The following is a 115,343-nucleotide window of genomic DNA, read 5'->3' on the forward strand; positions in this document are numbered from 1 at the left end:
GCGCCTGCAAAATAAAACACACCTGATGAATGAGCTTGAAAAAGTAGTGCGTGTGATGAAAAAAGCCGACGAGACTGCGCCGCATGAGACGATGATCGTGCTGGACGCTGGCACAGGTCAAAACGCCATCAATCAAGTGCAAATATTCTCAGAGGCTGTGCCGCTTTCTGGTATCAGCATCACCAAGCTTGATGGTACAGCCAAAGGCGGCGTGGTGTTTAATGTCGCCCAAAATACTAATGTGCCGATTCGATACATTGGTGTGGGTGAGGGCATTGACGACTTGCAAGCCTTTGATCCGCACGAGTTTGTCGAGGCGTTGTTTGATGAAGAAAAATGACGCAGTGTGCCGCAGCTTTTAAGTTGCGGTATTTTTATGCGCCCAATCAATAGTGGTGTGTTTTTGAATTTTTAACCATAATTTTAACAATAAATTGACAATGATCAGTACACATTATACGCCGCCTTTGGGCTTGCCCTTGATGACCTTAACGGTCAAAAATGCCAAGCTGATGGCGCTTGATTGGCATGACGATAAAACCCATGAACTCTACGCCAAACTGGGCAAAAGTGCAAGCTTTGTCAAACAAGATGAGCTTAGGCATGATGATAAAGACCATTCGGTCGCCATATTGACCATGACTCAGCTTGACGAGTATTTTTCTGGGGTGCGGACGCATTTTGATGTGCCGCTTGATTTATCGTCTGGCACGCCGTTTCAGCAGGCGGTTTGGCGGGCGCTGCTTGCCATTGAATATGGGCAGACGATCAGCTATGCCAAGCTTGCGCAGAACATCGCAAAGCCCAGCGCCTTTCGAGCAGCCGCCAACGCCAATGGCAAAAACCCCATCAGTCTCATCGTGCCTTGCCATCGGGTCATCAAAGCAGATGGCGACATCGGCGGCTATACAGGCGGTGTGTTTATCAAATCGGCGCTATTGGCATTGGAGCGTGGTGCTGTGGCGGTGTGATGGTATTGTGCGTAAAGGTTTTGTGGCTTAATCAATATTTTTGTTTGGCGATTTCACTGAGCCAGCCCTTTACCGATTCACTCCGTCAAGTCAATTTAACGCATGGATTTGGGTTGGTTGTATTCAGTTTAGGCTTCTTTGTGCAAATTGTCGCAAATCCACCCTTAAAATATGCAAAAAATTCACCATAAAGCCGCTTGGCATATACCGCCACCCATTCAACTGTGATATAATAAAACGATTTTTTCCATCGCTTAATTTTTTTTGGGGGTTTTTATGTCGTATGCGCTATTTCGTCCATTCTTATTTAACATGGAGCCTGAGCGTGCGCATGAATTCACCCTAAACATGCTTGAAAAGGCGCATAAGGCGAACTTGCTTGGGTTTAGCTATGCCAGACAGTCTCTACCTACCACTTGCATGGGTATCCATCTGCTCAACCCAGTGGGGCTGGCGGCAGGCTTGGATAAAAATGGCTCGCACATCGATGCGCTGAGTGAGCTTGGCTTTGGCTTTTTGGAAGTCGGCACGGTCACGCCTCGCCCACAAGCAGGCAATGACAAGCCCAGACTGTTTCGCCTACCACAGGCTGGCGCCATCATCAACCGCATGGGCTTTAATAACGATGGCGTGGATAAAATGATAGAAAACATCGAGCGTGCCAAATATCAAGGCGTGCTTGGCATCAATATCGGCAAAAACGCCACAACGCCCGTAGAAAACGCCCTTGATGACTATGTGTGCTGCTTGGAGCGTGTGTATCCATATGCCAGCTACATCACCATCAACATCTCAAGCCCAAACACCAAAAATTTACGCAGCCTACAAAGTGCCGATGCGTTGTCGGCGCTGCTTGATGGCATTAAAACTTGCCATACTCGCCTTGCCAATGACTACGGATTTTATGTACCGCTAGCCTTAAAAATCGCCCCAGACTTGGACGAATCGCAGATCGATGAGATCGCTCGTACGGTCGTTGAGTTTGACATTGATGGGCTTATTGCCACCAATACCACGCTGTCTCGTGTGGGCGTGGAGGATTATCCACACGCAGACGAGGCGGGTGGGCTGTCTGGTCGTCCTGTCAGTCATAATAGTACGCAGATTTTGTCTTTATTCCATGACCGCTTGGCGGATAAAGTAGATCTTATCGGTGTCGGTGGTATCGATGAAGGTGAGCTTGCCGCCAAGAAATTCAAAGCAGGGGCGAAGGCGGTGCAGCTTTTCTCTGGGCTGATTTATAAAGGACCTGCGCTCATCACCGACTGCGTGCAGGCGATCGCCGAGCATCAAGAGCGTCATCAAATCGCATGAGTCATTGGGCTGAGTCGATGACATGGATTGACTTGTTCATCATGGTGATGGTGCTGCTTGGCATGTGGCGTGGTTTTGGTGCAGGCTTTGTCAAGACAGCGGCATCGCTCATCTCATGGCTGCTTGCACTCGTGGTGGCGTCACGCTTGGCAAAGTCGGTTGCGCCTTTATTGGCAGAGTTCATCTCCAACCCCATTTTGCAAATCGCAGCAGCGTTTTTGGTGGTGGCGCTGGTTGTGATGATGGCGGTGCAGCTGTTGGCGATGTCACTGACTGGACTCTTTAAGCGCTTGAAATTGGGCTTTTTGGATCGCATTTTAGGTGGTGTGCTGGGCGCTGTGACGGGCGTTTTGAAGGTCTTGATTATCCTTAGCATCGCCTCGCCTTTATTAGTGCATTTACCAAATTGGCAAACCTCCATTTTGGCGCAAAATCTTTTGCCACTCGCCCCTGTCGCTGTGCAGTTATTGCAAGAAGTGCTGGGCGAGACTTGGCAGCAAATTCAAAATCCTTACCAATCTTAACACTTGGAGTGAATTATGTGTGGTGTAATTGGCATTGTGGCGCATGAGCCTGTCAATCAAATGTTGTACGATGGCTTGACCATGTTGCAGCATCGTGGGCAAGATGCGGCGGGTATTGTTACTTTAAAAGATGACAGACTGTACCTGCGCAAAGACAACGGCATGGTGCGTGATGTCTTTTTGAATAAGCACATGGTGCGTCTGGTGGGTAATTTTGGCATCGGGCATGTGCGCTATCCGACAGCTGGCACTTCAAGCACCGCCGAAGCTCAGCCTTTGTATGTCAATTCGCCATACGGCATTGCTTTGGCGCATAATGGCAACCTAACCAACGCCGATAAAATCGCCAAAGAACTTTTTGAAAACGACCACCGTCACCTAAACACCGACTCAGACTCAGAAGTTTTGCTCAATGTATTTGCCAACGAGCTACAAAAGTCTGCCAAGGCAAACCTTGAACCAAACGACATTTTCCATGCCTTGCAAGCGGTCTATCAGCGCTGTGAGGGTGCTTATGGCGTGGTGGCGATCATCGCAGGTCATGGTCTTTTAGCATTCCGTGATCCCAATGGCATCCGTCCGCTTGTCTATGGTCAGCGTCTGACTGAGCATGGCGTGGAGTATGTGGTAGCCTCTGAATCGGTGGCGATTCAGGCGTTGGGCTTTGATATTGTTCGTGATATCGCTCCGGGTGAGGCGATTTTTATTGATTTGTCGCACAATCTACACACTAAGCAGTGCGTGGAGGGCGTCAAACACACCCCGTGCATTTTTGAATATGTGTATTTTGCCCGCCCTGATTCGATCATTGACAACATCTCAGTGCATAAGGCTCGTATGCGTATGGGCGAAAAACTTGCCCAAAAAATCGTCCGTGAGTGGGGCGAGGATCATGGCATCGATGTGGTGATTCCGATTCCTGATACTTCTCGTAATTCGGCATTGGAACTGGCGACACACTTGAATGTCAAGTATCGTGAGGGTTTTAACAAAAACCGCTACATCGGTCGTACCTTTATCATGCCAGGACAAGGTCAGCGCAAAAAGAGCGTCCGTCAAAAGCTGAACGCCATTCCGCTAGAATTTAAAAATAAAAATGTCTTGTTGGTTGATGATTCTATCGTGCGTGGTACGACTTGCCACGAGATCATTCAGATGGCACGAGACGCAGGGGCGAAAAATGTCTTTTTTGCGTCAGCAGCCCCCGAGGTGAAATTCCCCAATGTCTATGGCATCGACATGCCGTCTCGCAGTGAGCTGATTTCATCGGGTCGTACGGTGGAGGAAGTGCGCCAGATCATCGGTGCTGACCGCTTGATTTTCCAAGATTTGGACGATCTGATTGAAGCGGTGAATAACACCAAATACAGTAAAGTGCATGAGTTTGACTGCTCGGTATTTGATGGTAACTATGTGGCAGGCGGCATCGATGAGGCATACCTAGATGCACTGCAAGCTAAGCGCAACGACGCTGCCAAAAACAAAACCGTCACCGTCGTCGATACACCTGTGGACATGACAGGCGTGACGGGCGTTTGATTTGCAGGTATTTGTCATAAAATCATCATAAAATAAGTCGTGAATGCGGCTTATTTTTGTGATGATAACCAAACAAAAACCTAAAACCTTTCGACTTTTTGTGCGTTTTGCGTTAAAGTGGCGCAGCATTTATTGATCATGTGGTATCTTATGAGTATTTTTCAATCAAAATCAACCCTAGCTTTATCCCTGCTGTCCGTATCGGTATTGACCGCTTGCACCAGCAGTAACACACCCACGCAAAATCCACCCATTAAAGTGGTCAATGCCAACGCTCCACAAGCCCAGCAAGCGTCACACCCCATCGTCAAAGTGCAGCCTGCTTGGACTCAGCAGACCCCACAAGCGCAGCCAAAGCCTGTGGTGCAGGCGGCTGGACACTATGCCAGCTTTAACGACTGGAAACAAGACTTCACCAGCCGTGCCATCGCTTTGGGGCATGAGGCAAGCTTGGTGCATCTGCTCATGAGTGGTGCAAGTTTTAGCCAAAGAGTCGTTGATCTGGATCGCTCACAGGCAGAATTTACAAAAATGCCTTGGGAGTATGTCAATTCGGCAGTGTCATCCAGTCGCATCAGTCAAGGTCGAGCCAAGCTTGCTGAATACCCAACCACCTTTAACAACGCTCAGTCTGATTTTGGCGTGCCAAAAGAGATCATGGCAGCCATTTGGGGCTTGGAGTCGTCTTTTGGTGCAGCGATGGGCAATATGAATCTGGTGGATGCGCTCTCGACGCTTGCCTATGACGGTCGCCGCCGTGAATTTGCCGAAAATCAGCTGCTTTCTATACTACAAATGATCCGTCGTGGTGATGCCAGTGTTTCTAGTTTCAAAGGCTCGTGGGCGGGCGGCATGGGGCATACGCAGTTCATTCCCAGCACTTGGATGAAAGAAGGGGTCGATGGCAATAGGGATGGTCAGATCAGCCCTTGGAGCATTGGTGATTCGCTCAATTCCACAGCAAGCTATTTGAAAAACTCAGGCTGGCTGGCAGGTCTTGCGCCTTATTATGAGGTGCGCCTGCCTAATAATTTTAATTACAACCTTTTGAACACCAAGCAGTCTTTGGATGCTTGGCGACAGTTGGGCGTAAGCTCAGCGGCAGGCGAACACTTTGGCGGTGCGGCGTTGGCGGAGCTTTGGCTACCTGCAGGCATCAATGGTCCTGCACTATTGCTGACGCCAAACTTTGAAGTCATCCGAGTTTATAATAATTCGACAAGCTATGCGCTGGCGGTGTCCTTACTTGCCAAGCGTCTGTCTGGCGGCAGCACTCTTGTGGCAAGCTGGCCAAGTCATGAGCAGCCACTGTCTCGCAGCCAAATCCAGATTTTACAAAGAAAGCTGAGCGAACAAGGCTTTGACACAGGTGGTGTGGATGGCGTGGCAGGGGCAAACACTCGCCGTGCTTTTGCCATGTGGCAGGCGGCAAACGGGCGCATTCCTGATGGCTTTATCAGCCAAAACAGCGCAAGCAGCCTGATTTGGTGATTTTTGGCGCTCAATTAGAATCATTTTTAGCCATCTTTATAAAAGTAAACTTTAAGATGGCTAAAATCGAGCCAAAAAATAAACCATGCATCAGACATGGTTTATTTTTTTTGTATAAATAATATAAGTAACAACAATTTATCAGCTGGCGGCAAGTCTGTCTTTTAGATCTTGGTGTGCTTTGACAAAGCCTTCAATGCCTTTGATGAGTAGGGCGTTTAATGGTTCGTTGTCTTGAATACTGCGAAATTGTGCTTCGGTCAAAGGCTTGGGCTTTGGCAAGATGTCGTCTGTGGTGGTTAAGTTTTGCGTCACGCTTAAATTGACGCTTGCCAGCTCGTCCAATAATGCAGGCGAAATGGTCAATAAATCACAGCCTGCCAGTGCGATAAGCTGATGAATGTTGCGAAAACTTGCCCCCATCACTTCGGTGCGATAGCCGTGTTTTTTGTAAAATTGGTAGATTTCTTTGACCGAATTGACGCCCATGTCATCGTGAATGGCGATGGATTCCAGCCCTGTTTGTGCTTTTTGAAAATCAGTGATACGACCAACAAATGGCGAGATGAGCGTTACATTGGCATCGGCACACGCACGAGCTTGGGCGGTGGTAAATAGTAAGGTCAAATTGCAGGCAATGCCTTGCTGCTCAAGGATTTTGGCGGCTTGAATGCCTTCCCAAGTGGCGGCGATTTTGATCAGCACTTTGGATTTATCCACGCCTAGATTTTCATAAAGTTTAATGAATTTTAGGGCTTTTTGCACGGTGGCATCGGTATCAAAAGACAGTCTTGCATCCACTTCGGTAGAAACTCGCCCAGCGATGATTTGGCTGATTTTTTGTCCCAAAGCGACCGTCAGATGGTCAATGGCATCGTCAATGTCCATGCCTTTGACACTTGCCATCAATTCGTCATGCTCGCCACTGGCGAATGCCGCCAAAATCAGGCTTGGGTTGGTGGTGGCATCGGTGGGCTTTAATCGGCTGATGGCGTGTAGATCGCCTGTGTCAGCGACGATGGTGGTGTATTGGGCAAGTTGTTGTAAGCTGTTTTGGGTGGTCATGCTAAGCCTTTTAAAAATTTGTAGAAAATCGGATAAAGTTAGCATATTTTTGATGGACTTGCCAGTGATTTTGTAGTTTTTTTCATAAAAATGATTTGGGAATGAAAAAAATCCAATTTATAACAATTTTTTATGCAAAGTTCGTGAATATGGGTTAATAATTCTCAAAAATCATGGTATCATTGCAATAATTTATCCAAGACAAACCAAGGGAAAACCATGACAGACCACACCACAACACATTTAGACACCAACAAAATCACCAACCTGCGTGGCAGGATTGACAGCATTGACGAGCAAATCCAAACACTCATCAATGAGCGAGCCAGCATCGCCCAAGAAGTCGCCATCGCCAAGAAAAACCATGAAAATCACCCCATCTTTTATCGTCCAGAGCGAGAGGCTCAGGTTTTAAAAGCGGTCATGGAACGCAATTCTGGACCTTTGAGCGGTGAGAAAATGGCTCGCTTGTTCCGTGAGATCATGTCGGTGTGCCTAGAACTTGAAGCACCGCAAAAAGTCGCCTATCTTGGACCTGTGGGGACTTTTACCCATGCGGCGGCACTCAAACACTTCGGCAAGGCGGCGACCACCGTGCCACTTGCCACCATCACTGATGTGTTTCGTGAAGTGGAGGCAGGTTCTGCGATGTATGGCGTTGTCCCTGTGGAAAACTCGTCTGAGGGCGTGGTCAATCATACGCTGGACGCATTTTTGGGGTCAAATTTGCACATTGTGGGCGAGGTGGAGTTGCCGATTCATCACAATTTCTTGGTAGATGAGCATACCAAAGTAGATGTCATCTCCAAGATTTACGCCCATCAGCAGACGCTCGCCCAATGCCGTCAATGGCTGGACAGTCATTATCCAACCGTGGAGCGAGTGGCGGTGTCGTCAAATGGCGAGGCGGCTCGTAGAATTAAAAACGAATGGCATTCGGCGGCGATTGCAGGGGGCGTGGCGGCAGCAGAATACGGCTTGCACAAACTGCATGAAAACATCGAGGACAACCCAAGCAACACCACTCGCTTTCTCATCATCGGTCATGAAGCGGTCGCCCCAAGCGGACATGATAAGACTTCCATCGTGGTGTCAAGCCCAGACCGTGCAGGTGCGCTGATTGAAATTTTAGAACCGCTAAAACGCCACGGTGTGTCCATGACGAGTATCGAGACTCGCCCAGAGCGTCCGAACAAATGGGCGTATGTGTTCTTTATTGACATGAATGGGCATATTGATGATGAGAATGTTAAAAATGCCATTGATGACATCATCAAAATCGCCAAAGATGTGCGAGTATTAGGCTCATATCCGCAGGCGGTGATTTAAACCACGCTCCCCATTATTTAAATAGATAAAAATAATGGGGAGATCTGCTTTTTTTATCATTATTTTAATTAAAAAAACCGCAAAAACTATGTTTAACAATATTCTTATCATCGGCTTAGGCTTAATTGGCGGTAGTATTTTACAGGGCATTCTTGACAATCGCCTTGCTGATAACCTATATGCGGTGGATTTTGATAAATCAGTGATTGATAATGCCATCAAGGATAAGTTAATCACAAATGGCGATGATGAGTTATTAACTCTGGCAAAGACAGGCGTATTAAAAGATTGTGAATGTATCATCATTGCCGTACCTGCTTTTGCGGTAAAAACTGTTTTATCGCAAATCAAAACCGCCATTGATGATAAGCTATTGCCAAGTGATATTATCATCAGCGATACCGCCAGTACCAAAGGCAATGTTTTACAAGATGCTTTTGCTATTTTTGGCGAATTACCGCCTAATTTGGTGCTGGCTCACCCCATTGCAGGGGCGGAAAAGTCGGGCTTTATGGCAAGAAATGGGGCGTTGTTTAAATCGCATAAGCTGATTATTTGTCCGCATGACTTTAATGACAAACAAGCCGTTGATAAAATCGCTACCCTTTGGCAATCGCTTGGGGCGAGTGTGGATTTTATGCCGTGCGATAAACACGATGAAGTTTTGGCATTAACGAGCCACCTGCCGCATTTATTGTCTTATGCGTTGACTTATCAGCTTGCCAAAGATGAAGAAAGTCTTAATATTTTTCGTTATGCGGGCGGGGGCTTTCGGGATTTTAGCCGTATTTCGGCAAGTAGTCCGATTATGTGGCACGACATATTTTTGGCAAACAAACAGGCGGTGTTAAAAGGATTGGATAGTTATCAAGCGATTTTAAATCAATTAAAATCCGCCATTGAAAATGATAATTCTGATGACTTATTAACAACTTTTGAAATTGCCAAAAACGCTCGGGAACATTTTGGGCGGTTGTTGATTGAAAAAGAGAAGTTAAAGAATGGCGTTTAGTTATTGATGAGCATTTAAGGGAACAAAGTGGAGTTTTTTGCAAATCATTTTGGCATTCATCATTTAATGTTATTTGTCAGCTCGGCAATTATTTTTGTTTTGACACCAGGCATTGATACGGTATTTGTGTTAAATCGCACTTTGCAAAATGGGAGAATGGCGGGTATCTTGTCGGCTCTTGGTGTGGCAACAGGTGTTTTGGTGCATACTTTATTTGCCACGCTTGGGCTTGCTAGCATTTTGGCAAAATCGGCAACCGCTTTTATGTTGATTAAATATTTGGGGGCAATGTATTTGATTTATCTAGGTATTATGGCAATTAAAAATGCCTTAAATGCCAAAAATTATCAAATCAATGCAGAAACCAATCCAAAATCTACCAAAAACGCCTATTTAATAGGGCTTTTAACCAATGTTTTAAATCCTAAAGTTGCCTTATTCTTTTTGGCATTTTTTCCGCAATTTATTCAAAAAGACGCACTGGCAAATGCAACGCCTTATTTATTTTTGGGCGGATTGTACGCCATCATCTCGGTAACTTGGCTTGTATTGCTTGCCATTATTGGGGCAATGTTCATTCAATTTTTGCAAAGCGTCAAAGCAAGGCGGTCAATGGACGGAATTTCTGGTATTGCTTTTATTGGGCTTGGGGCAAAATTGGGATTTTCACATCAGTAAACTTTGAATATTGCTAAAATGTAAGGATATTTTTGGGCGGTTGCTTATTGAGAAAGAGAAGTTGAAAAATGATTGCCAATCAAATTGACATTGATATTATTAACAATTATTCAACTTATGATATTTTTATTTTGATAGATAATCAATCGGTATTTGAATTGGAATGCTTTGATTTGCAAATTAATTTTAATTCTCTATTTGACTTATTGACAAAATTGGAAAAAGATATAGTATCAGAACCGATATTTTTTGAATTAACGGATTATTGTTGCAATCCAGTAATTCTTAAAATTTCCCCTTATCCACCTTTTGATTGGATTGTATTAAATATTCCTGATCAAAATGATAAAAGAAAATTCTTTATTGATAGGCAGCAATTTTGTTATGCGATTAAAATTGCCGTAGAGAAGTTCACTTATTTAATGTATTAAATGACCAATTGGAAAAACCCTATGAAATACAAACTCACCCCCAGCACCACCTTTACAGGCACGCATAAAGTCGCCCCTGACAAATCCATTTCGCACCGCTCTATTATGTTTGGCAGTTTGGCAAATGGCGTAACCCGTGTTACCAATTTCTTAGAAGGCGAAGATGCCCTTTCTACCTTGCAAGCCTTTCGTGATATGGGCGTGCAAATCGAGCGAGACGGCGACAAAGTGACGATTTATGGCGTGGGAATGAATGGACTACAAGCCCCAACCAAACCGCTTGATATGGGCAATTCTGGCACGAGTATGCGACTTCTGGCGGGAATTTTGTCGGCTCAGGGCTTTGATAGCACAATGATTGGCGACCCAAGCCTATCAAAACGCCCAATGGAGCGAGTCGCCAAACCCTTACGCCAAATGGGAGCGAAAGTCGCCACGACAGGCGAGCGTGGCACACCGCCGATGACGATTACGGGCGGTCAGACCCTAAACGCTATCCATTATGAAATGCCGATGGCGTCCGCCCAAGTCAAGTCGTGCCTGCTTTTGGCGGGACTGTGGGCGAATGGCGAGACGGTGGTGATTGAGCCTGAAATTACCCGTGACCACACCGAGCGAATGCTCACCGCTTTTGGCTATGATGTCAAAGTTACGCCCTTAGAGAGTGGCAACGAAATCCGCCTAACGGGGGGCGGAGAGCTTACCGCCTGCGACATTGAAGTGCCTGCGGACATTTCAAGCAGTGCGTTTTTTATGGTGGCAGGGGCGATTGCTGGCAGGGGCGATGTGGTACTGTCAAAGGTGGGGATAAATCCGACTCGTACTGGCGTGATTGACATTTTACGCCTAATGGGGGCGGATATTTCTTTGCAAAATCAAACACTTGTCGGTGGCGAGCCTGTGGCGGACATTTGTGTCAAATCAAGCAAATTGCACGGCATTGAAATTCCTTTGCACCTTGTGCCATTGGCGATTGATGAATTTCCTGTGATTTTTGTGGCGGCTGCCTGTGCGACTGGTAAGACCATTTTGCGTGGGGCAGAAGAACTGCGTGTCAAGGAATCCGACCGCATACAGGTAATGGCGGACGGTCTGACAACGCTTGGCATTGACTGCACGGTGCTTGATGACGGCATTGAGATTATTGGGCGTGGCGAGAGCGAGTTTGTGTTTGGCGGTGGGACGATTGAATCTCATCACGACCATAGAATTGCGATGAGCTTTGCGGTGGCAAGCCTACGAGCAAAAGATGAGATTGTGATTCACGGTACAGAGACGGTGGCGACAAGTTTTCCGAATTTTGCTAAATTGGTAAAAGAAGCGGGGCTAAATTTGGAAGTGGTTGAATAATAAAGCTGTTTTAAATGTAGGGGCGAATTGCAATTCGCCCAAGCTGCAAGGGCGAACTACGCACCGTTTGGGTTTTGTGCCTTAAATTGGTGCGTATTACGCACCTTACGGTTTGATTTTTGAAAATCCCAATCGCTATTTAATGACGGCTTTTGTGTTAAATTAAATTTATTGGGCGATGATAAAATTATGGCAATGTTTGAAGAAAGTTTTGATGAAAGTATAGAATAAATGCAACCCACCCAACAAAAAGGCATACTCTTGGGTCTTATCGCCTATGCGATGTGGAGTCTGTTTCCTTTTTATTTTAAACACCTTGCTCATTACAACGCCATTGAAGTCATCGGTCATCGGCTGATTTGGACTTGCGTGATTTTGCTGATGTTTTTGCTAATCAAAAAACATTGGCAAGCCATCACGCTCATTAAACAAAATCCCAAAATCATCGGCTGGACTTTTGTTTCAGGGCTTTTGATTGCGACTAATTGGCTCACCTATGTATGGGCGGTGGCAAATGATAAAATCATTGATGCAAGTTTGGGCTATTTCATCAGCCCTTTGATGGGTGTGGCGCTGTCGTTTTTTGTGTTAAAAGAGCGACTTAGACCCTTGCAAATCATCGCCATCGTGCTTGCAAGCGTGGCGGTGGGCGGACAGGTCGTCATGTTGGGATTTTTGCCGATTGTATCGCTGTCTTTGGCATTGTCATTTGCTTTTTATGGCTTGATGCAAAAACGCACGCCACTGGACAGTGTGTCGGCGTTGTTCTTGGAAACCGCCATGCTCGTGCCGTTTTGTGTGGTGTGGTTTATGATGAATGAAGTGCCAAGCAGTGAGCTGTCATTTTGGGTGTCCGATGACATTTGGCTGTTGATGCTTGCAGGTCCGATCACTTTAATTCCGCTGTTATTGTATAATCAAGCCACCAAGCTTGTGAATTTTAATACCCTAAGTTTTATGCAATATATTACGCCGACTTCGGTGTTTGTCATTGCGGTGTTTTATTATCATGAGCCGATTGATGTGAAGCGGCTGATGGTATTTGGGCTGATTTGGCTGGCGCTGGTGGTGTTTAGCGTTGATTTATTAAAACGACAACGATCGGTTGTCATCAATTAAAAAGGCAATCATAATCATGAGTGATTTTGTTTTTATTCAAGGGCTAAAAGTTCAAACCGTCATTGGCGTGTATGATTGGGAGCGTGCGATTGAGCAGCTGCTTGTCATTGATGCCAAGATGGGTTGCGACATCAGTCAGGCTGCCAAGACGGACGATGTCGCTCATGCGGTGAATTATAAGACGGTGTGTGAAGATATTGAGCGTATTTGTCATCAGATGAAAGCCAAATTGCTAGAATCTTTGGCGGAGAGTATTTGCCAGCACATTTTGGACAATTATGCTTGTACTTCTGTGGCACTAACCATTCACAAACCCAATGCCATCAAGCAGGCAGACGGTGTGGGCGTGAGTGTTGAGCGTAGCCGATGAGTGTGCAAAGCCGATGAATGCGGTTGTTAAAAGCAATGTCTGTGATTTATCATCACAAAGCCATCTCATTGTCAGTGCATTTGTGGTGGCAATGGGTAGTAACAGTCATGCCAAACGAGCCTTTGCCATCGCAGAGTGTGAGCTTACGAGTTTGGGTGAGTTACAAATGTCTGCACAGACGGTAGGGCTTGATTTTACAGGGCGAACCGATTTGGTGTATCACAATGCCTGTGCGATGGTGTCTTTAAATGAGCCGATGGTTTTTACTGATTTATATTGGCAATTAAAAGACATTGAACGCCAGTGCGGACGAGTGCAGGGCGGTCAGGGCGTGCCGATGGATTTGGACATTTTGGCGGTATTTGATGGCAAGGTGTGGCAAATCAGCCAAAAGCGACTGCCTTTTAAAGCTCATGAGCGGGCAGGGCTAAGTGAAGTGGCGAGTTTTTTATTATAAAATTTTATAAAAAAAGCGGATATGAACAATATCCGCTTTTTTAAAGGCTTATTGATAAAATCTTGTCCCATCGGCTTGCGTTTTAAACCTGCGATGAAACCACATCCATTGACTTAGGTCTTTTTTGATGATGTTTTCAAAGACATCATTGATACGCTGTGCGTCCGCCAGCTCGTCATCGCTCGGATAATTATCAAGCACAGGCGAGAGCGTTAGGTGATAATGCGGGCGTTTGCCTTTGGGAATATTATCAGGCGTTTGGCGAATCATGTCAAAGGCGATGAACACAGGTGGATTGCTTTTGTCGCCCATGCGTGCAAAACGGCGTTGGGCGGTGATGGTCGCAGACGGCACGCCAAAAAATGTCGCCATCACGCCATGTTCCAAGCCAAAATCTTGGTCAGGACTGTACCAAATTACCTTACCAGCCTTAATGCGAGTAATGAGTTTTTTCATATCACGGCTATTAATCTGCTCATCAAAAATATGGCGGCGACCGTTATAAATGAACCATTCCAAAAGTGGATTGTTTTGTTTGCGGTACATACAATCAGCAGGGAAAAACTGCGTACACAAACGCCCGCCCAAATCCAGCGTGGTAAAATGTCCGCCCAATAATATCACGGCTTTATTTTCTTTTTGGGCGGTGATTAAATGCTGTAAGCCTGAAATACTAAAAGTGCGTTTAAACACATTTGGGCGAAACCATGCGTTCAATGTTTCAAAAATACCAATGCCTTGATTGACAAAAGTTTGTTTGGCGATAGCGATTTTTTCATCATCGGATTTATCAGGAAAGGCAAGGGTTAAATTGGTGAGCGTATCGTTCACTCGTCTTGGAATGAAACGATAAGCCAGCTGCCCAATTTTTTTGCCAATCATAAACTGCACACGCAGCGGCAAATAAATCAGCGGTAAAAATATCGCCAACGCCAACCAAATGCCCCAATATTGCGGCTTTAAAAATTGCCACTGCCAAGGAGCTTTATCCGCCATGCTCGTTTGCTTGTGCGTGTCGGTCAAATCGGGCATTTTTTTAATGTCGATTTGGGGGGCGTTTTGGGTGTGATTGTCGGCATGGCAATTTCCCCCACAGCAAGATTTATTACTCATTTGCCCAAACTCTCCAATTCGTCCCAGCGTGTGAGTTTTTCTAATAACAACTCATCAATCTCGCCCAATCGTTCGCTATATTGGGTCGCCAGTGCCAAATCAGAAACAAACAATGAACCGTCCGAGAGTTTCCCATTCAGCTTGCTTTGTTCTTGTTCAAGCTCGCTGATTTCATTTGGCAAACTGTCCAACTCTCGCTGTTCTTTGTAGGAGAGTTTGCGTTTGGTATTGACTGGTTTTTCGCTTTGAGGTTGGGCTGATGATTGGGCGAATGATGATTCGACCTTACTGGGCTGAGCTTTGTTTTTAGGTTCGGTTTTGGGTTTTGGTGCGTCTTTTTCGGCTCGCTGTTTTTGCACCAAATAATCTTGATAACCGCCGACATATTCGCTTATCACACCATTGCCGTCTTTGTCCGTGCCAAACACCCAAGTTTGGGTAACGACATTGTCCATAAAGGTGCGGTCGTGGCTGATGAGTAAAATTGTGCCATCAAAACCTGCAACATATTCTTCCAAAAGTTCCAAAGTCGCCATATCAAGGTCGTTGGTCGGCTCATCCAGCACCAAGACATTGGCAGGTTTGAGCAAGTTTTTGGCGAGTAGCACACGGGCTTTTTCGCCCCCTGACAAGGCTTTGACAGGCGTTCTGGCACGATTTGGCGTAAATAAAAAGTCCTGCAAATAGCCTAAAATGTGCGTTTTACGACCGCCCACTTCTACATGGTCGCTTCCTTGTCCGACATTTTCAGCAACTGATTTTTCGCCGTCTAATTGGTCTTTTAATTGGTCAAAAAAGGACACGGACAAATTCGTCCCCAGCTTGACCGTACCGCTTGTTTTGGCGCTATCATCAAGCCCTAAAATGGTGCGGATCAGGGTGGTTTTGCCCACGCCATTTTGTCCGATAATCCCCACTTTGTCGCCACGCATGAGTAAGGTGGAGAAGTTTTTTACCAAAACTTTGCCGTCATATTCTAAGGTTAAATCTTTGACTTCACAGACAATTTTGCCTGATTTTTCGGACACATTTTGGGTAAGCTGTACATTACCTACGACATCACGGCGAGCGGCTCGCTCTTCTCGCAAGGCTTTTAAGGCTCGTACTCGTCCTTCGTTGCGAGTGCGTCTGGCTTTGATGCCTTGACGAATCCACACCTCTTCTTGGGCGAGTTTTTTGTCAAATTCGGCAAAGGATTTAGCCTCGCTTTCAAGCTCCAATTCTTTTAATTCTTGATAGCGAGCGTATCCGCCCACGCCTTGACTGACATCGTAGCTTGAGAGTTTGCCACGGTCAAGCTCCACAATGCGAGTGGCAAGATTATCCACAAATTTGCGGTCGTGGGTGATGAATAGTACGGTTAAGTTTTGGCTTAATAGATAATTTTCTAACCAATCAATACTCTCCACATCAAGGTGGTTGGTCGGCTCATCAAGAAGTAGCACATCAGGTTTGACAACCAACGCCCGAGCGAGCAGGACACGGCGTTTGCGACCGCCTGACAAATCGGCAAGGCGGTCGGCAGGATTTAGCCCCATATTGTCAAGCAAAGTGCGAGCGTTTCGCTCCAAATCCCAGCCGTGCAGGGCGTCAATCTCATGTTGCAAATGAGACATATCCTCGCAGGCTTTCATGTCGCCTGCGCCACATAGATCTGACAAGGCGTGATAATCTTTTAATAGCTTAGCGACTTTTTCATCGCCACCCATCACCACATCAAGGAGCGTGCCGTCCTCGTTTGGCACATCTTGGGCGAGCATGGCGACACGCAAGCCGTCCGTCATGATAATCTCGCCATCGTCAGGATTTTGTGTGCCATCGATGAGCTTAAACAGCGTGGATTTGCCTTCGCCATTTCGCCCAATCAAGCAGACTCGCTCGCCCGAATCTAGGCTAAAATTAACGCAGTCTAAAATGGGGGAGGCGCCAAAAGCAAGGCTAAGATTTTTAAGATGAATGAGTGCCATAATTGTCGGTTCAATGATAAAATAAGAGCAATTATAGCAAACTTTTGATTTAATTTTAAATTTTGGAAAAAATAAATGACCGACACGCACGCCCAACTGATTGATTTGCAAATCAAAATCGCCTATCTTGACAACACCGTAGACGACCTAAATGCCGTCATCACCAGCCAAACCTTGCAAATCAAAGATTTACAAGACCAATTAAAGCTGATTTATCGTTATTTGCAAAATCAACACGGCAATGACGATGGCATCGCACCATTTGACTTACTGGCAGATAAGCCACCTCATTACTAAAATCAGCGTGCCAGCTCTATGATCGGCAGATGTAATTGATGAATGTGTGATAAATTGGTGAGAAAATTACTTAAATTTTTCGCAAATTTGCACTTGTGTTGTGAATAAATTTGTTTTAATATAAGCATACGCAGGTGAAAAGTACATTTGTACATTGACTTGATCATTGTTGCATCAGCCAGTTCATACAAGCCTTGCGGATTTGGCTAACTTTGGCTTTTATTGGATTGCCAAGGGCTTTTTAAGGACAAAATTGGAGAATGAATATGCGTATTTTCAATCACAAGACTTTGGCAGTCGCCATCGCTTCTGTCGGTGCCATCGGTACGGCAAATGCTGCAGGTCTTGACCGTTCTAGACAAGATGTTACGGCATTTTTGCAAGACGGTACTTATGCTGAGGCAGCCTATACCTATGTGGATGCCGACATCACAGGTACAGACACCGCAGGGCGAGCCATCAACGATGTCGCTGAGCCTTATGACTTTTTCCACTTCGGCGTCAAAGCAGACATTAACGATCGTTTTAGCGTTGGTGTACTGTATGACGAGCCATTTGCTGCGGCGGTAAAATTCGAAGGCGTGAATAGTTTTGTATCACGTGGCGCGGACGACGTTGTTACTGTATTATCTCAAGGTAGAGTTAATAGTGCTGCCGAGGCGCAAGCAGGGATTTTGCAAGCTCGTCAAGGCATTGCGCAGCTGAATGCAGCCATCGCAGCACAAACAGCTGCCGGTAATGACGCCGCTGTCCAACAATTACAAGCGCAGCTGCAAGAAGCAACTGTGCAGGAAGCCAGCCTGACTCAATTGGCAGGCGCTGCCCAATTAAGCGCTTCATCTCTTGGCACACAAAATGGTCAAGGCACCAATGTTGAGATTCGTACCAATAATGTGACCATGTTGATGGGTGCCAAATTTGGTGCAAACAAAAACTTCCAAATCTACGGCGGTCCAGCTGCTCAGCGCCTAAATGGTGAGGTGCATCTGCGTGGCGCAGCTTATCAAAATGCCACCGGCTATGACGCCAAGATCAGTACTGACACCGAGCTTGGTTGGGTGGCAGGTGTGGCGTACGCCAAGCCTGAGATCGCCCTAAAAGCGGCTTTGACTTATCGTTCTGAGATCGAGCATAACTCTACCATCGCTGAGGTTTTCCCAGCCATGGGTTTATTGGGTCGAAATCCTAATTCAACGCGTGATTTTAGCGTGACCTTGCCAGAGTCTTGGAACTTGGACTTCCAAACTGGCGTGAACCCAACCACGCTACTGACCGCCAAAGTACGCTATGTACCGTGGAGCGACTTTGACATTCGCCCACCAACCTATGGCGATGCTACTGCCCTTAGGAATAATGGTACACCATTGCCGATCGTCAGCTACGACAAAGACCAATGGTCGGCAGAAGTGGGCTTGGGTAAAAAGCTGTCTGACAAGCTGTCCATCGCAGGTAATGTCGGCTACGACAGCGGCGCAGGCAATCCTGCCACTTCACTGGGTCCTGTCAAAGGCTATTACAGCGTCGGTCTGGGTGCCAAATACAATGTGACGCCAGAGTGGTCAGTGTCTTTGGGTGGTAAATATCTGAAATTCGGTGATGCCGAGGCGCAGCTACCTACCAAAGCCATCGTCGGTAACTTTAAAGACAATGACGGCTTTATCGCAGGTCTAAAAGTCGCTTATCAAGCCAAGTAAGACTTTGATATGCTGAACAATTTGTCTTGGCGACATCGAACAAACTCCCAAGTTGATTGGGAGTTTGTTTTTTTTGTGTGGTTTGTAACGACTTGGGAAATCTGCCTAGAAAGTTGAGAAAACTGCCAAAAAGCATTATAATGAAATTTTTTTAATAAGATTTGTATTTATGAAGCCATACCTTATCGCTCCGTCTATTTTATCTGCTGATTTTGCTCGCCTTGGCGATGATGTGCAAGCCGTGCTTGATGCTGGGGCAGATGTCGTGCATTTTGATGTGATGGACAATCACTATGTGCCAAACCTTACCTTTGGGGCAGGTGTGTGCAAGGCGCTGAAAAATTACGGCATCAAAGCGCCGATTGATGTGCATTTGATGGTCTCGCCTGTGGACAGTGTGATTGAGCAGTTTATTGACGCAGGTGCAGACATCATCACTTTTCACCCAGAGGCGACCCAGCACATTGACAGAAGCTTGCAGCTTATCAAAAGTGCAGGCATTAAATGCGGCTTGGTGTTCAATCCCGCCACGCCTTTGTCGTACCTAGATTATACGATTGATACCATCGACCAGGTGCTTTTGATGAGCGTAAACCCAGGCTTTGGCGGTCAAAAATTTATTGATAAGACTCTGGATAAATTAAAAGAGGCTCGTGCCATAATTGATAAATCAGGCAGAGACATCCGCCTTGAAGTGGATGGCGGTGTTACGCCTGATAATATCCGAGCCATCGCTGAGGCGGGTGCGGATATGTTTGTGGCGGGTAGTGCGATTTTTGGTAAGCCTGACTACAAGACAGTGATTGATCAGATGCGAGCAGAGCTTGCCTTAGCAAATACAAAGGTGATCTGATGAAAGATCAAGGGCAATCATCAGAACAAAAGGCTGTGGCAAAAAGCGTCATTCCTTGGGGTGTGACGATTGGGCTTTTTTTGGCGTCATTGGTATTGAGTCTTGCAGGCTATGGCTTTCGCTTGATGGCAGGTGAGCCGATGAGCAGCGTAGTAAGCCATGCTGCCAAAGTCGTGCCATTTTTTGTATTAGGTTTACCTGCGCTGATTTGGCTTGGCAGCTTGGTATTAAACAAAACGGGCAAGGCAAACATTCACGCTCGCAATGCTTGGACCTTGGGTTGGCTACTATCCACCGTCGCCATGCTATCTATCATGGGAGTGTATAGCTGATGCTGACACGACTGATTCCTGACCGCATGGTCCCAAAGGACATTCCCAAAGGGCTGATTTTGCTACTCATTGTGGCGGTCATGTTGATTGGGCTGTCTGGTTTTCGCTTGGGCGACAACCGATGGCAGGGCTGGCTGCATGTGTTTGAAAATTGGCTGGTTTGCTTGGTGCTGATTCCTGCTTGCACGGCTCTGGTTGCCATGCCCATCAAGTACCGAGATGCCGAGTTTGATGTCAAAATGGCGTATTATCTAGGAATGTTTGTGTCGTTTTTATTCATGATGGCAAAACTTCGCTACTGGCGGTGATCGTCTGCATGGAGGGCTTTTTTAAAGCCTTGAAATTGGGCGCATCGATCTTATTATAACCATCATACCTAAAAATAAATACAAAGCTTGCGGAGTGAAGATGTTTGACAAAGCAGATGATGAATTGATTCAGCGTTTGATTGCGGAGGCTGAGGCGATGATCGAAGAAGAAATCCAAAAGCAGCTGCGTGCTGAGCAAGAGGGTGATGCCGACTCGGACGGCAAATTGATTGATCGCGTGTTTGCGCAAATGTCGGAAGATGGCGAATCCCATCCCAAAAAACGCACTCGCAGACAGCCCAAGCAAAAAGCAGCGCAAGCTGAGGCAGACAGCCACAAAGACGAAAAGGCAGCCGCCCCTAAGCGTCGTGGCAGACCAAAAAAATCAGCCCAGACAGACTCTAAGCCATCAAATTTAGAACCGATGGGCGATGATGAGTCTGCCAAACCAAAATCCCAACGCAAAAAACCATTTGCCAAGAGTCTGACCAAAGAAAAGAGGGGCGGTCAGATGGTGGTCAAAGAGGCGATTTTGGAATTCGTTGAGCGTGAAGATGGCGTGCTGAGCCTACAAGAGATGGGTAATGCAGACGAGCCGATGGTGACGATAGCATTTTCTGATCAGGTTAAAGACATGATTGGTGCAGAAGACATTCAGCTGGTGGGGCAAAGTATGATTCACGCTGCCATCGCCGCCGTCATGCAGCGTCAGATGAGCGCTTATCATGCGCATGTGCATGACGAAGTGCCGCAAAGATACAGCTGATGTTTAAGATTTGTGATTGGTGTTTAGGCTTGACGGTAAGACAGGGCGAAACATTTCGCCCTTTGTTTTTGGTCTTTTTTTGATTATTAAAAGATGTGCTGCCGATACAAAATGCGCAGATAAAGCTCATCAAGGCTTAATTGGCGTCTATCAGACCATATCTGATGGCAAGGTGCGTAAGCTTGACATCGCTGTTTACACCAAGTTTTTCAAAGATGCGATAGCGGTAGGTATTGACAGTTTTGACGCTGACGAACAGCTGATCGGCGATTTCTTGGGCGCTTTGGCAATTCACCACCATCATGGCGACTTGTTTTTCACGCTCAGACAGCGCATCAAAGGGCGAATCGCTTTGCTCACCAAGCACAGACTCAGCCAGTGCATCGGCGACATCATGACTAAAATATTTGCCGCCGCCGTGCAGTTTTTTGATGGCACGCACCATCTCATCCAGCGGCGTGCCTTTGGTGATGTAGCCATTAACCCCCGCCTTTAATAGCATTGAAGGGTAGGGCTGAGCAGATAGGCTGGACACGGCAAGCACTTTGATTTTATCGTCGATTTGCTTGATGCGGCGAGTCGCCTCAACACCGCCCACATTGGGCATGTTCACATCGAGCAGCACGACATCAGGACGGTATTGGCGGGCGAGCTGTACGGCGGTATCGCCATTATCCGCCTCGCCGATGACCTCGATGTCAGCGATACTACCGAGCATGTGTGTGATGCCCATGCGCACCAAATCGTGATCATCCACCACCAAAACTTTGATTGTCATGCCTAGCCTTATTAATGCAAATGTCTTTGGCAAGTTTAGCATAATTTTGGGCAATTACAACGGCTATGAGCAAAATATTCTAATCTTTTGTGATTTATTATTTTTTATTAAAAATCATAACAGAATTGTTACCACTTCATCACTTGTCATAATTATTTACAATATTTCAGAGATTTTGTCATCAATAGGGCGGATTTTGGTAAAAAAATGCTCACCAAGTGCGCACAAGTCGTCCCAATGTGTTAAAATACCCTTATGAAAATTGGGATATTTGAATTGGGGGATTTATTAGAATATTTAATAAATTTTAATAAAAATCTCATTCTCTTAGTTCCATATCATCCATCTGTACCCAAACTTTACCTAAAAGTGAGTGTGCCAAACATTTTGCTAGCGGTTGCTTGCCTGCAAGATGTTTGGTGCTAGTGTGGGCGAGCGGTCGCCAGAAACGCATATTTTAAGGATTTTTACATGAATTATGCTAAATTAACCAAGCGTGTCAGCACTCCGATGGCTGCCATGACCCTGCTGATGTTAGGTGCGTCGGCGCAAGCTTTCACTGTCGATCAGACCAATCAGCGCACGCTCACTCGTGCTACGCCTGCGGTGACCACCACCATCACCCAAGCACCGACGGTAGCCACCAAGACGACTGTCACACGCAGTACCCCTGCGGTGACCACCACCATCACACCGACAGCCACAGCCCGCACGACGGTACAGACCGCCCAAGTGGTGCAGCCTACCCAAAACACCCAATTTCACACTCAAAATGCCGTACAAAACTTTGGCATCATCGAGCATCAAGCGCCAATCTTTGATCAGCTGGCAGTCACCACCAATTCATCAGCGGTGGCGGTCGTCGATCTCCAAACAGGCAACCTAATCTACTCAAAAAACATCGATGCGACTCGCTCTATCGCCTCCATCAGTAAGGTGATGACGGCGATGGTCATCTTAGATGCAGGGCTTGACATGCGTGAAGAAATCACGATCATCGCATCGGACTTGGTGGGCGCTAAGAAAGCCAGTACCAATCTGCGTGCAGGCGACCGCCTAAGCCGCTCTGAGTTTACCTTGATGATGCTCATGAAATCAGAAAACCCCGCTGCTAAGGCTTTGGCTCGTACTTATCCAGGCGGCTATGACGCTTTCATCGCAGCGATGAACGCTAAGGCAGCAAGTCTGGGTATGTATCAAACTCGCTTTGCTGACTCATCAGGACTTGACCCACGCAATGTTTCCTCTGCCAACGACCTCATCAAGATGATGAAGGCGGTGAATGCCGACCCACGCTACCAACTGGTGCGCACTTTCTCAACAGCGCCAAGCTATGATTTTTATATCGCCAATTACAATACCGGCAATCGCACTTACAAGGCAAACAACACCAGCATGCTCGTGCGTTCAGGCGAACATCCGATTGGCGTGTCTAAGACAGGATTTATCCGTGAGGCGGGCTACTGCGTCGTCATGGAGACGCATGTCAATAACAAGCCTGCGGTGATTGTCCTGTTGGGTGCAGGTGCGTCTCAGACCCGCTGGAACGACGCTAGAAATATCTTGACAGAATTGGCTTATCGCCGCTGATTGTCATTTTCTCTTAGCATCTTTTTAGCATATTTTGAGCCTAAAAACACCGCTTTACCCAAAGTGGTGTTTTTTTGTGGGCGATATTTTTGAGTGATGGTTTTTTGGGTGACGGTTTTTTGAGCGATAATGCAGCTTGATGAAATATGACTTGATGCATGGCTAAACTTGCGGCTTGTGCGTTGTTTTGGCAGGTGCGATGGGTTATAATGGGTTTATTTTTTGTCTGGCATGACGAAAGCTGGCACAATGATGGATTTTGTGCGGTTTTTGTTTTGTTGGCGTGTTGGATGATTTATTTGCCTTATGACACATTCCACCCCCAAACTCTACCTACTCACTAACGACGACGAAATCTCCACGCTCATCGATAAGCTTGAGCGGGCTTTGGACACAGGCGCAGTTTCACTGTTGCAGATTCGCCGTAAAGCCACACTCAAACAGTACGACCTTGCCACGGTTTATCAAGAGGCGGAGCTGTTGGTCAGCCTTGCGGACAAATATGATGTCGATGTGGTGATGAACGACGATTTGGAGTTAGCGTCGCATTTTTGCACGGGTGTGCATCTGGGGCAGCGAGATGGTAGCGTGGCGGTGGCAAGACAGCTGCTTGGCGACGAAGTGGTCATTGGGCGCACCTGTCATGCCGACATTGCGTTATTTAAGCAAGCCAAAAAAGAAGGTGCAAGCTATGGCGCGATGGGGACGGCGTTTGCTTCTTTGACCAAGCCCAGAGCAGGCATCGTGCCTATGCCAACCCTACAAAAAACCGCAAAAGTCGATTTGCCGCTGTGCGTGATCGGCGGCATCGCACTGGATAATGTCTATCAGCTGCGTGATGGGCTTGGTGATACGCCACTTGAATACATCGCCGTCACCGCAGACATCATGTCGCACAGCAGTGAGACCATCGCCGCCAAATGCCGAGCGTGGCAACTCAAACTACAAAACTGGTGATAAAACTGGTGCAAACCCAAACCACTGATTTATGTGAATTTATGAACAGCATTGACATCAACCACCCCTTACATAAGCCCAATTTCACCACGCATTTTCAAAATACCGACGACGCAAGCTTTGCGCTGTGGCTAAGTATTCTTACCAAAAGCCACTTGCCCTTGACCTTGGTGGTGTGTCACAGTCAGGCGCAAGTGCAGCGCTTGGAGCATGAGCTGGATTTTTTTGGGACGCAGGTACATAGTTTTAGTGATTATGAGACTTTGGTCTATGAAAATCTGTCCGTGCAGCAAGACATCATCTCAGAGCGCATTGACTTACTTACCCATCTGCCCAACTCTGGGGTGCTGCTGGTGGCGGTGCAGACTTTGATGCAGCGCATCGCACCGCCAAGCTATCTGCTGGGGCGTTTTTTTGATTTAAATGTCGGTGATGACTTCGACCTGTCAGAGCAGCGGCAACGACTTGCCAAGGCAGGCTATGAGATGGTGGAGAATGTCTATGCTGCGGGCGAGTTTGCGGTGCGAGGCAGTATCGTGGATATTTTTGCGGTGGGGCAGGTGTTGCCGTTTCGTTTGGAATTGTTTGACAACGAGATTGAGTCGATTAAGTTTTTCAATCCTGAGACCCAGCGCACCGTCAGCGAGGATGATCTGACAAAGCTTAGACAAAGCGATGCTTTTGATGCCAAAGCGGTGCCAAAGTCGCCGACAGTAAGCCAGTTTCGCTTGTTGCCTGCCCGAGAGTTTGATTTGGATGACACGCAGACTTTCCGCCAAAATTTCGCCAGTCTGTTTCCAGACACATCCGCTCGCAAATTTGAGCTTTATAATGAGGTGATGACAGGCATCAGTCCGTCTGGGGTGGAGTATTATGCGCCGCTGTTTTTTGATCTTGATGAATGGCGAAATTTTGGTTCGTTGTTTGAGTATTTGCCTGCCGACACACTCATCGTCCATGATGATGAGCTGATGCGACATCATGATGAATTTTGGGAGCAGGTGACGGCTCGGCATCATTCTCGTGCTTTTGATAAAGATGCGCCCATCGTGATGCCAGAGCTTTTGTATTTGCCCAGCAATGAATTTTTTGGCAAACTAAAAACCTACCCCAAAGTGGTGCTGACCAATAAAGACAAGGCGCTGCCGCTGTTTGAAAATTTTACCTTAAAAAGCATGCCAAGCCTACCGATCAATCATCAAAAAGAAGAGCCGCTGGGGGAGTTTTTGGCATTCGTCGCCGCCTGTGATGAGCCGGTGCTGCTTGCTTGCGAGAGCGCTGGTCGCCGTGAGATTATTTTGGAGCTATTAAAAGGCAAATTAAACTGCCTAACGGTGGCGACTTTTGATGAATTTTTACAAAAATTGCCCATGCTGTCTGGCACCCCAGATGCGTCAGGCGGACAGATTGCCATCACCACAGCGCCGATAGAGCAAGGGCTTTGGGCGGTGGGTGAGGGCGGCTTTTGTGTGATCAGTGAGATGCAAATCTTTGGTCGGCAAATCACCCAAAGTCGTAAAAAACGCCAAAACGCCTTATCGCAAGCCTTTTTGATCAAGTCGGTGAGCGAGATGAGCGAAGGGTCGCTTGTGGTGCATCTGACTTATGGCATTGGGCGATATGTGGGACTTGTGGTGCTGGATGTGGGCGACGGTGAGCAGGAATTTATCCACATCAAATACGCCGATGATGCCAATGTCTATGTGCCAATCACCAATCTTGCGCTGATCGGTCGTTATAGCGGCACAGATTCTGAGGCGGTGCAATTATCAAAAATCGGCTCGGGCAAATGGGATAAAGCTCGCCAAAAAACCCTGACCGACATTTATGATGTGGCGGCGGAGCTTTTGAATGTGCAAGCCAGACGAAACGCCAAAGAAGGCATTAGCTTTGAGATTGACTTGGCTGCCTACGAGCTGTTTGCCAGCGGCTTTGAATATGAAGAGACCATCGATCAGCGTGCCGCCATCGATGCGGTGATGTTTGATATGAAACAGTCCAAGCCCATGGATCGCTTGATTTGTGGCGATGTTGGCTTTGGTAAGACGGAAGTGGCGATGCGGGCGGCTTTTATCGCTGTGCAGGCAGGCTATCAGGTGGCGGTACTGGTGCCTACGACGCTTTTGGCAGGGCAGCATGAAGACAGCTTTAAAGATCGTTTTGCCGACTGGCCGATTAAGATTGAAAGCCTATCCAGATTTGTCAGTAAAAAATCCCAAGATCAAGTGCTGTCTGACCTATCAGAAGGCAAGGTGGACATCGTCATCGGCACGCACAGACTGCTGCAAGACGATGTCAAATTTAAAAACTTAGGCTTGATGATCATCGATGAAGAGCACCGTTTTGGCGTGCGGCACAAAGAAAAAATCAAAGCCATGCAGGCAGATGTCGATACGCTCACCATGACCGCAACGCCCATTCCAAGAACGCTGAACATGGCGCTATCAGGCATGCAAGACATCTCTGTCATCGCCACACCGCCGGCGCGCCGCCTTGCCATCAAGACTTTTGTCGCCGAAAAAAGTGACCAGACTACTAAAGATGCGGTTTTGCGTGAGATTTTGCGTGGTGGGCAGGTGTATTATTTGCATAATGATGTGGCAAGCATTGATGCGGCAGCTGAGAGCCTGAGCGAGCTCATTCCTGAGGTGCGTGTGGGTGTGGCACACGGACAGATGAATGAAAAAGAGCTGTATGCGGTGATGAGTGATTTTTATCACAAAAAAACCAATGTCTTGGTCGCAAGCACCATCATCGAGACGGGCATTGATGTGCCAAATGCCAATACAATCATCATCAATCGTGCTGATAAGTTTGGTCTGGCACAGCTGCATCAGCTGCGTGGTCGAGTTGGGCGTAGCCACCATCAGGCGTACTGCTATCTGTTTGTGCCATCCATCAAAGCTCTTAGCAGCGATGCCAAAAAACGCCTTGATGCCATCAGCCGTGCCAATACACTGGGTGCAGGCTTTATGCTGGCATCTGAGGACTTGGAAATCCGTGGGGCGGGTGAGATATTGGGCAAAGAGCAGTCGGGCAACATGCAGACCATCGGCTTTGGGCTGTATATGGACATGCTTGAGCGTGCCACCAAGGCCATCAAATCTGGCAAAACGCCAAGTCTTGCCACGCCGCTGGATCTGGTGAGCGACATCAACATTCATGCCAGCGCACTCATTCCTAGCGACTATCTGGCGGATGTGCATGAGCGACTTTTGTTTTATAAACGCATCGCCAACACTCAGACCACCGATGAGCTAAGCGACCTAAAATCTGAGATGATTGACCGCTTTGGCACCATGCCAGAGGCGCTGGCAAATTTGTTTTTGGTACATAAAATGCGAATACAAAGTATGGATATTGGCATTACAAAAATTGATGTCACAGCGCACGCACTGAGCTTGGAGTTTAAACCTGACACATCGGTTGATGGTCTTGCCATCATCAAGCTCATTCAAAGCGATGATGGCTATCGCATGAATGGCGCCACGGGTCTAAAATACACCTTTAAAAACGAAAAAGATGTCGCAGGGTGGGTCAATGCCGTCTTTGAGCTTTTGAATTATTTTCAAAGTCATGTCATTGAGGCTGAGCATAATGACAATGAACCCGACCTTGAATAACTGTATCGCATTGGCAGATTTTATGATACAATAACGCAATTTTGACGACGCTTCAACGGATAATAAAGAGAAAAAGCAATGTTTCAATTACACCCAACTTTGGCAAAAGATACTTTCTTGGTGGGGGATTTCCCATTGTCCACCGTGCGCCTAATGAATGATTGCCAGTTTCCTTGGCTGATTTTGGTGCCACGAGTTTCAGGCGTCAAAGAGATTTATGAGTTGAGCCAAGCCGATCAGGTGCAGTTTTTAAGAGAGTCTAGCTGGGTATCCAGCCAGATGGCCAAGATTTTTGGGGCGGACAAAATGAATGTCGCCGCCTTGGGCAACCAAGTGCCGCAGCTGCATTTTCATCACATCGTCCGCTATCAGAATGACGCCAAGTGGCCAAATCCTGTCTGGGGTTCGCCTGCCATTCCTTATACCGCTGAAGTCTTGCAACACATGCAGCAGACGCTGATGATGGCGCTGCGTGGTCATCATGAGATGCCTTTTGATTGGAAAATGGCTGTATAATCTAAGCTATTGATTTTTAAAGTTTTTTTAATGTCAATAATAAATATCTTGCCATATTTTACTACTAAAAAGCCCACGGTAAAACTGAAGGGCTTTTTTAAGTTCAAATCATTTTCTTTATATATTAGCAAATTATAGAATAATGTGGAATAATCATGAACTGTCGTGGCAATAAACATTATTTAACATAATATACATTATGCGAAGTATAACTAATCGGATTTATGAATAAATCAAATCTTGAATATCTTTACCGCTAAAATCTTCCAAGCCAAATTCATCACAATTTACCACCAAATCACATTCTTGATTTTGATAAACAGTAAAACCAATAACCTTGCCTGTGATTTGTTGTTTGCCGAGCTCGCAAACTGTATTAAATTGAACATTCTTACCTAGTAAAGCATTTAATTGATTTAATGTGAAATTCATGATTTAACTTCCTTTTTGTTAAATTGAATCTCTTTAATGACAAAGCTAGCTGTTTTGCCATTACTTTCAAACAAGCCCTTACAACTGGCTTGATATACTTGACCTGGCTGGATAAAGCCAAACTCATCAATGTAATTGCTTGGTTTGTCATACTTAAAAGATTGACCAACCGAGCCATAACCACCTTTATTGTCAGCTAATGCAATGATTTTAATGTGATTGTAAACCGTGCCATCATCAGCCGTAAAATTCAAAGCAGACGCACCAATAACATTTACATCCATAGACACAAGCATGATTTCAACTCCTTATTGAATAATGAAATATTTTTCACTCAGGCACGATTAAGCAACCAATGGCATTTGATATTTACTGATTGGCTCTACATAGTCATCTGGCACTTGCTTATCAAAGTCAATGTGTATCAAACGCACAAATGGAATGACATTTGATGGCTCATTGTGTAGGTTTTGCAGATAGGCTTTTGATAGACCGCAGTCAATTAAAATTTTTAAATTTAAATGAAATGTAGATTTCGATGAATTTTGTTTTGTTTTCTCAAAACCATCATTCTTTAGACGGATATAAAATTGATAAGCATTATTAGCCTTTGTGTAACTAACAACACCCTTTTTGTTTACGGTAAATAATTTGGATTTTAATAAGTCTAAAACTTTATCATCATCATTTAATGTCATATTTTCACCTTGAAGAGCATTTAAAATTGGACTAAACGCAACGCCCCACATATTTTGCAGTAAGCCATATTGCGTCTTTTGTAGATGGATTAGCTCAAACAGATTACTTGGATAATTGTTCTTGGATAGATAAGTTTTACAAATACGAGCTTCAAAGCGTAATTTTGCATTGGCAAAGTCTTTGGCTTTAAATAAAGCATTTAACTTGGCTAATGCTTGATTATCTTTACCAGCTTGTTTTTGCAGTTGTTTAATTTGATTTTCTACCTCCTCGTATTTGCCGTAAACTTTACGCCCAATATATCGGCTGTTTTGTGTACCCCAGCGAACATAGTTATTATAGCGTAAGTTTTGGGCTTTGGCATGACCGCTTGAAATGTTCGCAAGATATTCAAGAACTGGTTTAACAAGATTTTGATGTGGCAGACTTGCCATGTAAGTAATGTCTAAATGCAGAACCTCGGTTTTAGCAAAGTCTAAATATGCACACAAATCAGGAAAGGCATCAATGAGCATACCAAGCATTTGCACCGCACCAAGTTCTATGCTTTCAAAGCCATAGACATTATGACCTTGTAGTAATTTTAATGGACTGGCTTTTAATTCGACATACGGCAAACAATTTATACCTTTGTCGTAAAACTTTACAGCCATATCTGAATAATCAGAACCAAGCGTATCATAAGGAGCATACAAGTCTTGTGCTTTAGGCTTGCCATCATCGCCCAGCGTAACCACCCTAGCCCCACAATTCAAACCCAGTTTAAGCAAGTCCCCTTCAAAATAAAAATTCCCCTGTCCACACTCGACAGCGTAGATAGGAAATACTGGGACGGCTAAACGAAGATGGTCAAGCATTGAATTATAAAAGTAGAAAAGTAGAAATAAAGATAATTCTACAAAAATTACTTTTAGAAGTAAATAGATTTGGAAAAATAATTTATAATAATTACAAATCAAATTCAAGGCAAAATCATGCAATCTTTTAAATTAACTAAGGCAGAAGAAGAAGCCCTATATAAAAAATCCATTGCAGTTAATATTGAGCTTCTAAAATTCGGTAAAACACCCTTACCAGAATCAAAAATTTTACATGAGATATTAAAACAAACCCTACTGACTGGCGATGTAGAATTAACAAGAACGGGTGAAATTCGAGTATTAAGCCAAAATGAGATTTCCAGCAAATTTGACAATTAAGTGCAAAAATTCCTAAATTTAGGACTCAGGCACACCATTAGATAGCGGTGTGCGGTTTTTGTGTTCGCCAGCGTCGTTAGCACCGCCCGCCCTGCTCACACAAAAACCGCCTTATTTGTAATTACAAAGTAAATATAAATAAACTACATTAAATTTGCAAAAAAATAAATCAAGCACAAACCCCAAAGCAAAGGCGGATTAAATTTGCCTTAATGGATTGGCATTTAATCCGCCTTGCTTGGGGTTGTGGTGTATAGTTATACATCGCATAATGCAGATTATGCAGCCGCAAGCGGTAAAAATACCCCATGCTAAAAAAATGATAGCATGGGGCATTTTTAGCATAATCTTAACTTACATTATGCGAAGTATAACTAATCGGATTTATGAATAAATCAAATCTTGAATATCTTTACCGCTAAAATCTTCCAAGCCAAATTCATCACAATTTACCACCAAATCACATTCTTGATTTTGATAAACAGTAAAACCAATAACCTTGCCTGTGATTTGTTGTTTGCCGAGCTCGCAAACTGTATTAAATTGAACATTCTTACCTAGTAAAGCATTTAATTGATTTAATGTGAAATTCATGATTTAACTTCCTTTTTGTTAAATTGAATCTCTTTAATGACAAAGCTAGCTGTTTTGCCATTACTTTCAAACAAGCCCTTACAACTGGCTTGATATACTTGACCTGGCTGGATAAAGCCAAACTCATCAATGTAATTGCTTGGTTTGTCATACTTAAAAGATTGACCAACCGAGCCATAACCACCTTTATTGTCAGCTAATGCAATGATTTTAATGTGATTGTAAACCGTGCCATCATCAGCCGTAAAATTCAAAGCAGACGCACCAATAACATTTACATCCATAGACACAAGCATGATTTCAACTCCTTATTGAATAATGAAATATTTTTCACTCAGGCACGATTAAGCAACCAATGGCATTTGATATTTACTGATTGGCTCTACATAGTCATCTGGCACTTGCTTATCAAAGTCAATGTGTATCAAACGCACAAATGGAATGACATTTGATGGCTCATTGTGTAGGTTTTGCAGATAGGCTTTTGATAGACCGCAGTCAATTAAAATTTTTAAATTTAAATGAAATGTAGATTTCGATGAATTTTGTTTTGTTTTCTCAAAACCATCATTCTTTAGACGGATATAAAATTGATAAGCATTATTAGCCTTTGTGTAACTAACAACACCCTTTTTGTTTACGGTAAATAATTTGGATTTTAATAAGTCTAAAACTTTATCATCATCATTTAATGTCATATTTTCACCTTGAAGAGCATTTAAAATTGGACTAAACGCAACGCCCCACATATTTTGCAGTAAGCCATATTGCGTCTTTTGTAGATGGATTAGCTCAAACAGATTACTTGGATAATTGTTCTTGGATAGATAAGTTTTACAAATACGAGCTTCAAAGCGTAATTTTGCATTGGCAAAGTCTTTGGCTTTAAATAAAGCATTTAACTTGGCTAATGCTTGATTATCTTTACCAGCTTGTTTTTGCAGTTGTTTAATTTGATTTTCTACCTCCTCGTATTTGCCGTAAACTTTACGCCCAATATATCGGCTGTTTTGTGTACCCCAGCGAACATAGTTATTATAGCGTAAGTTTTGGGCTTTGGCATGACCGCTTGAAATGTTCGCAAGATATTCAAGAACTGGTTTAACAAGATTTTGATGTGGCAGACTTGCCATGTAAGTAATGTCTAAATGCAGAACCTCGGTTTTAGCAAAGTCTAAATATGCACACAAATCAGGAAAGGCATCAATGAGCATACCAAGCATTTGCACCGCACCAAGTTCTATGCTTTCAAAGCCATAGACATTATGACCTTGTAGTAATTTTAATGGACTGGCTTTTAATTCGACATACGGCAAACAATTTATACCTTTGTCGTAAAACTTTACAGCCATATCTGAATAATCAGAACCAAGCGTATCATAAGGAGCATACAAGTCTTGTGCTTTAGGCTTGCCATCATCGCCCAGCGTAACCACCCTAGCCCCACAATTCAAACCCAGTTTAAGCAAGTCCCCTTCAAAATAAAAATTCCCCTGTCCACACTCGACAGCGTAGATAGGAAATACTGGGACGGCTAAACGAAGATGGTCAAGCATTGAATTATAAAAGTAGAAAAGTAGAAATAAAGATAATTCTACAAAAATTACTTTTAGAAGTAAATAGATTTGGAAAAATAATTTATAATAATTACAAATCAAATTCAAGGCAAAATCATGCAATCTTTTAAATTAACTAAGGCAGAAGAAGAAGCCCTATATAAAAAATCCATTGCAGTTAATATTGAGCTTCTAAAATTCGGTAAAACACCCTTACCAGAATCAAAAATTTTACATGAGATATTAAAACAAACCCTACTGACTGGCGATGTAGAATTAACAAGAACGGGTGAAATTCGAGTATTAAGCCAAAATGAGATTTCCAGCAAATTTGACAATTAAGTGCAAAAATTCCTAAATTTAGGACTCAGGCACACCATTAGATAGCGGTGTGCGGTTTTTGTGTTCGCCAGCGTCGTTAGCACCGCCCGCCCTGCTCACACAAAAACCGCCTTATTTGTAATTACAAAGTAAATATAAATAAACTACATTAAATTTGCAAAAAAATAAATCAAGCACAAACCCCAAAGCAAAGGCGGATTAAATTTGCCTTAATGGATTGGCATTTAATCCGCCTTGCTTGGGGTTGTGGTGTATAGTTATACATCGCATAATGCAGATTATGCAGCCGCAAGCGGTAAAAATACCCCATGCTAAAAAAATGATAGCATGGGGCATTTTTAGCATAATCTTAACTTACATTATGCGAAGTATAACTAATCGGATTTATGAATAAATCAAATCTTGAATATCTTTACCGCTAAAATCTTCCAAGCCAAATTCATCACAATTTACCACCAAATCACATTCTTGATTTTGATAAACAGTAAAACCAATAACCTTGCCTGTGATTTGTTGTTTGCCGAGCTCGCAAACTGTATTAAATTGAACATTCTTACCTAGTAAAGCATTTAATTGATTTAATGTGAAATTCATGATTTAACTTCCTTTTTGTTAAATTGAATCTCTTTAATGACAAAGCTAGCTGTTTTGCCATTACTTTCAAACAAGCCCTTACAACTGGCTTGATATACTTGACCTGGCTGGATAAAGCCAAACTCATCAATGTAATTGCTTGGTTTGTCATACTTAAAAGATTGACCAACCGAGCCATAACCACCTTTATTGTCAGCTAATGCAATGATTTTAATGTGATTGTAAACCGTGCCATCATCAGCCGTAAAATTCAAAGCAGACGCACCAATAACATTTACATCCATAGACACAAGCATGATTTCAACTCCTTATTGAATAATGAAATATTTTTCACTCAGGCACGATTAAGCAACCAATGGCATTTGATATTTACTGATTGGCTCTACATAGTCATCTGGCACTTGCTTATCAAAGTCAATGTGTATCAAACGCACAAATGGAATGACATTTGATGGCTCATTGTGTAGGTTTTGCAGATAGGCTTTTGATAGACCGCAGTCAATTAAAATTTTTAAATTTAAATGAAATGTAGATTTCGATGAATTTTGTTTTGTTTTCTCAAAACCATCATTCTTTAGACGGATATAAAATTGATAAGCATTATTAGCCTTTGTGTAACTAACAACACCCTTTTTGTTTACGGTAAATAATTTGGATTTTAATAAGTCTAAAACTTTATCATCATCATTTAATGTCATATTTTCACCTTGAAGAGCATTTAAAATTGGACTAAACGCAACGCCCCACATATTTTGCAGTAAGCCATATTGCGTCTTTTGTAGATGGATTAGCTCAAACAGATTACTTGGATAATTGTTCTTGGATAGATAAGTTTTACAAATACGAGCTTCAAAGCGTAATTTTGCATTGGCAAAGTCTTTGGCTTTAAATAAAGCATTTAACTTGGCTAATGCTTGATTATCTTTACCAGCTTGTTTTTGCAGTTGTTTAATTTGATTTTCTACCTCCTCGTATTTGCCGTAAACTTTACGCCCAATATATCGGCTGTTTTGTGTACCCCAGCGAACATAGTTATTATAGCGTAAGTTTTGGGCTTTGGCATGACCGCTTGAAATGTTCGCAAGATATTCAAGAACTGGTTTAACAAGATTTTGATGTGGCAGACTTGCCATGTAAGTAATGTCTAAATGCAGAACCTCGGTTTTAGCAAAGTCTAAATATGCACACAAATCAGGAAAGGCATCAATGAGCATACCAAGCATTTGCACCGCACCAAGTTCTATGCTTTCAAAGCCATAGACATTATGACCTTGTAGTAATTTTAATGGACTGGCTTTTAATTCGACATACGGCAAACAATTTATACCTTTGTCGTAAAACTTTACAGCCATATCTGAATAATCAGAACCAAGCGTATCATAAGGAGCATACAAGTCTTGTGCTTTAGGCTTGCCATCATCGCCCAGCGTAACCACCCTAGCCCCACAATTCAAACCCAGTTTAAGCAAGTCCCCTTCAAAATAAAAATTCCCCTGTCCACACTCGACAGCGTAGATAGGAAATACTGGGACGGCTAAACGAAGATGGTCAAGCATTGAATTATAAAAGTAGAAAAGTAGAAATAAAGATAATTCTACAAAAATTACTTTTAGAAGTAAATAGATTTGGAAAAATAATTTATAATAATTACAAATCAAATTCAAGGCAAAATCATGCAATCTTTTAAATTAACTAAGGCAGAAGAAGAAGCCCTATATAAAAAATCCATTGCAGTTAATATTGAGCTTCTAAAATTCGGTAAAACACCCTTACCAGAATCAAAAATTTTACATGAGATATTAAAACAAACCCTACTGACTGGCGATGTAGAATTAACAAGAACGGGTGAAATTCGAGTATTAAGCCAAAATGAGATTTCCAGCAAATTTGACAATTAAGTGCAAAAATTCCTAAATTTAGGACTCAGGCACACCATTAGATAGCGGTGTGCGGTTTTTGTGTTCGCCAGCGTCGTTAGCACCGCCCGCCCTGCTCACACAAAAACCGCCTTATTTGTAATTACAAAGTAAATATAAATAAACTACATTAAATTTGCAAAAAAATAAATCAAGCACAAACCCCAAAGCAAAGGCGGATTAAATTTGCCTTAATGGATTGGCATTTAATCCGCCTTGCTTGGGGTTGTGGTGTATAGTTATACATCGCATAATGCAGATTATGCAGCCGCAAGCGGTAAAAATACCCCATGCTAAAAAAATGATAGCATGGGGCATTTTTAGCATAATCTTAACTTACATTATGCGAAGTATAACTAATCGGATTTATGAATAAATCAAATCTTGAATATCTTTACCGCTAAAATCTTCCAAGCCAAATTCATCACAATTTACCACCAAATCACATTCTTGATTTTGATAAACAGTAAAACCAATAACCTTGCCTGTGATTTGCTGTTTACCAAGCTCGCAAACTGTATTAAAACAAACTCTTTTGCCTAATAATGAATTAAGCTGGTTTAATGTGAATTTCATTTCTTACCGTCCTTGTTGATGAATTCAATTTCTTTGATGACAAAGCTGGCGGTTTTGTTGCTTGAACAAGTTATCTAACATTGTTCATTTGCGCCTGTCGCACTGTCATTTTTCGTGCCGATAATCTAAAATCAAAAATCGCTTGTTTTTGTATTTTAAGCAAACAAAAAACCCTTAAAATTTGATGTTTTCAAGGGTTTTGTAGGCGTGTTAATAGTAAAGCGTTATTATTTGATTGTTTTAAATTGATTATTATAATAAAAAACAAAAGACTTACAACAAATGCTGTAAGTCTTTGATTTTATTGGTACCAGTGGTCGGACTCGAACCGACACGCTTTTAAGGGCAACGGATTTTGAATCCGTCGTGTCTACCAATTTCACCACACTGGCATGAGTGGTTAAGCTGATTGCTTATGGATGCGTATTATATAGGATTTTTAAGATTCGTCAAGCCTTTTTTGCAAAAAAATACTCAAATTTTTATAAATATTTGCAAATAATGCTCGCTTGGCTGACAGCTCACTGATTTTGGGGGCGAATATTCACTTCAAGCACATAGTTCATGATGTTTGGCTTGCGCTCCAAGCTGTCATATTCCAAGCGAATGACATGACGACCACTCGCCACCACCACATAATCACCATTGGCAAAATTATGGTAATAAGGAATGTCCAGATACGGCTTCATGCGAGAATCCGAGACCGACACACTCACCACCTCGCCGACATTTGGATAGATGAAATAGTCACAAGCATTGCCCAAAATTTGCTCTTGACGAGAAACAGAAGTCCTGTCGATGCGTTTTTGTACAAGCTTTGGACATTCGTCTTGCGCACTGATGCGACCTTGCACCAAAGCGGCTTGGTCGCTCTTCTCGCCAGCCAAGTGCTTGCTTTCTATGGATTGTGCTGGCGGCACTGTGTCATCACAGCCGGTAAGGCAGGCAAAAACACCAAACGCCAAAAGACAGCCAAGCCACCTTGGTTGAAGATGGTTGCACCAAGAGTGTGTCGCATTCATTCCGTCATGCATTGTGTGATGCCCTATTGTCTCAAACGCCCTACCGACTTACGCGCCTTGCAAGAATTCACTGACGCACGCATTTAAAGTCTTGGCGACCGCCGTACCGACAATCTGCGTGCGTGCGGCAGGGTCAAGCGCTGCTTGTCCAAGCTCGGTGAGTGTGACGCTCTGCGGGGCTTTTTCGCTCACGCAGCCACAGGCTTTGTTTTCAAGAGCGGTTTTCTGCTCGCTCGTCATGAATAGTGATGCCGTCTTGTAAATCTGGTTGGCATTCAGCTCGCTGCGGCACCGTGCGTCCACCGCTGTTTTAAAAATATTCATGCCAATGCCGCTTGCTGAACCTGCCGCTGTCTGCACATCACTCGTGGCACAGCCTGACAACGCCAGCGCCGACACCACAATCATACCAAACTTTTTCATGATTACTCCATTTAAAATATGTTTTGTTTAAAAATCAAATCAAGCTTTACTTAAAACCATGCACAAAACCATCGCCCTGCCAAACCAGTCAAAGCACCCTTCAATGCTTCAAACATCAATGATGTCGGCAAATTTCGCCCCAAGCACTGCTGCCAAATCATCAGGAATTATGCCCACATCCAGCCCACGCCTACCACCACTGACATATATTTTTGGCAGGGTTTGAGCGGTGGCGCTAATGACGGTCGGTAGGCGTTTCTTTTGCCCAAGCGGACTGATTCCGCCCACTAAATAACCCGTGATACGCTCGGCACTTGCCATGTCCGCCATTCTTAACTTTTTAACGCCCACCGCTTTGGCAAATTTACCCAAATTAAGCTGATACGCCACAGGCAACACCGCCACAAAGTAGTTTTTGCCATCGGTTGCAAGCAGGGTTTTGAAAACTTCTTGGTCGGTTAGACCAAGTTTTGCCACTGCTTCATCGCCAAAATTGGTGCAATTTGGATCATGGTCGTATTCGTGAATGCTAAAATCCACTTTTTGCTTTTTTAATAAAGTAATGGCTGGCGTCATAACTCACTCAAATTGGCTACTTATTCAATCGACTTACTCAATCGGCTTTAACGGCTGAACCACATCGGCATTTTGTCCACGATGACGCAGATAATGATCAAGCAGCACAATCGCCAGCATACTCTCGGCAATCGGCACGGCACGCACGCCCACGCACGGATCATGGCGACCTTTGGTGATGACATCGGTAGCATTGCCATTTAGGTCAATGGTTTTACCTGCCGTGGTGATGCTTGCGGTGGGTTTTAGGGCGATGGCAACCTTAATGGTCTGACCGCTACTAATCCCGCCCAAAATGCCGCCTGCGTGATTGGCGGTAAAGCCCTCTGGTGTCAATTCATCTCGGCTTTCATGACCGAACTGCTCGGCAACAGCAAAACCGTCGCCAATTTCCACGCCTTTGACTGCATTGATACTCATCATCGCATGGGCAATGTCCGCATCAAGACGATCAAACACAGGCTCGCCAAGCCCCACAGGGACATTTTCGGCAAAAATTTCAAGCCTTGCCCCACAGCTGGTGCCATTTTCACGCAAACTGGTTACCAATTTTTCAAAACGGGGAATGGCATCGCTATCGCCACAGAAAAACGGATTTTCACCCACGATAGACCAGTCCAATTTTTCGGATTTTTCATTGCCAATCTGGGTAACACAGCCTTTGATGACAATGCCTAGGCGTTCTTTTAGGTATTTTTTGGCAATTGCCCCTGCCGCCACACGCATTGCCGTTTCTCGTGCTGATGAACGCCCACCACCACGATAATCACGAAAACCATACTTCATCGTATAAGTGTAGTCGGCGTGATTGGGGCGAAAAGTCGTGGCGATGTTGCCGTAGTCTTTGGATTTTTGGTCGGTGTTGCGGATAAGTAGTCCGATTGGCGTGCCAGTCGTCCGCCCTTCAAACACACCAGAGATGATTTCTACCTTATCCTCTTCTTTGCGTTGGGTGGCAAATTTGCTCGTACCAGGTTTACGGCGATCCAATTCAATTTGCAAATCTTCTTCACATAGGGGCAAATTGGGCGGCACACCGTCCACAATCGCCATCAAACCCACGCCGTGCGACTCGCCACAGGTGGTTACGCTAAAAAGCTGTCCTATTGTATTGCCTGACATTGTTGATTCCTTTTTTATGGGTGTTTATGGGTGAGAGTGTTTGTGGTTTTTTAATTTACATTTGGTAACCTAAATTTGGTCATTTGGGTTTTGCAGCTTAGGTTTAAATTAAGATTTTACATACTGCTCAAACAACTCTCTATATTCCACCAGCTCCTCACGGTTGATGGCAAAAATTCCATGACCACCCTTTTCAAATTTTAGCCAATTAAATTGAATCGACGGATACGCCTGACGCAAGTGCCACTCACTGTTGCCCACCTCGCAGACCAAAAGACCATCTCGGGTCAGATAATCAGGCGCTTCATAAAGAATTTTGTGCACTAAGTCCAAGCCATCTTGACCCGCTGCTAGCGCAAGTTCTGGCTCGTGCAAAAACTCAGGCGGCAAATCTGCCATGTCCTCAGCATCGACATAAGGCGGATTGGTGACGATGAGTTCGTACTGATTTTCCATCGGCAATTTGTCAAACAAGTCGCTTTCAAGCAAATTCACCTGATGCTCTAAGTCATGATATTCCACATTCGTCCAAGCCACCTCTAAGGCGTCTTTTGAAATGTCGGTGGCGTCCACATTGGCATCAGGAAATGCCTTAGCAAGCGCAATGGCAATGCAGCCTGAGCCTGTGCACAGGTCAAGCACTCGCTCAGGGTGTGCCAGCTGACGCTCCTCCAAGCCATGCTCAAAAAACTTGGCTTTTTTGGTGTCCTCCACATCAAAATACGGGAAAAACTGCTTGTTAATCAGCTCGGCAATCGGCGAACGGGGAATCAACACTCGCTCGTCCACATAAAACGGCAAATTGCAAAAATAAGCCAAATTGATGAGATAGCTCAAAGGCTTGCGTTGTACGATGCGGTTGCCAAGCAGCTCCAAGACCGCCGATTTTTCAAGGTCGGTCAGGCGACAATCCAAAATCTCAGGATTTGCAGACCAATCAAGATTTAAGGTATGCAGCACGATGGCGGCACTTTCGGCGAATTCATCGGTCGTGCCCTGCGCCACCACGACATCATATTCACGCAGCTTACTGACACAAAAACGGATAAAATCACGAATGGTGCGCAGACTTTCTGCCGCCTCATTAAGCTCGGCATACAGCTTGGCACTTTGCGCCTCGTTCAATTTGCCATCATCAGAAAATTGGGCAAAATCTTCATGAAATTCGGTAAAGTCGCTCAAATTCTCAGGAAGGTTTTGAAAATCAGCGGTAAAATGAGTGGAGTCAGACATGGTGCGCTCAATAAAAATCAGAATAAAACCATCATTATAATGAAAATTTGGTTTTTTTTAAACCTTATTTATGCGATATTTGTGCGATTTTTTGCCTTGTCGCCCTGCTTTTTTCCTTTAAAATGGTTTTTTGGACAAAAAATTGTTAAAATGGTGGGCATTTATTTTAATATTGAGAATACTCATGAACGACAAATTGCCTTTTTGCTTGCCTGCCGACATCACACCAGAAGTTTTTTTGCGTGATTATTGGCAAAAAAAACCACTTTTGATTAAAAACGGCTTGCCTGCCCTTGTGGGTATGTTTGAGCCAGCCGATGTGCTGGATTTGGCGATAGAAGATGGTGTTTCAGCTCGCTTGATTGCCCAAAAAGACGACAATCCTAGCGAGTGGACGCTTAAAAATTCGCCCCTGACCGAACAAGATTTGCAAAGCACGCCACAGCTTTGGACAGTGCTTGTGCAAAACCTAGAACAGTGGTCACCTGAGCTTGGCGAGCTGTGGCAAGCCTTTGATTTTATTCCAAAATGGCAACAAGACGACATCATGGTGTCGGTCGCTGGGGCTGGCGGTTCGGTGGGCGAGCATTATGATGAATATGATGTGTTTTTGGCTCAAGGCTACGGCTCTCGCCGTTGGACGCTTGGCAAAATGTGCGATGTCGGCACGCCTTTTGTGGAAGGTCAGCCAATTCGCCTGCTTGACGACATGGGGCAGATTATTTTTGATGAAGTGCTAGAAGCTGGCGATGTCTTGTATGTACCGCCACGCCTTAGCCACTATGGGGTGGCACTTGATGACTGTTTGACATTTAGCTTTGGCTTTCGCCGTCCAAATCTTGTGCAAATCCTAGACGAAATCGCCGATGTTGCCACAGGCGAGCATTCGCTATTTTCGCCTTTGACCCTGCCACAAGCGGTGCAAGCCAATCCGTATGAACTTAGCAATGACAGCGTCCGTGCAATCAAAGATGAGCTTATCAACTTGCTCAATTCAGAACAAGGCGATGCCATCATAAGCCGAGCATTGAGCGAGCTAGTCAGCAAACGCCAATATGAGCTGGTCGCCTTTGAGGATGAATTGACCCCTGATGAGCTTGCCGAACGCCTACAAAGTGGCGAATGCTTGATGATTAACCCTGCTTGCCGATTTGTCCTACAACATGGCGAATGGTACATCAACGGCGAAAATGTCTGCTTTACCGAAGACGAGCTGGCACTCATTGAGCGATTTACCGACAATGAAGCGATTGTCTTTGATGATTTAACCGATGAGCTGCTGGCAAGTACGGCAAATTGGCTTAATGATAACTGGTTAATTTTGATTTGATAACCAATCTTTTTGCCAAATTTTTCATCACAAAAAAATGAGCCAGCTTTGGCTCATTTTTAGGCTCATTTCTTATGGTCAATCACTAGACCAAGCCCGCCACCCGAAGCCACGCCATGCCCACCGCCAAGCCAATCATACTCACCACGGTGGTAAATGCCAAAATGTTCGCCGCCAAGACATCATTACCGCCCATCGCCTTTGCCATGACATAGCTTGCCGCCGCCGCAGGACTTGCCACCATCACAAACAGCACGCCAAACTGCACAGGCGGTAATTGCAACAGGACGCCTGCCAATACCGCCACCAATGGTGCAACAATCACCCTGCCAATGCTTGCTTGCATGGATACGCCCGACAAGCCAAACATGGATTTTAGATCCAATGTCGCCCCCGCACAAATCAGCGCCAATGGCAGAGCGATGTTTGCCATCAGTTCGCCTGTTTTGGTAATTGGCTTGGGTGGCAGGGGCAACTCCAAACCCTTGTACACAAAGGCGGAAACCAAAGCGATGATGAGCGGATTGGTAAAAATTTTCTTAATAATATCAATGCTTTGTGATTTAAAATTGGTATTTTGGCTCGTGCGAGACAGCGTGATGACCGACAGGATATTATACAAAATCGTAATAATTCCCATATAAATCGCCCCCACGCTCGTCCCCACCGCCCCATAGGCATTGGTCGCCACCGAAAGCGAGATAATCGCCATATTTGAGCGAAACACGCCCTGTACAAACACGCCCTTATCACGCACGGCTGGGACAAAAAATTTGGCATAAGTTTCCGCCCCAAAAAACAGCACAAAAGTCGTGATAAACCCCGCCAAAATCAGCGTACTTTGTTCGGCAAAATTCACTTCACTTTTAATCACGCTAAAAAACAGCAGGCATGGCAAGCCAAAATTAAAGACGATATTGGATGCCGTATCAATAAAAGTAGTGTTAATCTTGCCTGATTTTTGCATATAAAAACCCAGCCCCATCAAGGCTAGGTTTGGAAAGACAATCATAAAGGCAAAGCTTACGGCTTGGAGGATTTCTTGGGGGTTCATGGTAAATTCTGGTTATGATAAAATGACTTATCATAACCAAAAATTACTCAAAAATAAAGTCAAAATCTTCTCGTTATTAAAATGATGAAATTTTATAGGCATTTACCGCACCATCTTTTCCAATGTAGAAAATATAGCCATATTTTAAAATCATGGTTTCGCCATTTTGACCCTTTAACCCATTATGATAAAATCCTTTATCAACACTGCAAGCGTCTTTTTCACTTTGCCAAGTCAAATCGCCACAAGTTTGAATTTCCACCCAAGTTTTACCTTGTTTTGGGCTGGTGCTGATATTACCTGTTAAAGCCGTACCGCCACACATCATATTAAAATAAGCATTATTATATTTTGGTACAGGAGCATTATCTTTGTCCAGTAATTTTGGAAAAAATTGCAAGGCTTGCTTGGTATTTTCAAAATACAAATCTTCCAAACGAGCTTCATCATACACATCAGCACAACCATCAAAATCTGCCAAAGTTGCTTGCTTTTGATTGATTGCAGACTTGGTTGTATTTTGTACTGGATTAACACAGCCAATCATCAAAACCGCCATTAACAACGCATATTTTTTCATTGCAATTTCCTTATTTTGAGTGTGTTTGCAGTCATCACAAATACAGAATGGGGCGTAAGGTGCATAATACGCACCATTTTAGGTACAGCATTTAATTTGGTGCATGGTGCGCACCTGACGAATTTTTAAGAAGTTTTTAATCTCTCCAATATCACTTTTGCATTGGTTTCATCTTGCCAAAAAATCAAATCACAAACTGAAAGATTGGGATAGCGTTTGTGTAATGCGTCCATATTTCTATCCACAATCGCTACATTGCAGACATCGTCCAAGATTTCTTGAATGAGATTTAAGCATTCATCATCGGTTAAATCTTGCCAATTTTCAATCTCGGGCATTAATAAAATTTGGCACAAATCATCTAACGAAATGCTTTTGTAATAATTTTCAACCAAACCCCAATCCACTTTCTTTTTTGCAAGGGATTGGATTTGGGGTTTATATTGTTTGTCCGTAAAATCGGTGCGTTCAAATGCTTGGATAAGTTGTGATAATTGTTCAAATTCATTCATCATTTGGATTTCCATAAAATTTTAGGCATATAAAGACAAGCTTAAAATTTATTTTGAATGCAATAGCGTATACACACCATTTAACACAAACTATAAATGGTGTGTATTCCTATAAAAAACCTTACTCCGCCAATTTCTCCGCCTTCTTCATCTTCTTAACCATCATCGCAAGTAAACTAATCGCCGCAGGCGTCACCCCACTAATCCGACTTGCCTGCCCCAATGTTGCAGGGCGGATATGGCTAAGTTTTTGTACGATTTCATTGGATAAGCCCGACACTTGACTATAATCAAAATCAAGCGGCAAAGGCGTGTTTTCTAGCTTTCGCATTTGCTCAATTTCATCGTTTTGGCGGTCAATATAGCCTTGATATTTGACGCCAATTTCAATTTGCTCGCCCACTTCGTTATTGACAGTACTTTCGCTAATTTTGGCAATGTTGTTAAAAGTAATGTTGGGGCGTTTTAATAAATCCAAGAGATTATTTTCTTTGGTTAAAACTTCGCCTGTATTTTCCATAAAGGCTTTGCCAATTGCATTATTTGGCGTTGCCCAAATGTCTTTTAAACGAGCGGTTTCTTTTTCAATGTCGTCCATTTTTTGATTAAAACTTGCCCACTGTGTTTCATCAATTAAGCCAAGTTTATGAGCGATTGGCGTTAAGCGTTGGTCGGCATTGTCCTCACGCAACAATAAGCGGTGTTCGGCACGGCTTGTAAACATTCGGTACGGCTCTTTGGTGCCGTGCGTGATAAGGTCGTCCACCAGCACGCCAAGATAGGATTCGTGCCTTTGCGGTGTCCAAATCTCCTTGCCCTGCACGGCAAGGGCGGCGTTAATGCCAGCGAGCATTCCTTGTGCTGCCGCCTCCTCATAGCCTGTCGTGCCGTTGATTTGCCCTGCAAAATACAGGCGGTCAATGGATTTGGTTTCCAAAGTCGGTTTTAAATTTTGCGGGTCAAAATAGTCGTATTCAATGGCGTAACCTGGGCGTGTGATGTGAGCATTTTCAAGCCCTTTCATACTGTGAATGAACTCAATTTGCACTTCAAAGGGCAAACTTGTGGAAATGCCGTTGGGATACAGCTCGTGCGTGGTCAAGCCCTCTGGCTCAATAAAAATCTGATGGCTGTCCTTGTCGGCAAAGCGATGAATCTTATCTTCAATGGACGGACAATAACGGGGCCCAACGCCTTCAATCTTACCGCTAAACATCGGACTTCTGTCAAGATTGGCACGGATAATGTCGTGCGTGCGTGCGTTGGTGTGCGTGATGTAGCAAGGGATTTGGCGGGGGTGCATAGCCACATTGCCACGATAACTCATCACAGGCAAGGGCGTGTCGCCGTGTTGTACGGTCATCACGCTAAAATCCACCGTGCGTGCGTCAATGCGAGCGGGCGTGCCTGTTTTTAGTCGCCCAACGGGGAGTTTAAGCTCACGCAAACGGTCAGCCAAACGAATGGACGGCATATCGCCTGCTCGTCCGCCTGACTGGTGTTGTAGCCCAATGTGAATCACCCCACCCAAAAAAGTCCCCGAAGTCAGCACGATGCTTTGGGCATTAATGCGAACGCCACTTGCCGTCACCACCGCCACCGCCTTGCCGTTTTCAATGATAATATCGTCCACGGGTTGTTGAAATAAATCAAGATTGGGCTGATTTTCCAAAGTTTGGCGAACAAAGGCTTTATAAAGTAGTCGGTCGGCTTGGGCACGAGTCGCTCGCACCGCAGCCCCTTTTCGGCTGTTTAGCACCCGAAATTGAATGCCTGCGTGGTCGGTTGCCAAAGCCATTGCCCCACCAAGTGCGTCCACTTCTTTTACTAGGTGTGATTTGCCAATCCCGCCAATCGCTGGGTTACAACTCATCTGTCCTAGCGTTTCAATGTTGTGGGTGATGAGCAAAGTTGGCACGCCCATTCTGGCAGACGCCAACGCCGATTCTGTGCCTGCGTGTCCGCCACCGATGACGATGACACCATAAGATTTAGGGTGAGTATAAAAAGTAGTCATAGTATTTGCTGTTTATAAAAATTAAAGAAAATTAGGCTATTATAGCAGATTTGGGGGCGAAGTTGGGGAATTGTTGGGAAAAATTGGGCGAAAAATAACCGCTTTATGGGCGATAAAGCGGTTATGGAGTTAGGGCAGACGATTGCCTTGTTGGTCAATATAGAAAGTTTCACCGTTTAGTTTAACTTCAGCTTTGTCTTGACTAAAATAATGGGCGTTATCATACAGGATTGGTACGATAATGTTGCCTGTTTTGTCAATAAATCCCCATTTACCATCCATTTCCACACCTGCCATATTTTCATTAAAAGGATAGGCATAGTCGTATTGTGCAGGGACAACAATATTTCCAAAGCTGTCAATAAAGCCCCATTTACCATTTTGAATAAATCCCGCCAATCCTTCGCTAAATTTTTCAAGATAACCATATTTAAAGGGGATAATGGCTTTTCCTGTTTTGTCAATAAGCCCCCATTTTCCATTTTTTTCAACTCGCACCAAACCATTGACAAATTTTCCGCCTGTATCATACACAAAGGGAATAATTGTTTTTCCTTGTTTATTGATAAATCCCCATTTGTCGCCTTTTTTGACGCTTACCAAGCCTTCTTTAAAATCTAGTACATAATCATATTTAAAAGGAATAATGATTTTTTCTGTTTTGTCAATAAACCCCCATTTACCATTTTGATAAACACCTGCCAAACCCTCATGAAAATCTGACACCGTATCATATTGTAAAGCAATGACAAGCTGACCATTTTTATCAATAAAACCAAATTTATCATTTTTTGCAACAACCGCCAAACCTTCCGATAGGCAACCAATTTCATCATAATTATCATAAATTTCTGGCACTTCACACCCCCACGCTTGCCCCACTGACAGCACACCCACCAAAATCATCATCCATTTTTTGTTAAAGTATTTCATCTGTTTTCCTAAATTATCATTCACACAAAGACAAGAAAGCCTTAAATATCAAGGTCTTTTTGGGTATCATCAGCAAGCAAAGTGTCAAGATTGGCACGAGCCTCATCGGGCATTTTATCAAGTAACGCCTGCTTCATCAGCTCATCATCGCTTGCCATTACCAAACGCACCAAAGGCAACACTTCAAAAGGCAAATCATCGACCTTTTGGGCAAAGCTTGCCAAATAATACGCTCCATCGACATCACTGTCAGCCAGTACACGATTATAAACCACCTGCCAAGCCAGCTCGCCTGCCCCGCCGTGCGAAATGATGAGATGAATGGCTTTTAGGGCGGTGTTTGGTTGTTCACACAGTGTCAGAATTTGTTCGGAGATTTGTTTGATTTTATTCATAATGTTTCCAGACGGGTTTCTTGATACTCAGCAATCTTAATTTTTATAAACAAAAACCCCGCCAAGCTCACTTAACAGGGTTTATGAATTAAAAGCACGCCATCACACTTCTGGGCTATGCTCTTCAATCAATGGCTTAAGCTCGCCTGCTTGATACATTTGCAGGATAATGTCGCTGCCGCCGATCAGCTCGCCATTTACCCAAAGCTGTGGGAAGGTCGGCCAGTTGGCAATCAGTGGCAAGGTGCTACGGATTTCTGGATTTTCTAAGATATTAACAAAAGCAAATGGGCGACCGATTTGGGTCAGAACTTCCACCGCACGGGCAGAAAAGCCACATTGTGGAAATTGCGGTGTGCCTTTCATATATAGTAGCACGCTGTGGTCTTTGATTTGATTTTCGATCAATTCTTTAACTTGTGGGTTAATCTCGCTCATAACAGCTCCAAGAATGGGGAAATTGGGGTATTTTAACACAAATTGGGGGAAAAATCGCAAAATTTCAAGTGTTGGTTGCCATTATTTTGTTAAATTTGCTTGCCAAAATTTATTCGCCAACAGCTCATCGCTCATCAAAACAGTCGCAAATTCCCCGTGTAAATTGGCAAGGCTGACCCTGTGCACCGTTTCGCTGTCATAATGTGTGCCGTCAAAACCTACCCTATCAAAAGTTGCCGTCCCGTCCGCCACCACAAAGACGGTAAAGCCCAAATTGCCTGCCATTCGGGCGGTGGTAGAAACGCAATGATTGGTGGTCAAGCCGACAATGACCAGCGTGTTAATACCACGAACTTTTAATTCGTGTTCCAAATGTGTGCCGATAAAGGCGGAATTCACCGTTTTGCCAATAATGATTTCGTCATTTATCGGAGCGGTTAAAGGTTTAAAGTCATTACCAATTTGATTGGGGTGTAATGGCGAGTTTGTGTCGGTAGAATTGTGCTGAATGTGAAAAATAGGTAAATTAAATGTACGCCATTTTGTTAATAAGTTTAAACAAACCTGTTCGCAATTTGGATTGTTTCTATTGCCGCCCCAATGGGCGTGATTGTCAAAACCGATTTGCAAATCAATTAAAAGTAAAGCGGTGTTTTTGTCAATCATAAATTTCCCATTAAAACAATTTTAAAAATAATAAACTTCCTGCAAAACTCAAAAATAAGGAAAACCGTTCGTGGTGAGCTTGGGAAACTTAACGGTTTTCCACCACCCTTCGACCTAGCTCAGGGCGAACGAAAAACCCAGTTTTGCAGGAAGTTTAATCATAATCTATAAGGTGCGTATTACACACCTTACAACTTGGCTAATTTTTGGATTTTTTATCAATAAAATCAATCCACCTTTTGCAACAGTACCACGCTACTGGCAAAAATCCCTTCGCCACGCCCCAAATAGCCCATTTTTTCGTTGGTGGTCGCCTTAATGCTCACACAATCCACGCCCACACCCAAAATATCAGCGATGCATTCACGCATTGCCAGATTATGCGGAGCAAGTTTGGGCGATTCACAAATCAGGGTCATATCGGCATTGATTAGCGTATAACCTTTTGATTTTATTAATGAATTGACAGATTTTAGCATCTGTTTGCTGTCCGCCCCACGCCACCGCTCATCCGTATCAGGAAAATGCATGCCAATATCGCCTAAGGCAAGCGCCCCTAAAAGTGCATCCATCAAAGCGTGCAGCAGTACATCGCCGTCCGAATGGGCTTTAATGCCGTGTGTGTGCGGAATTTGAATACCGCCAAGCGTGACAAAATCGCCTGTGGTAAAACTGTGAACATCAAGACCCTGACCGATTTTTAGCATAGAATTTTCCTAAAATAAACTTTGTATTTTAACACATTTTTACCTAAAAATGATATAATCGTTTCATTTCTGTGGTGCTTTCAATGCAAAAACACCTAATTTATACACTAATTATTTTAAGCCTTGCCATTACCTTTGCCAGCATTAAACCTTTATATTGGCAAAGTTATTTATTACACCAATTTGGTACGATTGTCTTAATTGTGCCGATGGTGTATTTATTTAGCAAACATAAAATAAGCACAACAAGCCTATATGCAATGACGGTGTTTTTATTATTGCATATTTTTGGGGCAAAATGGTCGTATTCTTATGTGCCTTATGATGATTGGTCTATGGCGATGTTCGGCATTTCTATTAGCGAGACTTTTAATTTTAATAGAAATATGTATGATAGAGTGGTGCATTTTGGTTATGGGTTGTTTTTATATCCGCTGATTTATGATTTGATTAAACATTCTTTTAAACAAAATAGCCATCGCCAGCTGATTTTTATTGTGCTAATGGTTAATATGGCAAGCAGTATGCTGTATGAACTCTTTGAATGGGGGCTTGCCATCACCTTATCCGAGCAAGATGCCGAAAACTATAATGGACAACAAGGCGATATGTGGGACGCTCATAAAGACATGGGGCTTGCGTTAATGTGAGCGGTCATCACAAGTCTTATTTATCCTAAAAAGACTTGAATTATTAGGATTTAGCCCCACAATTTGACAAATTTTATAGAGAATAATTATGACAAACCCAAATTCAAATACCAAAGTCATCGTCGGAATGTCTGGCGGTGTGGATTCATCGGTTACTGCCGCCCTACTTTTAGAGCAGGGCTATGAAGTCGAAGGTCTCTTTATGAAAAACTGGGAAGAGGACGACGGCACCGAATACTGCACCGCTTTGGAAGACTTGGCAGACGCACAGGCGGTGGCGGATAAATTAGGCATACATTTGCACACCGCCAATTTTAGTGCTGAATATTGGGACAATGTCTTTGAGCATTTTTTGGACGAATACCGCGCAGGTCGTACGCCAAACCCTGATATTTTGTGCAATAAAGAAGTCAAATTCCGTGCATTTTTGGATTATGCCACCAATCCTAAGTTTGGCTTAGGGGCAGATTTTATCGCCACAGGGCATTATGCACGGCGTGGGACGGACATTGATGGCAAGGCAAATTTACTGCGTGGACTGGATAACAACAAAGACCAGAGCTATTTTTTGCACGCTGTGGGCGGAGATAAAATCGCCAAAACGCTATTTCCTGTGGGCGAATTAGAAAAACCACAGGTGCGTGCCATTGCCGAAAAATACGGACTTGCCACCGCTAAGAAAAAGGACAGTACGGGCATTTGCTTTATTGGCGAACGCAAGTTTAAAGACTTTTTGCAGACCTACCTACCCGCCCAAAAAGGCGACATCTACACCGATGATGGCATAAAAATCGGCACGCACGATGGTCTGATGTACTACACCATCGGACAACGGGGTGGCATCGGCATTGGTGGTGTGTCTGGTCGTGATGAGGCGCCGTGGTTTGTGCTGCATAAAGACTTAGAAAACAACCGCCTGATTGTCGGTCAGGGGCATGAGCATCCCTATCTGATGAGCCGTGAATTGACAGCTTATAAGCTTGACTGGGTGGTTAATCCACCTGCAAACGGCACGAAGCTCACCGCCAAAACCCGCTACCGCCAGCCCGACCAGTCTTGCACCTTCTATCACGATGGCGACAAAGTTCGAGTGGTTTTTGATGAGCCACAACGGGCGGTAACTTTGGGGCAATCGGTGGTGTTTTATGATGGCGAGATTTGTTTGGGTGGGGGCGTGATTGATTGGTGTAATGCGAAGGTAGAGTGATAAGTATCAACATCTAATCACAGCTTTTCACACCACTCTAAATTTAAGCGGATAAATTCTTCCCAAGTATATTCTGACGATAGATAGGTTTTATAATAATCCTCCACTCGACATACGAGTGGACGATTATCATAAATCCTACATAGATTTGTTGCAGCATCAAAATGGCGACAAATGCCATCGCCTCTGTCCAAAAAAGCCGTTTGGTCACTTTTGTGGACTTGGCGACAACATTTGCCACAAGCTGTGCAGGGAAACGGCTCAAAAGTCGATATGTTTGCAGTCGGAATCATTGGCTTGCATCATTATTTCTTTTATGCCTTGCAATGGAGATGATTGTATTTGATTAACTATACCTGTCATTACAAGATTAGCTAATTGCATATCCCCTGTCTCAATAGCCGTATCTAGTCTTTTAAAAAATTCATCAAAATTATTACTTCTTTCCTTAAAAACAGCTTCAATATATTTTTGAAAATTCTCTTTCTGAGCTTGTAATTTGCCTAATTCTACATCTCTATATGCACGAATAGCTTCTCTTTTAGTCTTTTCCTGCTCTTGAACAGTCTTGTACCTTTCTATTGATCCTGAAATCAATTCAATAGACTTTACTATATCAGAAGGTCCACCTGTTGGTATTGGTATTTTTTTACTCATATTACTATCTCCTTGCATACAGACAAGCACTCATATTAATCTCAAGATAAGTGCTTGTTTAGTACTGTCAATTAATTAGATATTGCGTGTTGCTTCCAACAGACCTGAACATTTTACACTAATACCTAATTCAGCTTCACCAGAGTTATTAACCAATGGTGTATGTAAAGCTTCTTTTAATGCTTTACCAATCATCAGCATTTGCTGGAATTTAACCTCATTTGTTGAATCATGTACTTTTACTTTTTCAAAGCGTAAGATTAACTCATCTAGGGTATTTTGCATTTCTTGAGCATTCAGCTGAATAGCTTCTAATACAGCCATAGCCTGCTTAATCTTGCCAATTTCAATATCTACTGTAGCAGCATACTCTTCAGCTTCTGTTAAAGCTTCTGATGCTTTACTTTCCATGAATACACCAGCTACTAAAATCGCTGGAGCTGCAATAATACCACCTAATACAGCAGCACCACCAGCTATACCTAAACCACCTGCAGCTAAAGAACCTCCACCTAACCAAGCAAGTGTTGCATTCGTAGCAGCAGCCCCAGCCAGACTACTAATCGCAGTACCTGTACTTGCTGCAGCCAAAGCACCAACAGTACCATATGCACCAAAACCTGCTAAGGCTCCCGCCATTAATCCTGTCCCTGCTTCTCCTGTTACTTCAAGAGCATCTAGCTCTTTTAAATCATGTTGTAACTGTTTTAAGTCATCTGCTGTCAAAGTATTCTCAAAACCCTGAACTTGAGAGCTTACTGACTTATTAGATACTTTACTCAATATCTCCACAATGTGTGTAATTTGGTTATGGAAAATATCAATCTTCGTTTGCCCAAGTTTTTCAAACTCTAATTGTACAGCTTCTGCTAATGCAGTAAACTCATCTTTTGACTTATCATATCTTCGAGTTGCCCTCTTTGCAATACTCTCAGCTTTTTCCCATCTTTCTTTTGCTGATAAACCAGCAGCAACACCCACACCAGCCGCAGCAAGAACTGCTGCACCAATAATAAACGGTAATGGCATAATAGCCTCCTTTACAAATAAAAATTCAGACGATAAAAAAACTATCCCTCAGACAGATACGCCCGCAATCCGTCTTCAAGCTCCCCTTGCCACCCCTCAGGGCTGACAATGCTGATATTGGGTATCCAATATCGCACTAAGGGCAAAATCTGCATTGGGCTGACCACCTTGCTCGACAGCAACAAATCGCCCTGCTCCAATTCTTTAATCAGCTGCTGCTCTGGCAACAATGACCGACTCAAAAAATGCGATGCCACGGCCGATTTGACCTTTAAAATCACCTCGATTTTATCCTTGCCAAACCAAATACTCTCACTATTGGCGATTTTTTCACTGATTGTCGTATTCGGTTCAAACGACTTATCGCTTAGCATCACATCACTCATACGGCTTAGACGATAGGCTTTTAACTCGTCATTTTTGACCGCCGCCAAATACCAGCAGCCACGATGATGCACAATCTGATAAGGATCAACCACCCGTTCACCGTCTTTATAAAAAAATCTAAGCTGCCTTTTCTCGCCAATCGCCTGCTTAATACAGCTCATCAGCTCGCCAAACATACTGGCATCTTCAAAAGTGTAGCCCTTGACCGAATAAACCTGTGCAGTGCGTTCGTCCAAAATCTCTCGCAAAAAAGAAGTGTCCAAATTGGGATACAGCTTGGCAATCCCCGAAATCTGAGCAAACGCCCGAATGTCCTTAAAATCCAACTTCCCTAAATAACTGCTACTTAGCCGATATTTGCCCTGCTCTTTTTCCAAAGGCAAAAACGCCAATCGCTCATCAATATCTCGCATAATCGTACGGCGACTGACCTGATATTTTTCGGCAAGCTCGCCCACATCTAACACATTGCCCATATTAAGCATGGTCAGCATATCCGCCAAACGATATGCCAATTTTTCGTGCATTGATTTGCTCATAATAAATCCTTGTCGCTGACTGACAATCAATCCACCTTGCGACAGATTGAATGAAAAATGTCAATTTTGTTGATTTCATTTAAAGACCATATCAGCACAATCACACAGCAAATACAAGCTGACTTTTGACGATTTTACTAAAAATGTACTCAATAAAGGTACAAAAAAAATTAAAAGCCATTGTACTCATTTTAGGTAATTTGTCAATTTATCGTAAATATATGCAATGACAAAAAGCATTTACAGCCCAGAAATAATTGCCGTACGCAGTTGGCTCAGAGAAAAACGCTTGGAGCAAAATCTCACCATGCGACAGCTTGCCGAACGATTGGGGCGACCACACTCCTTTGTACAACGCGTTGAAGAAGGCGATCGCCGTCTTGATGTGGTGGAATTTGTATGGTATTGCCAAGCCTTAGGCATTGAGCCTATGCTTGGTTTACAAATCATTTTTAATCATCAAACCGCTTCATAATTGTTATTTTAACAAGTTGATTTGACAGGTTGTGTCATCTTAATTGATTTAAAATGAGAAATTTTTGGGTATTTTTAACGATTTTTAATTGTAAATAATCCAAACTTGACACGATTTGTACTTTTTTAGTTTTATTCACGGATAAACAAAAAAACACCATTTTTAGTAATGGTGTTTTTTTACTTAGAGTCACTTGATTATTTTGCTTGATTTTTTAACACATCAGCATAGCCACCATGATTGGTTACATTATCATACCTCATTTCTAATAACACATTACGAGCAATTTCTGCACGACGACCTGATTGGCAATACAAATGAATCGCCTGATTTTTATCAGGTGCAATTTGACTGATTTGCTCGGCAATCTGCGTATGCGTGATATTGACTGCCTGTGGCAAATGTCCATTATTGTATTCATCGGCTGTGCGAACATCAATCCAAATACCCTGCTCATTTGCCTGCACCGTTTGCACGCTTGTTTTTTGCGGGGAAGTTTGCTCAGCACAAGCTGTTGTCGCCATTGCACACAATACAAAGAAAAGTAATTTCTTTATCATGCTTTGCTTAAATCTTATATTAAGTTTTTCTAATATAATATAAAACACATATTTTGACAACGCACTAAACTATCTGGCTACATCATACTTTGATTCCTAATTAAGAGTGGATTTAAATATTTATCATTAAAAGCATTCTTCAAAAATCCACATTTTTATTTGATAAACATCTATAATTCCTAATCACAGTAAAAATAAAAGCTGAAAAAAAATACAAAATTTGTTATAATTCAATCATAATTCTCATCATTTTTTAAGGATTTTAAAAATGTCTTTAAACCAACTCACCGCCCTATCCCCCCTTGACGGTCGCTATGCGTCTAAGTGTGATGCCTTGCGTCCTTATTTGTCAGAATTTGGCTTGATGCACGCACGCGTGACCGTAGAAATTCGCTGGCTACAAGCTCTTGCCAATCACGCCGATATTAGCGAAATTCAACCATTTTCTACCGAGACCAACGCTCGCCTAGATGCCATCATTGACAATTTTTCACTTGAAAATGCCGAACGCATCAAGGAAATCGAACGCACCACCAACCACGATGTTAAGGCGGTAGAATATTTCCTAAAAGAACAAATCGCCGACATTGACGAGTTAAAAAACGCTGGCGAATTTATTCATTTTGCTTGCACATCAGAAGACATCAACAACCTATCGCACGCCCTAATGCTAAAATCTGGTCGTGATATTTTGACTCAGTCAATGCAACAAATCATTGATAACATTGCTGATTTGGCTGACAAATACGCCGATGTGCCAATGCTGTCTCGCACGCACGGTCAAACGGCAAGCCCGACCACTTTGGGCAAGGAAATGGCGAATGTCGCTTATCGTCTGCACCGCCAAATCAAACAGTTTAACACTGTGGAGCTGCTTGGCAAAATCAACGGTGCGGTGGGTAACTACAACGCTCATTTGTCGGCTTACCCAAGCATTGACTGGGCGAAACACTCACAAAGTTTTGTTGAGAGCTTAGGCTTGACCTTTAACCCGTACACCACGCAGATCGAGCCGCACGATTATATGGCGGAGCTGTTTGACGCCTTGCGCCGTTATAATACGATTTTGATTGACTTTAACCGTGATGTTTGGGGCTACATTTCGCTAGGCTATTTCAAACAAAAATTAAAAGAAGGTGAAGTTGGTTCATCAACCATGCCACACAAGGTCAATCCGATTGATTTTGAAAATTCCGAAGGTAATTTAGGTATTGCCAATAGCGTTCTGGCACATTTGGGCGAAAAATTGCCGATTAGCCGCTGGCAGCGTGATTTGACTGACTCTACGGTACTGCGTAATATGGGTGTTGGTTTTGCTCAAAGTTTGATTGCTTTTGAAGCCTGCCTAAAAGGCATTGGTAAGCTAGAATTAAATGAACAGCGTTTGGCGGAAGATTTGGACAATGCTCAAGAAGTGCTTGCCGAGCCCATCCAAACTGTGATGCGTCGCTACAATGTTGAAAAGCCATACGAAAAATTAAAGGCTCTCACTCGTGGACAAGCCATGACTCGTGAGATGATGGTGAATTTTGTCAATGGCGATGAGCTGACTGCCGTGCCAGCGACCGACCGTGAGCGTTTGGCGGAATTGACGCCAGCGACTTATATTGGTAACGCCAATGAGCAGGCGAAAAAATTGAAAGATTATTTAAAATAATTGTTTGATAAACTGAATAAAAATTGGCAAATCCTGTGTGGTTTGCCAATTTTTTTGGTTTTGGTGGGATTTTTTTGGCTGGTTTAATCCAAAATATACCAAACAAATGGAAAAATTACCATATAATGATGTGATGCCGTAGGTTGGGCTTAAGCTTGCAAAACCCAACAAATTAAATGAGTTATGCAAAAAAGATAGGTTAAGCCCGCTCTACACAGCTTAAAACTTACATCGCCAATCAAGGTGCTTTGTTCGGTCCGCCTGTCAGTCGGCTGATTTTTTTGGTGACGGTCAGTGCCACTGGCAAGGCAATGACAGCACCGACCACGATGGCAGCGATGATGTGCATCGCTTTATCAAAACCCGTCACAAATGCGATGACCATCAATACGCCAATGATCACCGTAAAAGCAATCGAAAACATGGCACTGAATAAAGGCAAATTCATACAAACCCCCATTATCATTGTGGAAATTAGCTTTAATATACACCACTTATTTAAAAAATTCCATAATTTTTTTAAGGTTTTTAAAATCTTGAAAAATCGCATAAAAAATCCCCTGAAAACTGCAAGTTTTTCTTTAAAATTATTTTTAATTGTGCGCTTTTATGCTAGAATTAAGTGTTTTGGCAATCAAAGTTTGTAAAATTTGACAAACCCAATTTGCCCACTTTTATGCACCATCCGTAATACTTGGCGGCTGGTATGATTTGGCACAGGATTTTTTATGAAAACAATGCAACTTAACGAAGTGCGTCAAGCGTTTATTGATTTTTTTGTCAGCAAAAATCACACGCCAGTCGCCTCATCTAGCCTAATTCCACACAATGACCCAACCTTGCTATTTACCAATGCGGGCATGAACCAGTTCAAGGACACTTTTTTGGGTCTAGAAAAACGAGACTACAACCGTGCCGTCAGCTCCCAAAAATGCGTGCGTGCAGGCGGTAAGCACAACGACCTTGACAATGTCGGCTACACCGCTCGCCATCATACTTTTTTTGAAATGTTGGGCAACTTTAGCTTTGGCGATTATTTCAAAAAAGACGCACTCAAATTTGCGTGGGAGTTTTTGACTTCAGAAGAGTGGCTTGCCCTGCCAAAAGAACGCCTGTATGTGACGGTTTATCACACCGATGATGAAGCGTTTGACATTTGGCACCAAGAAATCGGTCTGCCTGCTGATCGCATTATCCGCATTGGCGATAAAGGCAAACAATACGAATCGGACAACTTCTGGGCGATGGGCGACACAGGTCCTTGCGGTCCTTGCTCGGAGATTTTTTATGATTATGGCGATCATCTGTGGGGCGGTCTGCCAGGCACGCCCGAAGAAGATGGCGATCGCTATGTGGAAGTTTGGAACTGCGTATTTATGCAGTTTAACCGCCAAAAAGACGGTACGCTAGAGCCACTACCAAAGCCATCTGTGGATACAGGCATGGGTCTTGAGCGTATCAGCTCGGTCATGCAAGGCAAATATGGCAACTACGAAACCGACCTATTTGTCAATCTGATGGACGCTGCCGCCCGAGTGATTGGCGTGCCTAGCACCTACGAGCCGTCATTCAAAGTCGTCGCCGACCACATTCGTGCGGTATCGTTCCTGATTGCCGATGGCGTGCGTCCAAGTAACGAAGGTCGTGGCTATGTGCTACGCCGTATCATTCGCCGTGCGGTGCGACACGGCAACAAACTGGGTGCGACCGACAGCTTTTTCTATAAAGTCGTCCCTGCTTTGGTCAAAGAAATGGGCAACGCTTATCCGCAATTGGTCGAAAAACAAGCCGAAATCCAAGCGGTTATCCAAAAAGAAGAAGAACAATTTGCCAAGACTTTAGCACAGGGCTTGCGTCTGCTATCGGGCGAGCTGGATAAGCTGACAACAGGTGCAACCCTAGATGGCGAAACCGTCTTTAAACTGTACGACACTTATGGTTTCCCAACTGATTTGACCGCTGACATCGCCCGTGAACGAGAGATTGATATTGATGAAGCTGGCTTTGAAACGCACATGCAAGCCCAAAGAGAGCGTGCAAGAGATGCTGGTAAATTTGATGTGGATTATACCGCCGCAATCAAAGTAGAAACACCGACCGAATTTTTAGGCTATGACACCTTGACCGCTGACACGCACATCGTCGGTCTGTACCAAGATGGCAAGGCGGTAGAAGTCCTAAATGAAGGCGATCAAGGCGTAATCGTGCTGGCCGCCACGCCATTTTATGCCGAAGGTGGCGGTCAAGTGGGCGAGCTTGGCGAGATCAGCACCGAATCAGGCGTGTTTGCCGTAGAAGACACCAAAAAATCTGGCACCGCCATCATTCATCACGGCACGGTCAAGATGGGTCAGCTCAGCACCAATCAAACAGCCGCCGCCCAAGTGATTGACGACATTCGTAAAGCATCGTCAAAAAACCACTCAGCAACGCACTTGCTACACGCCGCTCTTCGCTCGGTGCTGGGCACTGGCGTTGCCCAAAAAGGCTCGCTCGTTTCATCAGAAATGCTGCGTTTTGACTTCTCGCACGACAACCCAATCAGCAACGAAGACTTGGCATTGGTCGAAAAAATCGTCAATGAACAAATCCAAAAAAACAGCACCGTCCAAATCGAATATTTGCCGATTGATGAAGCGATGAAAAAAGGTGCAATGGCACTGTTTGGCGAAAAATATGGCGAAACCGTGCGTGTGCTGACAATGGGCGAAAATGCCGACAAGTCTGCTTTCTCCATTGAGCTATGCGGTGGTATCCATGTGCTGCGTACTGGCGACATCGGTATTTTCAAAATCGTCTCCGAAAGCGGTATCGCAGCTGGCGTGCGTCGCATTGAAGCCTTGACTGGTTTGGGTGCTTTGCGTTATATCCAAGCAGGCGAACAGACGCTCTCTACTTTGGCAAATAACCTTAAAGCCAAGCGTGGCGAAATCCTACCACGCATCAACAGCCTATCGGACAAACAGCGAGAGCTAGAAAAACAGCTAGAACAGCTTAGCCAAAAACTTGCCAGCCTAGAAGCCAAATCGCTGATGGATAAGGTTGAGCAGATTGGTGGCGTGCCTGTGCTGATCGCCAAAGTGGATAATCTTGATGGCAAAGCCCTGCGTGGTCTGGCGGATGATGTCAAATCTAAGCTACACAATGGCGTGGCGGTGCTAGCAAGCGTCTCAGACGGCAAAGTCGCCCTAACCGCAAGCGTCAGCAAAGAGCTGACTGGCAAAGTCAAAGCAGGCGACATCATCAAACAGCTTTGTGAAGCACTGGACGGCAAAGGTGGCGGTAAGCCTGATTTTGCCCAAGGCGGTGCAAACAATGCGGCAGGTTTGGAGCAAGCAATGACCGCACTTAAAGGCGATTTGACTGATAAATTGAACTGATGCAGTGGGTGATTGTGCAAAGGTCATTGAAATGATTGTACAATCACCTTGGGCTTGATGGAGATTGTCATTGCAATACAGCACATTGCAACCTAGCAATGATAGCGCATTAAGCCCAACTAAGTCAGTTCATCCTAAATGTTGGGTTATTCATAAATTTTTATAATCAATTTATCAGTTTATTTTAACAATAAATTGGGTTATAATCTGTCAATCATTCATAACCTTTGGGTTTTCTACCATTTTTTGAACAAAAGGTAAACACAATGGCGTTAATCGTACAAAAATACGGCGGCACTTCAATGGGTAATACCAGCCGTATCAAAAATGTCGCAGCCCGTGTCAAGCGTTGGCACGATCACGGTCATCAGGTGGTGGTTGTGGTGTCGGCGATGAGCGGTGAGACCAACCGACTGATCGGTTTGGCTCGTGAAATCTCGAACGACCCAGATCCACGAGAATACGACCAAATGGTCGCAACAGGCGAGCAGGTTTCTATCGCTCTACTTGCCATGGCTCTAAAAGATTTGGGTGTCGATGCCAAATCGATGACAGGCAGACAAGTCGCCATTAAAACCGACGAAACCCACACCAAAGCACGCATTGAGCATATTGACGCTGACAACTTAAAGAGCGAGCTGGCAGACGGCAAAGTGATCATCGTGGCAGGTTTCCAAGGCGTCAATAAACACAACGACTTAACCACACTGGGTCGTGGCGGCTCAGACACCACAGGCGTTGCCATCGCTGCTGCCATCGGTGCAGACGAATGCCAGATTTATACTGATGTGGACGGCGTTTATACCACCGACCCACGCGTCACCTCAAAAGCCAAAAAATTGTCAAAAATCACTTTTGAAGAAATGCTAGAAATGGCATCGCTTGGCTCAAAAGTCCTACAAATCCGCTCGGTGGAATTTGCCGGCAAATACAAAGTACCACTACGCGTACTGTCAAGTTTTGATGAAGGCACTGATGGTGCTTTTGATGAAGAATTTAAACAAAATGTCGGTACTTTGATTACCGTTGATGAAGGAGATGATATGGAACGCGCTGTAATCTCAGGCATTGCCTTTAACCGTGATGAAGCCAAAATTGCCCTACTTGGCGTACCAGACCGCCCAGGCATTGCCTCTGCCATTTTAAGCCCCATCGGTGCAGCAAACATCGAAGTGGACATGATCATCCAAAACATCGCAGAAAATGGCGTGACCGATTTTAGCTTCACTGTGCCTCGTGGCGACTATGACAAAGCCCTAAAAATCCTAAACGAAAAAGTCAAAGACGACATCGGCGCCACCCAAATCATCGGCAATGATCAAGTCGTGAAAGTCTCAATCGTGGGTGTGGGTATGCGTTCGCACGCAGGCGTGGCAAGTAAGATGTTTGAAACGCTTGCCTCTGAAAACATCAACCTACAAATGATCTCAACCTCAGAAATCAAGGTCTCAGTGCTGATCCAAGAGCAGCACCTAGAAAAAGCAGTCAAGTCACTGCACACCGCCTTTGGTCTGGATCGTGAAGATGGCGAGAGTAAAGTGGCGGGTCTGTAACCCTGTCATTTTCAATCTTGTAAATTTTCAATACAAAAAATTTACATAACTCATTCTAAAACCTACTGACAAATCACCCAAGCCGTTTTATAATAATGGCTTGGGTATTTATTTTTTAATTGTGTTTTTAAATTTAGTGCAAGGAGCGATTATGTTAATCCTTACCCGTCGTGTCGGCGAAACTTTAATGATTGGCGATGAAGTCAGTGTCACCGTACTTGGTGTCAAAGGCAATCAAGTGCGCCTCGGTGTCAATGCCCCAAAAGACATTGCTGTGCATCGTGAAGAAATCTATCAGCGCATTCAGCACGAACGCTCAATGCAGGCGCACATGAGCCATCTTGAACAAGGCAACTTCGCCCCACCATCGTTTGATGATGACGATTATTTCAATCGCTAATTCATTGATTTTTAGGAAAAAATATGACTAGTCAAATCTCCGCTTTGCTCAATGGCATTGAAACAGGTGCATTAAAATTTGCCGATGTGATCAGCTTCATTGACAGCCACCACAGCTATACGCCCACCGAATTTCATAATGGCGAAGTGGTCAATCCTGCTGGCATCAATGAAGGCTCTGCCAAAGTATTTAGCCTTGCCAAACTACACGGCTTAAATCAGCTGGACACCTTAAAGCTATTTGCCGAGCATTATCATTCGGTGCTTGCCACGCCAAATGGCACAGACCATGCCAACATTCGCAATTTCATGCACTACGGATGGCAGGGTTTTCACATGGCAAAAAACGCCTTGTCGCCACGCTGATTGCCTGATTTGTGATGGTCTTTGCAGATTGTCATGATAATTTGCCCATTTTATAAAAATTTGCTTGATATTTGGTCAAATTTCTTGTATAATTTGGGCTTTAATTTTTCTGCCATTTCTTGCTTGTTGTCGCCTTTAACAACAAAAAAGAATGGTGCAACTTGAAAAGTTTGGTCAAATTTGTGTCATGTCCATACCATTTTTAAGACACCTTGCCCAAACGGCACACCCGATACCGCTCAATATCCGTGCCATGTTTTATTAGGAGTTCACCATGTCTCGCGTATGTCAAGTGACTGGAAAGCGCCCACTAGTGGGTAACAATGTATCACACGCCAACAACAAAACTCGTCGTCGTTTCTTGCCAAACCTACACAACCATCGTTTTTGGGTAGAGTCAGAAAACCGTTTCGTACGCCTTCGTGTATCATCTAAAGGTATGCGTATCATCGACAAGCACGGCATCGACAAAGTTCTTGCTGATCTGCGTGCACAAGGTCAAAAAATCTAATCATAGATTTTTCACTTAGACGATTTTTAAGGATACGACAATGAGAGATAAAATTAAACTAGTTTCTACCGCTGGTACTGGTTATTTCTACACCACTACTAAGAACAAGCGCACCATGCCTGGCAAAATGGAAATCAAAAAATTTGATCCAAAAGTTCGCCAACATGTACTATTCAAAGAAGCAAAAATCAAATAATTTTGCACTTTGCGAACAAAAAGACCGCCCCATTGGTGGTCTTTTTTCTCATTCATTCTATTGACGCACGCTCATGACTCACCCCCTACTCACCCCCTTAAAAATCGGCAATCACACCATCGCCAATCGGCTCATCGTCGCCCCAATGGCAGGCGTTACCGACAACCCTTTTCGTCGCCTAGCGAAATCGTTTGGGGCAGGACACGCCGTCAGCGAGATGATCATCGCCGACACCGCCTTGTACGCTCGCAAAAAGTCGCTGTATCGTGCCAATTTTGATGGCGAGATTGCACCGATTTCTGCCCAAATCGCTGGGGCCGAACCTGATAAACTTGCCGATGCCGCTCGCTTTCAAGTGGATAACGGTGCTCAAATCGTGGACATCAACATGGGCTGTCCTGCCAAAAAAGTGTGCAAAAAACTGGCAGGTTCTGCCCTATTGCAAGATGAAGATTTGGTCAAACGCCTGCTTGACACCGCCGTCAATGCGGTTGATGTGCCAGTCACACTAAAAACTCGGCTCGGCTTTGCCAACGGTCAAGAAAATATCCTAAAAATAGCCAAAATCGCCGAACAAGCTGGCATCAAAGCCATCGCCATTCACGGTCGAACCAGAGAAGATTTTTATACAGGCAAGGCTCGCTACGAACTCATCAAACAAGTCAAACAAAGCGTCAGCATTCCTGTGATTGCTAATGGCGACATCGACAGCCCCCAAAAAGCCCTGCAAGTGCAAGCCGAAACAGGAGCAGATGCGGTTATGATTGGGCGAGCGGCTCAGGGTCAGCCGTGGATTTTTAGGGACATTGCTCATTTTGCCAAGACAGGTAAGCTGCTTGCTCCGCCAACGATTGATGAACTTCGCCAGATTGTGCTTGGGCATTTGGACGAGCTGTACCGCTTTTATGGCGAATATTCAGGGTGTCGAATCGCTCGCAAACACATTGCGTGGTACACAGGCGGTTTGCCGAATTCCAACGCTTTTCGTGATGCGATGTATGCGTGCGAAACGACCGCCGAGCAATTTAGGGCGGTGGAGAATTTTTTGGTGGCGTGATGATTTTGTAATGACAAAGTAATGTCTTTGTAATTACATATTGATTTTGGTGGTTTTATGGCAATTTGACTTTAAAAACCATCAGTTATTCTTAAAGATTTACAACCCACTATTTTCCATTGCAATCATTATTGATGGGTATCAACTACCCTAATCTCCACCACCTTACAAAATTTAAAAAACCAAACAAAATCAACCATTTATCGCAATGTTTTCCACCAGTTGCAGACCTGTTTGTCTGACTGTCGGCGTGCTGATGGCGTGTAGTAGCGAGTCATTATCGCTATAAATATGCACCTGTTTTTTGGCACGAGTAACGGCAGTATAAATCAGCTCTTTGGATAGCAGACGCTCACTTGTGCCATCAAATACGATCGCCACCGTCTGCCATTCTGAGCCTTGTGATTTATGCACTGTGATGGCATAGGCGGTCGTCGCCACCTGTTCATCAAGCATTGCCACCGACACCGCTTGATTTTCCCTGCCTTCAAAATACACCATCAAGCCTGCTTGCGTCCGCACACAAATGCCGACATCGCCATTAAACAGCCCCAAATCATAGCGGTTTTTGGTAATCATCACGACACGACCGTGATACCACACCGCCGACGCTGGCAGGTTTAACAGCGTGCGATGGTGCTGGCTGATTTGGGCATTGATGGCAAGGTCGCCAAACACCCCTTGATGCGACGCACACAAAATCCGATACTGACCCAAAGCGTCCATCATCTGAGCCAGTGCGTCATTTTGCCCAGCCAAATCAAGAGCAGCAAAAGTGCGATGATACCGCTTGGTCAAGGCAAAATACCGCTCATAAGCCACAAAAATCTCATCATAAGGCACGCTGTTGGTCGGTATGAATCGCACATCGTCTTGGCGAGCGATCAGCTCAAAAACCGTCTGGTCGGTCTGATGATTGGCGGTATCTGCTTGTGCCATCTCATCTTGGATCAAGCGTGCCAGCCTGCCCACGCCAGAATGCTCATCAAAACGGCGAGATTGCACAAGCTGTACCTGATGATCTGCCAAAGACGGCATCGCACACAGATCCGACAGCACTGCCCCAGCATCCACCGCCGCAAGCTGATTGGCATCACCCAGTAAAATCAGCCGTGTGCCAGTGCGCACCGCCGAGAGTAGCTGACACGCCAGCTCCACGCCCAGCATAGACGCTTCATCCACGATGATGACATCATAAGGCAAAGGATTTTGTTCGTTATGGCGTGGCAAACCTGCCGCCCCAATGCCAAGCAAGCGATGAATGGTCTTCGGCTCTGGCAAACTCATCGCCACCTGCCCTTCTAGCGCCGCTTGCAAAGACTCGCTCATTCGCTGTGCTGCCTTGCCAGTCGGTGCTGACAACGCCAGACGGATATTTTGCCCACCTGCCGTCATCGCAAGTACAATCTGTGCCACCGTAAAAGTCTTGCCCGTCCCCGGCCCACCTGTGATGATGCCGAAGGCTTGCTTTGCCACCAAAGCAACCGCCGCCCTTTGTTCAGGGTTTAACAAATCCGACAACCGCTCAAGCGAAAATGGCGTAACCACCCCCGCCGACAGACGGCGAATGTGATTCATCAGCTCAAACTCGGCACGATAGGCACGATTTAGCCACAGCGAAATGCTGTCCGCTTGACCATCTTGGCAGTTTTTATGGCAATTTTTATGATAAATAATCGGCGGATTGATGGCAGGATAAGGCTTTTCTCCATCGCCCAACTGCTCGCCAAATGCGTCCGCCTTGCCAAAATACACCGCCCTTGCCAAAAATTCTGCCAATTCATCAAGGCTATGGCAAGATGTCGTCAATATAAAGCACGCACGCACCGTACAGACAAATAGCGACAACAGCTCATCAAGCTCGCCTGCCTTGAGCGTGCGTGCGTGATTTTGTAGAGCAAGCGTGTATCGCTGTTTGTGGGTGTTGAGCAGATTTGCAAGCGTGGCATTATCCAGTTTAAAATCGCCAAAACTGTTTATCATATCTAAAAAATCAAACGGCTCAAAACTTTGCTCGCTCTCGCCGTGATTACCAAGAGAATGCCCCATCACAGATGCTTTGGTACGCACAAAAGGCTCATTCAAAATCCGCACCGCCTGCGTTACAAGATTGGCTTGCCAAGCAGGTCTGTCCACAGAAAAGCTCTTTGCCAGCTCGTCATCGGCAGTCTGACTGATGGTCAAAACCGTATGTCCATCGCCCAACGCCTGCGTCAAAATCGCAAAAAACAGCTCAAACAGCACGGCGTGTTTTTTGGACTGAATAAATTCACTCTGCAAAGCACCTTTGGCGTGATACCACTGGGCATTGTCTGCCACTCGGTTTAATAAATAGTCGCTGATGGCGGTCGCTGTCGTCATTTTTTTATCCGTTTATTTGTTTTACAATGTTAAATTTATAAATAAAATCAATCACTTAACCCTAAAAAATCTCATCAAGTGCCAAAACTAATGCAATCGGCACTTGCCAAGTGATGCGTCCTAATGTCACATCATCATCGCACACGCCACGCAAAAACACATATTCCACCGCCCCCAAATACCGCTCTTCATTACCTTGATAATCTGCCAAACGCACCTTTAACAGGCGATGAATGGCGACTTGGTAAATCGCTGCTTGTAGCCAGTAGCCTGCTTTTGCCATCGCTTTTTCAAGGCTTGGCGTGTCATAACTGCTTGGCAAATTGCCCAGATGATTGGACTTATAATCCACCACAAAAAACTTGCCGACCTTTTCATAGACCAAATCAATCTCGCCACGCAAATAGCGATACTTGGCATCATCATCGTCTAAAATGAGCGGTTTGTCGCTGTACTTGGCGAAGATTTCGTTAAGTTTTTCTAAACTAAATGTGTCATTTAATCCCAGTACAAAGCCCAATTCTCGCACCTGCACCGACTTGGGCAAATCCACCAAAGCCGTGTTTGATGCCAAAAATGGCGTTCGCATCACGCACGACAGCCAGTCAATCATCGCCTGATGTTCGTCCGCCGTATCTGCTTGTCCTGCCGTCTTGAGCAGATATTGACGCACGCCACTGCTGGCATACTGTGCTGGTAAACCCAAAAATTTCACCTGCTCATCAATGGCACGGCCGAGATCGTCAGGCGTTTGGGCGGTTTCTAGCACTTTGTGCAAAAAATCGCCTGCAAATCGCCCACGCATAAAAGTCGCTCGCACATCATCGCTGATGGCGGTCGCCTGCTCGCTTTCATCATCTTGTGTCAGCTGATAATAATCCGCCTCCATCACAGCAAGAGCTTGCGATGCTTTGTCAAGTTTTGCCACCAAAGCGGTAAAGCTCGTCTGATATACGCCGTTAAAATAAGTTTTTGGCAAAATCTGCTGCCACTTTGGATAAATGATCGGCTCTTTTTGGGCAGTTTCGTCGCCATAAGGCTCATCAATCAAATCATCAAGCTGATCAAGCTTGATCCAATCCACCACGCCAGTCAGACGCTCAGGCAAGGCAAGCTCTTTGTCAAAATGATCAAACCACTGATGAATCGGCTTATGATCAATGCCCTTTTTGTCCGCACCATCGCACACCACCACAAAAATCTGCTCGGACGCACGAGTCAATGCCACATAACCCAATCTTCGGCGTTCATCGACCGATTCGGCGTGATTGAGCTTGGCAAATTCACGCTCGCCAGACGGCACAGGCGACAATCTGCGATGATAATCATCATCACTGTACGGATAAAAGCTCTGCTTTTCTTCTGTAATCGCCTTATCCATACTCAGCACATAGACGATGGGAAATTCTAGCCCCTTAGACTTATGAATCGTCATCAGATTGACGCCAGTTTCACTAGGCAGGGTTTGGCGTTTGTACATTTCATCAACATCTTTGCCATCGCTTGCCATCATTTTTTCGTACCAAGCGATGATTGTTTGTTCTTGCCACAGTGATTTTTGTCCAACAAGCTCCACCAGTTGCCAAACATCGGCAAGATACCGCTCGCCAAGCCGTGCCGATACCAGCCACAGATTTTCGCTGGCAAGATTGCTTGTTTCGGTAGGCTTGTGCTGTTTTTGGATAAAATTTAAAGGCGAATGCGTAAAGGCATAATTGAGTGCCGATGCCAAGCCGTATTGTTGCCATTTTTCTCGCAGCACTCGCAAATAAGTCAAAACAGCCAGCTTATCAAGCCCCGACCAAATGCCGTCCGTCAGCATGCCATCAGTTTGCGTGTCGTCTGTTAAGCCTTGCACTGTTTGGCTTTGGCGTAGGCTAAGCCCCATCATCGGCGATGTCAGCCACCTGCCCATCACCGCCGAGCGAGCAGGCTCAAGCACTGCCGTAAGTAGTGCATAAATATCTTGCCCTGCTTGTGTGGCAAACACATTGACATCATCAGCGGACACTGCCTGAATGCCTAGTACTTCTAGGCTCTGCTGGACGGCTTCCAGCTCTTTTTTGGTGGCGGCAAGCACGGCAATATCGCTTGGGCGAATGGGTCTGCCGTCCAAAGTCTGACCGCTTTGTAGTAGGCTATTGATATGCAAGGCAACATTAAAAGGCAAATCAGCTTTGGCGGCATAATCGCTGTGCAGCACCGCCACAGGACGCTCGCCTACAAAGCTCTGCGTCGATGGCGTATTTTGCCAAGACAATCTTTGTGTTTCTTCAAAGGCTTTAATCTGCTGATAGCAAATGCCTTCGCCTAAATGTGCGTGATTTTGCACGCCTGCCAAGCCATTATCCGTAAACCAAATATTTAAGGAATCAATCAACGCACGATTGGAGCGCCGATTGACATCAAGCACCAATGAGCTATTTAAAATCGGCTGACCAAGCGCTTTTTTGCCGTAATTTTTGACCAGATTATAATTGGCAACATCGCCCCCACGAAAGCGATAAATTGCCTGTTTGGGATCGCCCACGAGTAGCAAAAACCCTTTGGGCGACTTAGGTTTATCGCCACCAATCTCATCAAATCGCTTTTTTTCAAGCTGATACTCACGCAAAGGCGACAGATACACCTGCTCAATCAGCTGTACCTGCAAGCCGTTGATGTCCTGCGACTCGTCAATGAGTGCCACAGGATAATGATGGCGAATGTGCCGTGCTAGGGCAGGATTGCTCGCCAAAGCACTCGTCAGTCGCACCATCTGGAGCGTAAAAGTGGTCTTGTGCTGCGTTTCTAGCACTTCGCCTAGGCGTGTACGGACAATGTGGGCGATTTGCGTCAGCAGGCTTTGCTGATAGCCAGCCACCAACCTTTCAAGCCCAACCATCACAGCATTTAGGCTGTCAATCTCATCAAAAGGCAAGCTGATAAAGCGTTCTTTTAAGCCAACATCACAGCTTTTTTTGAACAGTTTTTCTAATTTTTCTTCGTCTAGTTCAGCGACTTTTTTTAGTAAATCTTGATGCTCTTTGGTCAAATACTGATGAAAAAACACGCCTGTTTCACGCACCAACGCCGTCAAATCGGCAAGTTTTGACAATCCTGCTAATAAAAGTCTGGAGCTGTTCTTATTAAAGCCCTGATCATACAGCTCATCAATCGGCGTGTGCATAAATTCAGCAAACGGCTGTAAATCCATATTGGCAAAGTCGTGCAAAACCCCTTCAATCTTGCCAAGCTCTGCCATCATCCCATCAAGCGATGAAAAACCGTCCAGCTCGTCAATCGGTGCGGTAAAAAATTGCAAAGGCTCGTTAATGCTATCTTTGACTTTTGCCGCATCACGAAAAATCCAATCCACGCCTGCCGATTTAATCAAAGCGTATAATTTTGGCTGATGATTTTTAAGCTCTACTTCACTACTGCGGATTTTGTCGTGGATTAGAGACAGGGTTTGCTCATCAGCACCGCTTAGTAGCTCCGCATCAGGCTGATAGCCGATTTGCGCGGCGAACTCTTTGAGCCATTTTTGGGTCAGGCTGTCTAGCGTACCGACAAACAGCTTATCCAAAGTCGTCAAAAGTAGCCCCGTGCGATAAATCGCTTCGTCCAACGCCCTTTCATCGCAGGCAAGCACCTTTAACAAATGCTGATGAATCGGATCGGACGCATCAACACCTGCCGATTTTGCCTGCTCTGTGATGGTTGGCAAATGCTCATCCAAATCGTCCAAAAACCACGCAGGATAAGTCAGCTGGCAGGATTTAAACCAGCGAATACACGCATAAAACGCCTGCAACCGCTGATTGATTCGCTCTTGCATTTCGGCGGCGGCAGCTCGTGTAAAAGTCGTGGCGACAATGCGTTCTGGCGGATATTTTTGCTCCACCAACAGTCGTAAAATCACGCCTGTCAGCGTCCAAGTTTTGCCTGTGCCAGCCGACGCTTCAATCAAATAACCACCCTGCAATGAGCAATCCAAAGCGGCAATGCCAGTAGGCTGTATGCTGTTTTCTGTGTTCATTTTTGTTTGATCAATTCGGTTTTATTAAAATCACTGTATAAAATATCTACCAAAAATAACGCCTGTTTTAACGCATCAAAACGAGCATTTTCTGGCACGATTAACTGCCAACTTTCGTGCAAAGGATTGTCATCATGCACGCCTTGATAGTCTGTTGGCGAAGTCCATTCCTTGAACGCTTTGGCAAATTCTTCGCCATCAGGATTTGCCTTGATTTCATCGTCAAGCCGTGCATAGATCAGCGAATTTTTTGGCGTGAGCGGTATGGCAAATTTTTCCATCATCAGTGCCGTGATGACAAACCTGCCAAGCATTTGTTCGGCTTTTGCCTGCGTGATGGACGGACAATACAAAATCGCATGGTCAAAAAACCGCCAAAAACTACCGCCCCTACCTGCCTGCACATCGGCATCATCGGTCTTACGCACCACTTGCCACGCCAAATGCTGTAACCAACAACGAAACTGGTGCGACTCTCGTGCCTTATTTGGCAAAATGCTCAGCCAATACGCCCCATCGCCTGTTGGCAAAGCCGTCTGAATATCCACCGCTTGACCGCCAATCATTATCGTAAATAGCTTTTCATCGCACGGATTAAGATAATTTAAAGCGTTTTTTTGAGTGAAAATCGCACCATCGAATCTGTCTTCTGCTTGCAAAAATTGCCAAAAATCCGCCACTTGCTCGGCAAATTCCGCTCGCTTTTCGTCCAGCACATCAAACCGCATCGCCCCTGCTGGCAGCTGCGTGCTGTACCAAAGTTTTTGTAAATCATCAGTCAAGGGCACGGACGAGTCGCCCAAAACATTGGACTTGATGATGGCATCAAACACTTGATAATTACCCAGACCGTCCAGTGCCAACGGCTCATCGCTCAGCGATTCGTCTTGCTCGCCAATCAGCAGAATCTTGCCACGCAAAAAGTGCTTGGCAGGTGATTTAAAGGCTTGATAAACATCGCTCAATTTTAATAAAGTCGGCACAACCACTTGATGATGAGCCAAAGTGTCGCTGACCGTTGGTGCTGACGGATTTTTTAGCAGCTTGGCAAGCTTGGCATAGTCGTGATCGCTTGGTAAATCCACCACCGCACATCGCTCATCCGTGCCAGCATCCAGCACCGCACGCACCGCTTGCCATAACGGTGGCGGTGGCAGATACAGCTGCTGAGTTTGCTTGTATCGGTCAATTTTTTCACGCAGCATTTCCACCAAAGGATCATCATCGCTGTGTTTGGCAAGCTGATTGTCCTGTTTATAAAACAGCCCTTCGTCAAACCCAGTCGGCAAATGCTGTGTCAATAAATACCGCTCCACAAGCATTGGCATCGCTTGCACGACGGCATTTTCGCTGGCGGACGCAGACACATCACGCCACAGCACATTGCCCTTAAAAAATTCTAACAATTCGCTCACAGGGGCAGCAGGCAATAACTCAGTAACACCGTCTTTTGCCACCGCCGTATAAAAAATCGCACACGCATCACGACTGCACAAAATCGCATCCAAAAACGCCCCATTGTCATCATCTTCATTCAGGCGGTCGCCACGCCGTCTTAGCCCTGCTCGCATCAAATCCAGTCGTGCGTTTTTATCTTGGCGGGGAAATTCGGACAAGTTCATCTCAAGCATGATCGTCAGCGCAAACGGAATGCTCCTTAACGCCCCAAAGCGAGCAAAAGTAATCACTTGGGCAGGCTCAGCACTCACCGCTTGAGCCGACAGCTGACTTGCGATACTCTCCAGCACAAACTGCAAACTTAGCACCATCTCGGTCAATGGCTTGGCGTTTGGCTGATTTGGCTCGGTGCTGGGCGAGCGGTTGGCACGGATACTGGCGGCAATGCGGTTTTTTGCCTCAAAAATCGCACGCAACTCTGCCGTCTGCTGTAGATGACCAAAATACTTGGCGATGATGTCGTTTTCAATGGCGCAAAGCCAGTATTCTATTGGCTTTGCGGTGCTGTATTGCCCACGCACGGACGAGAGTGCCGCATAGATTTGGCAGAGCACCGTCACGATTTTTTGATCCGCCAAAGTAACCACGCCCAAAGGCAATACCGCCTCACCAAAGGCAGAATCTTGCCAGTCAAACGGATAAAACAACGCCGTGGGCGAGCCATTGACATCAGGCGTAACAAGCCCTGCGACAATCCGATCTAAGGCATAGGCAAAGCTGTAGCGATAATCGGTGTCAAACTCGCTTAAAGTCTGTGCCAAATGCATCGCATCAAAACCACGCTTAAAGCCTGCCAGCTCAAGCAGCTCACAGGCTCGGCTCATCTCATCAAAGTCTAGCCCAAAACTTTGGTACAGCATTGGATTTAGCAGCCACTCAAACACATCGGTCTGATAAAAGCGTGCGTCTTTTTCGCCAAGCAGCCGATAAAATCCCAAAATCGCCTGCATCAGCTCGTCAATTTTTGGGTTGGTCGTCCCTGTGATTTTGGCAGGCAATCTTAAACCGTCCGCCCCCACGCCATCATCAAACACCGCCTGAATCATCGGCTTGGCAAGCTCAATGTCTGGCACATACACCACCACATCAGACAGCTGTCGCACCCTGCCATCATCGCTCAATTCGTTCAAATAACGAGCAATCATCACACGAGCCAGCTCAAGCTGTCTTTTTAGACTGTGGCAGGCGTGAATGCTGATACTGGCAAGCGGTGCGGGCGATAGCTTGAGCAAATTGTCATCGCTTGGCTTACTTAAATCATTATCAAAAGCCTCGCCCAATCCTTCATTTAAAATCAGGCTAGATTTGGCTTTTTTGTCCTGTAAAATCTGCAAAATATCCTGCGTCAAAAACGACTCGGCACGCCCTTCATCCAGCATCAAAATGTCGTTTTTAAGCTGACCAAGTAGCGTATCGGACGCACTTGGCACAAATTTATCCTGCCAATCCACACGCCAATCCATCGGCACCTCCGCCCAATGTCCTGCCTGTGAATGAGCAGCATAATGGCTGTTAATGCCGTCTTGGTTAAGCGTTTTTTCATAATAAAACTCGCCCCCAGACATATCCACAAGCATCGCAAAAGTTTCTCGAGATTCTTTAGCCAGCCTTGATAATAAAGAATGCCCATAATCTTTTAGATAAATGCTGTCTGGGCGAATGATGGTCTGGGTCGCCAGCCAATTTTTATCCACGATGTCCGCCCAAAACATCTTGGACGGATTGGCGTGAAACAGCACAATGTCCAAATGCACGGACAAATGTTTTAAAAACAGCAGCTCAATTTGGGGAATTTGTTGGACGGTAAATAAGTATAATTTTTGTGGCAAGGCAGCCTTTGCGGCAGCTTGCACCACTTCGCCACGCCTGCCGTCCAGCACCGCCCAAAACCGCTCCTCTAAGGATTCTCGGTAAGCATACGGCATGGCAAACAGCCTATGCCATAAGAATCTGAGCAGTTTTTCCACATTGACATATTGCTCAATCAGCCAATCTGGCGTGCTGTCGGTATTGCCATATTCATCGGCAAATTTTGCCTTATCTTGTAGCATTTGTTCAACGCTCACCGCCAATGGTAAATCATGCGTCCAAGCGTGTAGCCATTCGGGGCGGTGCGTCAGATACCTCACATAGACGCCAGAGATTTCTGCCGCCACTTGCCATAGGCGATGCTCTGGCACGCTTTGGCTGTTATCATCATACAAAGAACGGTACAAATCATGCAAAGGGTGTGTGTCATCCCCTTGTATTATTGTTAAGTTTTGCTTAACTTCTTGCCATAAAAATCCAAACAACCGCCACCGCATCACAGACGCTGACAGCATCGCCACTTCTGGCACTTGTAGGGCGGTATTGGGATAATGCTTGGCATCGACTTGCAGCACCGTTTGGATCATTTGCCATTGATATTGCCCCCAAAACTGGGCGGTAAATAGCGTGCTGATACCGAGCTTTTGGGCGACAGATTTTTTGACCCAATCGGCAAGCACCATGGATGGCACAATCACCGTAAAAGGCTCAAAAACCTGCTCGCCAAGCCCGCCTCCACTGGCTTGTCGGCTACGATACTGAGCAATCAGCTCATCAAGCAAGACATTCGTGTCGTTTGATTGGATAACTTGAAACATGACCATGAAAAATCAAAGAAAATGCTAAGATTGTACCTTGATTTGGCGGTTTTTGCCATGGGAAATTCGCCCTTTTGCTGGCAGATTTTCGCTGTCGGTGAGCCATTTGCCAAAAACGGTCGTTTTTTTGTTGGTGCTGTTTGGCTTTTTTTCGCCATTACCCTTGCAATATTCTTAAAAATCCGCCCAATTTTGTGCCATAAAATGCTATAATTAACCGTTTATTTATCCAAATTGTTTATCCTAAATTTATCCAAAAACACCCAACCAATTTTCAAGGAAATTCATGGCATTTGTGCATTTGGGCGTACATAGCGAGTTCGCCATCGTTGATTCCATCGTGCGTATCAAAGATTTGGTCAAGGCTGCCAAGGCGGACGGACAGACCGCACTGGGACTGGCTGATTTGAACAATATGTTCGCTGTGGTCAAGTTTTATAAAGCGTGCGTCGGTGCTGGTATCAAGCCCATCATCGGCGTAGAAGCCACCATCGGCAACGCCATTGACCGCACCGCCGAAGACAATGCCTACACCGTCATACTCTATGCGATGAATAATGACGGCTACAAAAACTTACTTCGCTTATTGTCCGATGCCTACACCGACCGACCGATGGGCGAAAACGGCTCGGTTACCGTGCATACGCCCATCATCACCAAAGACGCTTTGTTTGAGCGAAATGACGGCATCATCGCCATCTTGACCGACCGCTCAGAGACCGCTTTGGCATTAAATAGTAGCCACCCTGAGCATTTTTTATCGCAGGTTTCGCCGTGGCAAGAAGTCTTTGGCGACAGACTCTACCTTGCCATCAAACGCACGCACACAGGCGATGACAACTACAACCGCCAAGCCATCATCTACGGCTCTCAGGCAGGCATTGCCATCATCGCCCACAACGATGTGCGTTTTATGAATCCTGTACCACAAAGCGTCAATATGGGCAAAGATGATGAGGTCGCCAGTGACTTTGACGCCCACGAGGCTCGTGTGTGCATCGCTACTGGCTGGACACTTGATAATAAAGACCGCCCCAGAAAATACACCCCAGAGCAGTATTTTCGCAGTCAAGACGAGATGACTGAGCTGTTTGCCGACATTCCACAAGTCATTGAAAACACCAATCTTTTGGCATCTCGCTGTAATGTCAGTTTGACGCTTGGCATCAATGTACTGCCTGATTTTCCCATCCCAGATGGCGAGACGATTGAGAGCTTTTTTAGAAAAGTGAGCGCCGAAGGTCTGGACCAACGCCTTGCCAAGCTCTACCCCATGGAGCAGCGTGGCGATGATTGGGCGCAGATTTTTAAAGACTATCAAGACCGCCTAAACTATGAGCTCGACATCATTTTAAAAATGGGCTTTCCGGGTTATTTTCTCATCGTCATGGACTTTATCCGCTGGGCAAAAGCCAATGGCGTGCCAGTCGGTCCAGGGCGTGGCTCAGGGGCAGGCTCGCTTGTGGCGTATAGCCTAAATATCACTGACCTTGATCCGCTAGAATACGATTTGCTGTTTGAGCGATTCTTAAACCCTGAGCGTGTCTCCATGCCTGACTTTGATATTGACTTTTGTATCGAGGGGCGAGACCGTGTGATTGACTATGTCGGTCGCACCTATGGGCGAAAGGCGGTCAGCCAAATCATCACCTTCGGTACGATGGCGGCTCGTGCGGTGGTGCGAGATGTCGCTCGTGTGCAGGGTAAGCCGCTGGGTCTTGCCGACAAAATGTCCAAACTCATTCCAAAAACCCCTGGTATTTCACTGGCAGAAGCCAGAAGCGAAGAGCCGCAGCTTGAAGAAATGCTCAAAGATGGTTCCACGCACCCAGATCATGAGGCGGCGCTCGAGATTTGGAGCATGGCTGAAAAGCTAGAAGGCATCACCCGAAATGTCGGCAAACACGCAGGTGGGGTGCTGATCGCCCCAAATCGCATCTCGGACTTCTCGGCGGTGTATTGCGATGACGAAGGACACCCTGTCAGTCAGTTTGACAAAGACGATGTAGAAGCGGTAGGCTTGGTCAAATTTGACTTCTTGGGACTGCGTAACCTAACAGTCATTCAGGCAGCGATGGATAACATCAATTTGACTCGTGCCAAACTCAGTCAAGAACCCATTGACCTAGAAAAGCTCCCCCTTGATGATTCGGATGTCTATGAATCGGTGCTACAGTCAGGCAACACCACCGCCGTGTTCCAGCTTGAAAGCTCAGGCATGAAAAAGTACCTAAAACAGCTAAGACCTACCAACATTGAAGATGTCATTGCGATGTGTGCCTTGTACCGCCCAGGACCTTTGGAGTCTGGCATGGTAACAGACTTTATTGACCGCAAACACGGCATTCAAGAGCCTGCCTATCCGCACCCAGATTTTCAGCACGAATGGCTCGAGCCACCGCTCAAAGCCACCTATGGCGTCATCGTCTATCAAGAACAAGTCATGCAAATCGCCCAAGTCCTGTCAGGCTACACGCTGGGCGGTGCTGATATGCTGCGGCGTGCGATGGGTAAGAAAAAACCCGAAGAGATGGCAAAACAGCGGAGTATTTTCGTTGATGGGGCGATCGGTCAAGGCGTGTCAGGCGAGCTGGCTGGACAGATTTTTGACTTGGTAGAAAAGTTTGCAGGCTACGGCTTTAACAAATCGCACTCGGCAGCCTATGGCGTGCTGGCTTATCAGACCGCTTATTTAAAGCACTACTACCCTGCTGAATTCATGGCGGCGGTTTTGACATCGGAGATGGACGACACCGACACCATCGTCTTTTTGATTTCCGATTGCAAAGAAAACTTTGGCTTGTCGGTCATTCCACCAAGCGTCAATCACAGCGATTGGCGATTTGTGGTGCAAGACGACAAAACCATCATCTACGGTTTAGGTGCGGTCAAGGGCGTGGGCGAAGATGCGGTGGCAAGCATCGTCAAAGCCAGAAAACAAGGCAAATTCAAAGACTTATACGATTTTTGTAATCGTGTGGATATTAAAAAAGTCGGCAAACGAGCCTTAGAAGCGCTCATCTGTGCAGGCTGTTTTGATGATTTGGCGGTGAGCATTAAGCCAGAATTTGCCGCCCAAGAGCTGCGTCATCACATTCGTGGCGGACTGTGGGACCAGCTACCTGCCGCCACCCAAGTCGCCGAACAAAACCGCCAAAACGAGCTGGCTGGCACTTTTGATTTGTTTGGCGAAGTTGATGATGGGCTGTCAGTCGCTCCACAATTACCCAATGTCATCTGGGGCGACCAAACTCGTCTCAAAGGTGAAAAAGACACGCTAGGGCTGTATCTGACAGGACACCCACTGGACAAATACCGAGACGAACTCAAAAAATACACCACCGTCGGCCATTTATCCGAGCTTGGCGATACGGGCTACAACAAATACGCACGAGTCGCAGGCTTGGTCATTGATGTGGCAAATTTTGGCAACCGAGTCGCCATCACGCTTGATGACGGCAGTTGTCGTGTGGAAGTGAGCTGTTTTACCGATAAATTCACTCGCCTAAAATCCGTGCTAGAAGCCAAAACGCCCAACGCCACCGAACTTCGCAAAATCCCCAAATCCGACTGGGAGACCATTGAGGACTTAAACGGAGCCATCATCATCGCCAAATTAAGCGTGCGTGAATCCGATGGACGCATTTTTGCCAGAATGCAAGATGCGATGACGCTCACTCAGGCACGGCTCAAGCATTTATCCGCTGTCAATATCAAGCTACACGCCCACGACACCCAAGGCTTGTCAGGCATTTTGGCATTATTAAAAGAAAATGCCCCGCCTGCGGACATGCCCATCATTGAAGAAGAAGACGACATTGAGGATGCGACCGCCTATGATGAAGAAGGCAACGAAATCATCATGCCAAAGCCCACTGTCATCAAGGACGGTTGTTTGCCTGTGTCGCTGTTTTTGTATGATGAGTGTAGCATTGCACGACTGATGGTGAATGAGCGGTTTCGTTTGCATCCTAGCGATACCGTAATCAGTGGCTTGCAGGCGATTTTACCGCCAGAGCATATTGTCTTGAAATGATAAAATCGCCTTCGTTCTTGGTTTTATCATAATCGTGGCGACGAATGTTTTTGCAAATTAAGCATTCGTCATCATAAGACAATTTCATTTTCCAAAAAAAACTGCATTTAGGCGAAACTGGACATCAATCAAATGACAACCACCGACAAAAAATATCGCCAATTAATGTTTTATAAACACTTTTTTATTTTTGGCAATCCGCTGGTGTTTTTTATCAGCTTTCTAATGTTTGAACTTTTTGCAATCATTCCAGCAGCCATCTTTGCTTACATATCCATGATGGTTTTTTTGGCAAAAAATACTTGTCCTTGGTGCAGTCAGCCATTTTTTATCTACACCGAAAAAGGTGCTCAAATGGACGGAGTAAGCATTCTTTTTCAAAAAAAATGTATCAACTGCGATAATCCCCATGATGATGACGCAACAATTAACAACGCAAATGTTAAGCAAAATTCCTAACCATACAAATACCAAAACCCCAAAGCAATCTGAATATCCAAAACACAACACCATGAATAAACTTAAATTTCTCAATCATATCCGTATCATCATGATTGGCACGACCTTACCTGCCAACATCGGCTCTGCTGCCCGTGCCATGCACACGATGGGACTTAGCGATTTGGTGGTGGTTAATCCACGCCTACCCATTGATGACACCAGTCATGCCAATGCCGCAGGGGCGACTTGCGTTCTTGACAAGGCTCGTATCGTGCAGACGCTTGATGAAGCCCTTGCCGACTGCTCGCTTGTTTTTGCCGCATCTGCTCGCACTCGCCATTTGCCACGCCCTGTGGTTAGCCCCAGCCAAAGTGCTGATATTTTGACTCGTTTTTTTAATCAACACGACCACAACAGCCCACCCAAAGTCGCCATTTTATTTGGACGAGAAGACAGGGGCTTGACCAATGATGAGCTGGCGGCGGCAGATTATCACATTCAAATCCCTGCCAATCCTGATTATCCTGTACTCAATGTCGCCGCCGCCGTACAAGTGATCGGCTCTTTTATTTATGATAAATTTTATCAATCAAGTCAAGCAGATACGGACAGTTCCCAAAACACAATCACCCTAAACATTCGCCAAGACTGGGATGAGCCTGCCATCAGCCATGCCCAAAAAGACGCTTTGGACCACGCCATCATTCATCTGATGACTAAGCTTAATCTGGCGGATGGCAGCGACCTAAAAAACCTACCGCACCGCTTATCTCGTCTGACCAGCCGAGTACAGCTTGACCAAAAAGAATACGCCCTACTGCGTGCCTTACTCGCCAAAATCAGCCAAAAACTTCACTGATGTCAGCAGTTGGCAAATCTGTCAGAATACTATACAATGACAGCCAGATTTATCAACAGTTATAAAAAGCCACACCAAGCGATAAGGATTGCTCCGTGTCCATCATCAAAAAACTCAAAAACCTAACCGTCGACATCAATGACGACATCGAAGCGGTGCTTAACAAAGACCCTGCCGCTCGCACCAAACTTGAAGTGCTGACCGCCTATCCAGGCATTCATGCTCGCACCCTGCACCGTGCCGCTTACGCCCTATGGCAAAACGACCACAAATTCGCCGCTCGTGCCTTGTCGCATTTTAGTCGCTGCACGACTGGCATTGAGATTCACCCTGCCGCCAAAATCGGCAAACGCCTATTCATCGATCATGGCATGGGTGTGGTCATCGGCGAAACTGCCGAAATTGGCGATGATGTTACTTTGTATCATGGGGTTACTTTGGGCGGTGTCTCGTGGGAAAAAGGGGCAAAACGCCACCCAACTTTGGGCGATCATGTCGTGGTCGGTGCTGGGGCGAAAATCTTGGGCGGTTTTACCGTGGGCAATCACGCCAAAATCGGCTCAAACGCAGTGGTAGTAAAGCCTGTGCCAGATCACGCCACGATGGTGGGCTTTGCCGCTCGCATGATTGATAAAAACGACAAAAAAGACACGCCAAAGGTCAGCCAAGAGCAATCAAACGCCGCCAATGAGCTATTCAATGCCTACGGTCTAAAGCCAGACAGCCACGACCCTGTCGCCACCAGCATTGCCGCCCTGCTCGCCCATATCCAAAACCAAGACAAACAAATCAAAGAGCTGCAAAACGCCATCTGCAAGCTAGACCCCAGCTTTTGTTCGGATAACCACACCAAGCCCATCTGCAAAGACGACCTAGAAGTGCTAAATTCCTAATAGATACCAAAAGAGCTGTGGGATAATGTAGGGTGGGCTATGCCCACCGTTTTTGGTGTAAACCTTTGAATTTGTTGGGCTTGTCATTTTTTTAAGGTAAATTAACAGTCGCAATGTCAAAAATTCGTAAATATTTTGGGCAATCCTACCAAAAACTGATTGAAGATTTTCAAAAAGCCAAGCAAGACATCAGCCTTGAATGGCAAAAAAGCTCTGCCGAATTTACAAAAGCCAAGCAAGAATTTAAAGACGAATGGCAAAAGCTCAAACAAAGTCAGCAGGACGACAAGCAAGCTCTTAAACAGGAATTACGAGAAAATGAACAAAAAGTCAAACAAGATCAAGCCAGCTTGCAATCATTCTTAGATGATAATCATATTGACATCATGGGCGTTGTTACGAATGGCTTTGCGGTCTTGGGGGCGTTGGCTGCGTTGGGTTTCTACCTGTATGTAACCTATACTTTTTTGCCTGTATGGTTTGACAGTTTATTTTCCTTTGCTCTACTCACACCGATTATTCTATTTTTAACCGCACTATTTGTAAATTTTGGCATACATCTAGGTATGGGCATTGGAATGGTATTGTATATAATTTTTATGATTTTGGTGGGGATTATCAGCATCATCACGAGTATTTTTAAAGCCATTTTTCGTTAATCGCAAAAACAGCTCGTAGATTGGGTTGAACGACAGTAAAACCCAACATTTTTAGCATCACCCATTGAATTTATTGGACTTTCTCAAAAAAAATCCCAACCCGCCGAGCGTATCATCAACAATTTGGCAATTTTAAATGAAATTACCAAATCATCAACCATCATCAAAACACCACCCCAAAAAATTTCAGCAAAAATCCCAAAAGAATCAACATCACCTGTCAAAAAATTTGCTATAATAATCATTTTATCTTTTAACCATCGCCAAAAAAGAGATTCACATGAGCGACATTACCGAAAAAAGACGAGTTTTGACAGGCATTACCACCACAGGCATTCCGCATTTAGGCAACTATGTCGGCTCAATCCGCCCTGCCATCAAAGCCGCCAATGAAGCGATTGCCAAGGGAGAAGGCGATGCGTTTTTCTTTTTGGCGGATTTTCATGCCTTGATTAAATGCTTTGACCCTGACGAGATTCACCGTTCGACTCGTGCGATTGCTGCTACTTGGCTTGCGTGCGGACTTGACCCGCAGGCGGTTACTTTTTATCGCCAGTCAGACATTGCCGAGATTCCAGAGCTGGCTTGGGTACTTAATTGCTCATGTGCCAAAGGACTGATGAACCGAGCTCATGCTTATAAAGCGGCGGTTGATATCAACACCGCCAAAGAAGACACCGACCCTGACTTTGGCATCACCATGGGGCTATTTAGCTATCCTGTGCTGATGGCAGCAGACATTTTGATGTTTAACGCCACCCATGTGCCTGTTGGCAAAGACCAAGTGCAGCACATCGAGATGGCACGAGACATGGCAGGTACTTTTAATTTTAAATACAAGCCATTATTCATTCAGCCCAATGCTGTCGTTGATGAAGACACACCACTATTGACAGGGCTTGATGGTCGCAAAATGAGCAAATCCTATGGCAACACCATTCCACTGTTTGGCGATGGCAATCCACAAATCGACCCAGAAAAAGCCCTAAAAAAGGCAATTTCTCAAATCGTAACCAACTCACAGGCTCCCGAAGAACCCAAAAATCCTGACGATTGCACCATTTTTGAGATTTATCGCGCCTTTGCCAATAAAGAAGAGATTGACGCACTGGCGGCACATTATCGCCGTGGTATTGGCTGGGGCGAAGCCAAAGAGATTTTGTTTAACAAAATCAATGATGAAATCGCCCCAATGCGGGCCCGTTATTTTGAGCTGATGAATAACCCCAAAGAACTAGAAGAGATTCTACAAATGGGGGCGACAAAAGCTCGCCGTGTGGCACAAAAACAACTGGACAAAACTCGCCGTGCCATCGGCATCAAACCCCTTGCCAAGCTCAAATAAACGGCAACTGGTATGACAATGCACGCACTGACCACCGAAGATGCAACCATTCGTATCTTTGACACGCCCGTTGAGAGCCTGCCTGACGACTTGTACATTCCACCTCAGGCTTTTGCCATTTGGCTAGAACAATTTGCAGGACCGCTTGACTTTTTGTTGTACTTGGTTAAAAAGAATAATTTTGACTTAACCGAAACGGCAATTTTACCCATCACTGAACAATATCTAAGCTATATCAAAGACTTAGACGAAGCATATTTTGAGTTAGCTGGCGATTATCTGCTCATGGCAAGCACGCTCATCGCCATCAAAAGCGAGCTGCTGTTGCCGCACGCAGACACGCAAGATGACGAATCTAGCCCTAAGGCTCGCCTGATTCGTAAACTAGAAGAATACGCCCAAATCAAAGAAGCCGCTCGCCGTCTTGACGACTTGATTCGCCTTGAACGAGATGTGTTTTTGGCATTTACTAGCCTGCCCAGCATTGAAGCCATGCGAGCTGAATTACCCAAATACTCGCCAGAGATTTTGGTAAACAGCCTTGTCAATATGCAAATCAAGCCCGACTATCAAATGCACACGGTTGCCATTGACCCTGTGCCGTTGCCTGAGCGTATCGCTACCATCACTCGTGCTTTAAGCAACAAAGGCATGGCGACTTTTAAAGAGCTGCTTGAACCCACCCAAGGAAAACTGGGCGTGGTGGTGAGCTTTGTGGCAGTATTAGAGCTGATTAAGCGTGGTTTGGTGGGATTTAGTGAGTATCCAGACCAAGATTCATACACAAGCGATGTTGATGATAAAAGTGCAGATAGCTCTACCGCCAAAAATACCCAAGGCAGCACCCATGCTGGGCTTGCCATTGGCGAACAGACACTTTATTGGTTGCACTAAATTTGTATCGCCGGCTTCTTACTTTATCTTAGATTCACAAACCTTTAATCAATATCATGGAAAATCCAATCAACACCCTATCGCTTGATGTAGCAACAACAGACGCAAGCACGCCAGATGACGAACGCCAAGCCATCTTGGAAGCTCACGCCACCGCCGAAGCTTTAAGTCGCTACATTGAAGTGCTGCTACACGCCAGCGAAACACCGCTGACCGACCAAGACCTTAAAAAACACCTTGCCATGAGCAGCGATGAATTACAAATGGCACTCATCATTTTAAAAGAAAGGCTCTCGGGCAGTGTCCTAACGCTTGGCAAGACCGCCAGTGGCTACCGCTTACAAATCAAAGACAGCTACTCTCGCTTGATTCAGCAGATTTTCCCAGAACGCCTAGAAAGCCTAAGCCAAGCCTTGCTTGAAACCCTAAGCGTCATCGCCTATAAACAGCCCGTTACCCGTGGCGACATTGAGCAAGTGCGTGGCGTTACCGTCTCTAGCAACATTCTAAGACAGCTGTTCGATAAAGGCTGGATCATGGAAAAAGGTCATAAAGACACGCTGGGTCGCCCTGCCTTACTACACACCACGCCTGCTTTTTTGGACGCTTTTGGTTTGTCAAGCCTTGATGAATTGCCACCACTGCCAGATTTGCAAAGTTTAAAAGTTGAGTAGTTTTTTTGGATTTTTTTCTATCAAAAAACCAAAACCCATTAAAAAGTTACAAACTCACCCTTGCTAATTGTAATAAAAAACCGTATGATTAACCTTTTTAACATTGTGAAATGTTATGCTCCAACCACAGGAATTTCTTATGAATGACCCAATCAACACCGAACTGACGCTTGACGTTGCCCAGACTGCTCGTAGCGAAGGCGAAAAACTACAAAAACTATTGGCACGCATGGGCTTAGGCTCACGCCGTGGGCTAGAAGACATCATTAAAGCAGGACGAGTTTCCATTAACGGTCAAATCGCCACTTTGGGCGACCGTGCCACCACCACCGATGAGATTCGTGTTGATGGTCGTTTGGTACGCATTAAAGCCGAGCGAGAAAAACGCCGCCGTGTCATCGCCTATTACAAGCCTGAAGGCGAAATCTCATCAGCGTCAGACCCAGAAGGTCGCCCAACCGTCTTTGATCGCCTACCAAAACTCACAGGCGACAGATGGGTGATGGTCGGTCGCCTAGACATCAACTCATCAGGACTACTATTATTCACCAACGATGGCGAGCTGGCACACCGCCTGATGCACCCATCCAGCGAAGTAACTCGTGAATACGCCGTGCGTGTGCTGGGCGAAGTTACCCCACAAATCGCCCAAAACCTGACCCGTGGCGTTGAACTAGAAGACGGCATGGCAAAATTTGACGACATCAAAGAAGGTGGCGGCACAGGTGTCAATAAATGGTACCATGTCAAAATCAAAGAAGGTCGCAAGCGTGAAGTTCGCCGTATGTTTGAATCGCAAGAGCTTAAAGTCTCTCGCCTGATTCGTACTCGCTACGGCACGGTCATTTTACCAAAAGAGCTGCGTACAGGTCGCTTTATTGAGCTTGATGCCAAAGAGATCGGCAAACTCATTGTGACAGTTGGCTTGCGTCCCCGCATCGGCACAGGTCTTAACACCGCTGCCAAAGAAAAACAAGCACGCATCCACAAAAAACCGCTCAAATCTCGTGAAGTTCGCCGCCAAAAACACGAAAGACACGAACGAGAAGAAGAGCGCCGCAGTCGCATGGGTGGCAAATCCGCCAATAAAGGCAAAACGCACACCAAACAGCGCACCGACAAGCCAAGCTCACCAAACCTAAAAACCGCCAAATTTTATCAGGTTTGATGACAAAAATCCCATCAAAAGGAAATTGCCATGTATCCGTTTTTTCGCCTAACCAAAACAATCGTCAAAAGCTCGCTCAATCTTAAGCAAGGCAAAACCCTAAGCCTGACCGATACCAGCGAATATCATTTCACCGCCAATGTGAATGACATTGACAATTTTCTTGAGATGAATAATGGGCGGATTTTTACGCTGTTTGATTTGGGTCGGACGGATTTTGCCATTCGTTCAGGTCTTGGGGCAAAGCTCATCAAGAACCGTTGGGGGCTGGTGGTGGCAGGCAGTACCATTCAGTATCGTAAGCGAATTCGTGCTTTTGATCGGGTGACGATGAAAACTCGCATCTGTGCGGTAGATGAGCGCTGGTTTTATATTGAGCAGACCATGTGGGTCAAGGGTAAATGCACTTGCCACGCTCTACTTCGTACGGCGGTTACCAATTTTAAATCTGGCAAAGCCCTACCCACCCAAGAAGTCTTGGACAGCTTAGGGTATACCGACATCCACCTACCTCCTGATGAATGGGTGCAGGCGTGGATTCAAACAGACAAGCTGCGTCCTTATCCGAGCGAATAACCAAACCAAATGATTAAAACCCCAAGTTTTCGCTTGGGGTTTTGCAACACTTACAAGCAAAAATCATGCCATGAAAACATCGCCATCATCGCATCTGTTTGCATCATTTGCTTTATGATACTTTTAAGTAAATATGACACTTGGGGCATTTCCGAAGGTCTGTGCATTTATCAAGACAGCTCCGTGGGTGTCATCCTAATGCTCACTGGCGTTTTGTTTTTAATCAACTGTTTGCCAATTTTAACAAACAAAAACAGGCTTGCTCACGCCATATTAATGTCAATTTCAATCGGTTTTTTCACATACTACCACCCTATTGTACATTACCATTTGGTCGGCTTGCTATTAAATCATACCAGTATTCAAGCAGAGCAACTTGGTCAAGCTGCGATGTGTGAATTACAAAGAATGAATGATCAAATTTTTATTGATCAGCAAAAAAATAAAGCTTACTAACTAAACATAAAAATAAAAAATGAATTTATTTATTTTAAAAATAATACTTATCATTTTGCCTCATTTATGCTTTAATATATCATTTTTTTGTAAAGGTGGTATTTTCCACCATCAGAGCATGTCGCTCATTTCACTTGAAACTCGAGAAGTTATCATGACCACAACGACTACTGCACCAGAATTTGTCCGTCATCAAGCCCTGATTAACTGGGTGAATGACATCGCCAAATTAACTAAGCCTGCCAACATTGAATGGTGCGATGGCTCAGAAGAAGAATACGATCGCCTGATCAATCTAATGATTGACAACGGCACCATGATCAAACTCAATCAAGAAAAACATCCAGATTCTTATCTAGCGTTCTCAGACCCATCAGATGTGGCTCGTGTCGAAGACCGTACTTTCATCTGCTCTGAACAAGAGATCGACGCAGGTGCAACCAACAACTGGAAAGCACCAGACGAGATGCGTGCCATCTTAAATGAAAAATTTGATGGCTGCATGGCAGGTCGCACCATGTATGTCGTGCCATTTAGCATGGGTCCATTAGGCAGCCACATTGCGCACATCGGTGTTGAAATCACCGACAGCCCTTATGTGGTTGTCAGCATGCGCAAAATGGCTCGCATGGGTAAGGCAGTCTATGATGTGCTAGGCACAGATGGTGAATTTGTGCCGTGCGTGCATTCTGTGGGTGCGCCACTTGCCGAAGGTCAGTCTGATGTGGCATGGCCATGCAATGATGACAAATATATTGTCCACTTCCCAGAGACTCGTGAAATCTGGTCATACGGCTCAGGCTACGGTGGTAACGCCCTACTTGGTAAAAAATGCCTAGCACTGCGCATCGCATCTGTGATGGGTCGTGAGCAAGGCTGGCTTGCTGAGCATATGCTTATCCTAGGCGTCACCAACCCACAAGGCAAAAAGCACTACATCGCTGCTGCCTTCCCATCAGCGTGTGGCAAAACCAACTTCGCCATGCTCATTCCGCCAGCAGGCTATGAAGGCTGGAAAGTAGAAACCGTGGGCGATGACATCGCTTGGATCAAGCCATCAGCAGATGGTAAGCTATACGCCATCAACCCTGAGGCTGGTTTCTTTGGTGTAGCCCCTGGCACCAACACCAAAACCAACTCAAACTGCATGAGCACCCTAGGCTCAGATGTCATCTACACCAATGTCGCCGTGACCGAAGATGGCGAGGTATGGTGGGAAGGCAAAACCAAAGAAACTCCAGAAAATCTTATCAACTGGAAGCGTCAAAAACACGACGGTTCAGAAAAAGCTTCACACGCCAACGCTCGCTTTACCGTATCAGCTGCTCAATGCCCGTCTATCGATCCACAATGGGAAAACCCAGAAGGTGTGCCGATCTCAGCATTCATCTTTGGTGGTCGCCGTGCTGACACCGTACCATTGGTTTCAGAGGCTTTTGATTGGGTGGATGGCGTGTATAAAGCTGCTACGATGGGCTCTGAGACGACTGCCGCTGCTACTGGCGCACAAGGCGTGGTACGCCGTGATCCGTTCGCCATGCTGCCTTTCGCTGGCTACAACATGGCAGACTACTTCACCAACTGGCTAGAAATGGGCGAAAAACTAGAAAAGCTCACCGCCGAACACGGCACTAAGATGCCAAAAATGTTCAAGGTGAACTGGTTCCGCCGTGATGAAAATGGCGACTTCGTATGGCCAGGCTTTGGTCAAAACATGCGTGTACTTGAATGGATCATCAACCGCTGCGATGGCACAGCCAATGCGGTTCACACACCGATCGGATTGGTACCGACCTATGATGACATCAACTGGGCGGAGTCTGATTTTAGCAAGCAGCAGTTTGATCTGGTGACCAGCCAAGACAAAGACGCTTGGGTGAAAGAGCTGAACGACCATAAAGATTTGTTTGAAAAATTGGGCGAGCGCATGCCACAAGCTTTGGTGGATCATCAAGCCACCCTACTTAACAATGTCATGGCTGGCTAATTCGTTCATTCACAAAAAACGCTCTGACCACTCAGGGCGTTTTTATTTATCCATGACAATTAACCTAGCATACACCCATCTCCAATCATGTTTGAACTGACCTTTTTAGGCACATCAAGTGGCGTGCCGACCAAGCAGCGAAATGTCTCCGCCCTTGCCGTCTCACTATTGGGCGAGCAAGGCAGTGCTGGCAAAAACAGCCCGTGGATTTTGGTGGACTGCGGAGAAGCCACTCAGCATCAGCTACTGCACACCAAACTCAAACCCAGCACCCTAAAAGCGGTGTTGATCACGCACACGCACGGCGATCACTGTTATGGGCTGGCAGGACTGCTTGCCTCCCTATCCATGCACGGTCGCACCGAACCTTTGACCATCATCGCACCACAGGCGATCCAGACCATTTTGGATTTACTCATTCCCTTGACTGAGTTGCACCTAAATTATCCGCTTGATTTTGTGGCGATTGAGTCGCTTGGCGATGATGGGCATACGCTCAATTTGGCAGCTCACTGGCAGCTCAATATCCAAACCATACCTTTAAGCCATCGCTGTGCAAGTTTTGGGTTTTTGCTGAGCCAAACCCTGCAAAAGCACAAACTTAATATTGAAAATTTACAAAAATTTAGCATACCCAATCAAGCATGGAGCGACATCATACGCACCACCGATGAGCAGATGGATTTTGCCGATTTGGGCAGTTATCCGCTATCATCTTTGCGGCACACCGTCCAAAAACACCAAAAAATCGTCATCGCAGGCGATAATGATACGCCAGAGCTGCTCGCTCACGCGGTGCAAGGGGCGGCAGCATTGGTGCATGAGGCGACCTATACTGATGAGATTCGCCAAAAGATTCTGGACAAAGGCATCATCAATCCTAAGCACAGCAGTGCTTTGCAGGTGGCAACTTTTGCCCAAAAGATGAGTATGCCGATGTTGATTTTGACGCATTTTAGTGCCAGATTTGCCCTATTTGACGACCCTGACAGCTCCACGCCCAATATGGGGCATATCCGCCGTGAAGTGCGGTCGGTTTATGATGGACGACTGGTGCTGGCGACGGATTTTTTGACCGTAAAAGTTTGAAAAATTAAAAATTCCACTTCGTTGAAGCGAGATTTTTTGGCAGTTTGTTTTTTAATTATAGCTAACGAATGGTAAAATTACCACAGAATGATGTGATGTCGTAGGTTGGGCTCTGCTTGCGCAAACCCAATAAATTCAATAGGTTGCGATAACAATGTTGGGTTACGCTGTCGCTAACCCAACCTACAAAAGTTGTATTACTTCATCAGTTCGGTAGGTATAAACTTCCCAATCAACGAACCACCCATACCGTCTTGGTTTGGCAATATTGCTCCAAGGCTTCAAGCCCGTTATCTCGTCCGCCAAAGCCCGACTGCTTGTAGCCCCCAAATGGCGTGGTGATGTCGCCTTCACTAAAGCCATTGATAGAAACCGTGCCTGCCTTGATGGCGTTGGCGACTTTTAAGGCACGACCCAGATTTTGGGTATAAAAAGACGCCGCCAAGCCATAATCGCTGTCGTTGGCAAGGGCGATGGCATCGTTGTCAACATCAAAAGTCGTAACCGCCAGCACAGGTCCAAAGACTTCTTGCTTAAACAAAGTCATCTGTGAATCCACTTCATCAAAAATGGTCGGCTCAACATACCAGCCGCTGCCAATATTGACCGAATGACCGCCCGTGATGAGCTTCGCCCCTTCGTTTTGGGCAGTTTTGATATGATTCATCACTTTATCAAAATGAGCTTGCTCAATCATCGGACCTAGGCTGACATTTTCATCTCGTGGATCGCCCAATTGCCACGCACCCAGTTTTTCGGTCAATTTGGCTAACAATTCGGCTTTTTTGCTGTGATGAACGAGCAGACGAGAACCGCAGCTACAATTTTCGCTCATATTCCAAAACGCTGCCGCCAGCATATTGTCAATGGCATCATCGTCCAAAATCGCATCATCAAAGACAATTTGCGGACTTTTGCCACCAAGCTCCAAGACGATTTCTTTTAGGTTGCTTTGGGCAGAATATTGCAAAAACAGCCGCCCAACTTCGGTTGAACCTGTAAAAGACACCACATCAATGTCAGGGTGTAGACCGATGGCTTGTCCGACCGTCTCGCCACGACCGCAGACCATTTGCAAAGCGGCTTTTGGCACACCTGCTTGATAGGCAAGCTCAATCATGCGATATGCCGACAGCGAAGTCAGTTCGGCAGGCTTGACGATGACGCTGTTACCCATGATTAAGGCAGGGGCGACTTTCCAAGCGAACATCTGGGCAGGGAAATTCCACGGCAGCACCGCACCGACCACGCCAATCGGCTCTTTGACCACCCAAGAAAAAGCGTCCGTGCCCGTGGGGGCGACTTTGCCAAATACCTTATCCACACTCTCAGCATACCAATTAAAAGTCTCAATGGTCGCTGGTAAATCCGTGTTCAAGCACTCGCTGATGGGCTTGCCTGCGTCAATGCAGTCTAGTGCCGAAAGTTCATCTTTGTGTGCTTCAAGCAGTCTTGCCCACGCTTGCATGATGCGTTTGCGTTCAGCGGGGTGCTTGTCTTTCCATTCGCCAGATTCAAAGCACTCACGAGCCGCCTTGACAGCGACATCCACATCATCCGCCGTGCCGTCTGCAATTTGTCCAATGACGCTGTTGTCAATCGGCGTGGTATTATCTACGGTCTTGGCAGGCTTGCCGCCAACGATTAAATTACCTGCAAATAATTTGCCTTGTTTGGCAAGCTCAAAAACTTGCTGAACGCTTAATGGCGATGAGTTGGCTGTGGTCATAAAAATTCCTTTTGCTGATGGGTAAAGTGGTTGAATTTAGCGATTATAACACTTTGCCCAAGACAGCTGTTTTCCCAAAACAGAATAAAATTATGCAAAAGATGAAAAATCCTTAACCACCAAAAATCAGCCATAAAAAAGACGGCTTATCAACCGTCTTTTGTTTGGTAAAATCAGCAGCCCATCAAGCAAAAAATTCATCATCAAATGCCATGATACTGCTCGAGCCTGCCTGTGCCATGTCAGCATGGGCGTATAATTTTGGCAAAATGCGTGCGGCAAAATAATCCGCCAATTTTAATCGCTCTTCATAAAACTCGCCCGTTTTGCCTCCACTTGCCTGCACGATGAGCAGATACATATAAGCATAGCACAGATAGCCCACCGCTTGCAGGTAATCTACGGCAGATGCATTGATGGCGTGCTGATCTGTCTTGGCAACTTGCAATAAATGCTCGCTCAGCGTGCGAATGCGGGCAGCCGCTTTTAGCACAGCGTCTTTAATCGCATGATTTATTGTGCTGTCTTGGCACAGATTTTCCATTTCATCAAGCAAAGCAAACAGTGCCGCACCGCCATCTTTGACGACCTTACGACCCAATAAATCCAGTGCCTGAATGCCGTTGGTGCCTTCATAAATCTGGCTAATGCGAGTATCACGGACAATTTGTTCCATACCCCACTCACGAATGTAGCCATGTCCGCCAAACACCTGCTGACAATCTACCGCCGCATTAAACGCCATGTCGGTCAAAAACGCCTTGGTAATCGGTGTTAAAAGCGCCACTTTTGCTTGGGCGGTCTTTTTGGCAGTGTCGTCATCGCTGAATTTGGCGACATCTAGCTCACGAGCCACATACATGGCAAAGGTGCGAGACGCTACGCTGTTGGTTTTAGCATTTAAAAGCATACGACGCACATCGCCAAAACCAATGATGGGGTCGGCGGCTTTCTCGGGATTTTTCACACCTGCATCATTGCGACCTTGCAAGCGATCTTGAGCATAGTTGCAGGCATTTTGATAAGCCAGTACACTCGCCCCCAAGCCCTGTAAACCCATCGTTACTCGCTCATAGTTCATCATGACAAACATCGTGGCAAGACCAGTATTTTCCGCCCCCACCATATAGCCTTTGGCATTGTCAAAATTCATCACACAAGTTGCCGATGCTTTAATACCCATCTTGTGTTCAATAGAGCCTGCCGACACACTGTTACGCTCGCCCAACGAGCCATCAGCATTGACCAAAAACTTCGGCACGATGAACAAGGATATGCCCTTAGAGCCTGCTGGTGCGTTCGGCGTCTTGGCAAGCACCAAATGGACGATATTCTCCGCCAAATCATGCTCGCCGCCTGTGATGAAAATCTTCGTACCAGTAATGCTGTACGAGCCGTCATCATTTGGCACGGCGCGAGTCTTAATAATCCCCAAATCCGTGCCTGAGTGAGCTTCGGTCAGACACATCGTCCCAGACCACTCGCCTGTGTAGAGCTTGGGCAGATAAGTCTCTTTTTGCTCTTGGCTGCCACCTGCCAGCAGGCAAAGGCTCGCCCCCACGGTCAAATTTGGATACAACGCAAACGACTGATTCGCCGAAAACATCATCTCTTCGGTCAGCATGGTCACCATCTTTGGCATGCCCTGACCGCCAAATTCGCTCGCCCCACCCAGACCAATCCAGCCCATCTCGCTATATGCTTGAAAGGCCTCTTGAAAACCTGTCGGGGTCGCCACCTTACCATCGCCAAGATATTTCGCCCCTTCTTCATCGCCAGATTGATTGAGTGGCAACAGCACATCACGGCTAAATTTTGCCATCTCTTCTAAAATCATATCGACGGTTTCGCTGTCCATGTGCGAAAGATTGGGTGTGTTTTGCCAAAATTGTGGGGCTTTAAACACTTCGTTGAGCGTAAAACGCATTTCATTAAGCGGTGCGGTATAAGTCAATGTCATGATAAGTTCCTTTTAATAAGTAAATTTAATAAATGAATTTAGCAAACCATTAAAATGCAAATTGTTCAATGTCCATCGCCATTAAGGTCTCATGGCTGGCATTGATGCGTGCGACATGAACGGCATGGCGTGGCATGAGCTTGGCAAAATAAAACTGTGCAGTCTTAACTTTGGCATCATAAAAACCATATTCGCCATGCAAAGATTTGTCCGTATCAAGGCTTTGGTTCATCTCATCAAGGCGAGCGTACGCAACCACTGCCATTCTCGCCCACAGATAGCCTAAGGTTACATAGCCACTAAAGAACAGATAATCCACCGCTGCCGCACCCACCGCGTCTAGGTTTTGCGTGCCTTGCATACCGATGCGAGCGGTCAAATCGCCCCACTGTTTGTTGAGCTTGGCAAGGGTGCTGATCATCTGCCCCATGCGGTCGTCATCTTTGTGTTCTTGGCAGAATTTATGGATGATTTTGGTGAAGTTGGCAAGCATTTTACCTTGCGAGCCCAACACTTTTCTTGCCAACAAATCCAGCGACTGAATCTCGGTCGTCCCTTCATACAGGCAGGCAATGCGAGTGTCTCGGACATTTTGTTCCATGCCCCATTCGCTGATAAAACCATGACCGCCATAGACTTGCACGCCCATATTGGCAGCCTCATAGCCTGTCTCGGTCAAAAACGCTTTGGCAATCGGTGTCAATAGCGACAGCATTTCATCGGCAAATTTCGCCTCTACGCCATCACCTTTTGCCACGATGTCGGCAAACTGCGACAAATAATACACCAAAGCACGACCACCTTCGCTAAACGCCTTTTGGGTCAAAAGCATGTTGCGAACCGCTGGATGGTGGATGATGCTGTCGGCAGGCTTATTAGGCTCTTTAACGCCAGAAATGGCACGCATGGCGGTGCGGTCTTTGGCGTATTTTAATGAACCTTGGAAGGCAAATTCAGACGCCGCCAAGCCTTGAATTGCCGTACCGATACGAGCGACATTCATGAAAGTAAACATACAGTTTAGACCACGGTTTTTCGGTCCAATCAAATAGCCTGTCGCCCCATCAAAATTCATCACACAAGTTGCCGATGCCTTGATGCCCATCTTGTGTTCAATAGAACCGCAGACCACACCATTACGCTCTCCCAACGAGCCATCTGCATTGACGATAAATTTCGGCACGATGAACAAAGATATGCCTCTTGTGCCAGCAGGTGCATCAGGCAGGCGTGCCAGCACGATATGAATGATGTTTTCGGTCAAATCATGCTCGCCTGCACTGATGAAAATCTTTTGCCCTGTGATGCTGTACGATCCGTCATCATTTGGCACGGCACGAGTCTTAATAATGCCAAGGTCTGAGCCTGCATGAGCCTCGGTCAGGCACATCGTCCCAGACCAAAGCCCTGTGTTCATCTTTTCAAGATAAGTGGCTTTTTGTTCGTCTGTACCGTGATGCTCGATGGTTTGGATTGCGCCGTGCGACAAACCTGGATACATGGCAAACGACCAGTTCGCCGTCCCCATGATTTCGCTGACTGCGCTAGACATGGAAGTCGGCAGACCCAGACCGCCATATTCAGGCTCGGCGTTTAAGGACGCAAAGCCAAGTTCACAATACTGCTCATACGCCTCTTTAAAGCCTGTGGGCGTGCTGACCTGCCCATCATCAAAGCGACAGCCCTCCAAGTCGCCTGTGCGGTTTAATGGCGACAACACCGACTGAGCAAAATCCGCCGCTGCCTCTAAGTAGCTGTTAATCGTCTCGGTATCCAACTCACGATACTCTGCCATCTTGGCATAATGTGATTGGCTGTCCAATAGCTCGTGCATGACAAATTGCATGTCTCTAAGTGGTGCGGTGTATTGCATAATGCTCTCCATGATGAAATTATGGTTGAATGTGCATTAAAAAAACGATGTGTTGAAACGATGCGTTAAAATTATCGTTAAAATTATAAAAAAACATTCAATCAAAAGATATGCCAAATTTAAAACAAAGCGCATTTGCCTGCAATATTTTCATGAGACTGAGCAGTCATTTTAAGCGCTTGATAAGTCAATAATTTGACAAAATCTCCGCACGCCCACTTCATTGATTGAGAAATTTGTCAAATCATGCTTTAATAAGCATTTTTAGCCAAAAGACATGCCATGCCCATCATCACTTCTGCCACCTTTAAAGACACGCCCACCGATTTTATCGTTCGTGAAAATTTAGACCTTGACTTTGACGGACAAGGCGAACATCTTTGGTTATATATTGAAAAAATAGGCATGAACACGGCATTTGTGGCACGCTTGCTTGCTGAATGGGCAGAAATTGGCGTGCGTGATGTTGGTTACTCTGGCTTAAAAGACCGCCATGCCCAGACTTTTCAATGGTTCAGCTTACGCCTACCTAATAAGACCGCTCCACAGATGGCGTTTGCCAAATTTGTGGCGGACAAGCTCCACACCAACGAAAGCATCGCCATCTTAGATGAGCATTGGCATGGCAGAAAATTGGGGCGTGGCACGCACAAATCCAACCACTTTACCATCACCCTTCGCCATGTCATCGGCGACAAGACCGCCATTGATGAGAAGCTGACGCACATTCAGCAAGCTGGCGTACCCAATTATTTTGGTGAACAGCGATTTGGCAACGATGGCAATAACCTTGCCAAAGCCCAGTCGTTTTTTGAAAAGCTGCTCGCCAGCCCAAAACCTTACAAACCCCTAAAAAAAGACCTAGAACGACACAGCCTGCTCATCTCGTCCGCTCGCAGTCATTTGTTTAATGAAATATTGGCACTGCGTGTGGCGGACGGCACTTGGGATCAGGCGGTGGCAGGCGATGTGTTCAATCTTGATGGCACAGGCTCTATTTTTACCGCAGACATTGACGAGACGATCACAGCTCGCCTAGCTAAGCATGACATTCACCCGACCATCGCTTTATATGGCACAGGTGATAATAAAGCCAGTCAATCCGCCCTCGCCCTTGAAAACAGCGTCTTTGATGACAACAAAAATGCCACGCTGATTAAGGGCTTACAAAAAGTCAATGCCAAAATGCTCAGAAGAGCCACACGGCTGATGGTGCGTGATTTGTCTTGGCAATGGAAAGATGATGTACTGACATTATCCTTTGCTCTACCCAAGGGGACTTTTGCCACTGTGGTGCTGGGCGCTCTGATAGCACGCCTAGATGAGCCGTCTTATGCGGAGCGCTCGCACAAGTCATGAGCAGCTGACCAACTTGCAAGCCCTCTTATGCCTGATGTTTGGTTTTGCTTACCAAATGCCTACTTTTCATTAACATAAACTTGGTATAATGTGCGACCAAATCCGCAGCAGCTGTGCAGTCGTCTCATATTTTGCACAGTGTTTCATGCTTTAAGCCCATCAATAGCTATTTAAATCAAGCAAGTCTTTTAATTTACCATGATCAGCCAAACTAAGCTTTACGCCGCCCTAGTCGCCTTCCCTGCCATCACTTTGACCATGAATGCTCACGCCATCGACATTCAAGATGGCAAAGCCCTGACCGTCAGCACGCAAACCAACGCCACCCCTGCCGCCAAGCCTTCAAGCGCTGATGCTGCCTTGGTGTCAGATGCTGCAGATGACGCCAATGCCTTAGAGCCTCGCACCAATGCCGCAGAGCCGCCCTCTATAGAGCCCAAGTCGCCTGTCTGCTCACCTGTGGCATTGGCGGTGGGCATTGAGCATTTTTCTTATGATGAGGCTTTCGCCGAGGATTTGGTGTGGAGTGGCTACGGCGACAAAAGGCATGAAAACAAGCTCATCCATAAAGATGTCAAGCAGCCTTTGCAGGATTTGGTAAAGGCTGCTGCCAAGGACAAAGTGGCGCTCTATCCTAGCTCTATGTTTCGCTCGGTGCGTGCCCAAGATGCCATCGTCAAGCGTAAGGTGCGCCAAAAACAGTCGCCAAAGACCATCTATCACACTTCATCGCCAGCAGGATTTTCTGAGCATCATACAGGCTATGCGGTAGATTTTGCGCCGATCAATGCCAATTTTGCCAAAACCAAGGGCTATCAATGGCTTGTCAATAATGCCGAAAAATACGGCTGGCAACAGACCTTTACGCCAGAATTTTCGGCACAAACAGGTGTGTCAGAGGAATCTTGGCATTGGCGCTATGTGGGCGATGAGCGAGGACAGGCGCTATTTGCACCACGCAGCTGTCAGACGGAGGAAGTCTTGGAGTCGGAGTTAAGTGATTGATTGGGAATGGCTTATCTTCCATTAAGGGAATTTACTGACTTAATTGATTTAAAATCTCGCAGGTTAAGTTTGGGCGATAGCAATAGCCAACAAATTCAATGAGTTATACCATAAATGCTGGGTTATGCTATCGCTAAATTAGTCTACAGTGATAAGTGAGCCTGCAGACTAAACAACTCTCACAAAACTTGGTTTTTCAACATTCGGCATATTATCATAAGCTTTTAACAAAATCTGTTCAGGACTTAGTGGAGTATGATAATTTCCATACACAACTTTTAACCAAATGGCAGCACGGTTATGTTGACCATAGCCCAACCAAGTACTTTCAAGATGTTTGATAAGTAATTTTTTACCAAGCTCAAGCATGGTTGCATCATCATATTGTGGGTTTATTTTATTTTGACAAACTAAATAGCCATATTCTCTTGGTGTGATGGTTTTTCTATTAATACTAATATTTTTATTGCCATAATATCGTTCAAACTCATCAATCCCTGCCTGATAGACTTGGGATTGGATACATAGCCCCATATAGTCATCCAAACAATAAGTTTTAAGCTGGTTTTTTTGGCACCATAGTTCATCCACATAATAATCTGCATACCATCGTCTAGCTTGCTCCCAGTCAGTTAAACTATCTGTGCCAGTATGTAGCCATTTGGCTAGGGCAAGGCTTTCATACATGCAGTGTTGTCGAAATGCCATGCTCATCATTTTAAGCGTTTCTTTGTTGTCAATGGCTTCTTGTAGCCATGCGATACGACTGGGTAAAATGACTTCTGTTTCTTGTTTAAGACCTACCATCCAATGAGAAATCATCATGTTAATACTAGCTTCGGACATTGCCCCCATATTAAGATTTGGGTCGTATTCCATATTGACTAAAAAGTCAATCATTGCATTTTGTCTTTTAAGTATTGGGTTAAATAGCATTTTTTACCTCTTGTAATCTATGACGCTATTACGAGCATTGCCAGCCCCAACTCGGTAGGTTGGGTTGAGCTTGCGAAACCCAACAAATTCAATGAGTTACACCATAAATGCTGGGTTACGCTGTCGCTAACCCAGCCTACGAGCTGACCTAATTGATTTAAAATCTCGCAGGTTAAGTTTGGGTGATAGCAATAGCCAACAAATTCAATGAGTTACATCATAAATGCTGGGTTATGCTATCGCTAACCTAAGCTTACGAGATAAGGACTAGCTAATAAATACCGTTTCATCAAAAAAAGTTTTTCTAAAGCCAAAACCTTTTAACCCTGCATCAACTATTCGCTGTTTAAATTGTTCTGTGACATAAATGATTGCTGGGTTATCAGGCAGGACAAACATTAAATTATCACCAATTTCCTCTTCTCTAAAAACCCACTCTCTAATCAAATCAAAATAACCACATCTCTCATCATCTTCAAACTCATTGATTGAGCCAACAGATTGCTCACGGTCGATACAGTCAATCACGGTATGAACCACCACCATATAATAGGGTTCGCTAGGTTTGTCTTCTAAGATGACAGGATATAAGGTGGCGTGTTTATCCCAAATGTCCGATAGAGCATCTACTGCTTTTTGACTGATTATGACCTGACTGGCTGATTGAATGCAATCAGCGACAATGCCTGGTTTTTTACGATTGCCAAGATACTGCTTTAAAACTGGTGTTTGCCACTCTTTTAATGATGGCAAGGGCTTGCCAAGTACAGGACTATACCAAGTAACCGCTGCATCATCCTCTTCTGTTTTTCCTATATACCCTGCATAATTCGAACTCGAATTTAACCATAGATAAATCATAATGATACTCCTATCGTGTTGATCGAATATTTAAGGGGGTGAATTTGTTTTCTAATAACTTATCCCGGATCATTTGCAATTTGGCAATTGCTTGTCTTTGTTTAAGCTCACCCCACTCATTTCCAATTTCTAAGCACAAAAAAGCCCAAAACTGGGCTTTTATCACGCCTGCAAGCGAATGACCGCCCCATCAGCCAGCCGATACGCCACCAGCTCACCGCCCCACACACAGCCACCGTCCAGCGATCGCACCTGCTCGCTTGCCACTTTTGCTTGTAATGCCGCCCAATGCCCAAATAAAATTCGTCTTTGCCTTGGTACTTCCCACAAAAACCACGGACGAAATCCCTTTGGCATTTCATCCAGCAGACTTTCTTTAAAACTAAATTCTAGCACGCCATTTTTATCGCACAGACGCATTCTGGTCAGGTAGTTGGCGATGAGTCGTAGGCGTTTTGCACCGCTAAGATCTGCACGCCATTCTTCGGTTTTTTTGTTGTACAGCTTGGGCAGTAATTTATCCAGACTTGCCAAATCCGCACTCAGCGCCGTCTGTAATTCTTGGGCGTATTGATGCGCCTCATCAATCGACCAATTTGGCGGAATGCCTGCGTGCGTCAAAACCGTCCGCTCATCAGGAAACACAAGCAGTGGCTGAACACGAAGCCAGTTTAGCAATTCATCACAATCAGGGGCATCAAAAATGGGCAAAGTCTTATCCTTGGGCTTTGGTGGCATGATACCACGCCACACCGCAATCAGCGTGATGTCGTGATTGCCAAGCACGGTGGTCAAAGCCCCCAAATCAGACAGTCGCTTGACTTCTCGCAAAGTCGCCAAAGAATCCTCGCCACGAGCCACGATGTCGCCAGCCAGCCAGATTTTGTCCTTAGTTTCATCAAAATCCAGCTCATCCAGCAGGCGAGAAAATGCCCCAAAGCACCCTTGCAAATCGCCAATCACATATTGATGGCGATAGGTTTTTTGTGTATCTGTATTCATTTTGAGTGATTAAATCATCGTTTGGAAAAATTGGGCAATTAGCCATTGACCTTGTCAAACGCCACATCAGACAGCCTGACAAAATCCGCCACCGACAGCGTCTCTGGGCGTGCCTGCGGATTGATGTGGGCTTTGGCAAAATCGTCATCATCAAGGCTTGGCAAGATACTCACGCTTTTAAAAATCGCTCGCAAAGTTTTGCGTCTGTGGTTAAAAGTCTCACGCACGATGGTCGCAAACAGCGTCTCGTCTTTAGCGGTGATGGGTTTTTGCTGATAAGGAGTCAGGCGAAACACCGCAGAAGTTACTTTTGGTGGTGGATTGAACGCCCCTTTTGGTACGGTCAAAAGATAATCCGCCATGCAATAATACTGCATGATGACCGACAATCGCCCGTATTCTTTGGTGCTAGGCTCGGCGGTAATCCGATCCACCACTTCCTTTTGCAGCATAAAATGCATATCAATAATGACATCGCTAAATTCAAGCAAGCGAAACAAAATCGGCGTCGAAATGTTATAAGGCAAATTACCCACCACACGAAACGCCCCTTTGCCAATCTGCGTGGCAAGCGCCCGATAATCAATGTGCATGGCGTTGTCGTTGATGATGGTAAAATCAGGGTGGCTGTTCGCACCGATGTTGATTTTAAGCTGACTTGCCAAATCACGGTCAAGCTCAACGACCGTCATGCCATCTACTTCCGCCAACAAAGGCTCGGTCAATGCCCCAAGCCCCGGTCCAATTTCCAATAAATTGTCGCCACGAGACAGGCGAACAGAATCAACAATCTGACGAATGACGCTGGTGTCATGCAGAAAGTTTTGCCCAAAGCGTTTTCTTGGGGCGTGGCGTGCTTCTTGGGGGGATTTTGGAATGTGTCGCATGATTTTTTAATGATAATGAATGAAAAATAACGCTCAATCATACCATGATTTGTGTCATTTTGCCATGAAAACCGATGGAAAGTAGGCTTATGCCAACCGAATGGAGCAAACGGTATGATTTTTATCGCTTTGCAGGTTGGGGTGGGATTTGCCCGCCGTTTATGACATAAGTATTTGAATTTATTTTATTTTTTATCTTTGGTGGATAATGGCTTAAAAATTGATGATGAAGCACGCCATCATACACTTAGATGGTCATACAAAATGGTCGCTCCAATGCCAAACAGCACCAAACCACCCACAAACATGGCAATCTTACCAAATTTAAGCCCCAAGCGATTGCCCAAATACAGCCCCAAAGTCGCCATCACTGTGGTCGCAAGCCCAATCAAAAACGCCGCCAGATAAATATTGACTTCCAAAAATGCCAGCGACACGCCCACCACCAACGAATCAATGCTCGTGGCAATGGCGGTAATGATCATCAAACCCAGTCCGCCTGCGTCCGTATCGCCATCGGTCTCCACGCCGTCAGCAGACAGCGACTCACGGATAAAACGAATCGCCAAAAATGACAACAGCACAAACGCCACCCAATGATCCATCTGCGACAGCCAATCATTCACCGCATTGCCAAGTAGCCAGCCAACAATCGGAGCAACCCCTTCAATCACACCAAAGATTAAGCCTGCCTGAAACGCCTTGCTCAGACTGGCTTGTTTTTGGGTTGCCCCTTTGGCGATGGCACTGGCAAATGCGTCCATTGACATGCCAAAAGACAGGGCGACCAAAGAAACGATACTCATAAATTGGCTCTTAATGGGTTTAAATTAGTGTAGGATTATTTTGCCAGTTTAATATGCTGATACCAAACAAATTGATCAAGTAATACAATTTTATAGCTACCGCAGCCCACCGTTTAAGGTTTTATACTCTTTTAACAAAGTTGATTAAAAGAATAAACTTGGTTAAAAGCGGTTTTTTAATTCACGCAAAGTGGCAAACACCGTCGCAGGCGAGCAATCCGCCAACTGACCAATGTCGGCAACACGGCTGGCTGTCTTTGGGTGATTGACTTGCAAAAACACATTGATTTGTCGCTCTTTTTCAAGCGTGGTTGGTAGCGAGCTTTTTCCATTGGCAAGTCGCTGAGTCGTCTGATCAATGGCTTGCTCAATCGCCCCTTTAAACCCATCGGCACACACCGACAGCCCAAATTTAAGATTGCCCAGCGTATATTCATGGGCAGGATAAAACAGCGTCTGAGCAGGCAAAGTATCAAACCGCATCATACTCTCATAAAGCTCATTCATCGTGCCAGTAAAAACACGCCCACAGCCGCCGCTAAACAGCGTATCGCCACAAAAAATGTGCGTACGCCCATCAAAATCGCACAAATACGACAAATGCGTGTCCGTATGCCCTGCCGTCCGCCACACTTTAAAGTCCAGCCCCATCAAGGCAAAGTCATCGCCTTCATCTACGCAACTGTCCGCCTGCACGCCATGCAAGCGATGAGCGATGATCTGCATGGCAGGATAAGCTGCCTTAATGTCTGCCACGCCGCCTGTGTGATCATCATGATGATGAGTGATGAGCATGGCGATGGGCGTCAGCTGATGTTCATTCAGATAATCCAGCACAGGCTCTGCTTCACCTGCATCAATAATGATCGCTTGATTGTCTTGGCTGATGACCCAAATATAATTATCTTCAAAGGCTTTGATGGCGTGAATGCTTGGCATAATCTCCCCAAACGCATGATTATTTTTATGAAAAACGCTATTGTAAAGGTTTGTTCATGCCTTAGCAAGCCCAAAAAACCATTCAATCAGTCATAAAAAACCACGCACAAAATAAGGATTTTGGCGTGGTTTGCTTTTATCAGCCGTGTTTTTGTTCAAAGGCTTTCATAAATTCGGTCAATGATTGCACTTGTTCTAGCGTGATGGCGTTATAAATGCTGGCACGCATACCGCCAACCACACGATGACCTTTTAGGTTGAGCAGTCCTGCTTTTTTGCTCTCATCCAAGAACAGCTTATCAAGCTCTGTATTTGCCAATTGGAATGGCACATTCATGATGGAGCGGTGTTTTGGATTGACCTTGTTGCTATAAAAATCACTCTCGTCAATCGTGCGGTATAGCAGTTCTGCTTTGGCTCGGTTGGTCTTAGCGATTGCTTCTACACCGCCATTATCCAGTAGCCATTCAAATACAAGTCCCGACAGATACCATGCATAAGTTGATGGCGTGTTAAGCATGCTGTCGTTTTCAAGCTGATTTTTGTAATTCATGATGTTTGGACACCATGCAGACGCCTGCTCTAACAAGTCCTTACGAATGATGACCAAAGTCAAGCCCGCAGGCCCGATGTTCTTTTGAGCACCTGCATAAATCACGCCAAAGTCATTGACATTGATAGGCTCAGACAAAATGCACGATGAAAAGTCCGCCACAATCGGTGCATTGACCTTTGGCGTTTCAAAAATCTGCACGCCGTGAATGGTCTCGTTTGGGCAATAGTGAAAATAGCTCGCCTGCTCGGATAATTGCCAAGTCTCCACAGCTGGCACATCCATACCATCGCCTGACGCCACCAGATTTACCCTGCCCAAGCCCAAGGCTTCATAACGCTTGGCTTCTTTGTAGGCTTTTTCTGACCAAGTGCCAGTCGTCAAATAGTCTGCCGTACCACCATTTAATAAATTCAAAGGAATGGCGGAAAATTGCAATGCCGCCCCACCCTGCAAAAACAGCACCGCATAGTCATCACCGATGTTCATCAGCTTGCGTAAATCCTGCTCCGCCTTCGTAGCGATTTCAATATAATCTGCACTGCGATGGCTGATTTCCATCACAGATGCCCCTGTGCCACGCCAGTTGAGCAGTTCGCTTTGGGCTTTTTCTAGGACGGCGGTCGGCATGGACGCAGGGCCTGCACAAAAGTTAGCAAGACGATTCATAATCATTCCTTTTGGTTTGGTGGTTAGAAAAATTGATAAACGATGGCGATATTGTAGCAGATTTTTGGTAAATTTGGTAAATTTGCTAAATTGACAACACACATCACTGACGACAAACGGACAATCTGCACGCCATTAACGACCGCCCTGCACAAATTGCCACACATGACCGCCCACCGCACGCCCCATCGCAAGGCACGCCGTTAAAAGATAACCGCCAGTCGGTGCGTCCCAGTCTAGCATCTCGCCTGCGATGAACAGGTATGGATTGCTTTTGGATTGCAATTTGTCATTGACCGCTGAGAATTTCACACCGCCACCTGTACTGATGGCTTCATCTATTGGACGAAAACCGTCAAATTCAATAGGTAATTTTTTAATAAAATCTGCCATTTTACAAAAATCCGACCAGTCGGTTTTATCGGTGCATTCTCTTAATAGGGCAATTTTTACTGCATCCAGTCCGATTTTTTTAAGACTGGTGTTGAGCGATTGTTTTTTGTTGCGGTTTAGGGCTTGGGTGATGTCATCTATGGATTTGGCAGGCAACAAATCCAAATAAAGACAAATCTTGCCATGATAATCAAGCGCATCTTTCATGGAGCGATTGAGCTTATAAATCAGCCCACTTTCCATGCCATAATGACTGATGACGATGTCGCCATGCACGCATTCTTGACCAACCGTTGCCGTTACTCGTTTTAAGGCTTGTCCAAAAATTGACTGCATGAATGGCGACCAAGTACGCACAACGCCAACATTACTGGCATACAATGGCGTTATTTCATCAACACCGAACCACGCCTGCCACGCCCCATCACAGCCCAAACGGCGATACGAACCACCGCCACACGCCAAAATGATGGCGGCAAACTTTTGGGAAAATTGCTCGGTCATGTCGCCATGCTTATCAAGCACCGCCAAGCTCAGCTCATTATCCACCACGCCCAGACAGCGATGGCGATAATAAAACTCTGTGCCCTGCTGTTCTAAGCGGTGTAGCCACGCTCGTAGCAGACCTGACGCTTTCATCTGCACAGGAAAAATCCGCCCAGACGAGCCAACATAGCTGTCAATGCCAAGACCATTCATCCATGCACGAATGTCTGCGGCACTAAATTGCCGCACAAACTCAGCAAGCGGATCGGTTGGCGTGTAGCGAGTGATGAAAGTCGGTAGCGGCTCATCGTGCGAGATGTTCAAGCCTGTTTTGCCCGCCATCAAAATCTTGCGTCCAGCGGTGGGCATTTGTTCATAGACTTGCACAGGCACGCCACGAGATGACAACACTTCTGCCGCCATCAAGCCTGCCGCCCCAGCACCGATGATGGCGACGGTTTTAGGCTTGGGTGTCGTCATGATCAAAACGAGTTTGGTAATAATTTGGCTTTAAAATCACCAGCTCTTGACACATCTCGCCACGAGCCAGATATTTGATCTCAAAATGCGTGCGTGCCGAGTCGCTGTCAATCTGCACTCGTTCATAAGGCAACAGCCACACCTCATCAAGCAGTTTTTGGGCTTCGTCAATGTACTCAGCGATGTTGCTGGCGATGGTGATGGTCGCCCCTGCTTTCATGCGAGAAATCAAAAACTCAAAAAACGGCATATTCAGCCAACGCTGATTCTTATTGGCAGGCTCTGGATTGGGATACAAAATAAACACGCCGTCCAAAGAGTTTGGGGCGATGTGATGAGCAGTATAAGCGATGGCGTCCGCTTGAATGGCGGTCAAATTGTCCAAATTTTCAGCGCCTGCAAGCTTGGCAAATGCGTCAAATTTTTCGCTGGTGCGTTCAATGGCGATGAGATGTTTGTCAGCATTTTCTTTGGCGAACAAGACAGCGTGCTTGCCTTTGCCTGCACCGATTTCCAAAAATAGCGGACGGTGCGTGCTGACGGTCGGTGCATTTTTTGGGGCAAGCAGTGCATCTTTACGAAAAATGCGTTCAAAATGATGGGATAAGTCTTGGGTGGGGAAATCTTGGGCTGATGAATGATTCATGGTAGGCTTATGAAGGTTTTGGTGAATGAAAAGTTTTATTATAGCAAATTCTTTACAAATTTTTGCAATAAAATCACGACTTTTTCTGCGCTAAAACTGACAAAAACCCGATGATGATTTATAATAACTGACTCATTTTAATGACAGATCAACATGACCGATTTTATCATCGCTTATACGGACGGCGCTTGCAAAGGTAATGGCAAAAAAGGCGCATCGGCAGGCGGTTTTGGTGCGCACATCATCTACCCAAATGGCGACATTTTGAACCTTTGGGGCGGCGAGAACGACACCACCAATAACCGCATGGAGCTGATGGGCGCCATCACCGCTTTACAGCGCACGCCTGCACACACACCCATTCAAATCTGGACAGACTCAGGCTATGTCAAAGACGGCATCACCAAGTGGATACACGGCTGGAAAAAAAACGGCTGGCGCAAGGCGGACAAAAAGCCTGTGCTAAATGCCGAGCTTTGGCAAGCTTTGGATCTTCTGACCCAAGGGCGCAGCATTGACTGGCAATGGGTGAAAGGTCATGCAGGACACGCAGGCAATGAAATGGCGGATAAGCTTGCCAATCAAGGCGTGCGTGGTAAGGGTGAGACCTTCATCGCAAAAAATCCCAACCAAAACCACAACCAAAACCACAATAACGATGGGCGGACACAGCCAGCTGACACATCGCCTTCTATGAGCCATCAACCACCCCAAAAGACCCAAAAAGCCATGACCGACTCGACTTTTGCCATCAGCCCAAACGACAATCAAAACCCCACTTATGACGGTAACACTCGCCGCATCAATCCAGACTTTTGGGCAATCTTGCCTAAGCCTGTCAATCGTGGTCGCCCAAACCGACAGCTCATCATGGATACAGAGACCACAGGCTTTGACGATCAAGGCGGCGACCGCATTGTCGAGGTGGGTATCGTTGAGATGGTCGGGCGACGCTTTACAGGCAATAAGCTGCATGTCTATATCAACCCTGAAAAGGTGATGGATGATGAGGTCATCCGAGTGCATGGCATCAGCAATGAGTTTTTGAGCGACAAGCCAAAGTTTGCCGAGGTGGCGGAGGCGGTTTATGAGTTCATGGTGGATAGTGAAATCATCGCTCACAACGCTTCGTTTGATATGCGCTTTTTGAACATGGAGTTTGCCAAGGCAGGCTTAGATGATTTTGCCGAGCGTGTGCAAGTCACCGACTCACTTGCCATCGCCAAAGAGCTGTATCCAGGGCAAAAAAACTCACTAGATGCGTTGGTACGCCGTCTGGATGTCGGCAAGCAAGACCGTACATTCCACGGGGCTTTGCTTGACTCAGAGATTTTGGCGGAGGTATATCTTGCCATGACGGGTGGTCAGATTGCCATGAATATGGATCACGCTGACGACCATGTTAGCGACACTTTGAGCGTGGGCGGCTTTGGCGGGCTTGCCGATCTGGCAGGATTATTAAAGACATCGGTCAGCGACAGCCATGCTGATCAGGCTTGGCGTGAGCAGGTGCTGTCATGAGCGTGCGTTATTTTGTGGTGGATAAAGACCATCTGCTTTGTGATGAGCATGGCACGCCTGCACTCTTGACGGGCGGTATGGTTGATGGCGCCATTTGTCTTGGCTTTGGTGAGGTGCATGATGAGACACCGACCACATCGCCACACAATGATTTTGCCATCGACAAATCCGACGCCATCAAAGCAGGACTCATCATCGCTTATGGCGATAAATACGACAGCACCACACTAAAATCGCTGTCATTTTTGCCTTATCGTCAAGTGATTGCTCATACAGATCTGAGCACTGCACACGCCATGAGCCGTGCTGTGCAGCTTGTGCTGTGGCGGCGAGATCATCGCTTTTGTTCTCGCTGCGGCGCTGCCACCACACCACACCGACATGAGCACGCCATGATGTGTGGTCATTGCCGTCATCGTGCTTATCCACGAGTACAGCCTTGCGTCATCGTCGCCATCACTCGCATTCACCCCACCACCCAAAAAAGGCAAATCCTGCTCGCCCTGCATCAGCGTCATAAAGACAGTGGTATGTATGGCTTGGTGGCAGGCTTTGTTGAGGCAGGCGAGTCGCTCGAGAGCGCTGTGCATCGTGAGGTGGCAGAAGAAGTGGGGCTTGGCGTGACCAACTTACGCTATGCAGGCTCTCAGCCTTGGCCTTATCCCACCAATCTCATGCTTGGTTTTATCGCCGATTATCAAAGCGGGGAGATTGTCGTGCAAGAAAATGAGTTGGCGGAGGCTAAGTTTTTTGATGTCGATCAGCTCCCCCACATACCCAAGCCCAGCACCATCGCCCATGCACTCATTGAGCAGGTCGTCAGCCTGCCTGTGAGCAATTAACCTTTGAATATATTAAAATTTAAAAAAGCCCAAGCCATGACCACCGCCAGACTTGACCACCTTCCTGTATTATTTAGCCCCTTGCAGTTGGAGGGGCTGCCACAGCCTGCACGCATTCAAATCGCTCAGATTGACGAGGTCTTGCCGCAAACTCAGTGCGGACTTTGCGGACATCATGACGGCTGTCTGCCATACGCACACGGCATTGTCATGAATGGCGAGCCACCAAATCTGTGCGTCCCTGGTGGGCAGGCGGTTACCGACCAGATCACAAGCCTTCTAAACACTCCCCATCATACAGCCGCACCCAGCAAATGGCGCACCGACAGCGCCACTTTGCGCCCCATCGAGGCGCGTGCCGTCATCCGTGAGGACGATTGCATTGGCTGCACCAAGTGCATTCCTGCCTGCCCTGTTGATGCCATCATCGGCACCGCCAAGCACATGCACAGCATCATCAGCGAGCTATGTACAGGCTGCGAGCTGTGCCTTGCGCCCTGCCCTGTGGACTGCATTGATCTGGTGGCGCATCCACGAGTGCTGAGCGATGCCGAGCGCCAGACAACCCAAAACCACCTACGGCGCCGCTATCATCAGCATCTCAACCGTGTTGAAAGCAGCATCAAACAAGGCGCAAAACCTGTCGTCAGCACGGTCGAGTCTGCGATGGCAAATGTCATCACCCAAGAGACTGTCATCAGCATCGATGAGCAGGCTGCCAAAAATGCCATCGCTGCCGCCAAGCTTCGCACCCAAATCAAAAAACTCAATAAACAGCTGTCTGTCCGAGATGATGATAATGTCCGTGCTAAGTTATTACAGCTTAGCACGCAATTACAAGCGCTAGAAAGCCATCAAAAATCCCTAAAGTAAAACCCTTAAAATGACAGAAAAACCCTAAAATCACCCAAGATTTTTAGTGACATCACAAAGAAAGAACCATCATGAGCCAAACAGCCCACGAACACGCCGATCTCATCAGACGACTTGAAGAAAGCCACTTCATATTTCCTCAGGCGCCCAAGCTCATCACCGATGCCGTCAAAGCTGAGCCTTTATCGCCGATGGATAAGATTATGCTGCGTGCGCACAAAATCGACAGCAACGGCAAAATCAAAGACGCCCTACTCACCGCCAAATCTTATCACAAAGGCTCGATACGCTTGATTTATGCAGGCTATTTTTTGTTTGGTTTGGTTGGGGTGTTGGCGCTTCTTAGCACGCAGATGGTGAATTTCTTTTATGTACTGGTGGCACTTTTGGGGTGGCATACCGTATCGCTTTTATGGTGGCTGATTGGGCTTTTTCGTCAAGATTCTTTGTCGTTTTTTGGCAGTATTTTTGAAGGCATCGCCGTCAAAAAGCCGCTCGTGCATCGGCTCATCGGTGCAGGGGATGATGCCGCCTTACAGCACGCGCTAAGTTTACAGCAAGACATTCATCGCCCTATCAAACGCTGGCATCTAAACAAGATCATGCATGGCGCCTGGCTGTCATCACTTTTGGGTACTTTGCTTGCGCTTTTGGGGTTGTTTTTATTTCGCCGTTATGATTTTGCTTGGGAATCCACCCTGCTTACAGACGCACATTTTTTAAATCTCATGCAAATTTTTGGCGCCCTGCCCCATGCACTGGGCTTTGATTTGCCAAACCGTGAACTGCCCATCAGCGTCCAAAATGCACGATTTGCATGGCTCATCATGCTGTCTGTGACCCTTTATGGGCTGCTACCCAGACTTTTGGCTTTTGTGGTTTGCGCGTTGAAATCTAAGACGACATTCTCCATTGACCCAAAACAGCCGTATTATGCCAATTTGATTCGTCAGTTTAGCCAAAGCATCATCGACCAAGACGACTACACGCCAAGCACAAAGCCTGCGCCGTCTTTTGACATCACTGGCAAATCCTTTGTTTCAGCGGCATTAGAACGCCCTGTGCAGCTTGACTTGGGCGCATTGAATGTCGTGCATGACTTTGGTGTGGTCGATGATAAAGCAAGTCTTGACAAGCTCATCCACACCGCCAAAGCCGCAGACGCCATGATCTGCCTGATGGTCGATGTGCATATTTTACCCGACCGTGGCGTGATGCGCAAAGTGGCAAATCTTGCTCATGCAGGCATGGTGGTAAGACTTGCTCACGCTGATGGCGCTCAAAATGATCACAGACTGCTTTGGCAAAGCAAGCTTGATGAGCTTGGCGTCATGGTGATTTAAATCGTGCGTTTTAAATGCAGGCTAACTTTTCTAATTTGTCCAGTCGTCTTGACGGAGTGGCAACATCATCGTTGGTGATTTAAAATCACGCATGAGTTGATGAGCTGTCAATCGCTTTTTACAAGCCGACAAAAAATAAGCCCTGTCTTAACAAGGCTTATTTTATTATTCGTTCACAAACGCAATCTTTGACAACCCTGCCGTACTGGCGGTGGCAAGCACTTGGGCGACCATGTCGTATTTGCCTTCACGGTCGGCACGCAGATGCACCTGCGGGTCTTTGCCCTGTGCCACTTGCTCGGCAAATCGACGCTGCAATTCATTAAGGTCAATCTTTTCGCTGTCCCAATAAATCTCGCCCTGACTGTCAATGCTCACTTGTAGCACCTCAGGCGGCTGTTCATTGACGCTGGCGGTGGTCTTTGGCAAATCCAGTGGCACGGTCGGATTAAGTACCGTCGCCGTCACCAAAAAGATGATCATCAGCACCAGCATGATGTCGATGAGCGGAATGAGATTCATCTCATTCATGCCGTTGTCGTCATTATTGCCCAATTCAAAAGCCATAAAAGCGCTCCTTATCGTGCTGTTTCGGCAAGGATTTGGTGAGCTGTGTCATTGGCGACATGGATCGCACGCTTGTTCATGCGAGTAGCGATGTTATAAAACACCACCGCAGGAATCGCCACCGCCAAGCCCAGACCTGTCATGATGAGCGCCTCGCCCACAGGACCTGCCACCTGTGCCAGACCTGCTTGTCCGCTTTTCGCCACGCTATGCAGTGCATGAAAAATGCCCCACACCGTGCCAAACAGTCCGATGAATGGTGCGATCGATGCAGTCGTGCCTAGGATTGGCAAGCCTTTTTCCATTTCAAAGCGGTAGCGGGCGATGTTTTGGAGTAGCTTTTGCTCGACGACCATTTTCTTTTGGCTAAAATCCAGACCGCTAAGCTCACTTGACGAACCCGAGACAGACTGTCTTAGACCATCACCAATGCTGCCAGCCAATTTGCATGACTGTGCCACACGCATGATACCCACCACCCAAGAGACGATGGATAAAGCGAACAAAATAAAAAACAAGGTTTTACTAACTGCGTCAGTATGACTCCAGTAAAATGCAAAATCCATAATATTTCCTCTTACATAAGGTAAAATTCTTTTTCAATCAAGCAATTAATTAATGGTAAAATTCATTGGCAAAGTTACCTTACCACGCACAGGATTGCCCTGCTCATCTTTAAATGGGTTAAACGACGCTGCCCTAATTGCTTTGGTAATCTGACTGTCCACATTTTTACCCAAGCCAGTATTGACACCAGTTGCACTGGTAATTCTACCCTTTTCATTGATTTCCAAATGAACGGTAAATGAGATGGTTTGAACCTTGGCATCTTCAACATCGACTTTGCTGAAGTTGGGTTTGTTACGCCAGCTAGCATTGGCTTTGGCAGCAGAGATGGTGATGTCGCCAATTTTGTTGCCTGTGCCACGACCACCACCCTGATCTTTTGTGTTATTGCTTGTATTTTTTGCTTTGCCAGCTGCGGCAGCTTCTGCTTCTGCCTTTGCAAGAGCAGCAGCCTCCGCTTCAGCTCTGGCTTTGGCAGCAGCCTCAGCCTTCGCCTTTGCGCGAGCGTCGGCTTCCGCTTGCGCAGCGGCTTTTGCTTTGGCATCTGCCTCCGCTTTTAATCTTGCTTCGGCGGCAGCTTTTTCTTGTTTTTTCTTTTCAGCTTCTGCCCTTTGCTCAGCTTCCCATCTTGCCTGTGCTTCAGCTTGCTGTTTTGCTAAGATTTCAGCTTGTTGATTGGCTTCTTGTTGATTTTTTTGTGGTGTTGTCTCGGCTGTGGCAGGGGTTTTCTGCTGTTGTTTGGTTTGGTTTGGTTCTGGTATTTTTGGTGTTGTTTGCTTGATTTTTTGGGGTGGCTCTTTGGCTGGCTCAACTTTTGGTTTGGCAGCTGCTGGGCGTGGGTCAGGATTGACCTCGGTTTTTGGTGCGATGATGGGTTTAATGGGTTGTGGCGTTTGAATAACTTCATCTACCACTTGTTCGATTTCGATTTCTTTGATAGGTTCAATAATCTCTACCGTGATTGGCGGCGTGATTTTTAATGGCTTTAATTCAGGCATCTGCATATTCGCCACGCCAAAGCCCGCCAAGCCATGCAGCGCCACTGCCACGCCCACTGCCAATGCCTTGATGTGATTATTAGAAGTGAAATTTACATCGCTCATGATGGTCACTGCCCGCTATTTTTGCCATAATAAACAAAACGATAACTATTCACAATAGTATCTGAACAAATTTTTTAGCAATTTTTACCGAATGCAAATGGTTTTAGCTATTAAAACTAAACCCCTATTATAACATAATGATAATAATTTACAAATAAAAATTTGCCATAAAAACAGGACTTAGCCATGCCAAGTCCTGCTCTTTTAATGTCATCAAATCACAGCTTTGCCAGCACCGCATCACCCATTTCACTACAACTCACAAGTGTCGTGCCATCTTCATAAATGTCCGCCGTGCGTAGTCCGTCCGCCAGCACCGCTTGTACGGCATTTTCTACTTGCTTGGCACGGGTTTCGTCATTTAGGCTATACCGCAAAAGCATTGCCAACGACAAAATGGTTGCCAATGGGTTCGCCTTATTTTGCCCTGCGATATCAGGCGCAGAGCCGTGCGATGGCTCGTACAAACCCTTACCATTTTCATCAAGGCTTGCCGACGGGAGCATGCCGATAGAACCTGTCAGCATTGACGCTTGGTCGGACAAAATATCGCCAAAGATATTTCCTGTCGCCACCACATCAAATTGCTTGGGGGCTTTAACCAGTTGCATAGCACAATTATCCACATACATATGGCTAAGCTCGACATCTGGATAGTCTTTTGCCACTTCATTAAAAATTTCTTTCCAAAGTTCAGTCGTTTCTAATACATTGGCTTTATCCACCGAACACAATTTTTTATTTCGTTTTTGAGCAGATTCAAATGACACTTTGGCAATACGGCGAATTTCACTCTCGCTATATCGCATGGTATTAAAGCCTTCACGCTCGCCTTTATCGTTGGTAATAATGCCACGAGGCTCGCCAAAATAAATATCGCCCGTTAATTCACGCACGATTAAAATATCCAGTCCTGCTACCACCTCACTTTTTAAAGTGGACGCATTGGCAAGCTCTTTATACAAAATGGCAGGGCGTAAATTGGCAAATAAATTTAAATCTTTACGAATTGCCAACAGCCCCCGTTCTGGGCGTAATGGACGCTCTAAATTGTCATATTGCGGACTGCCTACCGCCCCCAATAATACCGCATCGGCTTTGCGGACGATTTCTTGGGTTTCGGCTGGATATGGCACACCATAAGCATCATAGGCTTCTCCGCCCAATTTGGCATATTCATAGCTTGCCTGTAAGCCATTTTGGATAAGTTTATCCAATACTTTAACCGCTTGGGCGACAATTTCAGGTCCAATACCATCGCCATTTAGGATTGCAATGTGTTTCATAAATATTCCTTAATTTAAATCAATTTAACCAAAAGTAATTGCATATTGCAAATGACAATTTTCTTTTTTAAATTTTTCAAAGGCTTGGCGATACCAATTTGGGTCATTGGCGGATAATCCATAATCTTCATAAATTTCCACCCCAAAGAATTCGCCATCTAAAAATGGTTCAATGCCCCAAATGTTAATATTTTTCTGTTCTGCACGATTAAGAACAATTTCAAAATCGCTTTCAGAAACATAAATAATACTTGGCACATCAAAACCATTATTTAAATTGGTTAAACCTTCAAATAAATAATTTGCAATATTAAAAGTCATATTAAGCTGTCAACTCTCTAAACACCCAAGGTCTCTCCGCACGGGCTTTTTCCTCAAAGGCTTTAATAGCATCGGCATTTTGCAAAGTCAAACCAATATCGTCCAAGCCATTTAATAAACAATGTTTACGAAATGCGTCCACTTCAAAAGTATATTCTTTGCCACTTGGCGAAATCACCTTTTGATTTTCTAAATCCACGGTTAATTGATAGCCGACATTATCAAAACATTCTTTAAATAACTCATCAACTTCGCTTTCAGAAAGAATGACAGGAAGCATACCGTTTTTAAAACAGTTATTAAAGAAAATATCCGCAAAACTTGGGGCAATCACGGTACGAAAACCGTATTCATTTAATGCCCAAGGGGCGTGTTCACGGCTAGAACCACAGCCAAAATTGGTACGAGCAAGCAAAATCGTTGCCCCTTGATAGCGTTCTTGATTTAACACAAAATCAGTATTTTTTGGGCGTTTTGAAATGTCTTGCCCCAGAAAGCCCTCGTCCAAATAACGCAATTCGTCAAATAAATTATCGCCAAAGCCTGTGCGTTTAATGGATTTTAAAAACTGCTTAGGGATAATCAAATCCGTATCCACATTGGCACGGTCTAGGGGGGCAACAATGCCGATTTCGGTGGTGTATTGTTTCATAATATTTGCCTTTTAATTAAAATCTTACCAATGATAATAAGCCGTCAAACTTGCTGTTGCCAATACCTTGCCATTTAAATTAAAGCCGAGTACCGCAGGGCTAATGGTATTTGGTAAATCCAGCATTTCATTTAGAGCATATAGGGTAAAAATATAA

Annotated in this window: 112 protein-coding genes, 1 tRNA gene and 2 pseudogenes (2 of these 115 running past the window's edge); 58 read left to right on the top strand and 57 right to left on the bottom strand. The window is 45.4% G+C overall.

Going from position 1 to position 115,343, the window contains the following annotated elements; all coding sequences use genetic code 11:
* The 6 genes from ftsY to LU290_RS05265 all read left to right on the top strand — a co-directional run.
* Positions 1-340 carry the 3' portion of a signal recognition particle-docking protein FtsY gene (ftsY, locus tag LU290_RS05240; RefSeq protein WP_277809491.1) on the top strand. It extends 596 nt beyond the left edge of the window, so 340 of the gene's 936 nt are visible here — the last part of the coding sequence; its start codon lies beyond the left edge, outside the window; its stop codon occupies positions 338-340.
* Between the two features lie 100 nt (positions 341-440).
* Positions 441-971 (top strand): methylated-DNA--[protein]-cysteine S-methyltransferase, encoded by a 531-nt coding sequence (locus tag LU290_RS05245; RefSeq protein WP_277809492.1) that lies wholly within the window; start codon positions 441-443, stop codon positions 969-971.
* Positions 972-1,247: 276 nt separating this feature from the next.
* Positions 1,248-2,285: a quinone-dependent dihydroorotate dehydrogenase gene (locus tag LU290_RS05250; protein ID WP_277809493.1), complete on the top strand. Its 1,038-nt coding sequence runs from the start codon at positions 1,248-1,250 to the stop codon at positions 2,283-2,285.
* Complete coding sequence (locus tag LU290_RS05255; RefSeq protein WP_277809494.1) at positions 2,282-2,809, top strand: CvpA family protein; 528 nt, start codon at positions 2,282-2,284, stop codon at positions 2,807-2,809. Before LU290_RS05250 ends, LU290_RS05255 begins: the two co-directional genes overlap by 4 nt.
* 15 nt (positions 2,810-2,824) lie before the next feature.
* Positions 2,825-4,348, top strand: a complete 1,524-nt coding sequence (gene purF / locus LU290_RS05260) for an amidophosphoribosyltransferase (protein ID WP_277809495.1) — start codon at positions 2,825-2,827, stop codon at positions 4,346-4,348.
* A gap of 150 nt (positions 4,349-4,498) precedes the next feature.
* Positions 4,499-5,839 carry a lytic murein transglycosylase gene (locus LU290_RS05265; protein ID WP_277809496.1) on the top strand — a complete coding sequence of 447 codons (1,341 nt, stop codon included), beginning with the start codon at positions 4,499-4,501 and terminating at the stop codon, positions 5,837-5,839.
* A 141-nt stretch (positions 5,840-5,980) separates the two neighbouring features.
* Here the strand turns inward: LU290_RS05265 and LU290_RS05270 are convergent, their stop codons facing one another.
* The gene (locus LU290_RS05270) at positions 5,981-6,904 is read right to left on the bottom strand and encodes a transaldolase (RefSeq protein ID WP_277809497.1); all 924 of its coding nucleotides are present in this window, start codon (positions 6,902-6,904) and stop codon (positions 5,981-5,983) included.
* Between the two features lie 219 nt (positions 6,905-7,123).
* Between LU290_RS05270 and pheA the strand changes: the two genes are divergently transcribed.
* The 8 genes and pseudogenes from pheA to LU290_RS05310 all read left to right on the top strand — a co-directional run bounded on the left by pheA (position 7,124) and on the right by LU290_RS05310 (position 13,650).
* Positions 7,124-8,233: a prephenate dehydratase gene (pheA, locus tag LU290_RS05275; RefSeq protein ID WP_277809498.1), complete on the top strand. Its 1,110-nt coding sequence runs from the start codon at positions 7,124-7,126 to the stop codon at positions 8,231-8,233.
* A gap of 88 nt (positions 8,234-8,321) precedes the next feature.
* Positions 8,322-9,245, top strand: coding sequence for a prephenate dehydrogenase/arogenate dehydrogenase family protein (locus LU290_RS05280; RefSeq protein WP_277809499.1), 924 nt, complete (start codon positions 8,322-8,324; stop codon positions 9,243-9,245).
* Between the two features lie 27 nt (positions 9,246-9,272).
* Positions 9,273-9,923 (top strand): LysE family translocator, encoded by a 651-nt coding sequence (locus tag LU290_RS05285; protein ID WP_277809500.1) that lies wholly within the window; start codon positions 9,273-9,275, stop codon positions 9,921-9,923.
* Between the two features lie 68 nt (positions 9,924-9,991).
* Positions 9,992-10,354: a hypothetical protein gene (locus LU290_RS05290; RefSeq protein ID WP_277809501.1), complete on the top strand. Its 363-nt coding sequence runs from the start codon at positions 9,992-9,994 to the stop codon at positions 10,352-10,354.
* Positions 10,355-10,402: 48 nt separating this feature from the next.
* Positions 10,403-11,704 (top strand): annotated as a pseudogene (aroA, locus tag LU290_RS05295) (3-phosphoshikimate 1-carboxyvinyltransferase); the annotation flags it as partial.
* A gap of 231 nt (positions 11,705-11,935) precedes the next feature.
* Positions 11,936-12,823, top strand: a complete 888-nt coding sequence (rarD, locus tag LU290_RS05300) for an EamA family transporter RarD (protein WP_277809502.1) — start codon at positions 11,936-11,938, stop codon at positions 12,821-12,823.
* A 16-nt stretch (positions 12,824-12,839) separates the two neighbouring features.
* On the top strand, positions 12,840-13,193 hold the full coding sequence (gene folB / locus LU290_RS05305) for a dihydroneopterin aldolase (RefSeq protein ID WP_277809503.1): 354 nt from the start codon (positions 12,840-12,842) through the stop codon (positions 13,191-13,193).
* Positions 13,177-13,650 carry a 2-amino-4-hydroxy-6-hydroxymethyldihydropteridine diphosphokinase gene (locus LU290_RS05310; protein ID WP_277809504.1) on the top strand — a complete coding sequence of 158 codons (474 nt, stop codon included), beginning with the start codon at positions 13,177-13,179 and terminating at the stop codon, positions 13,648-13,650. Before folB ends, LU290_RS05310 begins: the two co-directional genes overlap by 17 nt.
* 48 nt (positions 13,651-13,698) lie before the next feature.
* Here the strand turns inward: LU290_RS05310 and LU290_RS05315 are convergent, their stop codons facing one another.
* Positions 13,699-14,682, bottom strand: a complete 984-nt coding sequence (locus tag LU290_RS05315; RefSeq protein ID WP_277809561.1) for an LpxL/LpxP family acyltransferase — start codon at positions 14,680-14,682, stop codon at positions 13,699-13,701.
* A gap of 77 nt (positions 14,683-14,759) precedes the next feature.
* Positions 14,760-16,730 carry an ATP-binding cassette domain-containing protein gene (locus LU290_RS05320; protein WP_277809505.1) on the bottom strand — a complete coding sequence of 657 codons (1,971 nt, stop codon included), beginning with the start codon at positions 16,728-16,730 and terminating at the stop codon, positions 14,760-14,762.
* A 75-nt stretch (positions 16,731-16,805) separates the two neighbouring features.
* Between LU290_RS05320 and LU290_RS05325 the strand changes: the two genes are divergently transcribed.
* From LU290_RS05325 to LU290_RS05350, 6 genes are all read left to right on the top strand, one after another.
* Entirely contained in the window at positions 16,806-17,027 is a 222-nt protein-coding gene (locus LU290_RS05325) for a SlyX family protein (RefSeq protein WP_277809506.1), read from the top strand.
* Between the two features lie 266 nt (positions 17,028-17,293).
* A complete protein-coding gene (locus tag LU290_RS05330) occupies positions 17,294-18,721 on the top strand; it encodes an outer membrane protein transport protein (RefSeq protein ID WP_370688547.1) in 1,428 nt (475 codons plus the stop codon).
* A gap of 169 nt (positions 18,722-18,890) precedes the next feature.
* The gene (rpe, locus tag LU290_RS05335) at positions 18,891-19,574 is read left to right on the top strand and encodes a ribulose-phosphate 3-epimerase (RefSeq protein ID WP_277809508.1); all 684 of its coding nucleotides are present in this window, start codon (positions 18,891-18,893) and stop codon (positions 19,572-19,574) included.
* Positions 19,574-19,906 (top strand): hypothetical protein, encoded by a 333-nt coding sequence (locus tag LU290_RS05340; protein WP_277809509.1) that lies wholly within the window; start codon positions 19,574-19,576, stop codon positions 19,904-19,906. Before rpe ends, LU290_RS05340 begins: the two co-directional genes overlap by 1 nt.
* On the top strand, positions 19,906-20,214 hold the full coding sequence (locus LU290_RS05345) for a hypothetical protein (RefSeq protein ID WP_277809510.1): 309 nt from the start codon (positions 19,906-19,908) through the stop codon (positions 20,212-20,214). The genes LU290_RS05340 and LU290_RS05345 overlap by 1 nt, the downstream gene beginning before the upstream one ends.
* A gap of 100 nt (positions 20,215-20,314) precedes the next feature.
* A complete protein-coding gene (locus LU290_RS05350; RefSeq protein ID WP_277809511.1) occupies positions 20,315-20,980 on the top strand; it encodes a hypothetical protein in 666 nt (221 codons plus the stop codon).
* A gap of 136 nt (positions 20,981-21,116) precedes the next feature.
* Here the strand turns inward: LU290_RS05350 and LU290_RS05355 are convergent, their stop codons facing one another.
* Positions 21,117-21,758, bottom strand: a complete 642-nt coding sequence (locus LU290_RS05355) for a response regulator (protein WP_277809512.1) — start codon at positions 21,756-21,758, stop codon at positions 21,117-21,119.
* A gap of 471 nt (positions 21,759-22,229) precedes the next feature.
* On the opposite strand from LU290_RS05355, the gene LU290_RS05360 reads away from it, so the two are divergent.
* The 4 genes from LU290_RS05360 (at position 22,230) to LU290_RS05375 (ending at position 28,444) form a co-directional block, all read left to right on the top strand.
* The gene (locus LU290_RS05360) at positions 22,230-23,348 is read left to right on the top strand and encodes a D-alanyl-D-alanine carboxypeptidase family protein (protein ID WP_370688519.1); all 1,119 of its coding nucleotides are present in this window, start codon (positions 22,230-22,232) and stop codon (positions 23,346-23,348) included.
* Between the two features lie 306 nt (positions 23,349-23,654).
* Positions 23,655-24,305 carry a thiamine phosphate synthase gene (locus LU290_RS05365; protein ID WP_277807604.1) on the top strand — a complete coding sequence of 217 codons (651 nt, stop codon included), beginning with the start codon at positions 23,655-23,657 and terminating at the stop codon, positions 24,303-24,305.
* 41 nt (positions 24,306-24,346) lie between these two features.
* On the top strand, positions 24,347-27,928 hold the full coding sequence (gene mfd / locus LU290_RS05370; protein WP_277807605.1) for a transcription-repair coupling factor: 3,582 nt from the start codon (positions 24,347-24,349) through the stop codon (positions 27,926-27,928).
* Between the two features lie 78 nt (positions 27,929-28,006).
* Positions 28,007-28,444 (top strand): HIT domain-containing protein, encoded by a 438-nt coding sequence (locus tag LU290_RS05375; RefSeq protein ID WP_277807606.1) that lies wholly within the window; start codon positions 28,007-28,009, stop codon positions 28,442-28,444.
* Positions 28,445-28,666: 222 nt separating this feature from the next.
* Here the strand turns inward: LU290_RS05375 and LU290_RS05380 are convergent, their stop codons facing one another.
* From LU290_RS05380 to LU290_RS05390, 3 genes are read right to left on the bottom strand one after another with little or no spacing between them, the layout of a single operon-like run.
* Entirely contained in the window at positions 28,667-28,876 is a 210-nt protein-coding gene (locus tag LU290_RS05380) for a hypothetical protein (protein WP_277807607.1), read from the bottom strand.
* Positions 28,873-29,172, bottom strand: a complete 300-nt coding sequence (locus LU290_RS05385) for a hypothetical protein (protein ID WP_277807608.1) — start codon at positions 29,170-29,172, stop codon at positions 28,873-28,875. Before LU290_RS05385 ends, LU290_RS05380 begins: the two co-directional genes overlap by 4 nt.
* A gap of 48 nt (positions 29,173-29,220) precedes the next feature.
* Complete coding sequence (locus LU290_RS05390; protein ID WP_277809563.1) at positions 29,221-30,432, bottom strand: phage/plasmid replication protein, II/X family; 1,212 nt, start codon at positions 30,430-30,432, stop codon at positions 29,221-29,223.
* A 117-nt stretch (positions 30,433-30,549) separates the two neighbouring features.
* Here LU290_RS05390 and LU290_RS05395 point away from each other — a divergent pair, with 117 nt between their 5' ends.
* On the top strand, positions 30,550-30,774 hold the full coding sequence (locus tag LU290_RS05395) for a hypothetical protein (protein ID WP_277807609.1): 225 nt from the start codon (positions 30,550-30,552) through the stop codon (positions 30,772-30,774).
* Between the two features lie 384 nt (positions 30,775-31,158).
* Here the strand turns inward: LU290_RS05395 and LU290_RS05400 are convergent, their stop codons facing one another.
* From LU290_RS05400 to LU290_RS05410, 3 genes are read right to left on the bottom strand one after another with little or no spacing between them, the layout of a single operon-like run.
* The gene (locus LU290_RS05400) at positions 31,159-31,368 is read right to left on the bottom strand and encodes a hypothetical protein (RefSeq protein ID WP_277807607.1); all 210 of its coding nucleotides are present in this window, start codon (positions 31,366-31,368) and stop codon (positions 31,159-31,161) included.
* A complete protein-coding gene (locus tag LU290_RS05405; RefSeq protein WP_277807608.1) occupies positions 31,365-31,664 on the bottom strand; it encodes a hypothetical protein in 300 nt (99 codons plus the stop codon). Before LU290_RS05405 ends, LU290_RS05400 begins: the two co-directional genes overlap by 4 nt.
* Before the next feature lie 48 nt (positions 31,665-31,712).
* Positions 31,713-32,924 (bottom strand): phage/plasmid replication protein, II/X family, encoded by a 1,212-nt coding sequence (locus tag LU290_RS05410; protein ID WP_277809563.1) that lies wholly within the window; start codon positions 32,922-32,924, stop codon positions 31,713-31,715.
* A 117-nt stretch (positions 32,925-33,041) separates the two neighbouring features.
* On the opposite strand from LU290_RS05410, the gene LU290_RS05415 reads away from it, so the two are divergent.
* A complete protein-coding gene (locus tag LU290_RS05415) occupies positions 33,042-33,266 on the top strand; it encodes a hypothetical protein (RefSeq protein WP_277807609.1) in 225 nt (74 codons plus the stop codon).
* 384 nt (positions 33,267-33,650) lie between these two features.
* Here the strand turns inward: LU290_RS05415 and LU290_RS05420 are convergent, their stop codons facing one another.
* From LU290_RS05420 to LU290_RS05430, 3 genes are read right to left on the bottom strand one after another with little or no spacing between them, the layout of a single operon-like run.
* Entirely contained in the window at positions 33,651-33,860 is a 210-nt protein-coding gene (locus LU290_RS05420; RefSeq protein WP_277807607.1) for a hypothetical protein, read from the bottom strand.
* Entirely contained in the window at positions 33,857-34,156 is a 300-nt protein-coding gene (locus LU290_RS05425; protein WP_277807608.1) for a hypothetical protein, read from the bottom strand. The genes LU290_RS05420 and LU290_RS05425 overlap by 4 nt, the downstream gene beginning before the upstream one ends.
* 48 nt (positions 34,157-34,204) lie before the next feature.
* Complete coding sequence (locus LU290_RS05430) at positions 34,205-35,416, bottom strand: phage/plasmid replication protein, II/X family (protein ID WP_277809563.1); 1,212 nt, start codon at positions 35,414-35,416, stop codon at positions 34,205-34,207.
* Between the two features lie 117 nt (positions 35,417-35,533).
* Between LU290_RS05430 and LU290_RS05435 the strand changes: the two genes are divergently transcribed.
* Positions 35,534-35,758: a hypothetical protein gene (locus tag LU290_RS05435; RefSeq protein ID WP_277807609.1), complete on the top strand. Its 225-nt coding sequence runs from the start codon at positions 35,534-35,536 to the stop codon at positions 35,756-35,758.
* A 384-nt stretch (positions 35,759-36,142) separates the two neighbouring features.
* Here LU290_RS05435 and LU290_RS05440 read toward each other — a convergent pair whose 3' ends face one another.
* From LU290_RS05440 to prmB, 7 genes are all read right to left on the bottom strand, one after another.
* Positions 36,143-36,352 (bottom strand): hypothetical protein, encoded by a 210-nt coding sequence (locus tag LU290_RS05440; RefSeq protein ID WP_277807610.1) that lies wholly within the window; start codon positions 36,350-36,352, stop codon positions 36,143-36,145.
* A gap of 305 nt (positions 36,353-36,657) precedes the next feature.
* Positions 36,658-36,744, bottom strand: a tRNA-Leu gene (locus LU290_RS05445).
* A 129-nt stretch (positions 36,745-36,873) separates the two neighbouring features.
* A complete protein-coding gene (locus tag LU290_RS05450; RefSeq protein ID WP_277807611.1) occupies positions 36,874-37,374 on the bottom strand; it encodes a hypothetical protein in 501 nt (166 codons plus the stop codon).
* A gap of 48 nt (positions 37,375-37,422) precedes the next feature.
* The gene (locus LU290_RS05455) at positions 37,423-37,797 is read right to left on the bottom strand and encodes a hypothetical protein (RefSeq protein ID WP_277807612.1); all 375 of its coding nucleotides are present in this window, start codon (positions 37,795-37,797) and stop codon (positions 37,423-37,425) included.
* 108 nt (positions 37,798-37,905) lie between these two features.
* On the bottom strand, positions 37,906-38,373 hold the full coding sequence (gene ybaK, locus LU290_RS05460) for a Cys-tRNA(Pro) deacylase (RefSeq protein WP_277807613.1): 468 nt from the start codon (positions 38,371-38,373) through the stop codon (positions 37,906-37,908).
* A gap of 33 nt (positions 38,374-38,406) precedes the next feature.
* The gene (gene aroC, locus LU290_RS05465; RefSeq protein WP_277807614.1) at positions 38,407-39,495 is read right to left on the bottom strand and encodes a chorismate synthase; all 1,089 of its coding nucleotides are present in this window, start codon (positions 39,493-39,495) and stop codon (positions 38,407-38,409) included.
* A gap of 108 nt (positions 39,496-39,603) precedes the next feature.
* Entirely contained in the window at positions 39,604-40,728 is a 1,125-nt protein-coding gene (gene prmB / locus LU290_RS05470; protein WP_277807615.1) for a 50S ribosomal protein L3 N(5)-glutamine methyltransferase, read from the bottom strand.
* Positions 40,729-40,912: 184 nt separating this feature from the next.
* On the opposite strand from prmB, the gene LU290_RS05475 reads away from it, so the two are divergent.
* Positions 40,913-42,058 (top strand): cupin domain-containing protein, encoded by a 1,146-nt coding sequence (locus LU290_RS05475; protein ID WP_277807616.1) that lies wholly within the window; start codon positions 40,913-40,915, stop codon positions 42,056-42,058.
* Positions 42,059-42,143: 85 nt separating this feature from the next.
* Here the strand turns inward: LU290_RS05475 and LU290_RS05480 are convergent, their stop codons facing one another.
* The 9 genes from LU290_RS05480 to ispF all read right to left on the bottom strand — a co-directional run bounded on the left by LU290_RS05480 (position 42,144) and on the right by ispF (position 49,360).
* Entirely contained in the window at positions 42,144-43,097 is a 954-nt protein-coding gene (locus LU290_RS05480) for an AEC family transporter (RefSeq protein WP_277809564.1), read from the bottom strand.
* A 91-nt stretch (positions 43,098-43,188) separates the two neighbouring features.
* Positions 43,189-43,692 carry a hypothetical protein gene (locus LU290_RS05485; RefSeq protein ID WP_277807617.1) on the bottom strand — a complete coding sequence of 168 codons (504 nt, stop codon included), beginning with the start codon at positions 43,690-43,692 and terminating at the stop codon, positions 43,189-43,191.
* A gap of 125 nt (positions 43,693-43,817) precedes the next feature.
* The gene (locus tag LU290_RS05490; RefSeq protein WP_277807618.1) at positions 43,818-44,207 is read right to left on the bottom strand and encodes a hypothetical protein; all 390 of its coding nucleotides are present in this window, start codon (positions 44,205-44,207) and stop codon (positions 43,818-43,820) included.
* 118 nt (positions 44,208-44,325) lie between these two features.
* The gene (gene mnmG, locus LU290_RS05495) at positions 44,326-46,221 is read right to left on the bottom strand and encodes a tRNA uridine-5-carboxymethylaminomethyl(34) synthesis enzyme MnmG (RefSeq protein WP_277807619.1); all 1,896 of its coding nucleotides are present in this window, start codon (positions 46,219-46,221) and stop codon (positions 44,326-44,328) included.
* 129 nt (positions 46,222-46,350) lie between these two features.
* On the bottom strand, positions 46,351-47,103 hold the full coding sequence (locus LU290_RS05500; protein ID WP_277807620.1) for a WG repeat-containing protein: 753 nt from the start codon (positions 47,101-47,103) through the stop codon (positions 46,351-46,353).
* 92 nt (positions 47,104-47,195) lie between these two features.
* The gene (locus tag LU290_RS05505; protein ID WP_277807621.1) at positions 47,196-47,549 is read right to left on the bottom strand and encodes a hypothetical protein; all 354 of its coding nucleotides are present in this window, start codon (positions 47,547-47,549) and stop codon (positions 47,196-47,198) included.
* Positions 47,550-47,651: 102 nt separating this feature from the next.
* Positions 47,652-47,987 (bottom strand): Grx4 family monothiol glutaredoxin, encoded by a 336-nt coding sequence (grxD, locus tag LU290_RS05510; RefSeq protein ID WP_277807622.1) that lies wholly within the window; start codon positions 47,985-47,987, stop codon positions 47,652-47,654.
* Positions 47,988-48,068: 81 nt separating this feature from the next.
* Complete coding sequence (locus tag LU290_RS05515) at positions 48,069-48,653, bottom strand: cysteine hydrolase family protein (RefSeq protein ID WP_277807623.1); 585 nt, start codon at positions 48,651-48,653, stop codon at positions 48,069-48,071.
* 227 nt (positions 48,654-48,880) lie between these two features.
* The gene (gene ispF, locus LU290_RS05520; RefSeq protein ID WP_277807624.1) at positions 48,881-49,360 is read right to left on the bottom strand and encodes a 2-C-methyl-D-erythritol 2,4-cyclodiphosphate synthase; all 480 of its coding nucleotides are present in this window, start codon (positions 49,358-49,360) and stop codon (positions 48,881-48,883) included.
* 83 nt (positions 49,361-49,443) lie between these two features.
* Here ispF and LU290_RS05525 point away from each other — a divergent pair, with 83 nt between their 5' ends.
* Together LU290_RS05525 and mnmA are read left to right on the top strand one after the other, a co-directional pair.
* On the top strand, positions 49,444-50,010 hold the full coding sequence (locus LU290_RS05525) for a DUF2238 domain-containing protein (protein WP_277807625.1): 567 nt from the start codon (positions 49,444-49,446) through the stop codon (positions 50,008-50,010).
* Positions 50,011-50,098: 88 nt separating this feature from the next.
* Positions 50,099-51,217, top strand: a complete 1,119-nt coding sequence (gene mnmA / locus LU290_RS05530) for a tRNA 2-thiouridine(34) synthase MnmA (protein ID WP_277807626.1) — start codon at positions 50,099-50,101, stop codon at positions 51,215-51,217.
* 17 nt (positions 51,218-51,234) lie between these two features.
* Here mnmA and LU290_RS05535 read toward each other — a convergent pair whose 3' ends face one another.
* The 4 genes from LU290_RS05535 to LU290_RS05550 all read right to left on the bottom strand — a co-directional run bounded on the left by LU290_RS05535 (position 51,235) and on the right by LU290_RS05550 (position 53,829).
* Positions 51,235-51,510 carry a YkgJ family cysteine cluster protein gene (locus LU290_RS05535; protein ID WP_277807627.1) on the bottom strand — a complete coding sequence of 92 codons (276 nt, stop codon included), beginning with the start codon at positions 51,508-51,510 and terminating at the stop codon, positions 51,235-51,237.
* A complete protein-coding gene (locus LU290_RS05540; protein ID WP_277807628.1) occupies positions 51,479-51,874 on the bottom strand; it encodes a hypothetical protein in 396 nt (131 codons plus the stop codon). Before LU290_RS05540 ends, LU290_RS05535 begins: the two co-directional genes overlap by 32 nt.
* A 75-nt stretch (positions 51,875-51,949) precedes the next feature.
* Positions 51,950-52,903 (bottom strand): hypothetical protein, encoded by a 954-nt coding sequence (locus LU290_RS05545; protein ID WP_277807629.1) that lies wholly within the window; start codon positions 52,901-52,903, stop codon positions 51,950-51,952.
* 41 nt (positions 52,904-52,944) lie between these two features.
* A complete protein-coding gene (locus tag LU290_RS05550) occupies positions 52,945-53,829 on the bottom strand; it encodes a helix-turn-helix transcriptional regulator (RefSeq protein ID WP_277807630.1) in 885 nt (294 codons plus the stop codon).
* A gap of 226 nt (positions 53,830-54,055) precedes the next feature.
* On the opposite strand from LU290_RS05550, the gene LU290_RS05555 reads away from it, so the two are divergent.
* Entirely contained in the window at positions 54,056-54,304 is a 249-nt protein-coding gene (locus LU290_RS05555; protein ID WP_277807631.1) for a helix-turn-helix domain-containing protein, read from the top strand.
* A 197-nt stretch (positions 54,305-54,501) separates the two neighbouring features.
* Here LU290_RS05555 and LU290_RS05560 read toward each other — a convergent pair whose 3' ends face one another.
* Positions 54,502-54,924, bottom strand: a complete 423-nt coding sequence (locus LU290_RS05560; RefSeq protein WP_277807632.1) for a rhodanese-like domain-containing protein — start codon at positions 54,922-54,924, stop codon at positions 54,502-54,504.
* A gap of 208 nt (positions 54,925-55,132) precedes the next feature.
* Here LU290_RS05560 and purB point away from each other — a divergent pair, with 208 nt between their 5' ends.
* Positions 55,133-56,521, top strand: a complete 1,389-nt coding sequence (gene purB, locus LU290_RS05565) for an adenylosuccinate lyase (protein ID WP_277807633.1) — start codon at positions 55,133-55,135, stop codon at positions 56,519-56,521.
* 238 nt (positions 56,522-56,759) lie between these two features.
* On the opposite strand, the gene LU290_RS05570 is transcribed toward purB, so the two are convergent.
* Complete coding sequence (locus LU290_RS05570; RefSeq protein ID WP_277807634.1) at positions 56,760-56,969, bottom strand: hypothetical protein; 210 nt, start codon at positions 56,967-56,969, stop codon at positions 56,760-56,762.
* Between the two features lie 289 nt (positions 56,970-57,258).
* Between LU290_RS05570 and alaS the strand changes: the two genes are divergently transcribed.
* The 7 genes and pseudogenes from alaS (at position 57,259) to dusB (ending at position 63,983) form a co-directional block, all read left to right on the top strand.
* Positions 57,259-59,901, top strand: coding sequence for an alanine--tRNA ligase (alaS, locus tag LU290_RS05575; RefSeq protein WP_277809565.1), 2,643 nt, complete (start codon positions 57,259-57,261; stop codon positions 59,899-59,901).
* A 266-nt stretch (positions 59,902-60,167) separates the two neighbouring features.
* Positions 60,168-61,454, top strand: coding sequence for an aspartate kinase (locus tag LU290_RS05580; RefSeq protein WP_277807635.1), 1,287 nt, complete (start codon positions 60,168-60,170; stop codon positions 61,452-61,454).
* Positions 61,455-61,605: 151 nt separating this feature from the next.
* Positions 61,606-61,773 (top strand): annotated as a pseudogene (csrA, locus tag LU290_RS05585) (carbon storage regulator CsrA); the annotation flags it as partial.
* A gap of 104 nt (positions 61,774-61,877) precedes the next feature.
* Complete coding sequence (locus tag LU290_RS05590) at positions 61,878-62,219, top strand: HopJ type III effector protein (protein ID WP_277807636.1); 342 nt, start codon at positions 61,878-61,880, stop codon at positions 62,217-62,219.
* 274 nt (positions 62,220-62,493) lie between these two features.
* Positions 62,494-62,730, top strand: coding sequence for a 50S ribosomal protein L28 (gene rpmB, locus LU290_RS05595; protein ID WP_029102716.1), 237 nt, complete (start codon positions 62,494-62,496; stop codon positions 62,728-62,730).
* Between the two features lie 40 nt (positions 62,731-62,770).
* A complete protein-coding gene (rpmG, locus tag LU290_RS05600) occupies positions 62,771-62,926 on the top strand; it encodes a 50S ribosomal protein L33 (protein ID WP_078253122.1) in 156 nt (51 codons plus the stop codon).
* A gap of 73 nt (positions 62,927-62,999) precedes the next feature.
* Positions 63,000-63,983: a tRNA dihydrouridine synthase DusB gene (gene dusB, locus LU290_RS05605; protein WP_277807637.1), complete on the top strand. Its 984-nt coding sequence runs from the start codon at positions 63,000-63,002 to the stop codon at positions 63,981-63,983.
* Between the two features lie 192 nt (positions 63,984-64,175).
* Here dusB and recD read toward each other — a convergent pair whose 3' ends face one another.
* The 3 genes from recD to LU290_RS05620 all read right to left on the bottom strand — a co-directional run bounded on the left by recD (position 64,176) and on the right by LU290_RS05620 (position 74,456).
* Positions 64,176-66,344, bottom strand: a complete 2,169-nt coding sequence (gene recD, locus LU290_RS05610) for an exodeoxyribonuclease V subunit alpha (protein WP_277807638.1) — start codon at positions 66,342-66,344, stop codon at positions 64,176-64,178.
* A gap of 61 nt (positions 66,345-66,405) precedes the next feature.
* Entirely contained in the window at positions 66,406-70,365 is a 3,960-nt protein-coding gene (locus LU290_RS05615) for a UvrD-helicase domain-containing protein (RefSeq protein WP_277807639.1), read from the bottom strand.
* Positions 70,362-74,456, bottom strand: a complete 4,095-nt coding sequence (locus LU290_RS05620; protein WP_277807640.1) for an exodeoxyribonuclease V subunit gamma — start codon at positions 74,454-74,456, stop codon at positions 70,362-70,364. Before LU290_RS05620 ends, LU290_RS05615 begins: the two co-directional genes overlap by 4 nt.
* A 280-nt stretch (positions 74,457-74,736) precedes the next feature.
* Here LU290_RS05620 and dnaE point away from each other — a divergent pair, with 280 nt between their 5' ends.
* The 13 genes from dnaE (at position 74,737) to LU290_RS05685 (ending at position 89,527) form a co-directional block, all read left to right on the top strand.
* Positions 74,737-78,486 (top strand): DNA polymerase III subunit alpha, encoded by a 3,750-nt coding sequence (gene dnaE, locus LU290_RS05625; protein WP_277807641.1) that lies wholly within the window; start codon positions 74,737-74,739, stop codon positions 78,484-78,486.
* 132 nt (positions 78,487-78,618) lie between these two features.
* Positions 78,619-78,945, top strand: coding sequence for a hypothetical protein (locus LU290_RS05630; protein WP_277807642.1), 327 nt, complete (start codon positions 78,619-78,621; stop codon positions 78,943-78,945).
* A 52-nt stretch (positions 78,946-78,997) separates the two neighbouring features.
* Positions 78,998-79,786: an RNA methyltransferase gene (locus LU290_RS05635; protein ID WP_277807643.1), complete on the top strand. Its 789-nt coding sequence runs from the start codon at positions 78,998-79,000 to the stop codon at positions 79,784-79,786.
* Positions 79,787-79,887: 101 nt separating this feature from the next.
* Positions 79,888-80,679 carry a serine O-acetyltransferase gene (gene cysE, locus LU290_RS05640; RefSeq protein ID WP_277809566.1) on the top strand — a complete coding sequence of 264 codons (792 nt, stop codon included), beginning with the start codon at positions 79,888-79,890 and terminating at the stop codon, positions 80,677-80,679.
* Positions 80,680-80,792: 113 nt separating this feature from the next.
* Complete coding sequence (locus tag LU290_RS05645) at positions 80,793-81,338, top strand: hypothetical protein (RefSeq protein WP_277807644.1); 546 nt, start codon at positions 80,793-80,795, stop codon at positions 81,336-81,338.
* A 280-nt stretch (positions 81,339-81,618) separates the two neighbouring features.
* Positions 81,619-82,683 (top strand): tryptophan--tRNA ligase, encoded by a 1,065-nt coding sequence (gene trpS, locus LU290_RS05650; RefSeq protein WP_277807645.1) that lies wholly within the window; start codon positions 81,619-81,621, stop codon positions 82,681-82,683.
* 12 nt (positions 82,684-82,695) lie between these two features.
* Positions 82,696-83,577 carry a segregation and condensation protein A gene (locus LU290_RS05655; RefSeq protein ID WP_277807646.1) on the top strand — a complete coding sequence of 294 codons (882 nt, stop codon included), beginning with the start codon at positions 82,696-82,698 and terminating at the stop codon, positions 83,575-83,577.
* A gap of 56 nt (positions 83,578-83,633) precedes the next feature.
* Positions 83,634-84,251 (top strand): SMC-Scp complex subunit ScpB, encoded by a 618-nt coding sequence (gene scpB / locus LU290_RS05660; RefSeq protein ID WP_277807647.1) that lies wholly within the window; start codon positions 83,634-83,636, stop codon positions 84,249-84,251.
* Positions 84,252-84,390: 139 nt separating this feature from the next.
* Positions 84,391-85,419, top strand: a complete 1,029-nt coding sequence (rluB, locus tag LU290_RS05665) for a 23S rRNA pseudouridine(2605) synthase RluB (RefSeq protein ID WP_277807648.1) — start codon at positions 84,391-84,393, stop codon at positions 85,417-85,419.
* Positions 85,420-85,449: 30 nt separating this feature from the next.
* Positions 85,450-85,995 carry an acyl-CoA thioesterase gene (locus tag LU290_RS05670; protein ID WP_277807649.1) on the top strand — a complete coding sequence of 182 codons (546 nt, stop codon included), beginning with the start codon at positions 85,450-85,452 and terminating at the stop codon, positions 85,993-85,995.
* 9 nt (positions 85,996-86,004) lie between these two features.
* Positions 86,005-86,451, top strand: coding sequence for a hypothetical protein (locus LU290_RS05675; protein ID WP_277807650.1), 447 nt, complete (start codon positions 86,005-86,007; stop codon positions 86,449-86,451).
* A gap of 154 nt (positions 86,452-86,605) precedes the next feature.
* A complete protein-coding gene (locus LU290_RS05680) occupies positions 86,606-88,438 on the top strand; it encodes a phosphoenolpyruvate carboxykinase (GTP) (protein ID WP_277807651.1) in 1,833 nt (610 codons plus the stop codon).
* 87 nt (positions 88,439-88,525) lie between these two features.
* The gene (locus LU290_RS05685; RefSeq protein WP_277807652.1) at positions 88,526-89,527 is read left to right on the top strand and encodes a ribonuclease Z; all 1,002 of its coding nucleotides are present in this window, start codon (positions 88,526-88,528) and stop codon (positions 89,525-89,527) included.
* A gap of 232 nt (positions 89,528-89,759) precedes the next feature.
* On the opposite strand, the gene LU290_RS05690 is transcribed toward LU290_RS05685, so the two are convergent.
* From LU290_RS05690 to LU290_RS05700, 3 genes are all read right to left on the bottom strand, one after another.
* On the bottom strand, positions 89,760-91,256 hold the full coding sequence (locus LU290_RS05690) for an aldehyde dehydrogenase (RefSeq protein ID WP_277807653.1): 1,497 nt from the start codon (positions 91,254-91,256) through the stop codon (positions 89,760-89,762).
* Positions 91,257-91,440: 184 nt separating this feature from the next.
* Complete coding sequence (locus LU290_RS05695; RefSeq protein ID WP_277807654.1) at positions 91,441-93,216, bottom strand: acyl-CoA dehydrogenase C-terminal domain-containing protein; 1,776 nt, start codon at positions 93,214-93,216, stop codon at positions 91,441-91,443.
* A gap of 49 nt (positions 93,217-93,265) precedes the next feature.
* Positions 93,266-95,089, bottom strand: a complete 1,824-nt coding sequence (locus tag LU290_RS05700) for an acyl-CoA dehydrogenase C-terminal domain-containing protein (RefSeq protein WP_277807655.1) — start codon at positions 95,087-95,089, stop codon at positions 93,266-93,268.
* 282 nt (positions 95,090-95,371) lie between these two features.
* Between LU290_RS05700 and truD the strand changes: the two genes are divergently transcribed.
* Complete coding sequence (gene truD, locus LU290_RS05705) at positions 95,372-96,448, top strand: tRNA pseudouridine(13) synthase TruD (RefSeq protein ID WP_277807656.1); 1,077 nt, start codon at positions 95,372-95,374, stop codon at positions 96,446-96,448.
* A gap of 198 nt (positions 96,449-96,646) precedes the next feature.
* Entirely contained in the window at positions 96,647-97,453 is an 807-nt protein-coding gene (locus LU290_RS05710) for a M15 family metallopeptidase (RefSeq protein WP_277807657.1), read from the top strand.
* Positions 97,454-97,621: 168 nt separating this feature from the next.
* Here LU290_RS05710 and LU290_RS05715 read toward each other — a convergent pair whose 3' ends face one another.
* From LU290_RS05715 to LU290_RS05755, 9 genes are all read right to left on the bottom strand, one after another.
* Positions 97,622-98,389, bottom strand: a complete 768-nt coding sequence (locus LU290_RS05715; RefSeq protein ID WP_277807658.1) for a hypothetical protein — start codon at positions 98,387-98,389, stop codon at positions 97,622-97,624.
* A 267-nt stretch (positions 98,390-98,656) separates the two neighbouring features.
* Positions 98,657-99,250: an imm11 family protein gene (locus LU290_RS05720; protein ID WP_277807659.1), complete on the bottom strand. Its 594-nt coding sequence runs from the start codon at positions 99,248-99,250 to the stop codon at positions 98,657-98,659.
* Positions 99,251-99,412: 162 nt separating this feature from the next.
* Entirely contained in the window at positions 99,413-100,252 is an 840-nt protein-coding gene (locus tag LU290_RS05725) for a symmetrical bis(5'-nucleosyl)-tetraphosphatase (protein WP_277807660.1), read from the bottom strand.
* Positions 100,253-100,290: 38 nt separating this feature from the next.
* Positions 100,291-101,139: a 16S rRNA (adenine(1518)-N(6)/adenine(1519)-N(6))-dimethyltransferase RsmA gene (gene rsmA / locus LU290_RS05730; RefSeq protein ID WP_277807661.1), complete on the bottom strand. Its 849-nt coding sequence runs from the start codon at positions 101,137-101,139 to the stop codon at positions 100,291-100,293.
* 239 nt (positions 101,140-101,378) lie between these two features.
* Positions 101,379-101,945, bottom strand: a complete 567-nt coding sequence (locus LU290_RS05735; RefSeq protein WP_277807662.1) for a manganese efflux pump MntP — start codon at positions 101,943-101,945, stop codon at positions 101,379-101,381.
* Positions 101,946-102,107: 162 nt separating this feature from the next.
* Positions 102,108-102,884 (bottom strand): hydroxyacylglutathione hydrolase, encoded by a 777-nt coding sequence (gene gloB / locus LU290_RS05740; protein WP_277807663.1) that lies wholly within the window; start codon positions 102,882-102,884, stop codon positions 102,108-102,110.
* Between the two features lie 139 nt (positions 102,885-103,023).
* Entirely contained in the window at positions 103,024-104,106 is a 1,083-nt protein-coding gene (gene serC, locus LU290_RS05745) for a 3-phosphoserine/phosphohydroxythreonine transaminase (RefSeq protein ID WP_277807664.1), read from the bottom strand.
* 135 nt (positions 104,107-104,241) lie between these two features.
* Positions 104,242-105,465 carry a TIGR03862 family flavoprotein gene (locus LU290_RS05750; RefSeq protein WP_277807665.1) on the bottom strand — a complete coding sequence of 408 codons (1,224 nt, stop codon included), beginning with the start codon at positions 105,463-105,465 and terminating at the stop codon, positions 104,242-104,244.
* Positions 105,446-106,111, bottom strand: coding sequence for a class I SAM-dependent methyltransferase (locus LU290_RS05755; RefSeq protein WP_277807666.1), 666 nt, complete (start codon positions 106,109-106,111; stop codon positions 105,446-105,448). The genes LU290_RS05750 and LU290_RS05755 overlap by 20 nt, the downstream gene beginning before the upstream one ends.
* 153 nt (positions 106,112-106,264) lie before the next feature.
* Between LU290_RS05755 and dnaQ the strand changes: the two genes are divergently transcribed.
* From dnaQ to LU290_RS05775, 4 genes are all read left to right on the top strand, one after another.
* Positions 106,265-107,632, top strand: coding sequence for a DNA polymerase III subunit epsilon (dnaQ, locus tag LU290_RS05760; RefSeq protein ID WP_277807667.1), 1,368 nt, complete (start codon positions 106,265-106,267; stop codon positions 107,630-107,632).
* Complete coding sequence (gene nudC / locus LU290_RS05765) at positions 107,629-108,474, top strand: NAD(+) diphosphatase (RefSeq protein WP_277807668.1); 846 nt, start codon at positions 107,629-107,631, stop codon at positions 108,472-108,474. Before dnaQ ends, nudC begins: the two co-directional genes overlap by 4 nt.
* A gap of 36 nt (positions 108,475-108,510) precedes the next feature.
* Positions 108,511-109,347, top strand: coding sequence for an RnfABCDGE type electron transport complex subunit B (locus tag LU290_RS05770; RefSeq protein ID WP_277807669.1), 837 nt, complete (start codon positions 108,511-108,513; stop codon positions 109,345-109,347).
* 71 nt (positions 109,348-109,418) lie between these two features.
* Positions 109,419-110,690 carry a DUF2868 domain-containing protein gene (locus LU290_RS05775; RefSeq protein ID WP_277807670.1) on the top strand — a complete coding sequence of 424 codons (1,272 nt, stop codon included), beginning with the start codon at positions 109,419-109,421 and terminating at the stop codon, positions 110,688-110,690.
* A gap of 165 nt (positions 110,691-110,855) precedes the next feature.
* Here the strand turns inward: LU290_RS05775 and LU290_RS05780 are convergent, their stop codons facing one another.
* From LU290_RS05780 to LU290_RS05810, 7 genes are all read right to left on the bottom strand, one after another.
* Positions 110,856-111,257, bottom strand: a complete 402-nt coding sequence (locus tag LU290_RS05780; protein ID WP_277807671.1) for an ExbD/TolR family protein — start codon at positions 111,255-111,257, stop codon at positions 110,856-110,858.
* A gap of 11 nt (positions 111,258-111,268) precedes the next feature.
* A complete protein-coding gene (locus tag LU290_RS05785; RefSeq protein WP_277807672.1) occupies positions 111,269-111,823 on the bottom strand; it encodes a MotA/TolQ/ExbB proton channel family protein in 555 nt (184 codons plus the stop codon).
* Positions 111,824-111,868: 45 nt separating this feature from the next.
* Positions 111,869-112,927, bottom strand: a complete 1,059-nt coding sequence (gene tolA, locus LU290_RS05790) for a cell envelope integrity protein TolA (RefSeq protein ID WP_277807673.1) — start codon at positions 112,925-112,927, stop codon at positions 111,869-111,871.
* A gap of 218 nt (positions 112,928-113,145) precedes the next feature.
* Complete coding sequence (gene leuB / locus LU290_RS05795) at positions 113,146-114,213, bottom strand: 3-isopropylmalate dehydrogenase (protein WP_277807674.1); 1,068 nt, start codon at positions 114,211-114,213, stop codon at positions 113,146-113,148.
* Positions 114,214-114,237: 24 nt separating this feature from the next.
* On the bottom strand, positions 114,238-114,534 hold the full coding sequence (locus LU290_RS05800; protein WP_277807675.1) for a hypothetical protein: 297 nt from the start codon (positions 114,532-114,534) through the stop codon (positions 114,238-114,240).
* A gap of 1 nt (position 114,535) precedes the next feature.
* Entirely contained in the window at positions 114,536-115,186 is a 651-nt protein-coding gene (gene leuD / locus LU290_RS05805) for a 3-isopropylmalate dehydratase small subunit (protein WP_277807676.1), read from the bottom strand.
* A gap of 24 nt (positions 115,187-115,210) precedes the next feature.
* On the bottom strand, positions 115,211-115,343 hold the final stretch of the coding sequence (locus LU290_RS05810; RefSeq protein ID WP_277807677.1) for a YbhB/YbcL family Raf kinase inhibitor-like protein. It continues 401 nt past the right edge of the window; only the last 133 of its 534 coding nucleotides appear in the window; its start codon lies off the right edge, out of view; it ends in the stop codon at positions 115,211-115,213.

This window comes from Moraxella nasibovis (genome assembly GCF_029581575.1).
GTDB classification, from domain to species: Bacteria; Pseudomonadota; Gammaproteobacteria; order Pseudomonadales; family Moraxellaceae; genus Moraxella; species Moraxella nasibovis.

Bases quoted from the DNA above. Each gene is read 5' to 3' on its own strand.
- LU290_RS05245 (WP_277809492.1), top strand. From the start codon at position 441: ATGATCAGTACACATTATACGCCGCCTTTGGGCTTGCCCTTGATGACC.
- LU290_RS05250 (WP_277809493.1), top strand. From the start codon at position 1,248: ATGTCGTATGCGCTATTTCGTCCATTCTTATTTAACATGGAGCCTGAG.
- LU290_RS05255 (WP_277809494.1), top strand. From the start codon at position 2,282: ATGAGTCATTGGGCTGAGTCGATGACATGGATTGACTTGTTCATCATG.
- purF (WP_277809495.1), top strand. From the start codon at position 2,825: ATGTGTGGTGTAATTGGCATTGTGGCGCATGAGCCTGTCAATCAAATG.
- LU290_RS05265 (WP_277809496.1), top strand. From the start codon at position 4,499: ATGAGTATTTTTCAATCAAAATCAACCCTAGCTTTATCCCTGCTGTCC.
- LU290_RS05270 (WP_277809497.1), bottom strand. From the start codon at position 6,904: ATGACCACCCAAAACAGCTTACAACAACTTGCCCAATACACCACCATC.
- pheA (WP_277809498.1), top strand. From the start codon at position 7,124: ATGACAGACCACACCACAACACATTTAGACACCAACAAAATCACCAAC.
- LU290_RS05280 (WP_277809499.1), top strand. From the start codon at position 8,322: ATGTTTAACAATATTCTTATCATCGGCTTAGGCTTAATTGGCGGTAGT.
- LU290_RS05290 (WP_277809501.1), top strand. From the start codon at position 9,992: ATGATTGCCAATCAAATTGACATTGATATTATTAACAATTATTCAACT.
- rarD (WP_277809502.1), top strand. From the start codon at position 11,936: ATGCAACCCACCCAACAAAAAGGCATACTCTTGGGTCTTATCGCCTAT.
- folB (WP_277809503.1), top strand. From the start codon at position 12,840: ATGAGTGATTTTGTTTTTATTCAAGGGCTAAAAGTTCAAACCGTCATT.
- LU290_RS05315 (WP_277809561.1), bottom strand. From the start codon at position 14,682: ATGCCCGATTTGACCGACACGCACAAGCAAACGAGCATGGCGGATAAA.
- LU290_RS05320 (WP_277809505.1), bottom strand. From the start codon at position 16,730: ATGGCACTCATTCATCTTAAAAATCTTAGCCTTGCTTTTGGCGCCTCC.
- LU290_RS05325 (WP_277809506.1), top strand. From the start codon at position 16,806: ATGACCGACACGCACGCCCAACTGATTGATTTGCAAATCAAAATCGCC.
- LU290_RS05330 (WP_370688547.1), top strand. From the start codon at position 17,294: ATGCGTATTTTCAATCACAAGACTTTGGCAGTCGCCATCGCTTCTGTC.
- rpe (WP_277809508.1), top strand. From the start codon at position 18,891: ATGAAGCCATACCTTATCGCTCCGTCTATTTTATCTGCTGATTTTGCT.
- LU290_RS05340 (WP_277809509.1), top strand. From the start codon at position 19,574: ATGAAAGATCAAGGGCAATCATCAGAACAAAAGGCTGTGGCAAAAAGC.
- LU290_RS05345 (WP_277809510.1), top strand. From the start codon at position 19,906: ATGCTGACACGACTGATTCCTGACCGCATGGTCCCAAAGGACATTCCC.
- LU290_RS05350 (WP_277809511.1), top strand. From the start codon at position 20,315: ATGTTTGACAAAGCAGATGATGAATTGATTCAGCGTTTGATTGCGGAG.
- LU290_RS05355 (WP_277809512.1), bottom strand. From the start codon at position 21,758: ATGACAATCAAAGTTTTGGTGGTGGATGATCACGATTTGGTGCGCATG.
- LU290_RS05360 (WP_370688519.1), top strand. From the start codon at position 22,230: ATGAATTATGCTAAATTAACCAAGCGTGTCAGCACTCCGATGGCTGCC.
- LU290_RS05365 (WP_277807604.1), top strand. From the start codon at position 23,655: ATGACACATTCCACCCCCAAACTCTACCTACTCACTAACGACGACGAA.
- mfd (WP_277807605.1), top strand. From the start codon at position 24,347: ATGAACAGCATTGACATCAACCACCCCTTACATAAGCCCAATTTCACC.
- LU290_RS05375 (WP_277807606.1), top strand. From the start codon at position 28,007: ATGTTTCAATTACACCCAACTTTGGCAAAAGATACTTTCTTGGTGGGG.
- LU290_RS05380 (WP_277807607.1), bottom strand. From the start codon at position 28,876: ATGAATTTCACATTAAATCAATTAAATGCTTTACTAGGTAAGAATGTT.
- LU290_RS05385 (WP_277807608.1), bottom strand. From the start codon at position 29,172: ATGCTTGTGTCTATGGATGTAAATGTTATTGGTGCGTCTGCTTTGAAT.
- LU290_RS05390 (WP_277809563.1), bottom strand. From the start codon at position 30,432: ATGCTTGACCATCTTCGTTTAGCCGTCCCAGTATTTCCTATCTACGCT.
- LU290_RS05395 (WP_277807609.1), top strand. From the start codon at position 30,550: ATGCAATCTTTTAAATTAACTAAGGCAGAAGAAGAAGCCCTATATAAA.
- LU290_RS05400 (WP_277807607.1), bottom strand. From the start codon at position 31,368: ATGAATTTCACATTAAATCAATTAAATGCTTTACTAGGTAAGAATGTT.
- LU290_RS05405 (WP_277807608.1), bottom strand. From the start codon at position 31,664: ATGCTTGTGTCTATGGATGTAAATGTTATTGGTGCGTCTGCTTTGAAT.
- LU290_RS05410 (WP_277809563.1), bottom strand. From the start codon at position 32,924: ATGCTTGACCATCTTCGTTTAGCCGTCCCAGTATTTCCTATCTACGCT.
- LU290_RS05415 (WP_277807609.1), top strand. From the start codon at position 33,042: ATGCAATCTTTTAAATTAACTAAGGCAGAAGAAGAAGCCCTATATAAA.
- LU290_RS05420 (WP_277807607.1), bottom strand. From the start codon at position 33,860: ATGAATTTCACATTAAATCAATTAAATGCTTTACTAGGTAAGAATGTT.
- LU290_RS05425 (WP_277807608.1), bottom strand. From the start codon at position 34,156: ATGCTTGTGTCTATGGATGTAAATGTTATTGGTGCGTCTGCTTTGAAT.
- LU290_RS05430 (WP_277809563.1), bottom strand. From the start codon at position 35,416: ATGCTTGACCATCTTCGTTTAGCCGTCCCAGTATTTCCTATCTACGCT.
- LU290_RS05435 (WP_277807609.1), top strand. From the start codon at position 35,534: ATGCAATCTTTTAAATTAACTAAGGCAGAAGAAGAAGCCCTATATAAA.
- LU290_RS05440 (WP_277807610.1), bottom strand. From the start codon at position 36,352: ATGAAATTCACATTAAACCAGCTTAATTCATTATTAGGCAAAAGAGTT.
- LU290_RS05450 (WP_277807611.1), bottom strand. From the start codon at position 37,374: ATGAATGCGACACACTCTTGGTGCAACCATCTTCAACCAAGGTGGCTT.
- LU290_RS05455 (WP_277807612.1), bottom strand. From the start codon at position 37,797: ATGAAAAAGTTTGGTATGATTGTGGTGTCGGCGCTGGCGTTGTCAGGC.
- ybaK (WP_277807613.1), bottom strand. From the start codon at position 38,373: ATGACGCCAGCCATTACTTTATTAAAAAAGCAAAAAGTGGATTTTAGC.
- aroC (WP_277807614.1), bottom strand. From the start codon at position 39,495: ATGTCAGGCAATACAATAGGACAGCTTTTTAGCGTAACCACCTGTGGC.
- prmB (WP_277807615.1), bottom strand. From the start codon at position 40,728: ATGTCTGACTCCACTCATTTTACCGCTGATTTTCAAAACCTTCCTGAG.
- LU290_RS05475 (WP_277807616.1), top strand. From the start codon at position 40,913: ATGAACGACAAATTGCCTTTTTGCTTGCCTGCCGACATCACACCAGAA.
- LU290_RS05485 (WP_277807617.1), bottom strand. From the start codon at position 43,692: ATGAAAAAATATGCGTTGTTAATGGCGGTTTTGATGATTGGCTGTGTT.
- LU290_RS05490 (WP_277807618.1), bottom strand. From the start codon at position 44,207: ATGATGAATGAATTTGAACAATTATCACAACTTATCCAAGCATTTGAA.
- mnmG (WP_277807619.1), bottom strand. From the start codon at position 46,221: ATGACTACTTTTTATACTCACCCTAAATCTTATGGTGTCATCGTCATC.
- LU290_RS05505 (WP_277807621.1), bottom strand. From the start codon at position 47,549: ATGAATAAAATCAAACAAATCTCCGAACAAATTCTGACACTGTGTGAA.
- grxD (WP_277807622.1), bottom strand. From the start codon at position 47,987: ATGAGCGAGATTAACCCACAAGTTAAAGAATTGATCGAAAATCAAATC.
- LU290_RS05515 (WP_277807623.1), bottom strand. From the start codon at position 48,653: ATGATTGACAAAAACACCGCTTTACTTTTAATTGATTTGCAAATCGGT.
- ispF (WP_277807624.1), bottom strand. From the start codon at position 49,360: ATGCTAAAAATCGGTCAGGGTCTTGATGTTCACAGTTTTACCACAGGC.
- LU290_RS05525 (WP_277807625.1), top strand. From the start codon at position 49,444: ATGCAAAAACACCTAATTTATACACTAATTATTTTAAGCCTTGCCATT.
- mnmA (WP_277807626.1), top strand. From the start codon at position 50,099: ATGACAAACCCAAATTCAAATACCAAAGTCATCGTCGGAATGTCTGGC.
- LU290_RS05535 (WP_277807627.1), bottom strand. From the start codon at position 51,510: ATGATTCCGACTGCAAACATATCGACTTTTGAGCCGTTTCCCTGCACA.
- LU290_RS05540 (WP_277807628.1), bottom strand. From the start codon at position 51,874: ATGAGTAAAAAAATACCAATACCAACAGGTGGACCTTCTGATATAGTA.
- LU290_RS05545 (WP_277807629.1), bottom strand. From the start codon at position 52,903: ATGCCATTACCGTTTATTATTGGTGCAGCAGTTCTTGCTGCGGCTGGT.
- LU290_RS05550 (WP_277807630.1), bottom strand. From the start codon at position 53,829: ATGAGCAAATCAATGCACGAAAAATTGGCATATCGTTTGGCGGATATG.
- LU290_RS05555 (WP_277807631.1), top strand. From the start codon at position 54,056: ATGACAAAAAGCATTTACAGCCCAGAAATAATTGCCGTACGCAGTTGG.
- purB (WP_277807633.1), top strand. From the start codon at position 55,133: ATGTCTTTAAACCAACTCACCGCCCTATCCCCCCTTGACGGTCGCTAT.
- LU290_RS05570 (WP_277807634.1), bottom strand. From the start codon at position 56,969: ATGAATTTGCCTTTATTCAGTGCCATGTTTTCGATTGCTTTTACGGTG.
- alaS (WP_277809565.1), top strand. From the start codon at position 57,259: ATGCAACTTAACGAAGTGCGTCAAGCGTTTATTGATTTTTTTGTCAGC.
- LU290_RS05580 (WP_277807635.1), top strand. From the start codon at position 60,168: ATGGCGTTAATCGTACAAAAATACGGCGGCACTTCAATGGGTAATACC.
- LU290_RS05590 (WP_277807636.1), top strand. From the start codon at position 61,878: ATGACTAGTCAAATCTCCGCTTTGCTCAATGGCATTGAAACAGGTGCA.
- rpmB (WP_029102716.1), top strand. From the start codon at position 62,494: ATGTCTCGCGTATGTCAAGTGACTGGAAAGCGCCCACTAGTGGGTAAC.
- rpmG (WP_078253122.1), top strand. From the start codon at position 62,771: ATGAGAGATAAAATTAAACTAGTTTCTACCGCTGGTACTGGTTATTTC.
- dusB (WP_277807637.1), top strand. From the start codon at position 63,000: ATGACTCACCCCCTACTCACCCCCTTAAAAATCGGCAATCACACCATC.
- recD (WP_277807638.1), bottom strand. From the start codon at position 66,344: ATGACGACAGCGACCGCCATCAGCGACTATTTATTAAACCGAGTGGCA.
- LU290_RS05615 (WP_277807639.1), bottom strand. From the start codon at position 70,365: ATGAACACAGAAAACAGCATACAGCCTACTGGCATTGCCGCTTTGGAT.
- LU290_RS05620 (WP_277807640.1), bottom strand. From the start codon at position 74,456: ATGGTCATGTTTCAAGTTATCCAATCAAACGACACGAATGTCTTGCTT.
- dnaE (WP_277807641.1), top strand. From the start codon at position 74,737: ATGGCATTTGTGCATTTGGGCGTACATAGCGAGTTCGCCATCGTTGAT.
- LU290_RS05630 (WP_277807642.1), top strand. From the start codon at position 78,619: ATGACAACCACCGACAAAAAATATCGCCAATTAATGTTTTATAAACAC.
- LU290_RS05635 (WP_277807643.1), top strand. From the start codon at position 78,998: ATGAATAAACTTAAATTTCTCAATCATATCCGTATCATCATGATTGGC.
- LU290_RS05645 (WP_277807644.1), top strand. From the start codon at position 80,793: ATGTCAAAAATTCGTAAATATTTTGGGCAATCCTACCAAAAACTGATT.
- trpS (WP_277807645.1), top strand. From the start codon at position 81,619: ATGAGCGACATTACCGAAAAAAGACGAGTTTTGACAGGCATTACCACC.
- LU290_RS05655 (WP_277807646.1), top strand. From the start codon at position 82,696: ATGACAATGCACGCACTGACCACCGAAGATGCAACCATTCGTATCTTT.
- scpB (WP_277807647.1), top strand. From the start codon at position 83,634: ATGGAAAATCCAATCAACACCCTATCGCTTGATGTAGCAACAACAGAC.
- rluB (WP_277807648.1), top strand. From the start codon at position 84,391: ATGAATGACCCAATCAACACCGAACTGACGCTTGACGTTGCCCAGACT.
- LU290_RS05670 (WP_277807649.1), top strand. From the start codon at position 85,450: ATGTATCCGTTTTTTCGCCTAACCAAAACAATCGTCAAAAGCTCGCTC.
- LU290_RS05675 (WP_277807650.1), top strand. From the start codon at position 86,005: ATGATTAAAACCCCAAGTTTTCGCTTGGGGTTTTGCAACACTTACAAG.
- LU290_RS05680 (WP_277807651.1), top strand. From the start codon at position 86,606: ATGACCACAACGACTACTGCACCAGAATTTGTCCGTCATCAAGCCCTG.
- LU290_RS05685 (WP_277807652.1), top strand. From the start codon at position 88,526: ATGTTTGAACTGACCTTTTTAGGCACATCAAGTGGCGTGCCGACCAAG.
- LU290_RS05690 (WP_277807653.1), bottom strand. From the start codon at position 91,256: ATGACCACAGCCAACTCATCGCCATTAAGCGTTCAGCAAGTTTTTGAG.
- LU290_RS05695 (WP_277807654.1), bottom strand. From the start codon at position 93,216: ATGACATTGACTTATACCGCACCGCTTAATGAAATGCGTTTTACGCTC.
- LU290_RS05700 (WP_277807655.1), bottom strand. From the start codon at position 95,089: ATGCAATACACCGCACCACTTAGAGACATGCAATTTGTCATGCACGAG.
- truD (WP_277807656.1), top strand. From the start codon at position 95,372: ATGCCCATCATCACTTCTGCCACCTTTAAAGACACGCCCACCGATTTT.
- LU290_RS05710 (WP_277807657.1), top strand. From the start codon at position 96,647: ATGATCAGCCAAACTAAGCTTTACGCCGCCCTAGTCGCCTTCCCTGCC.
- LU290_RS05715 (WP_277807658.1), bottom strand. From the start codon at position 98,389: ATGCTATTTAACCCAATACTTAAAAGACAAAATGCAATGATTGACTTT.
- LU290_RS05720 (WP_277807659.1), bottom strand. From the start codon at position 99,250: ATGATTTATCTATGGTTAAATTCGAGTTCGAATTATGCAGGGTATATA.
- LU290_RS05725 (WP_277807660.1), bottom strand. From the start codon at position 100,252: ATGAATACAGATACACAAAAAACCTATCGCCATCAATATGTGATTGGC.
- rsmA (WP_277807661.1), bottom strand. From the start codon at position 101,139: ATGCGACACATTCCAAAATCCCCCCAAGAAGCACGCCACGCCCCAAGA.
- LU290_RS05735 (WP_277807662.1), bottom strand. From the start codon at position 101,945: ATGAGTATCGTTTCTTTGGTCGCCCTGTCTTTTGGCATGTCAATGGAC.
- gloB (WP_277807663.1), bottom strand. From the start codon at position 102,884: ATGCCAAGCATTCACGCCATCAAAGCCTTTGAAGATAATTATATTTGG.
- serC (WP_277807664.1), bottom strand. From the start codon at position 104,106: ATGAATCGTCTTGCTAACTTTTGTGCAGGCCCTGCGTCCATGCCGACC.
- LU290_RS05750 (WP_277807665.1), bottom strand. From the start codon at position 105,465: ATGACGACACCCAAGCCTAAAACCGTCGCCATCATCGGTGCTGGGGCG.
- LU290_RS05755 (WP_277807666.1), bottom strand. From the start codon at position 106,111: ATGAATCATTCATCAGCCCAAGATTTCCCCACCCAAGACTTATCCCAT.
- dnaQ (WP_277807667.1), top strand. From the start codon at position 106,265: ATGACCGATTTTATCATCGCTTATACGGACGGCGCTTGCAAAGGTAAT.
- nudC (WP_277807668.1), top strand. From the start codon at position 107,629: ATGAGCGTGCGTTATTTTGTGGTGGATAAAGACCATCTGCTTTGTGAT.
- LU290_RS05770 (WP_277807669.1), top strand. From the start codon at position 108,511: ATGACCACCGCCAGACTTGACCACCTTCCTGTATTATTTAGCCCCTTG.
- LU290_RS05775 (WP_277807670.1), top strand. From the start codon at position 109,419: ATGAGCCAAACAGCCCACGAACACGCCGATCTCATCAGACGACTTGAA.
- LU290_RS05780 (WP_277807671.1), bottom strand. From the start codon at position 111,257: ATGGCTTTTGAATTGGGCAATAATGACGACAACGGCATGAATGAGATG.
- LU290_RS05785 (WP_277807672.1), bottom strand. From the start codon at position 111,823: ATGGATTTTGCATTTTACTGGAGTCATACTGACGCAGTTAGTAAAACC.
- tolA (WP_277807673.1), bottom strand. From the start codon at position 112,927: ATGAGCGATGTAAATTTCACTTCTAATAATCACATCAAGGCATTGGCA.
- leuB (WP_277807674.1), bottom strand. From the start codon at position 114,213: ATGAAACACATTGCAATCCTAAATGGCGATGGTATTGGACCTGAAATT.
- LU290_RS05800 (WP_277807675.1), bottom strand. From the start codon at position 114,534: ATGACTTTTAATATTGCAAATTATTTATTTGAAGGTTTAACCAATTTA.
- leuD (WP_277807676.1), bottom strand. From the start codon at position 115,186: ATGAAACAATACACCACCGAAATCGGCATTGTTGCCCCCCTAGACCGT.